The organism is Gelidibacter salicanalis (genome assembly GCF_016469035.1).
GTDB classification, from domain to species: domain Bacteria; phylum Bacteroidota; class Bacteroidia; order Flavobacteriales; family Flavobacteriaceae; genus Gelidibacter; species Gelidibacter salicanalis_A.
Genome location: NZ_JAEHJZ010000001.1, coordinates 1 through 115,343, shown reverse-complemented (window position 1 = coordinate 115,343; position 115,343 = coordinate 1). Strand labels below are relative to the sequence as shown.

At 37.7% G+C, this 115,343-nt stretch carries 105 protein-coding genes; 45 read left to right on the top strand and 60 right to left on the bottom strand.

All coding sequences use genetic code 11. The annotated features are described in order from the left end of the window. Positions 1–206: 206 nt before the first annotated feature. From JEM65_RS00525 to rpsO, 5 genes are all read right to left on the bottom strand, one after another. Entirely contained in the window at positions 207–1,406 is a 1,200-nt protein-coding gene (locus JEM65_RS00525; RefSeq protein WP_199596590.1) for a glutamate-5-semialdehyde dehydrogenase, read from the bottom strand. Positions 1,407–1,708: 302 nt separating this feature from the next. Next, the gene (proB, locus tag JEM65_RS00520) at positions 1,709–2,479 is read right to left on the bottom strand and encodes a glutamate 5-kinase (RefSeq protein ID WP_199596589.1); all 771 of its coding nucleotides are present in this window, start codon (positions 2,477–2,479) and stop codon (positions 1,709–1,711) included. Position 2,480: 1 nt separating this feature from the next. After that, a complete protein-coding gene (proC, locus tag JEM65_RS00515) occupies positions 2,481–3,284 on the bottom strand; it encodes a pyrroline-5-carboxylate reductase (RefSeq protein ID WP_199596588.1) in 804 nt (267 codons plus the stop codon). A gap of 303 nt (positions 3,285–3,587) precedes the next feature. Then, positions 3,588–5,852 carry a polyribonucleotide nucleotidyltransferase gene (locus tag JEM65_RS00510; RefSeq protein WP_199596587.1) on the bottom strand — a complete coding sequence of 755 codons (2,265 nt, stop codon included), beginning with the start codon at positions 5,850–5,852 and terminating at the stop codon, positions 3,588–3,590. Positions 5,853–6,122: 270 nt separating this feature from the next. Further along, a complete protein-coding gene (rpsO, locus tag JEM65_RS00505) occupies positions 6,123–6,392 on the bottom strand; it encodes a 30S ribosomal protein S15 (RefSeq protein WP_199596586.1) in 270 nt (89 codons plus the stop codon). Between the two features lie 200 nt (positions 6,393–6,592). Here rpsO and JEM65_RS00500 point away from each other — a divergent pair, with 200 nt between their 5' ends. After that, positions 6,593–7,738, top strand: a complete 1,146-nt coding sequence (locus JEM65_RS00500) for a sensor histidine kinase (RefSeq protein ID WP_199596585.1) — start codon at positions 6,593–6,595, stop codon at positions 7,736–7,738. Positions 7,739–7,784: 46 nt separating this feature from the next. Here JEM65_RS00500 and accD read toward each other — a convergent pair whose 3' ends face one another. From accD to tamL, 3 genes are all read right to left on the bottom strand, one after another. Then, complete coding sequence (accD, locus tag JEM65_RS00495) at positions 7,785–8,642, bottom strand: acetyl-CoA carboxylase, carboxyltransferase subunit beta (protein WP_199596584.1); 858 nt, start codon at positions 8,640–8,642, stop codon at positions 7,785–7,787. Between the two features lie 81 nt (positions 8,643–8,723). After that, positions 8,724–9,791, bottom strand: coding sequence for a class II fructose-bisphosphate aldolase (gene fbaA, locus JEM65_RS00490; protein ID WP_199596583.1), 1,068 nt, complete (start codon positions 9,789–9,791; stop codon positions 8,724–8,726). A gap of 245 nt (positions 9,792–10,036) precedes the next feature. Next, entirely contained in the window at positions 10,037–12,637 is a 2,601-nt protein-coding gene (tamL, locus tag JEM65_RS00485) for a translocation and assembly module lipoprotein TamL (protein ID WP_233530456.1), read from the bottom strand. Positions 12,638–12,689: 52 nt separating this feature from the next. Between tamL and JEM65_RS00480 the strand changes: the two genes are divergently transcribed. Further along, positions 12,690–13,415, top strand: a complete 726-nt coding sequence (locus JEM65_RS00480) for a TrmH family RNA methyltransferase (protein ID WP_199596582.1) — start codon at positions 12,690–12,692, stop codon at positions 13,413–13,415. 293 nt (positions 13,416–13,708) lie between these two features. Here the strand turns inward: JEM65_RS00480 and JEM65_RS00475 are convergent, their stop codons facing one another. Both JEM65_RS00475 and ubiE read right to left on the bottom strand, forming a co-directional pair. After that, a complete protein-coding gene (locus JEM65_RS00475) occupies positions 13,709–14,458 on the bottom strand; it encodes a porin family protein (protein ID WP_199596581.1) in 750 nt (249 codons plus the stop codon). 34 nt (positions 14,459–14,492) lie between these two features. Then, on the bottom strand, positions 14,493–15,224 hold the full coding sequence (ubiE, locus tag JEM65_RS00470; protein ID WP_199596580.1) for a bifunctional demethylmenaquinone methyltransferase/2-methoxy-6-polyprenyl-1,4-benzoquinol methylase UbiE: 732 nt from the start codon (positions 15,222–15,224) through the stop codon (positions 14,493–14,495). A 206-nt stretch (positions 15,225–15,430) separates the two neighbouring features. Between ubiE and trkA the strand changes: the two genes are divergently transcribed. Next, positions 15,431–16,780: a Trk system potassium transporter TrkA gene (gene trkA, locus JEM65_RS00465; protein ID WP_199596579.1), complete on the top strand. Its 1,350-nt coding sequence runs from the start codon at positions 15,431–15,433 to the stop codon at positions 16,778–16,780. Between the two features lie 86 nt (positions 16,781–16,866). Then, positions 16,867–18,360: a TrkH family potassium uptake protein gene (locus JEM65_RS00460; RefSeq protein ID WP_199596578.1), complete on the top strand. Its 1,494-nt coding sequence runs from the start codon at positions 16,867–16,869 to the stop codon at positions 18,358–18,360. A gap of 178 nt (positions 18,361–18,538) precedes the next feature. Here the strand turns inward: JEM65_RS00460 and JEM65_RS00455 are convergent, their stop codons facing one another. Then, the gene (locus JEM65_RS00455) at positions 18,539–19,723 is read right to left on the bottom strand and encodes a pyridoxal phosphate-dependent aminotransferase (protein WP_199596577.1); all 1,185 of its coding nucleotides are present in this window, start codon (positions 19,721–19,723) and stop codon (positions 18,539–18,541) included. Positions 19,724–19,736: 13 nt separating this feature from the next. Further along, complete coding sequence (locus JEM65_RS00450; protein WP_199596576.1) at positions 19,737–20,837, bottom strand: fatty acid desaturase family protein; 1,101 nt, start codon at positions 20,835–20,837, stop codon at positions 19,737–19,739. Positions 20,838–20,983: 146 nt separating this feature from the next. Between JEM65_RS00450 and rsmG the strand changes: the two genes are divergently transcribed. Next, positions 20,984–21,613 (top strand): 16S rRNA (guanine(527)-N(7))-methyltransferase RsmG, encoded by a 630-nt coding sequence (rsmG, locus tag JEM65_RS00445; protein WP_199596575.1) that lies wholly within the window; start codon positions 20,984–20,986, stop codon positions 21,611–21,613. Positions 21,614–21,712: 99 nt separating this feature from the next. Here rsmG and pruA read toward each other — a convergent pair whose 3' ends face one another. The 3 genes from pruA to JEM65_RS00430 all read right to left on the bottom strand — a co-directional run bounded on the left by pruA (position 21,713) and on the right by JEM65_RS00430 (position 25,670). Then, entirely contained in the window at positions 21,713–23,338 is a 1,626-nt protein-coding gene (gene pruA, locus JEM65_RS00440) for an L-glutamate gamma-semialdehyde dehydrogenase (protein WP_199596574.1), read from the bottom strand. A gap of 518 nt (positions 23,339–23,856) precedes the next feature. Continuing rightward, the gene (gene apaG, locus JEM65_RS00435) at positions 23,857–24,243 is read right to left on the bottom strand and encodes a Co2+/Mg2+ efflux protein ApaG (RefSeq protein ID WP_199596573.1); all 387 of its coding nucleotides are present in this window, start codon (positions 24,241–24,243) and stop codon (positions 23,857–23,859) included. Between the two features lie 176 nt (positions 24,244–24,419). Then, positions 24,420–25,670 (bottom strand): DUF5103 domain-containing protein, encoded by a 1,251-nt coding sequence (locus JEM65_RS00430; protein ID WP_199596572.1) that lies wholly within the window; start codon positions 25,668–25,670, stop codon positions 24,420–24,422. A gap of 179 nt (positions 25,671–25,849) precedes the next feature. Between JEM65_RS00430 and JEM65_RS00425 the strand changes: the two genes are divergently transcribed. The 6 genes from JEM65_RS00425 to nqrF all read left to right on the top strand — a co-directional run bounded on the left by JEM65_RS00425 (position 25,850) and on the right by nqrF (position 32,019). Further along, a complete protein-coding gene (locus tag JEM65_RS00425; RefSeq protein ID WP_199596571.1) occupies positions 25,850–27,205 on the top strand; it encodes a Na(+)-translocating NADH-quinone reductase subunit A in 1,356 nt (451 codons plus the stop codon). 2 nt (positions 27,206–27,207) lie between these two features. Next, on the top strand, positions 27,208–28,431 hold the full coding sequence (locus JEM65_RS00420; protein WP_199596570.1) for an NADH:ubiquinone reductase (Na(+)-transporting) subunit B: 1,224 nt from the start codon (positions 27,208–27,210) through the stop codon (positions 28,429–28,431). A 2-nt stretch (positions 28,432–28,433) separates the two neighbouring features. Further along, complete coding sequence (locus JEM65_RS00415; protein ID WP_199596569.1) at positions 28,434–29,225, top strand: Na(+)-translocating NADH-quinone reductase subunit C; 792 nt, start codon at positions 28,434–28,436, stop codon at positions 29,223–29,225. Between the two features lie 3 nt (positions 29,226–29,228). Continuing rightward, the gene (locus tag JEM65_RS00410) at positions 29,229–29,879 is read left to right on the top strand and encodes an NADH:ubiquinone reductase (Na(+)-transporting) subunit D (RefSeq protein WP_199596568.1); all 651 of its coding nucleotides are present in this window, start codon (positions 29,229–29,231) and stop codon (positions 29,877–29,879) included. A 93-nt stretch (positions 29,880–29,972) separates the two neighbouring features. Then, on the top strand, positions 29,973–30,707 hold the full coding sequence (nqrE, locus tag JEM65_RS00405; protein WP_199596567.1) for an NADH:ubiquinone reductase (Na(+)-transporting) subunit E: 735 nt from the start codon (positions 29,973–29,975) through the stop codon (positions 30,705–30,707). Between the two features lie 4 nt (positions 30,708–30,711). Next, entirely contained in the window at positions 30,712–32,019 is a 1,308-nt protein-coding gene (nqrF, locus tag JEM65_RS00400) for an NADH:ubiquinone reductase (Na(+)-transporting) subunit F (RefSeq protein ID WP_199596676.1), read from the top strand. A 127-nt stretch (positions 32,020–32,146) separates the two neighbouring features. On the opposite strand, the gene JEM65_RS00395 is transcribed toward nqrF, so the two are convergent. Then, complete coding sequence (locus JEM65_RS00395) at positions 32,147–32,608, bottom strand: Na(+)-translocating NADH-quinone reductase subunit F (RefSeq protein WP_199596566.1); 462 nt, start codon at positions 32,606–32,608, stop codon at positions 32,147–32,149. Between the two features lie 182 nt (positions 32,609–32,790). On the opposite strand from JEM65_RS00395, the gene JEM65_RS00390 reads away from it, so the two are divergent. Both JEM65_RS00390 and JEM65_RS00385 read left to right on the top strand, forming a co-directional pair. Then, complete coding sequence (locus JEM65_RS00390; protein ID WP_199596565.1) at positions 32,791–33,168, top strand: Na(+)-translocating NADH-quinone reductase subunit F; 378 nt, start codon at positions 32,791–32,793, stop codon at positions 33,166–33,168. Positions 33,169–33,177: 9 nt separating this feature from the next. Then, a complete protein-coding gene (locus JEM65_RS00385; RefSeq protein ID WP_233530454.1) occupies positions 33,178–34,203 on the top strand; it encodes an FAD:protein FMN transferase in 1,026 nt (341 codons plus the stop codon). A gap of 698 nt (positions 34,204–34,901) precedes the next feature. On the opposite strand, the gene JEM65_RS00380 is transcribed toward JEM65_RS00385, so the two are convergent. The 3 genes from JEM65_RS00380 to map are packed head-to-tail and all read right to left on the bottom strand — an operon-like array spanning position 34,902 to position 36,948. Further along, positions 34,902–35,666 carry a class I SAM-dependent methyltransferase gene (locus JEM65_RS00380; RefSeq protein ID WP_199596564.1) on the bottom strand — a complete coding sequence of 255 codons (765 nt, stop codon included), beginning with the start codon at positions 35,664–35,666 and terminating at the stop codon, positions 34,902–34,904. Positions 35,667–35,703: 37 nt separating this feature from the next. Next, positions 35,704–36,081 (bottom strand): GxxExxY protein, encoded by a 378-nt coding sequence (locus JEM65_RS00375; RefSeq protein WP_199596563.1) that lies wholly within the window; start codon positions 36,079–36,081, stop codon positions 35,704–35,706. A 48-nt stretch (positions 36,082–36,129) separates the two neighbouring features. Next, the gene (gene map / locus JEM65_RS00370; RefSeq protein ID WP_199596562.1) at positions 36,130–36,948 is read right to left on the bottom strand and encodes a type I methionyl aminopeptidase; all 819 of its coding nucleotides are present in this window, start codon (positions 36,946–36,948) and stop codon (positions 36,130–36,132) included. A 121-nt stretch (positions 36,949–37,069) separates the two neighbouring features. Here map and JEM65_RS00365 point away from each other — a divergent pair, with 121 nt between their 5' ends. Then, the gene (locus tag JEM65_RS00365; protein ID WP_199596561.1) at positions 37,070–38,341 is read left to right on the top strand and encodes an acetyl-CoA hydrolase/transferase family protein; all 1,272 of its coding nucleotides are present in this window, start codon (positions 37,070–37,072) and stop codon (positions 38,339–38,341) included. 3 nt (positions 38,342–38,344) lie between these two features. Here the strand turns inward: JEM65_RS00365 and JEM65_RS00360 are convergent, their stop codons facing one another. Together JEM65_RS00360 and gpmI are read right to left on the bottom strand one after the other, a co-directional pair. Next, a complete protein-coding gene (locus tag JEM65_RS00360) occupies positions 38,345–38,752 on the bottom strand; it encodes a BT0820 family HAD-type phosphatase (protein ID WP_199596560.1) in 408 nt (135 codons plus the stop codon). 54 nt (positions 38,753–38,806) lie between these two features. After that, the gene (gpmI, locus tag JEM65_RS00355) at positions 38,807–40,324 is read right to left on the bottom strand and encodes a 2,3-bisphosphoglycerate-independent phosphoglycerate mutase (protein WP_199596559.1); all 1,518 of its coding nucleotides are present in this window, start codon (positions 40,322–40,324) and stop codon (positions 38,807–38,809) included. Between the two features lie 250 nt (positions 40,325–40,574). Here gpmI and JEM65_RS00350 point away from each other — a divergent pair, with 250 nt between their 5' ends. Together JEM65_RS00350 and JEM65_RS00345 are read left to right on the top strand one after the other, a co-directional pair. After that, positions 40,575–40,961, top strand: a complete 387-nt coding sequence (locus JEM65_RS00350; protein ID WP_199596558.1) for an ankyrin repeat domain-containing protein — start codon at positions 40,575–40,577, stop codon at positions 40,959–40,961. A gap of 205 nt (positions 40,962–41,166) precedes the next feature. Further along, entirely contained in the window at positions 41,167–41,592 is a 426-nt protein-coding gene (locus JEM65_RS00345; protein WP_199596557.1) for a GNAT family N-acetyltransferase, read from the top strand. Between the two features lie 249 nt (positions 41,593–41,841). On the opposite strand, the gene pepE is transcribed toward JEM65_RS00345, so the two are convergent. Next, on the bottom strand, positions 41,842–42,549 hold the full coding sequence (gene pepE / locus JEM65_RS00340) for a dipeptidase PepE (protein WP_199596556.1): 708 nt from the start codon (positions 42,547–42,549) through the stop codon (positions 41,842–41,844). 202 nt (positions 42,550–42,751) lie between these two features. Between pepE and JEM65_RS00335 the strand changes: the two genes are divergently transcribed. From JEM65_RS00335 to JEM65_RS00310, 6 genes are all read left to right on the top strand, one after another. Further along, a complete protein-coding gene (locus JEM65_RS00335; protein WP_199596555.1) occupies positions 42,752–43,549 on the top strand; it encodes a carboxypeptidase-like regulatory domain-containing protein in 798 nt (265 codons plus the stop codon). A 46-nt stretch (positions 43,550–43,595) separates the two neighbouring features. After that, positions 43,596–44,354, top strand: coding sequence for a carboxypeptidase-like regulatory domain-containing protein (locus JEM65_RS00330; protein ID WP_199596554.1), 759 nt, complete (start codon positions 43,596–43,598; stop codon positions 44,352–44,354). Next, positions 44,351–45,127, top strand: coding sequence for a carboxypeptidase-like regulatory domain-containing protein (locus tag JEM65_RS00325; protein WP_199596553.1), 777 nt, complete (start codon positions 44,351–44,353; stop codon positions 45,125–45,127). Before JEM65_RS00330 ends, JEM65_RS00325 begins: the two co-directional genes overlap by 4 nt. A 58-nt stretch (positions 45,128–45,185) precedes the next feature. After that, on the top strand, positions 45,186–45,686 hold the full coding sequence (locus tag JEM65_RS00320; RefSeq protein ID WP_199596552.1) for a DUF6702 family protein: 501 nt from the start codon (positions 45,186–45,188) through the stop codon (positions 45,684–45,686). A gap of 69 nt (positions 45,687–45,755) precedes the next feature. Next, a complete protein-coding gene (locus JEM65_RS00315) occupies positions 45,756–48,062 on the top strand; it encodes a M1 family metallopeptidase (RefSeq protein ID WP_199596551.1) in 2,307 nt (768 codons plus the stop codon). 84 nt (positions 48,063–48,146) lie between these two features. Further along, on the top strand, positions 48,147–48,437 hold the full coding sequence (locus JEM65_RS00310) for a twin-arginine translocase TatA/TatE family subunit (protein ID WP_199596550.1): 291 nt from the start codon (positions 48,147–48,149) through the stop codon (positions 48,435–48,437). 270 nt (positions 48,438–48,707) lie between these two features. On the opposite strand, the gene JEM65_RS00305 is transcribed toward JEM65_RS00310, so the two are convergent. The 8 genes from JEM65_RS00305 to kynU all read right to left on the bottom strand — a co-directional run bounded on the left by JEM65_RS00305 (position 48,708) and on the right by kynU (position 57,398). Further along, the gene (locus JEM65_RS00305; RefSeq protein WP_199596549.1) at positions 48,708–49,349 is read right to left on the bottom strand and encodes an O-methyltransferase; all 642 of its coding nucleotides are present in this window, start codon (positions 49,347–49,349) and stop codon (positions 48,708–48,710) included. A 90-nt stretch (positions 49,350–49,439) separates the two neighbouring features. Beyond that, positions 49,440–50,528, bottom strand: a complete 1,089-nt coding sequence (locus JEM65_RS00300) for an amidohydrolase family protein (protein WP_199596548.1) — start codon at positions 50,526–50,528, stop codon at positions 49,440–49,442. A gap of 357 nt (positions 50,529–50,885) precedes the next feature. Then, complete coding sequence (locus tag JEM65_RS00295) at positions 50,886–51,419, bottom strand: 3-hydroxyanthranilate 3,4-dioxygenase (protein WP_199596547.1); 534 nt, start codon at positions 51,417–51,419, stop codon at positions 50,886–50,888. A 212-nt stretch (positions 51,420–51,631) separates the two neighbouring features. Beyond that, positions 51,632–52,414, bottom strand: a complete 783-nt coding sequence (locus JEM65_RS00290; protein ID WP_199596546.1) for an SDR family oxidoreductase — start codon at positions 52,412–52,414, stop codon at positions 51,632–51,634. 152 nt (positions 52,415–52,566) lie between these two features. Next, the gene (locus JEM65_RS00285) at positions 52,567–54,006 is read right to left on the bottom strand and encodes an aldehyde dehydrogenase (protein WP_199596545.1); all 1,440 of its coding nucleotides are present in this window, start codon (positions 54,004–54,006) and stop codon (positions 52,567–52,569) included. 80 nt (positions 54,007–54,086) lie between these two features. Continuing rightward, entirely contained in the window at positions 54,087–54,527 is a 441-nt protein-coding gene (locus tag JEM65_RS00280; protein ID WP_199596544.1) for a RidA family protein, read from the bottom strand. A gap of 55 nt (positions 54,528–54,582) precedes the next feature. Further along, positions 54,583–55,998 carry an FAD-dependent oxidoreductase gene (locus JEM65_RS00275; RefSeq protein ID WP_199596543.1) on the bottom strand — a complete coding sequence of 472 codons (1,416 nt, stop codon included), beginning with the start codon at positions 55,996–55,998 and terminating at the stop codon, positions 54,583–54,585. 131 nt (positions 55,999–56,129) lie between these two features. Continuing rightward, positions 56,130–57,398, bottom strand: coding sequence for a kynureninase (gene kynU / locus JEM65_RS00270; RefSeq protein ID WP_199596542.1), 1,269 nt, complete (start codon positions 57,396–57,398; stop codon positions 56,130–56,132). Between the two features lie 49 nt (positions 57,399–57,447). Between kynU and JEM65_RS00265 the strand changes: the two genes are divergently transcribed. Continuing rightward, complete coding sequence (locus JEM65_RS00265) at positions 57,448–57,588, top strand: hypothetical protein (RefSeq protein ID WP_199596541.1); 141 nt, start codon at positions 57,448–57,450, stop codon at positions 57,586–57,588. Between the two features lie 121 nt (positions 57,589–57,709). Here the strand turns inward: JEM65_RS00265 and JEM65_RS00260 are convergent, their stop codons facing one another. Next, a complete protein-coding gene (locus JEM65_RS00260) occupies positions 57,710–58,375 on the bottom strand; it encodes a hypothetical protein (protein WP_199596540.1) in 666 nt (221 codons plus the stop codon). 70 nt (positions 58,376–58,445) lie between these two features. On the opposite strand from JEM65_RS00260, the gene JEM65_RS00255 reads away from it, so the two are divergent. Then, positions 58,446–59,246, top strand: a complete 801-nt coding sequence (locus tag JEM65_RS00255; protein ID WP_199596539.1) for a class I SAM-dependent methyltransferase — start codon at positions 58,446–58,448, stop codon at positions 59,244–59,246. Between the two features lie 61 nt (positions 59,247–59,307). Here the strand turns inward: JEM65_RS00255 and msrA are convergent, their stop codons facing one another. From msrA to JEM65_RS00240, 3 genes are all read right to left on the bottom strand, one after another. Next, positions 59,308–59,958, bottom strand: coding sequence for a peptide-methionine (S)-S-oxide reductase MsrA (gene msrA, locus JEM65_RS00250; protein WP_199596538.1), 651 nt, complete (start codon positions 59,956–59,958; stop codon positions 59,308–59,310). Between the two features lie 123 nt (positions 59,959–60,081). Further along, positions 60,082–60,864, bottom strand: a complete 783-nt coding sequence (locus tag JEM65_RS00245; protein WP_199596537.1) for a zinc ribbon domain-containing protein — start codon at positions 60,862–60,864, stop codon at positions 60,082–60,084. Between the two features lie 2 nt (positions 60,865–60,866). Next, on the bottom strand, positions 60,867–61,961 hold the full coding sequence (locus tag JEM65_RS00240) for a Nif3-like dinuclear metal center hexameric protein (RefSeq protein ID WP_199596536.1): 1,095 nt from the start codon (positions 61,959–61,961) through the stop codon (positions 60,867–60,869). 55 nt (positions 61,962–62,016) lie between these two features. Between JEM65_RS00240 and lpxK the strand changes: the two genes are divergently transcribed. Continuing rightward, positions 62,017–63,021 carry a tetraacyldisaccharide 4'-kinase gene (lpxK, locus tag JEM65_RS00235; protein WP_199596535.1) on the top strand — a complete coding sequence of 335 codons (1,005 nt, stop codon included), beginning with the start codon at positions 62,017–62,019 and terminating at the stop codon, positions 63,019–63,021. Here the strand turns inward: lpxK and JEM65_RS00230 are convergent. The 10 genes from JEM65_RS00230 to JEM65_RS00185 form a co-directional block, all read right to left on the bottom strand. Beyond that, on the bottom strand, positions 63,014–65,245 hold the full coding sequence (locus JEM65_RS00230; protein ID WP_199596534.1) for a tetratricopeptide repeat-containing hybrid sensor histidine kinase/response regulator: 2,232 nt from the start codon (positions 65,243–65,245) through the stop codon (positions 63,014–63,016). The genes lpxK and JEM65_RS00230 overlap by 8 nt on opposite strands. Positions 65,246–65,275: 30 nt before the next feature. Next, the gene (gene gap, locus JEM65_RS00225) at positions 65,276–66,292 is read right to left on the bottom strand and encodes a type I glyceraldehyde-3-phosphate dehydrogenase (protein ID WP_199596533.1); all 1,017 of its coding nucleotides are present in this window, start codon (positions 66,290–66,292) and stop codon (positions 65,276–65,278) included. Further along, on the bottom strand, positions 66,292–67,170 hold the full coding sequence (gene lipA, locus JEM65_RS00220) for a lipoyl synthase (RefSeq protein WP_199596532.1): 879 nt from the start codon (positions 67,168–67,170) through the stop codon (positions 66,292–66,294). The genes gap and lipA overlap by 1 nt, the downstream gene beginning before the upstream one ends. A gap of 198 nt (positions 67,171–67,368) precedes the next feature. Then, positions 67,369–67,914, bottom strand: coding sequence for an RNA polymerase sigma factor (locus JEM65_RS00215; RefSeq protein WP_199596531.1), 546 nt, complete (start codon positions 67,912–67,914; stop codon positions 67,369–67,371). Next, the gene (locus JEM65_RS00210; protein ID WP_199596530.1) at positions 67,905–69,017 is read right to left on the bottom strand and encodes a glycosyltransferase; all 1,113 of its coding nucleotides are present in this window, start codon (positions 69,015–69,017) and stop codon (positions 67,905–67,907) included. The genes JEM65_RS00215 and JEM65_RS00210 overlap by 10 nt, the downstream gene beginning before the upstream one ends. Positions 69,018–69,023: 6 nt before the next feature. Then, complete coding sequence (locus JEM65_RS00205) at positions 69,024–69,227, bottom strand: membrane or secreted protein (protein ID WP_199596529.1); 204 nt, start codon at positions 69,225–69,227, stop codon at positions 69,024–69,026. Between the two features lie 134 nt (positions 69,228–69,361). Continuing rightward, positions 69,362–70,168 carry an anti-sigma factor gene (locus tag JEM65_RS00200; protein WP_199596528.1) on the bottom strand — a complete coding sequence of 269 codons (807 nt, stop codon included), beginning with the start codon at positions 70,166–70,168 and terminating at the stop codon, positions 69,362–69,364. A gap of 12 nt (positions 70,169–70,180) precedes the next feature. Then, complete coding sequence (locus JEM65_RS00195; protein ID WP_199596527.1) at positions 70,181–70,711, bottom strand: RNA polymerase sigma factor; 531 nt, start codon at positions 70,709–70,711, stop codon at positions 70,181–70,183. A 228-nt stretch (positions 70,712–70,939) separates the two neighbouring features. Next, positions 70,940–71,953 carry a UDP-N-acetylmuramate dehydrogenase gene (gene murB, locus JEM65_RS00190; RefSeq protein ID WP_199596525.1) on the bottom strand — a complete coding sequence of 338 codons (1,014 nt, stop codon included), beginning with the start codon at positions 71,951–71,953 and terminating at the stop codon, positions 70,940–70,942. Further along, on the bottom strand, positions 71,953–73,146 hold the full coding sequence (locus JEM65_RS00185; protein ID WP_199596518.1) for a pyridoxal phosphate-dependent aminotransferase: 1,194 nt from the start codon (positions 73,144–73,146) through the stop codon (positions 71,953–71,955). Before JEM65_RS00185 ends, murB begins: the two co-directional genes overlap by 1 nt. Before the next feature lie 120 nt (positions 73,147–73,266). Here JEM65_RS00185 and JEM65_RS00180 point away from each other — a divergent pair, with 120 nt between their 5' ends. After that, entirely contained in the window at positions 73,267–74,583 is a 1,317-nt protein-coding gene (locus JEM65_RS00180; RefSeq protein WP_199596516.1) for a retropepsin-like aspartic protease, read from the top strand. A 90-nt stretch (positions 74,584–74,673) separates the two neighbouring features. Here JEM65_RS00180 and JEM65_RS00175 read toward each other — a convergent pair whose 3' ends face one another. Next, a complete protein-coding gene (locus JEM65_RS00175) occupies positions 74,674–75,063 on the bottom strand; it encodes a DUF1573 domain-containing protein (protein ID WP_233530452.1) in 390 nt (129 codons plus the stop codon). Positions 75,064–75,256: 193 nt separating this feature from the next. Between JEM65_RS00175 and JEM65_RS00170 the strand changes: the two genes are divergently transcribed. Beyond that, positions 75,257–77,887 carry a valine--tRNA ligase gene (locus tag JEM65_RS00170; RefSeq protein WP_199596514.1) on the top strand — a complete coding sequence of 877 codons (2,631 nt, stop codon included), beginning with the start codon at positions 75,257–75,259 and terminating at the stop codon, positions 77,885–77,887. Positions 77,888–78,211: 324 nt separating this feature from the next. Here the strand turns inward: JEM65_RS00170 and rodA are convergent, their stop codons facing one another. The 6 genes from rodA to purH form a co-directional block, all read right to left on the bottom strand. Beyond that, positions 78,212–79,489 (bottom strand): rod shape-determining protein RodA, encoded by a 1,278-nt coding sequence (rodA, locus tag JEM65_RS00165; protein WP_199596511.1) that lies wholly within the window; start codon positions 79,487–79,489, stop codon positions 78,212–78,214. Between the two features lie 3 nt (positions 79,490–79,492). Next, a complete protein-coding gene (gene mrdA / locus JEM65_RS00160; protein ID WP_199596510.1) occupies positions 79,493–81,436 on the bottom strand; it encodes a penicillin-binding protein 2 in 1,944 nt (647 codons plus the stop codon). Next, entirely contained in the window at positions 81,433–81,939 is a 507-nt protein-coding gene (locus tag JEM65_RS00155) for a rod shape-determining protein MreD (protein ID WP_199596509.1), read from the bottom strand. Before JEM65_RS00155 ends, mrdA begins: the two co-directional genes overlap by 4 nt. Then, complete coding sequence (mreC, locus tag JEM65_RS00150) at positions 81,932–82,756, bottom strand: rod shape-determining protein MreC (RefSeq protein ID WP_199596508.1); 825 nt, start codon at positions 82,754–82,756, stop codon at positions 81,932–81,934. The genes JEM65_RS00155 and mreC overlap by 8 nt, the downstream gene beginning before the upstream one ends. Positions 82,757–82,765: 9 nt before the next feature. Continuing rightward, positions 82,766–83,794, bottom strand: coding sequence for a rod shape-determining protein (locus tag JEM65_RS00145; RefSeq protein ID WP_199596507.1), 1,029 nt, complete (start codon positions 83,792–83,794; stop codon positions 82,766–82,768). A 187-nt stretch (positions 83,795–83,981) separates the two neighbouring features. Continuing rightward, positions 83,982–85,511: a bifunctional phosphoribosylaminoimidazolecarboxamide formyltransferase/IMP cyclohydrolase gene (gene purH, locus JEM65_RS00140; protein WP_199596506.1), complete on the bottom strand. Its 1,530-nt coding sequence runs from the start codon at positions 85,509–85,511 to the stop codon at positions 83,982–83,984. Between the two features lie 205 nt (positions 85,512–85,716). On the opposite strand from purH, the gene JEM65_RS00135 reads away from it, so the two are divergent. Beyond that, entirely contained in the window at positions 85,717–86,967 is a 1,251-nt protein-coding gene (locus JEM65_RS00135) for an ABC transporter permease (RefSeq protein WP_199596504.1), read from the top strand. Between the two features lie 306 nt (positions 86,968–87,273). Here the strand turns inward: JEM65_RS00135 and JEM65_RS00130 are convergent, their stop codons facing one another. Beyond that, the gene (locus tag JEM65_RS00130) at positions 87,274–87,732 is read right to left on the bottom strand and encodes a GAF domain-containing protein (protein ID WP_199596502.1); all 459 of its coding nucleotides are present in this window, start codon (positions 87,730–87,732) and stop codon (positions 87,274–87,276) included. A 91-nt stretch (positions 87,733–87,823) separates the two neighbouring features. On the opposite strand from JEM65_RS00130, the gene xrtF reads away from it, so the two are divergent. From xrtF to JEM65_RS00105, 5 genes are all read left to right on the top strand, one after another. Then, a complete protein-coding gene (xrtF, locus tag JEM65_RS00125; RefSeq protein ID WP_199596501.1) occupies positions 87,824–88,372 on the top strand; it encodes an exosortase family protein XrtF in 549 nt (182 codons plus the stop codon). Then, positions 88,365–88,796: an exosortase F system-associated membrane protein gene (locus JEM65_RS00120; RefSeq protein ID WP_199596500.1), complete on the top strand. Its 432-nt coding sequence runs from the start codon at positions 88,365–88,367 to the stop codon at positions 88,794–88,796. Before xrtF ends, JEM65_RS00120 begins: the two co-directional genes overlap by 8 nt. Positions 88,797–88,823: 27 nt before the next feature. Continuing rightward, on the top strand, positions 88,824–89,264 hold the full coding sequence (locus JEM65_RS00115; RefSeq protein ID WP_233530451.1) for an HYC_CC_PP family protein: 441 nt from the start codon (positions 88,824–88,826) through the stop codon (positions 89,262–89,264). Between the two features lie 486 nt (positions 89,265–89,750). Then, on the top strand, positions 89,751–92,003 hold the full coding sequence (locus tag JEM65_RS00110) for a TonB-dependent receptor plug domain-containing protein (protein WP_199596499.1): 2,253 nt from the start codon (positions 89,751–89,753) through the stop codon (positions 92,001–92,003). An 11-nt stretch (positions 92,004–92,014) separates the two neighbouring features. Further along, complete coding sequence (locus tag JEM65_RS00105; protein WP_199596498.1) at positions 92,015–92,377, top strand: heavy-metal-associated domain-containing protein; 363 nt, start codon at positions 92,015–92,017, stop codon at positions 92,375–92,377. Between the two features lie 295 nt (positions 92,378–92,672). Here the strand turns inward: JEM65_RS00105 and groL are convergent, their stop codons facing one another. The 7 genes from groL to miaB form a co-directional block, all read right to left on the bottom strand. Continuing rightward, complete coding sequence (groL, locus tag JEM65_RS00100) at positions 92,673–94,301, bottom strand: chaperonin GroEL (RefSeq protein WP_199596497.1); 1,629 nt, start codon at positions 94,299–94,301, stop codon at positions 92,673–92,675. Between the two features lie 93 nt (positions 94,302–94,394). Then, complete coding sequence (gene groES / locus JEM65_RS00095) at positions 94,395–94,670, bottom strand: co-chaperone GroES (RefSeq protein WP_129016628.1); 276 nt, start codon at positions 94,668–94,670, stop codon at positions 94,395–94,397. A gap of 172 nt (positions 94,671–94,842) precedes the next feature. Continuing rightward, entirely contained in the window at positions 94,843–95,190 is a 348-nt protein-coding gene (secG, locus tag JEM65_RS00090; protein ID WP_199596491.1) for a preprotein translocase subunit SecG, read from the bottom strand. Positions 95,191–95,193: 3 nt separating this feature from the next. Beyond that, on the bottom strand, positions 95,194–96,141 hold the full coding sequence (locus tag JEM65_RS00085; protein WP_199596490.1) for a tetratricopeptide repeat protein: 948 nt from the start codon (positions 96,139–96,141) through the stop codon (positions 95,194–95,196). 9 nt (positions 96,142–96,150) lie between these two features. Beyond that, positions 96,151–96,657: an LPS assembly lipoprotein LptE gene (gene lptE / locus JEM65_RS00080; protein ID WP_199596489.1), complete on the bottom strand. Its 507-nt coding sequence runs from the start codon at positions 96,655–96,657 to the stop codon at positions 96,151–96,153. Between the two features lie 24 nt (positions 96,658–96,681). Further along, positions 96,682–97,950, bottom strand: coding sequence for a sigma-54 interaction domain-containing protein (locus tag JEM65_RS00075; RefSeq protein ID WP_199596488.1), 1,269 nt, complete (start codon positions 97,948–97,950; stop codon positions 96,682–96,684). A 70-nt stretch (positions 97,951–98,020) separates the two neighbouring features. Next, positions 98,021–99,466, bottom strand: coding sequence for a tRNA (N6-isopentenyl adenosine(37)-C2)-methylthiotransferase MiaB (miaB, locus tag JEM65_RS00070; protein ID WP_199596487.1), 1,446 nt, complete (start codon positions 99,464–99,466; stop codon positions 98,021–98,023). A gap of 166 nt (positions 99,467–99,632) precedes the next feature. Here miaB and JEM65_RS00065 point away from each other — a divergent pair, with 166 nt between their 5' ends. From JEM65_RS00065 to JEM65_RS00025, 9 genes are all read left to right on the top strand, one after another. Beyond that, positions 99,633–100,415 carry a hypothetical protein gene (locus JEM65_RS00065; RefSeq protein ID WP_199596485.1) on the top strand — a complete coding sequence of 261 codons (783 nt, stop codon included), beginning with the start codon at positions 99,633–99,635 and terminating at the stop codon, positions 100,413–100,415. Between the two features lie 74 nt (positions 100,416–100,489). After that, positions 100,490–101,719: an LVIVD repeat-containing protein gene (locus JEM65_RS00060; protein WP_199596483.1), complete on the top strand. Its 1,230-nt coding sequence runs from the start codon at positions 100,490–100,492 to the stop codon at positions 101,717–101,719. A 151-nt stretch (positions 101,720–101,870) separates the two neighbouring features. Beyond that, positions 101,871–104,387 (top strand): type I DNA topoisomerase, encoded by a 2,517-nt coding sequence (gene topA / locus JEM65_RS00055; RefSeq protein WP_199596481.1) that lies wholly within the window; start codon positions 101,871–101,873, stop codon positions 104,385–104,387. A gap of 3 nt (positions 104,388–104,390) precedes the next feature. Further along, positions 104,391–105,557, top strand: a complete 1,167-nt coding sequence (locus JEM65_RS00050; protein ID WP_199596479.1) for a formimidoylglutamase — start codon at positions 104,391–104,393, stop codon at positions 105,555–105,557. A 171-nt stretch (positions 105,558–105,728) separates the two neighbouring features. Next, on the top strand, positions 105,729–107,099 hold the full coding sequence (gene gldK / locus JEM65_RS00045; protein WP_199596673.1) for a gliding motility lipoprotein GldK: 1,371 nt from the start codon (positions 105,729–105,731) through the stop codon (positions 107,097–107,099). Between the two features lie 57 nt (positions 107,100–107,156). Then, entirely contained in the window at positions 107,157–107,780 is a 624-nt protein-coding gene (gldL, locus tag JEM65_RS00040; protein WP_199596478.1) for a gliding motility protein GldL, read from the top strand. A gap of 51 nt (positions 107,781–107,831) precedes the next feature. Further along, the gene (gene gldM, locus JEM65_RS00035; RefSeq protein WP_199596477.1) at positions 107,832–109,376 is read left to right on the top strand and encodes a gliding motility protein GldM; all 1,545 of its coding nucleotides are present in this window, start codon (positions 107,832–107,834) and stop codon (positions 109,374–109,376) included. 66 nt (positions 109,377–109,442) lie between these two features. Then, on the top strand, positions 109,443–110,342 hold the full coding sequence (gldN, locus tag JEM65_RS00030; protein WP_199596476.1) for a gliding motility protein GldN: 900 nt from the start codon (positions 109,443–109,445) through the stop codon (positions 110,340–110,342). 123 nt (positions 110,343–110,465) lie between these two features. Beyond that, positions 110,466–111,512 carry an NAD(P)/FAD-dependent oxidoreductase gene (locus tag JEM65_RS00025; RefSeq protein ID WP_199596474.1) on the top strand — a complete coding sequence of 349 codons (1,047 nt, stop codon included), beginning with the start codon at positions 110,466–110,468 and terminating at the stop codon, positions 111,510–111,512. A gap of 52 nt (positions 111,513–111,564) precedes the next feature. Here the strand turns inward: JEM65_RS00025 and JEM65_RS00020 are convergent, their stop codons facing one another. Beyond that, complete coding sequence (locus tag JEM65_RS00020) at positions 111,565–111,957, bottom strand: DUF983 domain-containing protein (RefSeq protein WP_199596473.1); 393 nt, start codon at positions 111,955–111,957, stop codon at positions 111,565–111,567. 83 nt (positions 111,958–112,040) lie between these two features. Here JEM65_RS00020 and JEM65_RS00015 point away from each other — a divergent pair, with 83 nt between their 5' ends. From JEM65_RS00015 to JEM65_RS00005, 3 genes are all read left to right on the top strand, one after another. After that, positions 112,041–113,948, top strand: coding sequence for an ABC-F family ATP-binding cassette domain-containing protein (locus JEM65_RS00015; RefSeq protein ID WP_199596672.1), 1,908 nt, complete (start codon positions 112,041–112,043; stop codon positions 113,946–113,948). Positions 113,949–113,954: 6 nt separating this feature from the next. After that, positions 113,955–114,137, top strand: coding sequence for a CPXCG motif-containing cysteine-rich protein (locus JEM65_RS00010; protein ID WP_199596472.1), 183 nt, complete (start codon positions 113,955–113,957; stop codon positions 114,135–114,137). 92 nt (positions 114,138–114,229) lie between these two features. Further along, positions 114,230–115,327: a DUF2851 family protein gene (locus tag JEM65_RS00005; protein ID WP_199596471.1), complete on the top strand. Its 1,098-nt coding sequence runs from the start codon at positions 114,230–114,232 to the stop codon at positions 115,325–115,327. The last annotated feature ends 16 nt before the right edge of the window (positions 115,328–115,343 follow it).

Genomic DNA, 115,343 nt, shown 5'->3' with positions numbered 1-115,343 from the left:
TCAATCAATGTCACCTTGCTTCACTATTAACTTTCATTATTCGTGATTTGATATTCGATATTCGTAATTTTTATTTCTCTGTTCTCTGTTCTTTATTCCTTATTCAACATTCGTTATTGGATATTCGATATTTTTCTCTTGTACATTTCTCTATTCTCTATTCTCTATTCTCTTATTCTCTGTTCTCAAACCTGACCCCCTCAAACCTAAACCCTCACATGTCCATCCCCAAACACATAATACTTATTGGTCACCAATTGTTTTAATCCCAAAGGACCTCTGTGGTGTAACTTGTCAGTACTAATGGCCAATTCAGCGCCAACACCCATTTGTCCGCCGTCTGTGAAACGTGTGGAGGCATTGTGATATACTGCGGCGCTATCTACTTGCTCCATAAACGTCTGTGCCCAATTTTTATCTTCAGTTAAGATAGATGCCGAATGTCCACCAGAGTAGGTGTTGATCATTTCGATAGCGACGTCCAAACTATCAGTTTCTGCAATTAAAAGCTTCATGGCTAAATATTCTTCATACCAAGTTGCTTCATTTTCAATTTGAGCTTCGTCGGTTAAAACAGCTCCCACTTTAGCATCAACCAACAATTCTACATCTAAATTGTGTAAAATGGTTTGTAATTCTTTTAACTTTGATTGATAATTGGGTATATTTTTGTCAATCAATACTTTATCTAGGGCGTTACATCCAGAAATCTTGTCGGTTTTTGCATTTACAATAACTTTGACCGTTTTCTCCCAATCAGCATCTTTGGCAACATATAAAAAGTTGTTGCCTCTACCACTAATCAGCACTGCACAAGTGGCGTGATCTTTAACAAATTTGATCAAACGTTCCCCACCTCTTGGTACAATAAGATCGATTTTTTCTGGTGGATTCTTTAAAAATTCCTGGGTTTCTTCACGTTGTAAGTGCAAGAGTTTAATCCAATCGTTGGAAAGACCATTTTCTTGTAAAGCTTCATGCCAACATTTCTCGAGAATGAGGTTGCTGTTCAACGCTTCTTTTCCACCTTTTAATAGGATTTTATTATTCGCTTTAAAGGCCAACACTGCCGCTTCAATAGTTACATCTGGTCGTGATTCATAAATGATCATGATCGTGCCAAAAGGGGCTGTTTTGTTGGTGATTTTCAATCCGCTGTCCAATACCAAGTTGGAAATTTCTTGTCCTACAGGATCGTCTTGCGCTTTTACTTCCTTAATGGCGGTAATCATCCCGTCAATCTTGGAATCATCCACAACCAATCGGTCGTAGAGGGCTTGATCATCTCTGTCAAATGCGTCCAAATCTTTCTGGTTGGCTTTCAAAATAGCACTACGTTGGCTATCAAGAATGGTCATCATGGATTGTAACACTTTGTTTTTTATATCTGTACTTATCAGTTTCATAATTTATATTTTAAATAATTCAGCTATTGAAGGCTTGTTGCACTTTGTGCTGCCTTGAGTATTTTAACGGGTTTAGTGCGTCAATTTGAATCTAGATTGGGGTAACCCTTCCGACTTCAATTCCTTTTCTGGACTTGAAGCCACCTTCCCTTGAAAAAAGGGAAGGAATTTTTAATCGTAAAGAATTCCTCGAGGCTCTGCCTCCAGGATAGTTGGTTTCAAAAAATTCTTTATTTCGGACTCATTTTATACTTCCGTTGCTAATTCCTACGTCGAGCCTCCCGATTCACACTATGTTATTTTTAATGGATGAATTTTGTCCCTACATCCTTATTGTCTATAATATCAACAATAACATTTGCGCGCTTTCCGTTTGCAATGTACGTTTGGATATTCTTTTGGGCGGTTCCTTTTGCGATTTTGAGCTTAGAAGCCATTCCGCCACGACCTTCGCCTTCTTTCTTGTCTGAGGCCATTACGTATTGTTCTACATCAGCATCAACTTTAACCTCTTTCAATTGTTTTGAATTTTCATCATCGGGGTGGCCTGTATATAAACCGTCTGTATCGGACAGGATGATCAAACGGTCAACATCCAATAACTCAGATACTAAACTCGCCAATTCATCATTATCAGAAAACATAGACATGGTTAATGAGGTCGCATCATCTTCATTCGCAATTGGCGTGATACCTTCTGAAAGAAGACCTTCATAACAGTTGATCATATTTTCACGATGTTTACCGATGTCAAAATCACGTTTTGTGGCCAACACTTGTGCGCAGCGCATTCCATAATCGTGAAATAGACTGTAATAATGGCGCATCATTCGTGGTTGTCCAACAGATGAATATACTTGTCTTCTTATGGCCGGATCTTTAATACTGGTCTCGCCAAGAATTTCCTTACCGGCGATTGCTGATCCTGAAGATACCAGGATGACTTCTATATCTCTTTCGTTTAAAACAGATATTTGTCTTACCAATTCCCTTAGAACAGGACCTAAAATTCTATTATCTTTATTTGTCAGTACATTGGTACCAACTTTTACTACTACTCGTTTTGTGTTCATACTATTTTTTTCCTAATTCAACGGCTCTGTCAAATGCTGCATATGCCGCGTCTTCAATAAGTTGCTTTACATTATTATCGTCCATAGAATCTATGGCTGCTTGAGTGGTTCCGCCTTTTGAGGCTACTTTTTCAATCCAAGATTTTGGAGAAATATCATTTTGATTAAAGAGCTCTATGGCGCCCTCAAAAGTGTTGCTGACGAGAACCTTAGAATCAAAATCTGAAAAGCCCATTTTTAAAGCGGCCTCCAACATAGATTGCATAAAGTAAAATACATAAGCCGGGCCACTCCCTGAGATACCTGTAGAGGCATCAATAAAGTTCTCCGTATTTACATGAATTGACGTTCCGGTGGTGTCCAAAAGGTTTCTCACCATAAGCAGTTCTACTTTTGATACGGCTTTAGATTCCGTATAAGAGGTAACGCCTTTACCAACTTGAGCTGGTAGATTTGGCATTGTTCTGACCACTTTGCTTCTGCCTAAATCTTGTTGGATGGTTTCTATGGTGACACCAGCCATCAGCGATACAAAAATCTGTTCATCGTTGAGCATCGGCTTCATCGTTTTAAACAAATCTTCACTGTGAAAAGGCTTGACCGCTATAAATACAATGTCGGCTTTTGGCAAACAATCGTCAAGCGAGTCAAAAACCACAAATTGTGGTTGTTGTCTTAATGTTTCAATTTTTTTTGGATCTGTGTCAAAAATCCGTAGTTTATGTTTACTGAGCAAAGGCGAACTTGCCATTCCTTCTGCATAGGTCAATCCCATATTTCCTGCTCCAATGACTAATACTTTCATTTCTTAATTTGTTGATTATCAATGTTATTTGCGTTATTAGTTGCAAGGACTGTACGGAAGACCTGTTTTGTGCGACTTATTTTGAAGATTCACCGAATTAACAAATTTACCTGATGTAAGCTGCGTTTTTGTGAATTAAGGACTGTTATAACTGTTAAATCCTTAAAACTGAAAATGCAAGAGAGGTGACAGGTTGTCGGGATTGCGCAAGTTTGTCGGGCTTTGAATAATATCGGTCATAAAAAAACCTCACAGGTCTCGAAGACCTGTGAGGTTTGGTAAAAGAATTTATAAAAAAGGAAATTAATCTTCTTTTTTATCTTCTCTTGGTCTACGATCGTCACGTCTGTCATCACGACCTCTATTGTCACGAGAGCCGCGGTTATCACGTCCACCACTTCTGTTATCTCTACTATTATCTCTTGGCGGTCTTGCTACATAACCTTCTGGTTTTTCCAACAAAGCCTTGCGAGATACTTTTTCTTTACGTGTTTTAGGATCAACGCCAAAGTATTTCACTTCAAATACATCGCCCATATTGACTACGTCAGATACATTTTCAGTACGTTCCCATGCCAATTCACTTACGTGTAACAACACTTCGTTTCCTGGTGCGTCTAAATATTCAACAACAGCTCCAAAATCTAGCATTTTAATAACTTTCACTTGGTAAGAACCACCAATTGTTGGTTTGAACAACAATGAATCGATTTTGGTCAATACTGCATCGATACCTTCTTGATTGGTACCTAAGATTTCCACAATACCTTCTTCTGTAATAGGATCTTCGTTGATAACAATCGTCGTTTTTGTTGTTTTCTGTAATTCTTGAATCACTTTTCCACCTGGTCCAATCAAGGCTCCAATGAATTCGTTAGGAATAACACGCGTAATCATTTTTGGAGCGTGCGCTTTAACTTCAGTGTTTGGCTGTGCAATAGCTTCTACCAATTTGTCAAGAATATGTAAACGACCATTACGTGCTTGCTTTAAGGCATTCACTAAAATTTCGTAAGACAATCCTTTTACCTTGATGTCCATTTGACAAGCGGTAATTCCATCTGCAGTACCCGTAACTTTAAAGTCCATATCTCCTAAATGATCTTCATCACCAAGAATATCAGACAACACAGCGTATTTTCCAGATTCTGCATCAGAAATCAATCCCATTGCAATTCCTGAAACAGGTTTCTTCAACTGAACACCAGCATCCATCAGCGCCATTGTACCGGCACAAACTGTAGCCATTGAAGAAGAACCGTTAGATTCTAAAACTTCAGATACCACTCTTACTGTGTAAGGACACTCATCAGGCACCATCCCTTTCAATGCACGTTGTGCCAAGTTACCATGACCTACTTCTCTACGGGAGGTGCCACGGATTGGTCTTGCTTCTCCAGTTGAAAACGGTGGGAAGTTATAATGTAAATAGAAACGCTCTTCACCTTCAAAAGATGGCATGTCTATTTGGTTTGCTTCTCTTGATGTTCCTAAAGTAACTGTAGCCAAGGCTTGAGTTTCTCCACGTGTAAAGATTGCAGAACCGTGTGTAGATGGTAAATAATCTACTTCACACCAAATTGGTCTGATCTCGTCAGTCTTACGACCATCCAAACGCAACCCTTCATTTAGGGTCAAGTCGCGAATGGCAGCTTTTTCGGCCTTATTGTAATATTTTGAAACCATACCACCATAATCAGCCAATTCTTCTTCGCTAAATGAGGCTTTAATGTCTTCTTTAATGGCATCAAATGCCGCACTGCGTTCATGTTTTGCTGAACCAGCTTGTGCTATAGCATACACTTTGTCGTAGGCCATAGTGTGAATTTTTTGAGCTAAATCAGCATCTTCGCGTTCTGCATCATATTCACGAACGGCTTTCTTACCGAAAGCTTCCGCCAATCTCATTTGCGCAGCACACTGTACTTTAATGGCTTCATGGGCAAATTTGATAGCATCTGCCATTTCTTCTTCAGAAATTTCATCCATCTCACCTTCAACCATCATTACAGAATCCGCAGAAGCACCAATCATCATGTCAATATCTGACTCTAATAACTGCGCTCTTGTTGGGTTGATGACAAATTCACCATTAATACGTCCTACACGTGCTTCAGAAATAGCACATTCAAAAGGGAAATCTGACAACTGAATGGCAGCAGAAGCCGCTAATCCAGCCATTGCATCAGGCATCACGTCATCATCATGAGACATCAACTGAATCATTACTTGAGTTTCTGCGTGATAATCTTTAGGGAACAATGGACGCAATACTCTATCAACTAAACGCATGGTCAAAACTTCGCCATCACTAGGTCTTGCTTCTCTTTTGAAGAAACCACCTGGGTAACGTCCTGAGGCAGCAAATTTTTCTCTATAATCGACAGTTAACGGTAAAAAGTCAACGTCACTTTGTTTGTAATTGGAAACAACTGTACATAATAACATGCAGTTTCCAGATTGCACAACAACCGAACCATGGGCTTGTTTAGCCAATTTTCCGGTTTCGATGGAGATTGTACGTCCATCACCAAGGTCAATGACCTCTTTAAAAACTTTTGGAATCATAATTTTTTTAATTCTAATTAAACAATGGTCTCCGCCTTTTTATAAGTCGGACAGGGTTGTGTTGTTGTGTAGTGTTGTGTGTTGACCAATGAAAAACCGTTAAGTCCCTCCCGATAACTATCGGGACGATAACTATCGGGACGATAACTATCGGGACGATTGCTATCGGGATATTTTGGGATCTCGCTTCTTATATGCGATTTGTTAACTCTTACGCTTGAGTGTGACAGTAAAAAAAAACCACGCTGAAAGGCGTGGTCTTTATAGTGATTATTTTCTTAATCCTAATTCTTTAACGATAGCACGATATCTTAAGACATCCTTTTTAGTTAGATAGTCGAGCAAAGAACGACGCTTACCTACTAATTTTACTAGAGAACGCTCCGTATTATAATCTTTACGGTTCTTTTTTAAATGTCCTGTTAAATGATTGATTCTGTAAGTAAACAAAGCAATTTGCCCTTCTGCAGAACCTGTGTCTTTTGCACCTTTACCGTGTTTTGTAAAGATGTCTTCTTTTTCTTTTTGATCTAAATACATGCTAATATTATTGTAAATGATTGTTATGTACGACTCGGTTTTCGAATCAAGCTGCAAATATAGTAATTATTATAATATGAATAAGGGTTGAAGCCATAATTTAATGACTTCCGGAATTAGTTTATTAGATACAATTTGTTGCAATCGAGTTAATGGTTCACGGTGTAATTGGTTATTTTTGAGGCAGATCCCTCACAACCATGCCCTCACATTTAGTTACTATTAAGGATACGCTTTTTGAAAATATATTTAACCATGCTCCCAACGGTATTGCTGTTATGGGGTTAGATTTTAGATGGGTTAGGGTCAATCAGAGTCTGATGGATCTTTTGGGATATTCTGAAGAGGAGTTTTATACCATGACATTTCCTGATATTACGCATAAGGATGATATAGGTATTGATAAGGAACAGCTCGGGCAATTGTTAAACGGTGATATTGACCGGTATCAAATTGAAAAGCGCTATTTCCACAAAACGGGAACCGTGATTTGGGTAATTTTATCAGTCTCCGTGGAAGTCAGCAAAGATGGTGTACCTCGTTATTTTATAATACAAACTGATGATGTTACAAGGCAAAAGGAAATGCTTAAACAGGTGACTGCTATTACCACTATAGCAAACATTCAAAATGAGCGGTTGAAAGACTTTGCACACATTGCCACCCATGATCTTAGAACCCACCTTGGTAATTTAGGAATGATTACAGATTTTATGAAAGAGGAACTACAAGGCATTGAGCAAAACGGCAATTTTATGATGCTCAAAGAGTCTCTGTCTCAATTGGAAAGTACCATTTCAAATCTTAATGAGGTTAGAAATTCTGATTTTGGGGCGCAGGAGCAGATGCTCTCTTTAAACTTAAGAGAGTTTGTTGATAATGCCATTTATAATATAAACGCGATAGCACTACATGAAAAATGTGATATTGTCAATCAGGTCAGTGCTACTTTAAATGTGCTGGGTATTCCGGTATATCTAGATAGTATCATTTTAAATTTATTAACCAATGCTATAAAATATAGTTCGAAAGACCGTCGCTCATACGTGCAGTTGTCTAGTATGGTCATTGATGATTTTGTTGTTTTGGAAGTTAATGATAATGGCCTAGGTATTGATATGGATGTGCACCGGCATGAGCTCTTCCAGTTTAAGAAAACCTTCCACCAACGTGCAGATTCGAGAGGTATTGGCTTATTTATTACAAAAAATCATGTGGAAAGTATGGGGGGCAAGATAACCGTGGAAAGTCGCGTAAATGTGGGGACTACTTTTAAAGTGTTTTTTAAAAGGGCTTCACTCGGGAGTAAAGGTTTAAAAATAATGCCACACGAACTAGAAAATTAATAAAAATTCTAGTGGGTGTGGCAAAACTATGTTATCAAGCTTTTAATCAAGCTCTTAAAGGTTGATTGGTAATCAAATCAATATATTGATTGATCTTGTTTTTCAAATCCTTACGTTCTGTAATAAAATCCAAGAAACCGTGTTCCAATAAAAACTCAGCAGTTTGGAAATCTTCAGGGAGTTCCTGGCCCGTTGTGTCTCTTACAACTCGCGGTCCTGCAAATCCGATTAGCGCTCCTGGTTCGCTGATGTTAATATCGCCCAACATTGCAAAAGAAGCGGTGGTACCACCTGTTGTTGGATCTGTACATAAGGAGATATAAGGAATGCCTGCATCAGCCAATTGTGCTAACTTAGCCGAGGTTTTGGCCAATTGCATCAACGATAAAGCGGCTTCCTGCATCCTTGCGCCACCTGATTTTGAGATGATCACATAAGGTAGCTTTTTCTTCAGTGCATATTCTCCTGCACGGGCAATCTTTTCGCCTACCACACTTCCCATAGAACCACCAATAAATGCAAAATCCATACACGCTACAACAATATTCTTTCCTTTAGACTTTCCTACAGCACAGCGTACCGCATCTTTTAGGCTGGTCTTGGCTTCAGCAGCTTTTAAACGGTCTGGATATGTTTTGGTATCCTCAAACTTTAAAGGGTCTTTGGATGCCAAATTAGGATCTAATTCCTTAAATACATTATCGTCAAATAGAATTTGAAAATACTCCTTGCTGCCAATTCTTACATGATAACCATCTTCTGGACTCACAAAGAAATTTTTCTCCAGTTCTTCAGTATCTATAATTTTACCCGTTGGAGATTTGTACCACAAGCCTTTTGGCGTGTCTTTTTTCTCCTCTGTAGTAGTGGTGATTCCTTTTGTTTTTCTTTTAAACCAAGACATTGATTTACGATTTTAGATTTTAGATAGCCGATTTTTAGAATTACAAAATCACCATCGAAAAGTTAGTTTAGGAATGCAAAGTTATAAAGTATTTACGTTATTTAAATCTTCAAATGCCTTTTTTAATCTTTCAACAAAAGATTCTTCTCCTTTTCGAAGCCAAACACGTGGGTCATAGTACTTCTTGTTTGGAGAATCTTCACCATCAGGGTTGCCAATTTGTGTTTCTAAATAGGCTTCGTTTTTCTTGTAATAATCACGAATACCCGTCATAAAAGCATATTGCATGTCTGTATCTATATTCATCTTGATCACACCATAACTAATGCCTTCGCGAATTTCTTCAACGGTTGAACCTGATCCGCCGTGGAAAACAAAATCAATATGATTGTGAGGCAGGCCATGTTTCTTGGATAAAAATTCTTGAGAGTTTTTAAGAATTTTTGGAGTTAATTTTACGTTTCCTGGCTTGTAAACCCCGTGTACGTTTCCGAAAGCGGCAGCAATGGTGAATTGATCGCTAATTTTGCTCAGTTCTTCATACGCATAAGCTACTTCTTCCGGTTGTGTGTATAACTTAGAATCATCAACATCAGTATTGTCTACACCATCTTCTTCACCACCCGTAATGCCCAGTTCAATTTCTAAAGTCATTCCCATTTTGCTCATGCGCTTTAGGTATGCTTTACAAATCTCGATGTTTTCTTCAATTGGTTCTTCAGAAAGATCGATCATATGTGAGCTGTATAACGGTTTACCAGTTTCTTTAAAATGTTTTTCACTGGCATCTAAAAGTCCGTCAATCCAAGGCAATAATTTTTTCGCGCAATGGTCTGTATGTAAAATTACAGGAACCCCATAAGCTTCTGCCATAAGATGAACATGTTTTGCTCCGGCAACGGCACCTGCAATAGCTGCTTTTTGTCCGTCATTGCTCAAGCTTTTTCCAGCGTTAAAAATAGCACCCCCATTGGAGAATTGAATAATTACTGGTGCGTTTAATGCTGCTGCAGTTTCTAAAACACCATTGATGGTATTGGATCCGATAACGTTGACTGCTGGTAAAGCAAAGTTTTTTTCTTTTGCCAGTTTAAAAATAGCCTGTACCTCTTTGCCTGTAGCAACACCTGGTTTTATGTTGTGACTCATAATATTTTAGTTGTTTAATTAATTTCAAAAATAATGAAATTAAAGCTAAATAAGGGTTTTGAGAGGGCTGTTTTTTATAAATAGATCTTATTTGAGCTACCGAAAACCTTATAGTATCAGGCAAATATTTCAATCCAACATAATTTGAGGTTTTATTTAAAGGAAGGTTCATACAAAATTGAAAGACTGTATGTTTTTAGTCTGTACCCACGAAGGATTGAAGAAGTTGTGTTGCGGATAGGTTATTAAAATGGGTAGTTAATACCAATATTGTAAACTGCATTGTTGAAGTTGTAATCTTTAAGCCAACGGTCACCCAAATTGTAGGAGGGATCATAGGTTTTAAATCCGATATCGCCACGAAGCACAAAAAAACTAAAATCATAACGCAAACCAAATCCGGAGCCTACCGCGATATCTTTTAACGAGCTTAAACTATCAAAGGTTTGTGCCTCATCAGTAACATCATCAAATACGTTCCAGATATTGCCTGCATCCACAAATAAAGCACCAAATAAGGATCCAAAGAGATTGAAACGCTGCTCAGCACTAAAATGAAGTTTCAAATTGGCCTCATTAAATTCGTTGGTAGATTTTAAGCTTCCCGGACCTAAGTTATAAGCGGTCCAAGCGCGGTTGTCATTGGGGCCACCGGCAAAGAAACTTTTAGAAAAAGGAATGTTTTCTGAATTGCCATAAGGTACCGCAATGCCAAAATAACTTCTTACGGCAAAGACGCTCCTTTTACCTAAATCCCAATACTTCACATAGTCAAATTCAGCTTTGGTATATTGCGAAAAGGCAACTCCAAAAATATCATAACGATCATTGTTATTTTTATTGGCACCTGTAATATTAGCAATGCTGGATAATAAATTGCCGGCAAACTCCAATCTGAACCTGATAATGGAAAAGTCGTTGTCAAAAATAGTCTCCCTTCTGTTCTTAACGTAATTAAAACTCGAAGAAATAATCAGGTTGTTTTCTGTTAACCTCCTTTTTCTTTGATCAATATTACTGATGGTTTGATAATCTTCATCAATAGGAGATAATGACGTATTATTATTGAGAACTGCACTAATAAATTGATCGGCACCGTTAGGGATGCTCAAATTGTCAGTATTATCTATGTAATTGATGTTTTTGGCAATACTATTCAAACTACTGAATGAGTTTTGATAAACCCCAAAGTAGTTATCTACGTTTAGGTTCTTTACAAATTGCACATTAAAGAGGTCCAGCGTGTTGGTTACTTTTTGATTTGGATACCAATTGTAACTCAAAATACCGGTTAGGGTTTGTTTGTCCAATCCGATGTTGCGCTGACTGGTAGCACCAGCGCTAATACGTGTACTTGGCGACATGAATTTTGGAATGACTTTATTTGTGTTGACAGGGAAAAACAACCGCGGAATGGTGAGTTTGACCGTAGCACCAACTTCAGTGATGTCAAAAAAAGCGTCTTTAGAGTTGTTGGCATCTTTAGAAGCGCCAATGGAGCCCAATCCTGAGACTTCTAAAGTTTCTGCGCCTTTAAAAACATTCCGTATCAATAGTCCGCCACTAAAAGCAAAACCAATTGTTTGAATGTTACTTTGTGACACTTCTGCGTTAAAATTAAGTCCAAATTTTTTCTTCGGAATCAAATAAATATTAGCAGTCAGGGTGCTGTCCTTTTCGTCTTCTACATATTCAATATTAGGGTATTTAAACGTACGCAATTCACTTAAATACCTATAGGTGCGTGTACGATTGATATCTTTAAAAATACCACCTTTCGTAATAAATACAGCATCTGTTAAGGCTTTTGCACGGTATTTGGATTTGCCGTAGCTGTAAATGTTAAACCCTTTGTAGTTAATGGTGTCAGTAGGTACTAGATCTTTATTTTGATACGCATCATCCGTAAAAATATTCACGTCCTTAATTTTGTAAATCTTGAAGGGTCTGACTTCAACAGAGTCGTCATACCTGATAATTCTGTTTTGTATGATAATATCCGTATTTACCTTTTTATTGGTACCAATGGTGTCAATTTCAAAGGTAATATAATCCTGCGCAAAGTGAAAAAGCCCTGAATTTCGAAGTTCTGTCGTCAATCGGTCGCGCTCATTGGTCAAATTATTCTCTTTAAACTGATCGCCCTTTACAATCAGTGATTTCTTTTTGAGCGTTTTATAAAGCGTGTCTATTACTGGCGATTGGATTTTTGTCCTTATGGAATCTAAGAAATAAGGGTCGCCCGTTTTTACAAAGTAGTCTATTTTGGCGCGTTTTGTGCCCGTAGTATCTATTTTATAAGAGGCCACAGCGTTGAACCAACCATTTTTGTAATAATAAGTTTTGAGATTGGTGGTCGATTTATCTGTCTTAGCAGTATTGATTATAACTGGTGGCTCCCCCGTGGTTTTTAGCCAACTGTTAAAAGTGCTTTTAGAGTTGATGAGCGCTTCGTATTGTTTAAGCGATAAGAAGTTTTTAAGTCCCGTTTTTGGATCTTCAGGATTTCTATATTTGGTGTTTAAAATAGAGTCAATGTTAGGTCGTGCAAGATTGTAAATATGGAGCCTTATCGGGACGCCAAATAGCGGAAGTTTGCCATTGGGTTTTTGATATAATAAACTGCTCAGCGCATCTGTATTGTTCTTTTTATCATTGACATGAATGCTGTTGTCCATCAGTAAATAATCATCACTGCTAAGGCGTTTTACAGCATTGCATGATGACAACATTAGGAATAGTGTTGTAATAAATGATATTTTTGCTACCTTAAGTTTCAAAGAGAAATTGACATAAGTGTTGATGAATGCAAATTTAATGTTTTTATAGCTGGTAAAATCAAACATAACATAAATGCTTGATAGGAATTAATAACGTCACAAAAGTAAATAGATTTTAATGTTAACAAAGAATCAAATAAAATTAATTACAAGCCTGGTACAGAAAAAACAACGCTCAAAACATCAACTATTTACTGTAGAAGGAAAAAAAGCGGTTGATGAATTTTTAAGGTCTTCTTACAAATTACACCATTTGTATGCGGTGCATGCCGATTTTAATATTGAAAGCGCGTATTTTACTCTGATCAGTGACGCTGAACTTAAAAAAATCAGTGCCTTAACCACGCCACAGGAGGTGTTGGCCGTTTTTGAAATTCCTAAGGCTAAACATGTGTCTACTGAAAGGTTGATTCTGGCCTTGGATGCGGTCAGGGATCCTGGAAATTTGGGAACCATTATTAGGCTTTGCGACTGGTTTGGTGTTGAGCACATCGTATGCAGTGAAACCACTGTAGACTGCTACAACCCAAAAGTGGTGCAGGCGACCATGGGGTCTTTAACCCGAGTGCATTTAAGTTATCTGAATCTCGAGGACTTTTTAAGGAATGCCAAGGTTAAAAAATTTGGTGCGTTTATGGATGGCAACACTATTTACGAAACCACCTTACCAGAGACGGGCATATTAATTATGGGCAATGAAGGTAGTGGCATTTCAACTGATATTGAAGCACTTATTGAACATCGGCTGAGTATTCCAAGTTACAGCCTACACCAATCAACAGAAAGTTTAAATGTGGCTACAGCTACGGCCATTTTATTGAGTGAGTTTAAAAGAAGGGGGTAGGTTTGAGGTTTGAGGTTTGAGGTTTGAGGTTTGAGGTTGTGGGAGATTCAAAAATGAATATTAACTCAATTTTTGTAGTTTGAGTTTGCAATTAATATCTCAGTCTTAATATTGAGTTTTTTAAAGAAAACCGAGTAAAATTTTGCTTAAACGTTTTGAAATAAATAATTTTTCATAATCATAATCATAATCATAATCATAATCATAATCATAATCATAATCATAATCACCAATCACCAATCACCAACCCGCCCGTACCGAAAAGGCACGTTCGGGCGGGTCACCAATCACCATTATTGAAACGTGAAATTCACAAACACACCACGGGTTTGCATTTTATTAATTGTACCCGTCCATGGTGTTTCATCAGGACCATTATCTCTAACCAATTCGTCATTAATAGCAAAAACGCCTCTAATAGAAGGTGTAAACTTAAACCATTCCAAATAAAAGTCAATCCCAAAACCTAGCTCATAAAACAACATGCTACTTTTGGTCCTAAATTGGGTTGAACGGTTGTCCTCTGGATTGTCTTCGTTGCTCGACAAATTTAAAGCGGTAGAAAAGCCTCCCACAAGAAACGGTTTAAAATTATTGATCCGTTTGGTGGACACCTTTAATAATAAAGGAAAATGGAGATAGGTGGATTTCACTTCACGGAATAGATCTCCTGGCCTGAATTCATTACTAATAAAATAGGGGTGTTGTGTAAATATGTTGTTTTTGTTACTGTATTCCAGATTTCTACGCGTAATGTATAAGCCCGGTTCAAAACGAAGATTTAAATATTCATTGATGCGCATATCGCCTACAAGACCTACGTTAAATCCCACGGTGGTTTCTACAAGAATATCTGGACGTATGGCCTGATCAGCATCATATTTAAATTTAAAATCATAACTGTTAAACCCTAAAAAATAACCCCAAGTCAGGAAATCCTTGTCAAAATTTTCTTGATTTGTGATTTTTTCTTTCGAAAATAATTGTGCGGATGCAGCGGTGTACATCAACAATAGCACTATACTAAGGACTGTTCTTTTCATTATTGTATTGAGATTCGGGATCAATTAATCAGATTTAAGACTTTGTGGCCGTGTAAATTGTTGCGACGCCCATGGTTTGAGGTAAATCTTTAACATTACTAAACCCAATTTGTCTTAAAATATTGTTTAGAGCTTCACCATAAGGAAAAACCGAAGCGGATTCACTGAGATAGGAATATGCCACACGGTCTTTTGAGAAGACTTTTCCTATGGTAGGTAAAATGTATTTTGAGTAGATTTTGTACCCTTGTTTGAAGGGCGTTTTTACTGGGACAGAAGTTTCTAAAATCACAAATGTACCTTCTGGTTTCAAAACACGTAAAATTTCAGAAAGTCCTTTTTCTAAATTTTCAAAATTCCTAACCCCAAAAGCTACAGTAATGGCATCAAAACTGTTGTCTTCAAAAGGAATGTTTTCAGAATCTCCCAGTATCATTTTAATTTTGTCGCTCAATTTACGTTCGGCAATTTTTTTACGTCCTACCTCAAGCATGCCTTCACTTATATCTAAACCAATTATCTCTTGAGCATTTGTCTGGGCTAAATTTATTGCCAAATCGCCAGTGCCAGTTGCAATGTCTAAGATGCGCTTGGCGTTTGATTTAGCAACAATGTCCACCACTTTTTTTCGCCATTTTACATCGATTCCAAAAGAAATAACCCGGTTTAACCCATCGTATTCTTTAGAAATATTGTCAAACATTTGCGCCACTTGTTGCTTTTTGTTTAACTGACTGTCCTTGTACGGCTTTACTTTTTCTGACATTACACTATTTTTGGCAAAATTACATATTTTTTCATTGCTAAGCTGTCATCGTCTTATGAAAAGTCGGGCTAATATCGTATTTATAACCTCATCGGATCAGCTAAACGGGTATTGTCAATTGTTACAATTCTATTATATCCCATCCAAATTCAATGGGACACATTTTAATAGCTTATATTTGTACGTTTTTTTGAATACATCTACTAATGAAAATAATTATTGCAGGTGCTGGTGAAGTTGGATTTCATTTGGCAAAATTATTATCTTACGAATCGCAAGAAATCACCCTATTAGATACAAAAAAGGAGAATTTAGTGTACGCTATTGACCATCTGGACATTAGAGTCATTAAAGGTGACGCGACTTCTATTGCGGTTTTAAAGGATGCCAGAATTGCAAATTCCGACCTATTTATTGCCGTAACCTCATCAGAAACTACAAATATTACCGCCTGTGTTTTGGCCAAACAACTTGGCGCTAAAAGAACTATTGCAAGAATTTCTAACGTCGAATTTATTGACCAGAAAGATGAGGTTGGTTTTTCTAAATTTGGAATTGATGAGTTGATTTCGCCAGAATCTTTAGCTGCAGGCGAGATAGAACTGCTCTTAAACCAATATGGTTTTGATGACGGATATGAATTTGAGGATGGCGCCTTAACCATGTTGAGTTTAAGGCTTTCAGAAAGTGCCAGTTTTGTGAATAAAACGGTTCAGGAAGCGGCAGAGGTGTTTCCACAACTTCATTTTGTGCCGATCGCTATTCAACGCTTCGGAACTCAATATACCATTATACCTCGTGGCGACACGGAGTTTAAGGAAGGTGATAAAGTTATTTTTGTCACCTCAAAAGGTGGGAGTGAGGATTTATTCAAGCTTTCGGGCAAAATGAGGCTGGATGTCAAGAACGTTATGATTCTTGGGGGTAGTAAGATTGGTCATAAAACGGCCAAAGATTTATGTGCTGCCAACTTCAGAATTAAATTGATTGAAAGCAATAAAGATGTTGCTTTTGAAATGGCGGACGATTTGCCAAATGCATTGGTTATTCATGGCGACGGGCGGGATGTTGAGTTGCTGGAAGAGGAGAATATCAGTAAAATGGACGCCTTTATCGCGGTTACAGGAAATTCAGAAACCAATATCATGTCGTGTCTTGTGGCCAAATCTAAAGGGGTTAAGAAAACCATTGCCTTAGTTGAAAATATGGATTATTATCAGATCTCTGAATCTATTGGGATTGACACGTTGATCAATAAAAAACTGTTAGCGGCCAATAATATTTTTAGATACATCCGTAAAGGTGAGGTAGTAGCAATGACCAAGCTTAATAATATGAACGCCGAATTATTGGAATTCGTGGTAAAAAAGCGTTCTAAAATTACCGATAAAGTCATAAAGGATTTAGATTTTCCGCGGTCGGCCATTATTGGAGGGGTGATAAGAAATGGAACAGGAATAATTCCGTTAGGCGATTTTAAGGTGCTTGCAGGAGATCGCATAGTAGTTTGCTGTTTACCAAAATCTATTACCCAAGTAGAAAAATTCTTCTTTTAATAAAGCTTATTGTCACTTAAAAATATGAGATATTCGAGCGTTCGCAAGAATATATGCGGCGTTCTCTTAGTTTTGAAAGAAACCCTATGAAAATCAATTACAAAATCATCTTCAATTTTTTCGGGCTGTTATTGCTATTCAACGGCGGCTTTATGCTATTGGCCACATTGATCAGTCTGATTTATGATGACGGTGTTACCCTAAAGCTCTTTCTCTCTGGGCTGGCTATATTACTGATTGGCGGTTTTTTAATGCTCGTTACCAAAGATCATAGTAAAGACATGAACAAGCGGGAAGGCTATATGGTGGTCACCCTCGGTTGGATTGTCATGACCATTTCTGGCGCATTGCCCTATATGGCCACTGAGGTGATTCCGAGTTTTACCAGTGCATTTTTTGAAACCATGTCTGGTTATACAACAACCGGCGCTACCATATTAAACGACATTGAAGTGGTGCCAAAAGGAGTGTTGTTTTGGCGCAGTACCACCCATTGGATTGGTGGAATGGGAATTATTGTGTTGGCCATTGCCATTTTGCCTTTATTGGGCATTGGCGGGATGCAGTTATTTGCCGCAGAAGCTCCTGGGCCAAGCGCAGACAAGTTGCATCCGCGCATTACCGATACAGCAAAGCGTTTATGGCTCATATATTTTGGATACACCGCAGCAGAAACTATTTTGTTAAACGTAGCGGGAATGTCATTTTTTGATGCAATCAACCATGCAATGAGTACCATCTCTACCGGTGGTTTTTCAACAAAAAACGCCAGTTTGGCGCATTGGAATGACAAGCCGCTGATTCAGTATATCGTTATCACGTTTATGTTTTTGGCCGGTACTAATTTTGTCTTGAGCTATTATGCCTTTAAAGGGAGGGTTCAAAAAGCTTTGAATGATGAAGAATTGCGTTGGTACTTTAAATTTATAGTGTCTTTCACCATTATTGCTGCCTTGACTATTTATTTCAAAGCAGATTTGTCACTCTCTTCCATTGATCATCCGATGGTTTGGGGAAGGGCTGAGAGTGCCACCCGTCATGCCTTGTTTCAAGTCGTATCCGTCATTACCACTACTGGATTTATTACCGCCGATTATACCTTATGGACCCCTTTGTTGATCGTGTTTTTCTTCGGAATGATGTTTTTGGGCGGTTCTGCCGGAAGTACCTCAGGGGGTGTTAAGGTGGTGCGCCATTTGATCTTGATAAAAAATGGATTTCTAGAATTTAAACGTGCTCTGCATCCTAATGCAGTATTGCCCGTGCGTTATAATACGAAAGCCATACCGGGAGTTGTGGTGTATAATATTCTGGGCTTTTTTATTTTATACATGCTCTCTTTCATCGTGGGTGCTATCGGATTCTCTTTTTTTGATATCGATTTCAAGTCTTCTGTAGGTTTGGCGGCGTCTAGTTTAGGAAATATTGGTCCAGCCTTGGGAGCTTTTGGTCCGGTGAATAATTACGCCGCCTTGCCGCCTTTGGCGCAGTGGTGGGCTTCTTTCTTAATGCTGCTTGGGCGTTTGGAGTTGTTTACCGTGCTGATATTAATGACCCCGTTTTTCTGGAGGAATAGATAGTTGTAAGAGGGGTCTTTAAAGTGTGAGTTATGATAATCTTATTGGTTCCTGTCTCTGTCAATTCTCTAAGTGGAAGTTGAGGATGTGATTTTTCTGAGACTAAAAGATGATGTCTTTGCTAATGACCGGATAAAAACAATCGTCTAAAATTTTCTTTTTAGACGATTGTTTTTAAATTTTAACTAACTGCCGCTTTAATACGTTTTATAGCTTCAATAATTTGTTTTTGAGATGCTGCATAAGAAATTCTAATACAATCTGGATTTCCAAAAGCACCACCATCTACCGTAGCCACTAAAGCTTCTTCCAATAAATATAAAGAGAAGTCTGAAGCATTCTGTATTGTTTTTCCTCTCAAAGTCTTCCCAAAATAATAAGATATATTAGGGAATACATAAAATGCGCCTTCCGGGATATTTGTTTTAAAGCCTTCAATATCTTGAAGTAAATCAAGCACCAAATCACGACGGATTTTAAATTCGTCAATCATAAACTGCACTCTAGTAGGCGATTCATTTAAAGCAGTAATTACGGCACGTTGTGCTATACAATTGGCGCCACTGGTAATTTGTCCTTGCATTTTGTTGCAGGCGCGTGCAATTTTTTCAGGGCCTCCAATATATCCAATACGCCAGCCGGTCATTGCAAAGGCTTTTGAAACCCCATTTACCGTAACCGTTCGGTCATACATATCTTCAAATTGTGCCATGCTTGCATGTTCACTCGAAAAATTGATATGCTCGTAAATCTCATCAGAAACCACAATAATGTTAGGGTGTTTAACTAACACATCAGCCAAGGCACGCAACTCTTCTTTGCTATAAACAGACCCACTTGGGTTGCAAGGAGAACTGTACCAGAGCATTTTGGTTTTGGGCGTAATAGCAGCTTCCAATTGCGCTGGTGTCATCTTAAAATCAGTTGCAATAGTAGTTGGTACTTCTACAGGAATACCATCATTTAATTTTACCAAATCTGCGTAGCTTACCCAATAAGGGCATGGTAATATAACCTCGTCGCCATCATTTAACAACACCGCTGCAAGATTGGCGAGTGATTGTTTGGCGCCTGTGGATACTACAATTTGACTGTAATTATAGGAGAGCCCATTATCGCGTTTGAATTTTTTGATAATGGCATCTTTAAGTTCTACGTAACCGTCAACCGGGGTGTAAGCACTATAGTTGTCATTAATGGCTTGTATAGCAGCCTCTTTGATATAATCTGGAGTGTTGAAATCTGGTTCGCCAAGACTTAGACCGATGATATCTTTTCCTTCTACCTTTAATTCCCTGGCTTTAGCGGCCATTGCTAAAGTGGCAGATGTAGACATGTTTAAAATTCTATCTGAAAGTAAATTCATTTGCAAGTAAGGATTAAGCTTGTAATGCAGGGTTTAGTCCCATTTCTTTTAAATATCTGAAATGTGCGACAATTGCTTTACGAGTGGTTTTGTATTCTTTGTATGGAAGATTAAATTCCAAAGCAGTCTCTTTAACTATTTTTGAAATTTTAGTATAATGTACGTGACTAATTTGTGGGAAAATATGATGTTCCACTTGATGATTCAATCCGCCAGTAAACCAATTGACAATTTTGCTCTTGGTTCCAAAATTAATTGTGTTTTCCAATTGGTGAATGGCCCAAGTGTTTTTCATGGTACCGTTTTCTTCAGGTAATGGCATTTCAGCATCCTCCATAACATGTGCCAACTGAAAAACAACACTTAAAATAAGACCCGCAACATAATGCATAATAAAGAATCCAATCAACACTTGCCACCAAGGAATGTTAGTTATAACCAACGGTAGTACAATCCAGATGGATACATAAATTATTTTTGAAATGACAAGTTTGCTCCATTCCGTTCTAGGATTAGGGAATTTTCCGTAAGATAATTTGCGCTTCAAATAGCGTTTCATTTGAAGATAATCGGTAGTAATAGCCCAGTTGATCGTCAACAGGCCATAAAGTAAAACCGAATAATAATGTTGAAATTTATGATGTTTGTGCCACTCTGCATGTTTAGAAAAACGTAAGATTCTACCCGCTTCTAAATCTTCATCATGTCCATGAATGTTAGTGTAAGTATGGTGGAGCACATTGTGTTGTACTTTCCAATTGTAAACGTTTCCAGCCAAAATATAGATACTGCTTCCCATTAACCGATTCACCCATTCTTTATTCGAAAACGCACCATGATTACCGTCGTGCATCACATTCATTCCTACGCCAGCCATGCCTATACCCATAACTATGGTTAATAGCAACATTGCCCAAGCGGGTAAATCAAGCGTAAGAATTAAAAAATAAGGTGTTAAGAACAACGAAAACATCACAACGGTTTTTATCCATAACTGCCAGTTTCCTGTGCGTTTAATATTGTTATCTTTAAAATAATCGTTAACGCGTTTATTTAATGTTCTGAAAAATTTCGCAGAATCGTTTCTGGAGAAGGAGAGCGCCTGTTGTGTCATTGTATTATGTTTACTAGGATAACTTCAAAAATCAAGCCATCATATAGAGAAAGCGCAAAGATAATCATTTATTGTGGCGGTTGTGATAAGAATATGCTAAAAATATCCATATTAAATTGCTTATTTTTGCTGAAAATTTAAGCAGAATGCAACTTATTCAACATTATTTTCCAGATTTATCTGAACTACAATTAAAGCAATTTGAACAGTTAGAAGCGCTTTATAAAGATTGGAACCTTAAAATTAACGTGGTTTCCCGTAAAGATATTGATGAGCTGTATTTAAGGCATGTGCTCCATTCTTTGGCTATTGCGAAATTTATTGCCTTTAAACCGGGAACTAAAATAATAGACGTGGGCACAGGCGGTGGTTTTCCTGGAATTCCTCTGGCCATCATGTTTCCGGAAACTGATTTTCACTTGGTGGACAGTATTGCCAAAAAAGTGAAAGTTGTGGATGAGGTGGTTGAAGGACTAAGATTGACCAATGTTAAAACATCACACTGTCGTGTGGAAGAGGTTAAGGATACTTATGATTTTGTGGTGAGTAGGGCTGTAGCAGCAATGCCCACCTTTGTGCATTGGGTAAAAGACAGAGTTGCTAAAAAACAAAAACACGAACTCAAAAATGGTATTATCTATTTAAAGGGGGGCGATTTGGCTGAAGAGTTGGTTGACTTTCCAAAAGCTACCGTATATGATCTTTCCGATTACTATAAGGAAGAGTTCTTTGAAACTAAAAAGCTCGTTCATTTGCCTTTAAAATATAAAGGCTAAATTTCCAAGAAGCCTTTCATAGGTCTTTCTAAAGGCTTTAAAAACAAAAAATCCCCAAACGCGAGTTTGAGGATTTTTTTTATCAATTAAAAATTCAGATTATCCTAAAAATGGATAACGGTAATCTGTTGGTGTTACAAACGTTTCTTTAATCATTCGTGGAGAAATCCAGCGCAATAGGTTTTGCGCGCTTCCTGCTTTGTCATTGGTTCCTGATGCTCTTGCACCACCAAATGGTTGTTGTCCAACCACAGCACCTGTTGGTTTGTCATTGATGTAGAAGTTTCCAGCGGCATTTTGAAGTACTTTAGTAGCCTCGTCAATAGCATAACGATCCTTTGCAAGGATAGCGCCTGTTAACGCATATTCGCTAGTACCATCCACCAATTGAAGGGTCTTACTGAAATCTTTATCTTCATACACATACACTGTCATTACAGGGCCAAAAAGTTCTGTACACATCGTGCTGTATTTTGGATCTGTAGTTTCTATAACTGTTGGCTCTATAAAGTAACCTTTACTCTTATCATAGTTTCCACCTGAAATAATGGTAGCGTTTTTATCTTTTTTAGCTTGATCAATATAACTTGCTAATTTATCAAACGAATCTTCGTGGATTACAGCGGTCATGAAATTGCTCATGTCTTCAGGAGATCCCATTTTAAAGGTTTTCAGGTCCTCAATAACATACTTCTTAACATCATTCCAGATGCTTTTTGAAATATACGCTCTGGACGCAGCACTACATTTTTGACCCTGAAATTCAAAAGCACCTCTTACAATTGCGGTAGCTACTTGTTTGGCATCTGCTGTTTTGTGAGCTACAATAAAATCTTTTCCTCCGGTTTCTCCAACAATTCTTGGATAGGTTTTATAATTTTTAATGTTATTTCCGATTTTTGTCCAAAGGTTCTGAAACACATTTGTTGATCCTGTATAGTGTAATCCTGAAAAATCCGGACTTGCCATAACGCTTTCCGTAATCATTGCAGGGTCGCCAAACACAACATTGATAACTCCCGCAGGAACGCCTGCTTCTTCAAAAACGTCCATAATCACTTTTGCAGAATAGATTTGATGGTTACTTGGTTTCCAAATAACAACATTCCCCATTAAGGCCATACATGATGGCAAGTTGCCTGCAATAGCCGTAAAGTTAAAAGGCGTAACAGCATAGGTAAACCCTTCTAAAGGCCTGTACTCAATTCGGTTCCAGGCATCACTTGTACTTGCTGGTTGATCATTGAAGATCTCCGTCATAAACTGCACATTGAACCTTAAGAAGTCAATCAACTCACAGGCAGAATCAATTTCAGCTTGATGGATTGTTTTAGATTGTGCAATCATGGTTGCTGCATTGATTTTTGCACGGTAAGGACCAGCAATCAATTCTGCAGCTTTAAGGAAAATACCTGCACGGTGCTCCCATGGTAAATCTGCCCACGCCTGTCGTGCCGCTAATGCCGTTGCAATAGCCTCTTCAACATGTTTCTTCTCAGCCAAATGGTAGGTTCCAACTACATGCTGATGATCATGTGGTGGAGACATCGTTCTTGTGTTGTTTGTTTTAATATGTTTGCCATTGATGTATAATGGTACATCAACAGTGCTCTTGTACATCTTTGCATATTCTGCTAGAACAGCTTCACGTTCTGGCGATCCCGGAGCATATGTCTTTACAGGTTCATTTACCGCTACTGGTACCTTGAAAAATCCTTTTCCCATGAGTATTTTAGTTTGAAAGTTTAAAAATTTAAGTCTCAAAGGTACAAAAAATTGAATGTTTAGTAAGCCGTTCAGCTGCTAAAAGGACGTTAAAAGTGGCGGTTCTCTATACGGGTCTTGTAAGTGCAGACATTGGCGTATAAGTTGTTGTTTGAAATAGGGGAAAAGGTTTTAAGAATACTTGGAAGTTTTTTAAGATGCGTTGCATGAAAAATCAGACGACGCTCATTCCAATGAGCGTTTAATTAGTGAAACTCAATTTTTAAAAGTTGCGAAGCAATGAATTAAAAATTGTTAGTTGAACTAATCCCGCTTTTTAGCGGGATCCTTGGGTTTTATTCCCCGACGCTCTGCGTCGAAATAAAAAAGGAACCTCTACTTGATACCTCGTACCCTTGGGTCGAGGTTGTTCATTTGCAAGCAGAGGTCAAAACCAACAAGATTTTGAGAGTAAAGCATTTCTAAACAACTAAACTATAAGTGAAATGAGTTGTGCTCTGTCTTAAAATAAATCAAATTTAATTTAAGGCGAATGGCGCGCTCAATTTAAACGTTGGAATATACACCTTAAATTTATTGGTAGTGGTAAAATTGACCATATTATAATGTCCCTGCATTGCCCCAAAAGGTGATGCTAATAGACATCCTGATCTGTAGGTATGAAGCTCTCCAGGTTTTAAAACTGGTTTTTTTCCAATAACACCTTCGCCTTCAACAATCTCATTATTGTTTAGGGCGTCCAATATCCGCCAATGGCGAGACGTTAACTGCACAGCGTTTTTACTCTGATTTTCAATAGTTACTTTATACCCAAAAGCATAATGTACTTTATAATTTTTATAGAAAGTACCTTCAAAAACCGTTTCTACACTGATCTTAATGCCACTTGTAACTTGCTGTACCATAATTGAATATTGTTTTGGTATATGCTAAAATAGTATAATTTAAAAGATTTCAATAATTTATTTTATGTAAGATGTAACGCAATCGAGAATTTGGCATTTATTTAACTAAAAACGGGTCGTACTGTTCTATACTGTAGACGCTTCCTCATTTTAGAGACCACCAACTCTAAATACATCTAATTTGAGATGTTTACGGAAGATGCTTCTCCCATCCCAATTAAGCGGTCATAACGTGCGCCCAAATCTCTGTAATACACCAATACCTTGTAATTATTTTCGGTTTGGTAATAGTCGCCACTAATGGCGCCTTCATGCAAAATTCCATCTGCATCGGTCACAACATATTTATAATTATAAAAGCCTTGTTTTAATCGGAACGCACATTCATACAGTCCACTCTCCTGATTAAATAGAAGTTGATTGTCAGGTTCTAAGGCATAATTATTAAAATTCCCGTAGACGTATATGGATTCGCCATTAGTCAGCTCAGGATACTGCAAGCCAAAGTGCATCATGGTATAATCAGCTTCAATAGAAACGTCTTCAGTGTCTACAGCAGTAATCAGAAAATTCCCGTTGATGTCTGGATTATAAGTGTAAATCTGGTTGGCCCTTGAAGTATTTATAAATAGATAATTATGATAAATATCTTTTAAATCGATAAACTGAACGCCCACATTTGCGGCTCTGACATCCTTGTTTTCAAAGTAAAGATATTCATTACCACCCCAAAAACTGGTTTCTGAAGTATATTTGTAGATCAGTTGATTGCCTAAGGTATATTGCGGTTTTACATTAGAAATTGCGGTATTGAGATTGTTGTTCTGAATGATCAAGCTCTTCACATTTTCTAGAGGATTGTTAAAGTTGAAATTAGAATTGTTAATCACAATATCAACCGATTGTTTTTTGTCAATAAATTTTACATCCCGCGATCGCTTAACTGAAACGCCCACATTCACTAAGTCTTCATAAATCATGAATTTTCTTGAAAACACCAATTCATCGTCGTCATTAAAAATACTGATGAGGTAATTGCCCGTTACCAATAATCCCCGAGTTTGTTGGTTGGGAATTTGGAGCCTATAATGCGAATAGATTTGATAAGTGTTGAATGAATTTTTGTAATCCTGTATGCGCTGATTATCAAACCCAGTTAAGTATTCGGATTTAACCAAATTAGAAGGCGTCCAATCGTAATTATAATGCTCAATGACATAATAAAAATCGGGTTCATTACCATTAAGCGCATCAAATTCCAGCACGAGCGGTTCTCCCAATTTTAAAATAGGTAATTGACTTTCATTGGTACTGCCTCTAAAGGCTATCGTTTTTATATCCTTGGGCGGATGGACTTCTTCAACCTGTGAGAAGGCAAAACCTGTAAAGAATAATAGTACTATAAAATGCTTAAACTGTAAGGACATCAAGATGCAATTTGAAAGTAAAGATAAACAAAAATTACGCCGTAAAGTTTACGCAATCGATACCGTATAAATTTTATGACATTAATTATGAAATCTGCATTAAAAATTTGTAAATTTGCACCGATTTTTAGTGTTATAAAATCACATTTACTATAACTATTAACAAATAGACTTATAACATGTCAAACGACATTACTATTAAAAAAGGTCTCGATATCAAACTTAAGGGTGAAGCTGAAAAAACCACTGAAAAGGCCGTTTTGAGCAACTTTTACACTCTAAGACCTGAAGACTTCCACGGTGTTATTCCAAAATTAATTTTAAAAGAAGGTGCGAGAGTACAAGCAGGAGAACCTATCTTTTATGATAAATCCAATTCGGCAGTGAAATTTGTTTCGCCCGTATCTGGAGAAATTATTGAAATAGAGCGTGCTGAAAAAAGACGTATCGTGGGCATTAAAATCCAAGCCGATAAAGAGCAATCGTATCAGGATAACGGAAAGTTTAATGTAGATGCTGTAGATGCTGAAACCGTAAAGGCGCATTTATTGGCCACCGGATGTTGGCCGTTTATCAAGCAACGTCCTTATGATATTATTGCGAAGCCAGAAAATGCTCCAAAGGCAATTTTCATATCGGCATATGCAAGTGCTCCTTTAGCCGCTGACCTTGATTATGTGCTTCTAGGTAAAGAAGCTGAATTGCAAGCTGCGATTACAGCTTTGGGCAAATTGACGGAAGGAAAGGTTCATGTAAGCGTTGGTAGTAAATCAAACTCACCGTTATCTGGTCTTTCAGGCATCACACTGCATAAAGTATCAGGTCCACACCCCTCTGGGAATGTGGGTACACAAATCAATAAAATTGACCCCGTTAATAAAGGCGAAGTCGTTTGGACTCTTGCAGCTCAAGACTTGGTGATTATTGGAGAGTTGTTATTAACAGGTAAGTTCAATGCTGAACGTATTGTAGCGCTTGTTGGATCTTCAGTTAAAAAGCCACGTTACTTTGTAACCAAAATAGCGAGTGAAGTGTCTACAATGGTCTATGACAATGGAGTAGAGCAAAACGGTAATGATCGTATCATCTCTGGGAACGTATTGACGGGCAAACATGTTAAGCCTGATGGTTATTTAGATTATTACAGTAACATAATTACTATAATTCCTGAAGGAGATGATTATGAATTCTTCGGATGGAATAAGCCGGTTTTTGATAAAATTTCCAGTACAAGAGCGTTGACGTTCTCTTGGCTGACTCCAAATAAGAAATATGATTTGGATACAAATACCAATGGAGAACATCGTAATTTTGTGTTGACAGGGAATTATGAGGAAGTGTTTCCGTTGGATATTTACCCAATGCAAATTTTAAAATCTTGTCTGTATGAAGATTTGGATGAAATGGAAGCTTTAGGGATGTACGAAGTTGCCCCTGAAGATTTTGCATTGACTGAATTTGTGTGTGTTTCTAAACAACCGCACCAACAAATTATCAGAAAAGGTTTGGACGTAATGATTAAAGAAATTGGTTAAACATGGGCTTGAAAAGTAATTTACATAGTTTAAAAGAAAAATATAGAGGCACCAAAATGGCGCCGGCGTTCAATGCGTTGCATACCTTTTTGTATGCGCCAAATGAAACGACGCATAGTGGTTCTCATATTAGAGTTGTGGACGATCTGAAACGAACCATGAACACGGTCATTTTGGCTTTAGTTCCTTGCTTGATTTTTGGAATGTTCAATGCAGGTTACCAACACCATTTGGCATTAGGAGATATTGGTCGTGCTGACGGATTTTTCAGTGCTATTTTTTGGTCTTGGGACAACTTGGTTATCGGTCTTTGGAAGGTGTTGCCATTAGTTATCGTTTCTTACGGTGTAGGATTGGCAATTGAATTTCTCTTTGCAGTAATCAAAGGTCATGAAGTTGAAGAAGGGTATTTGGTAACCGGAATGTTAGTACCGTTAATTGTACCTATAGATACACCACTTTGGATGCTTGCCGTAGCAGTAACGTTTGGAGTTGTCATTGGGAAAGAAGTTTTTGGTGGTACGGGAATGAATATCCTAAATCCAGCCTTAACCATCCGTGCCTTTTTATTCTTTGCTTATCCTACATGGATGTCTGGAGATAAGGTTTGGGTACATGGTGCAGTTGCCAGAGATAAAGCCATTGCAGCCGGACAAAATATAGACGCTATTTCTGGTGAAACAGTTTTAGGTAGTTTGGCCCAAAATCATGAACCAGCGTATTCAGTAGCGGATATGTTCTTCGGAATGATTCCAGGCTCAGTGGGTGAAACTTCTACAATGTTAATCTTATTGGGAGCCTTATTCTTAATCTTTACAAAAATTGGAAGTTGGAGAATCATCGTCTCTACAGTATTAGGAGCGCTTACGATGGGCTTAATATTTAACTTTGTAGTATCTCAAGGTTGGATCACTGAAAGCAGTAAATTCTTCGGGTTGATGAGCACCACATGGTGGCACCATTTACTGATTGGTGGTTTTGCTTTTGGAGCTGTATATATGGCTACTGATCCTGTAACAGGCTCTCAGACCAATATAGGAAAATGGTATTACGGATTTTTTATAGGATTTATTTCCATCTTAATCCGTGTGTTTAACCCTGCATACCCAGAAGGTGTCATGCTGGCAATATTATTAATGAATGTGTTTGCACCTACCATTGATCATTATGTAGTGCAAGGTAATGTGAAGAAAAGAATGAAACGTTTAAAAGTTAAAACGGCTTAAGAATGGAAAAGAGAACAGATAAAAATTCATATACCATACTATTTGCCGTAGTTATGGTGGTAGTAGTTGGTGCATTGTTGGCCTTTACAGCGTCATCATTAAAGCCAACTATTACTGAAAATCAGCGTGTAGAAAAACAACAGAATATACTTTACGCCATGGGCATCAATGATAATGATGAATCCAGTGCCATATTTATATCTACCAAAAAAGCTCCTGAGGCATTCAAAAATAATATTACAGACCAGTTGGTGATTACGATTGACACCAATGGGAAAATTATTAAGACGCAAACCCGAGACGAATACTTTGCAGAAACTAAGCAGGAACCTTACCTGATTGATGTAAAAAAACAACAGACAAACGCTAAACAAGGAGAGCCTAGAAAATTACCTTTGTTTGTGGGTCAGAAAGATGGTAAAACGCTATATGTGGCTCCTATTTATGGAAAAGGACTTTGGAATTCTATATGGGGTTATGTTGCAGTAGATAAGGATATGGTGGTGCAAGGCGCTTACTTTGATCATCTAGGCGAAACACCTGGATTAGGGGCAAACATTAAGCAACGTTTTTTTATGGATGACTTTTATGGTGAGCATTTATTATCTGAGGCGGGTGTTTTTAAAGGAATTACAGTTGCTAAAGGAAATGCTGATCCTAAAAATAATGATAAAACTGATAATGCTGTAGATGCTATTGCGGGCGCAACCATTACTGGAGACGGTGTAACAGCGATGATCAAAAGCGATCTAAAGCTTTACAAACCTTATTTTGACACTTTAAAAAACAATTAATCTATGGGACTTTTATCTAAAAAAGATACAAAATTAATTACTGATCCATTAGCTGACAACAACCCTATCACCATTCAGGTTCTTGGAATCTGTTCTGCTTTGGCTATTACTGCAGAGTTGAAAGCTTCCATAGTTATGGCTATTTCAGTATTGTTTGTATTGGGCATCGGAAACGTGGTCATATCCTTACTAAGAAATATCATTCCATCTAAAATTAGAATTATTGTACAACTTGTAGTCGTTGCTGCTTTAGTAATTATTGTGGATCAGGTATTGAAAGCATTTGCTTATGAATTAAGTAAAACACTTTCAGTGTTTGTTGGACTGATCATTACCAACTGTATTATCATGGGGCGTTTTGAAGCATTTGCATTAGGAAATGGACCTTGGCGTTCATTTTTGGACGGGATTGGTAACGCTGCGGGTTATGGGGTAATATTGGTTATAGTTGGCTTTTTCAGAGAGTTGCTAGGCTCAGGAACTTTATTGGGTTTTCCTGTATTGGGCAATCCAATTCCAGGAGAACAAACAGGGCTATACGCATTTGGATATGAGAATAACGGATTTATGTTATTATCGCCAATGGCATTGATCGTTATTGGTATCATCATCTGGATCCAACGTAGTAGAAACAAAGATTTAATAGAAGACTAACATTAGAAGTCTCCAGGTATCAGTGAGCAGTTAAATGCGACTGGAATAATAAAACTTGAGGTACTTTAAGTACTAAAACTTATAACTTAAAAAATGGAACACATAGAATTATTTTTTAAATCGATCTTTATAGATAATATGGTATTTGCAACCTTCCTTGGGATGTGTTCTTACCTTGCCGTATCTAAAAAAGTAGCTACAGCAGTTGGTCTTGGTGCTGCGGTCATCTTTGTTTTGGCCATTACGGTGCCTTTAAACTGGTTGTTGGATCAGTACATATTAAAAGAAGGTGCGCTAGTTTGGTTAGGTGAAGAATACGCAAGCTACGACTTGAGTTTCCTTTCTTTTATCATGTTTATCGCCACCATTGCGACCATGGTACAATTGGTAGAAATTGTGGTTGAGAAATTTTCACCGTCTTTATATAATTCACTAGGTATTTTCTTACCATTAATTGCTGTTAACTGCGCCATTTTAGGAGGGTCATTATTTATGCAATCTAGAGATATCCAAACTTTAGGATTGGCATTTAATTATGGTGTGTCGTCCGGGATTGGTTGGTTTTTGGCAATTCTTACCATTGCTGCCATCCGTGAGAAAATAAGATATTCAAACGTTCCTCCGGCCTTAAGAGGTTTAGGAATTACGTTTATCATTACCGGATTAATGGCGATTGGGTTTATGAGTTTTGGAGGTATGTTAACTGGTGGAGATGAGCCAGAAGTAGCTAAAGGAACTGTCGTACAAGAAGGGGATAAAGAACTTTCTCAAGTTGAGAAAACAGCAGAAGATAAACAAACGTTGAACATTACTAAAGTTAACGAATAAGATGATTTTATTAGCAGCAGGAACCTTAGGTACCATTATAGCAACAGTAGCAGCCTTTTTAGTAATTACGCTGTTATTGGTAACATTATTGCTCTTTGTAAAACAGAAGTTATCACCATCAGGTCCAGTAAAGATCATGATTAATGGTGAGCGTGAGATTGAAGTATCTTCTGGAAATAGTTTACTACAAACGCTTAGTGCAGAAAAAATATTCTTGCCATCAGCCTGTGGTGGGGGTGGTACATGTATTCAATGTGAATGTCATGTATTATCTGGAGGAGGTGAAGCGCTTCCAACAGAAACACCACATTTTACAAGAAAAGAATTACAACATGGCATTCGTTTATCTTGTCAGGTTAAAGTAAAACAGGATATGGAAATCACCATTCCTGAGGAAGTTTTTGGGATTAAGAAATGGGAAGCAACCGTTGTTAGAAATTATAACGTCGCCTCTTTTATTAAGGAATTTGTGGTTGAGATTCCGGAAGACATGGGCTATAAAGCTGGTGGGTATATCCAAATTGAAATTCCACCGTGTACTGTAAAGTTTGAAGATATGGACATTACAGCGCATCCTGAAGAACACGAAACACCAGATAAATTTCAAGCAGAATGGGATAAGTTTAAGTTGTGGCCATTAGTAATGAAAAATGATGAGACTGTTGAGCGTGCCTATTCTATGGCTTCTTATCCAGCAGAAGGACGTGAGGTCATGTTAAATGTGCGTATTGCAACACCACCTTTTGATCGTGCTAAAAACGGTTGGATGGATGTCAATCCTGGTATTGCATCCTCTTATATCTTTAATCAGAAAAAAGGTGATAAAGTGACTATTTCAGGTCCTTATGGTGAATTCTTCATCAATGAGTCCGATTCAGAAATGTTGTACGTAGGTGGAGGTGCTGGTATGGCACCAATGCGTTCTCACTTATACCACTTATTTAAAACCTTAAAAACTGGTCGTAAAGTAACGTATTGGTATGGTGGTCGATCTAAACGTGAGTTGTTCTACCTAGAGCATTTCCGTGAGTTAGAAAGAGAATTCCCTAACTTTAAATTTTACTTAGCCTTGTCTGAACCTATGGAAGAAGACAATTGGAAAGTCAAAGAAAATATTGATGCTCCAGGAGATGGTTTCGTTGGGTTTATTCACAATTGTGTGATTGATAACTACCTCAATCACCATGAATCACCAGAAGATATCGAATTGTATTTCTGCGGTCCACCGTTGATGAACCAAGCCGTTCAAAAAATGGGTGAAGACTTCGGAATCCCTGATGAGAACATCAGATTTGATGACTTTGGAGGCTAGGCGATAATGGCCATTTCATTAAAGCGTCATGGCGATATAGCATAGTGATTTTATCAATGAACCTTAGTTATAATATACACCTACTTTTGTAGACAACTTAAACCCAATACGAAAGTGTTGGGTTTTTTTATGATCGGACGTCATCCAATTGGTTACGTGGCTGGTCATTTATAGATTCAAATAGGTTCGAATAGTCCATAATATTGTCAATACCATCTAATGCACATAACAAGGCTACCGTGGCACTCAAACCTTCAAAAAAAACCACTTTGCTCCTCGGGTTTTTTGGTTTCGTTCCGTTATGTCCCAATGGTAAGGAATACCCACAACCTCTGAGAAACGTGGCTTCTATTTGTAACAACTCAGAAGGGGAATAGCCGTTGAATGTTCTTCCAAAATTTTGATGCACTAAGCCCACATAATTTAATTGTAAGGAGCCATGATTATCTGATAAATGTTTCCAAGCATCAGTGTTGTCTAAAATGTTTCCGACGGCACATTGCTTACAGCATTCGGGATGGAGTGCATTGGAGTGAAATGCAGTGTACAATTTCTGTATGGCCAGGTCCAATCGGTGTGAAGTCTTCATAGCAAGGTGTTTATGACTATTAAGATACAGAAAATAACAAATTAGATGAAGAATTTAAATGGATTTAACAGAATTCAACTGAATCATTCTCTCAACGAACATTTGCTGATATTCGTGTATGGCACCATTAATTTCTATTTTACTAAAGACCCTAATTGTTGGCATTATTGTATTTTTGTAGTATGAGCAAAGCACTTACACCACAGGAATTACATAACCTCGCCATGAACCATGTTGGAAAGGAACTGGAACAACGAGGCTTTGAATTTATAGCCATTAATAGCAAACTTAAAAAACATCCGCAGTTTGTCTGTATGGATAAGACCAAGCAGTATTTTTTTGTCATCGTTAAGGCGGTGATGCTTCCTGAAAATCCGAATAACTACGATATGATCTGGATGGAAACATTTAAGAAGCATGCACGGGAAAATGATGCGAAAGTGTTATATGCCGGCGTTGGCCTTGGCAATCCAAACGGCGAAGAATTACCAGTGTATTTGAATGAAGAGTACTTGATTGAATACAATGGCATACAAGTGGTCGAAACCAATTTGAATTAAGAGTTGACGATGCAAAAACCAGTCTACATATTGAAAATTCTGATGCAACAGCGTCGATACCTTTTAGGTGTTCTTTTCCTATTAACTATTATTTCTTGCAAAGAAGAGCGAAGAAATACCGTGATGTCTGGCGAAGTTTTTGGAACCACCTATGGGGTCCAATATTATTCAGAAGATAGGGTCAACTTTCAAAGGGAATTTGATAGTTTATTCCAAGTCATCAATGCCTCTATGTCTACGTATCAGGCGGACTCAGATATTTCAAAAATTAACCATAACGAAGCAGTTACTGTTGATTCACATTTTCAAACCGTATTTAATGCCTCTAAGCGAATTTATGAAGCAACAGAAGGTGTTTTCGATCCGACAATAGGCGTTTTGGTCAATGCGTGGGACTTTGGACCCGAAGGTACCATTGTCGCGCTGGACAGTCTAAAAATTGATAGTTTAATGTTGACCGTAGGGTTGGATAAGGTAAGCTTAAAGAAGAACAGCGTATTTAAAGAAAACCCGAACACCTTTATTGATTTTAATGCCATAGCCAAGGGGTATGGTGTAGATGTGATTGCCAATTTTTTAGAACGCCAGAATATCATGAACTATCTTGTTGAAATAGGAGGTGAAATCAGATGTAAAGGTCAGAACTTTGAAAATCAGAAACCGTGGCGAGTAGGTGTAGAACTGCCTCATTTTGATGCCGAGCAGTCCATCTTAAAAGCCATTACATTATATGATGAAGCCATGGCAACATCGGGAACCTATCGTAAATTTAAAACCGATAGCTTAGGCAATCGCTATTCTCATATTATCGATACCAAAACAGGATATCCCAGTAAAACGAATTTATTGAGTATTTCAGTGATTTCTAAGGATTGTATGACGGCAGATGCTTACGCCACCGCGTTTAAAGCAATGGGAATTGAGAAAGTAAAGGCCTTTACAGCAATTCATCCAGAATTAAAAGTCTTCTTGATTTTTGAAAATGATCAAAAAGAATTGGAAACCTTATCCTTAAACAACTTTCCTGAAGATTAACAATCTTTGTCATTCCGACAAAGGAGGAATCCCCAAAAAAAAAAATAACTGTTTTGTCATTCCGACGAAGGAGGAATCCCATACTCAGGCTCCTTCGCGATTATTAAGAATGCACAAATAAAACCTTAAACATCTTCCCTAAAAATTAAAGATATTATAATTCCCACGAAGGACCTATTTTGTCATTCCAACAATGGAATTGTTTTGTCATTCCGACGAAGGAGGAATCCCATAAGAAAGGGTAACAGACAAGAGCCTATGAATGGATTAGATAACTGTTCCGAAATCCGATAAACATTATGCTTTTGTTTTAAAACCATGCAACAGAATTAAAAACCTCATCCTTAAACAACTTTACTGAAGATCAACACCCTACTTTGTCATTCCGACGAAGGAGGAATCCCATAAGGAAGGTGAAAATCCAGAAATCCGTGTACCGTTATACAATTGTTTCAAAATTTCAAAAACTCTAAACCTCTATGTTCAAACGATACTAGGCAATACACCGTGTATCTCTGTGCAATCCATCAGTAACTAAAATTCTTCTTGATTTTTGAAATGATCAACAAGAATTGGAAACCTCATTCTTAAACAACTTTCCTGAAGATTAACACACTTCTTTGTCATTCCGACGAAAGGAGGAATCCCATAAAGAACAAGAATAATAAATTGCCCGAGAATAACACCTTAAATAAATTCTACTTCCGCACCACCGGAATAATCTCCCCTTTCGCCAAACAATACTGCGTCACTTCAGAATCAGAAAGCGTCGCCGTAAAATCAACTTCCTCAACCTCGAAACCAATAGAGCGAAGCTTGTCAAAATAATCCCTACCGTAAATCCTAACATGATCATATTGTCCAAAAATAGCCGCGCGTTCCTTCTGATCCGTAATACTATCGTCTTCAAAAGTCTCTGCTCTATTCAAATCCTGCGGAATCTGAAAAATACCATACCCTCCAGGTTTCATAACGCGATATAATTCTTGCATTGCTTTAGTATCGTCCGGAATATGTTCCAATACATGATTACATAAAATGATATCAAATTCATCGTTTCTAAACGGAAGACTGCAAATATCCGCTTTCACATCTGCCAATGGCGAATTCAAATCGGTTGTCACATAATCCAAATGCTTCATTGCTCTAAAACGTTTGTAAAATGCCTGTTCCGGTGCAAAATGCAAAACTTTTTTTGGTACAGTAAAAAAATCCGTTTCACTGTTGAGATACAACCACAATAAGCGGTGGCGTTCCAAACTCAATGTAGAGGGCGATAGTACATTGTTGCGCTGGGTACCATAGCCATAAGGCAAAAAGGTTTTAAAACTCTTTCCATCTATAGGATCCGTAAATCGGTCACCCTTTAAAAAGAAAGCTAAAACAGGGCGTGCCACATAGCTCAACCGGATCAAAATGGGCCTTGGGATGGTGTTGAGGATTATTTTAAAGAGTTTTTTCAAGTAGTTACACAGAGGTTCACAGAGAAAACGCAGAGATTCACAGAGGTGAATTAATGAAACGTTTGATACCTGTAGTTAAAAGTTTAGTATGAAAGTTAATGAGCAATCCTTTAGGGAAATGCCCCAATTTTAAATAGGTTAATATTTGCGCGTAATGGACATCAGTGAACTTATCGACAGTTTTTATTTCTATAACAACCTCATTCTCGACCAATAAATCAATTCGATAGCCATGATCAAGCTTAATGTCTTTGTAAATAATGGGTAGCGGAATTTCTTGTTGCACATCAAAACCTTGAGATTTAAGTTCAAAATATAAACACTTTTGATATGCTGACTCCAACAATCCAGGACCTAAAGTTCTATGAACTTCTATGGCTGCTCCAATAATGCGTTCCGTCAATTTATCGTTCATAACTCTCAGTGTATCTCAGTGAATCCTCCGCGCATCTCCGTGAAAGAGCTAAAGAACCAATGCCTCCCGCCTAAACTCCTCCTCCTCATCAGATACAATCCCCAAGGCTTCATAAACATACCCAAAAGTTGACAAGATTTCTGGTTTCCCATCAATAATGGCAACATCATGTTCAAAATGTGCACTTGGTTTGCCGTCTAAAGTGACAATTGTCCAACCATCATCCAATTGTTTGATACGATGCGTCCCTAAATTGATCATAGGCTCAATGGCCACAACCATCCCTTCAATAAATTTCTTTCCACGTCCGCGTTTGCCATAATTTGGCATTTCAGGGTCTTCGTGCATTTTTTTACCCAAACCGTGTCCTACCAATTCACGGACCACACCGTAACCTTCAGCTTCACAATACTGTTGAATGGCATAGCCAACATCACCCACACGATTGCCTACCCTCAGCTCTCTAATACCAACATATAAAGATTCTTTGGTAATTTGAAGGAGTTTTTTATTTTCAGGAGTCACTTCGCCAATTTCAAAGGTATAGGCATGGTCTCCGTAAAATTCATTCTTTATGGCCCCACAGTCAATGGCTACCACATCCCCTTCTTTTAAAGGTACATTGGTAGGTAATCCATGAACTACGGCTTCATTGGTACTACAAAGTAAAGTAGACGGACAATCATAAAGACCTAAAAATCCAGGAATGGCACCCTGTTCTCGAATAAATTCTTCAGCCATCTTGTCCAATTGCATGGTCGTAACACCTGGTTTTACTTCCTTGGCCAACATGCCTAAAGTTTTGGAAACAATGAGTGCGCTTTCGCGCATCAACTCTATTTCTTCTCGTGTTTTTTGTATAATCATTGTAAAAAAAATATTGGCAAAGATACTTAAAATAAATGGGGTGGACATTTTTTTGAAAACATGACTTTCGACAGTTTTTTACTGGATTTTGTTAGATAATTTTGTCATTAAATTGAAAATCATGTACAAATCAGTTGCTGCAGAAGAAGCCTTAAAGGCAGTCAAATCCAATGATCGTGTTTATATACAAGCAGCAGCAGCTGCCCCGCAATTGTTAGTTAATGCTTTGGCCAACAGACATGAAGAACTTAGAAATGTGGAAATTTGCCAACTGCATACTGAAGGGGAGGCGCCTTATGCCAATCCGGAGTTGAGAGACAGTTTTCATGTCAATTGTTTCTTTATCGGTAAAAACGTCAGACATACCATCAAGGCTGGGAACGGTTCCTATACCCCCGTATTTTTAAGTGAATTGCCGTTGCTGTTTAAGCGCCGCATCTTAGAATTGGACGTTGTTTTGATTCATGTTTCTGTACCAGATAGGCATGGGTATTGTTCTTTGGGTGTTTCTGTAGAAGCTACTCTGTCGGCTATTGACAATGCCAAATATGTCATTGCACAGGTCAATAAACAAATGCCGAGAACGCATGGTGCCGGCATAATTCATATATCAGAAATTGACGCGTTTGTAGATTGTGACGAAGCATTACCCATTCATGAAATGGCAGAGCCTACTGCAACAGAAGGACAGATAGGCGATTTTGTGGCAGGATTGATTGAAGATAGGAGCACGCTGCAAATGGGAATTGGCAGTATTCCAAATGCCGTATTGACCAGATTGACAAACCATAAAGATTTAGGTTTGCACACTGAAATGTTTAGTGATGGTGTTATTGATTTGATATTAAAAAATGTGATCAATGGCAATTATAAAAATATCAATAGAGGGCGAGCGTTGGCAACATTTTTAATGGGTTCCAAACGTTTGTATGATTATGTTGATGACAATCCGTTTATTGAAATGCGTGCCTCAAATTATACAAATGATGTGTCTATTATCAAACAAAATCCAAAGATGGTGGCTATTAATTCTGCGATTGAAGTAGATGTAACGGGACAAGTGTGTGCAGATTCCATAGGATCTAAAATGTACTCGGGGGTGGGTGGTCAAATGGATTTTATCAGAGGGGCTTCGTTAAGTGACGGTGGAAAAGCGATCATTGCCTTGCCATCACAAACCACATCAGGAATTAGCCGTATAGTGCCCAGTTTAAAACCTGGTGCTGGCGTAGTGACTACAAGAGCTCATGTCCATTATGTAGTAACCGAATACGGTATTGCTGAACTTTACGGCAAAACAATTAAAAATCGGGTAAAGGCTTTGGTCCGCATTTCACATCCAAATCATCAAGAAACCATTGACCGTCAATATTTCGATTTACTGAGAAATTAATGCTTATCTGAAAAAAGCGAATAATCCCTTTTTTCGTGGGATAGGAATAGCCGGTTCTTCATCAGTAATCATTTGATAGATTTCACCCCAACCCAGTGCACCTCCAATATTACGGTCGTCAATAAAAAGATCGGCGTTTATCTTACGGCTTTTGGAAGTGTCAAATTGCTCTTCAGGAAAACTGCTATTGACGGCATAAAAAGTGATGCCATTATCCTTGCAAAACGCTACTGCTTCGTCAAGACTTTTTCCAGACCTGTAAGTCCATAAAATCAAACGATGCCCATCTTCCTGAAGCCGTTTTAGCGTTTCAAAAGCGAAAATACGCGGTTTTCCAATTCCTGGATAGCGATCTTCCACAATGGTGCCGTCAAAATCTACAGCAATGATAAGTCTGTTCTGAAAATTCATGAGTCCATGCTTTGGGGTTAAAAATACAATAAATAATTTGCTAGCCTAAAAACTTTAAAGCAACGGATGTTGCGTCATAATTTCTGGTTGTGGAACCCCCATTAGTTTTAAAATCGTAGGTGCTAAATCACCTAAAACACCATCATTAATATGTTTCAACTCCTTATCAATTAAAATGATCGGGACGGGATTGGTAGTGTGCGCAGTGTTGGGAGAACCATCAGGATTGATCATGGTTTCACAGTTGCCATGATCTGCAATCAATAAGGTGGTGTAATTGTGCGTCAATGCGGCATTCACCACATCTTTTACCACAACGTCAACGGCTTCACAAGCTTTAATAGCCGCTTCCATAACACCTGTGTGCCCAACCATATCGCCATTGGCAAAGTTGAGGCATACAAAATCGACCTCTTCACGTTCCAATTCTGGAAGTAAGGCATCGCGAAGTTGAAAAGCGCTCATTTCTGGCTTTAGATCATAGGTTGCAACTTTTGGTGAATTACGTAAAATTCGTTTCTCGCCATCAAACGGAATTTCCCGTCCGCCAGAAAAGAAAAAGGTCACATGTGGATATTTTTCTGTCTCCGCAATTCGGATTTGCTTTTTATGGTATTTCTCCAAAACTTCGCCTAAAGTTTCGGTAAGATTATCTTTTTCAAATACGACGTTAATGCCTGTAAAAACTTCATCATAATTAGTCATGGTCACATAATACAAATCCAGTTTGTGCATGTTTTGCTCATGAAAATCGAATTGTGAAAGGGCTTCAGTCAATTGGCGTCCTCTATCGGTTCTAAAGTTGAAGAATATAACCACATCACCATCTTTGATAGTTGTTTTAGGATTGCCAAAATGGTCGGTCATGATGATGGGTTGGATGAATTCATCTGTGACATCGTTGTCATAACTTTTTTGTAGTGTCTGAAGGACATCTGTAGAAGGTTCGCCAATTCCGTTCACCAATGCATCATAAGCGAGCTTAATACGTTCCCATCGTTTATCGCGATCCATGGCATAGTAACGACCCGTTACAGTGGCCAATTCTGCAGAAGAATCCATGAGATGGTTTTGGAGTTGGGCTACAAATCCGCGGCCCGATTTGGGGTCTACGTCACGGCCGTCTGTAAATGCATGCACAAAAACATTGTCAAGATCATACTGTTTTGCAGCATCAAGCAGTCCAAACAAATGGCTGATGTGCGAGTGCACACCACCATCACTCAACAAGCCTAAAAAGTGAACTGGCTTTTTGTGTTCTTTTGCATAAGTAAAGGCATCTACCAACGTCTTCTCTTGAGCGAGGGTGTGATTTTCAACAGCCAAATTTATTTTTACCAAATCTTGATATACAATTCTTCCGGCACCTAAATTCATATGTCCCACTTCACTATTGCCCATTTGCCCTTCGGGAAGTCCAACGTGGAGCCCGTCAGTTCTCAAAGAAGCATTAGGATATTTGGTATAGAGAGAATCAATAAATGGAGTGTGGGCGTTGTCTATGGCTGATACTTTTGGGTCTGGAGATTTTCCCCAACCGTCAAGGATCATTAGGATGACTTTTTTGTTCATGGTGATCTGTTTTGAGTTTCAAAGATAAAAGTTTAAAAACTAATTGGGAGTATATCACAATGAAATTCACAAAATTAAAAAACGTAAAACAGCTTGTTTTATCTCATATGGTAGCGGGTTTGTAATATTCCTAACAGAACGTGTATTTGGTTCTTAAAAAGTTAAATTAATCTTATTTTAATAAAAATACTGTAACAGTTTTAGTTCCGAGTCGTCTTTTTTATATAATCTAAATCAAATATTATTCATCATGAAAAAAACAATCATTATTTCCGCAATTGCATTAGGGTTTGCTTTCAACACCTCAAATGCCGCCACATTCATTGAAGATGTTCCATTTTCAACCGTAGTCAAAAAAAGTAAAGTTGAGGTTAGTCCGTTTTGCATGGCTATTGTAAAAGGAGATATCGAGACCGTAAAAAAGCTGATTCAATTAGGAGCTGATGTCAATGCTAAATCGAATGGCATGACGCCGGCAATGTACGCCGCTAAGTATAACAAGACCGAAATCCTGGAAGTACTGGTAAAAGAGGGGGCAGACCTTAAGAAAAAATCTCAGAAAGGATTAACTGCTATGGATTATGCCAAACAATCTAAAGCGATTGATGCTATGGCATATTTGGACACGCTGTCTTAAAAATTGAAGTTGAGTTAGTGTAAAGAAAGTTTCTTGTTTTTAAGAGGCTTTTTTTTTATGTCTTATCGCAATCACCATCAAGTTTTAGCATTCTTTTTTAATGATTTAATCTCAAAATAATCCGATTCTTACACGAGGAACAAATCTATCAATAGCAATGTTTATTGTTGAAGTAATTTATTTAATTTTACTCAAAATTTAGAGTATGCCCATTTCCTTTAAAATTATTGAACCTACCAACATCAATACCATTATTCCGTTAATGCTAAAACTAACGGAACACAAGATTTCTGAAGCCGTTTTAAAACAACGCTTTGCTGAAATGGTTACCCAAAACTATGAGTGTGCAGCAATTTATGATCGTGATAAGCTTATCGGAATTGCAGGCATGTGGTTTTGTACACGCCATTATTCCGGAAGAAGTGTAGAGCTTGACCATGTTTTTATAGATGACGGCTATAGAAAAAAAGGGCTTGGCAAGCAGTTCTTAAAATGTATTTATGATTATGTGGCTCAAAAAGGCTGCCAATCTGTAGAACTAAATACTTATGTGCAGAATTATCCTTCGCACAAGTTTTACTATAATGAAGGCTTTGAGATTTTGGGCTATCATTTTTTGAAGAAGCTTTAGGTAGTAGCAACTTTAAGTCTTTTGACACGAATTTCACTTATTGGCACAGACTGTATGTGTATAAAAATTTCACCAATTAAAATAATCCCCTTTTGATACTCCTAATTTCCCTGTCTTGATAAAAATTCTATTATAAATAAGGTGTAAATTCTATTTTAATCCGTCATCCGTCATCCGTCATCCGTCACCCGTCATCAGTCACCCGTCACCCGTCACCCGTCTTAATACTTACTACTCATTTCTCACATCTCACTTCAACCCACTCAAATCCGTTCCTGTTTCTATTTCATATGGTGTTTTGTTATATTCGAAAATGCGTGCGTCCAATTCGCCTCTCAAAATAATGCTATCCCCATTTACTTCAAGCCAACTACCTTCACGTAGTCCTAACACGGGCGGAGAATTAAATGCATGAAATTCCTGGATCCTCGTTTCTCTTGTTTCTCCCATATGTTTGCTATTAGGGTCTGGATCTAAATAATGCGGATTGATATTAAAGGGCACCATTGCCAAAACCTTGAAACTAGGGGGGTACACAATGGGCATGTCATTGGTGTTGTTGATGGTGAGTCCACATATATTACTTCCCGCACTGGTTCCCAAATAAGGCGTCCCATTTTGAATCACATCTTGCAACGTACTGATCAAATTATTTTTGTAAAGCTGGTTGACCAGGACAAAGGTATTGCCACCACCAACAAAAATTCCTGTGGCTTGTTGTAAGGCTTCTTTGGGATTTTCAAATTCATGAATACCGTTTACCTGTTTACCTATTTGAGAAAAGGCTTCTTTGGCTTTCTCTGTATAGTCGTCATGACTAATTCCGCCTGGTCTTGCGTAAGGTATAAACAGAATGGTATCTGTATCCTTAAAGAAAGAAGATAGGTTTTCTAATAGGTAACTTAAATAGCCACTGCCATGAACTGTGGATGTACTGGCAATCATCATCTGTTTCATAATTTTATTCTTTTCTAGATATAATGCTTATGCACTATCATTGCGATTATTGAAGTTAATAATCAAATGCATTAAGGTCTATAATCTAACTTATTTTGTTGTAAATTTAAGTAATCTGCCACTTTAACAAAAGTTTAAACAGGCTTTAGATTTTAATTAAGAGAGTTCGACCTTTCTTTATAATCCTAACTAAATGATTCCTATGAAAACAGCTTTACTCTATATCTTTCTTTTGGCTCCTTTATACGTCGTGACCTCGCAAAATATCAAACGCGTGGAAATTTCAGGAAAAATTGTTGTGGATAACAACGAGCTGGAAAGTATTACGGTATACAATTCATCGGCTAAAAAAGGCACGCTTACAGATGAAAATGGGGTGTTTAATCTCAGTGTAGCCCTAAACGACGTTATTGAGTTTAGAGCTTTGCAGTTTCAGGATTTTACGGTCACTATTGATGCAAACATCATAAAGACGAGAAGCATGACGGTCTTTTTGGTGGAGAAAGTCAATAAACTGGATGAAGTTATTATTTTACCTTATGATCTTACGGGGAATTTGCTCGTGGATATAGAAAGTGTCAGAACTTTTAATCCTGATTTGGATGCCATTTATTTCGGTCTGGCAAATATGAATGAGTATGAGTTTCCTGATGATTATAAATCGAAAGTAGTCAACCTTGCGATGCCTGGAACTGGTAATAATATCCAGTACGGATTTGATGTCATCGGGATTGTGGATTTATTTTTAAGACCTATTTTTAAATCGAAAGAGAATATCAATAGAAAAGAAGGTATGGATGCAGGCATCTATACTGATTTTACAGACCACTACAGTACAAAGTTTCTGGTGGAAAACTTCAATATTCCAGAGGAGAAGGTGGAGGAGTTTATAAAATATGTAGAAGATGAAGGTGTTGATTATTCGCTCTTAAATTCAGGAAAAGAATTTCAATTTCTAGAATTTATCAGCCAAAAAAGTAAAGAATTTTTAGCAAAATAAGGTGGATAAAAATCAGTACGCCTGTTTTCTTTTTTTTCTTTGCGGAATGCATCTTACGATCGGGCAAACTGTTACCGTTAAAGGACAGATCCGTGCAAGTCATGATGTAGAAGGTATCCATATTCTCAACAACGGGTCCAATACATTTACCATATCCAACAGTCAAGGAATATTTGTAATACCCGTTAAGTTGAATGATACCTTGACGTTTTCAAGTGTTTCTTATGAATTAAAAAAAGTGGTGGTAGATCAGGAGATCATAAATTCAAAATCGCTGACTATCTATCTCTCCGAAAGTATAACTATTCTTGATGAAGTGGTGGTAGGTAAAATATTGACGGGCGATTTAAGCGCAGACTTGGCCAATTCAGGAATTGAACGCAACATTAATTTTTTCGATTTGGGCATCCCCGGATATACCGGAAAGCCAAAAACTCAAAGTGAACGACAGTTGTATACAGCAGGAGATTTTAAGCCTATCCATTTGTTGGCATTATTGGGCGGATCACTTCCATTAGACCCAATTTTTAACGCCATCTCTGGAAGGACCAAAGAATTAAAAAATAGAGTCCATCTTGAAAATCAAGATGATTGCATGGCTAAAGTCAAATCCAACCTTGCCGTAATGTTATTCAGCGCCCATCCTCTTGAAGAACAGTATAGAAATGAATTTTTTTATTTCTGTGCAGATGATGCGCAATTTGACACCCTATGTATAACCAATGACGATTTTAAAATGCTTGAGTTTCTGAAAGGAAAACTGGTCAGTTTCAAATCGGATCTCCAAACTGAAATTCAAGAGTGAGAAATAGTCTATTATTTAGCATAATGCTATTGGCTTGTGCACTACACACCAATGCACAGTCTGTTGAAGTCAGTGGGAAGATCATTGCGTCAAATGAAGTCGAAGGCATTCATATTATCAATAAGACTGCAAGTAGATTCACGATTTCAAGTAGTAATGGCGACTTTACAATCCCTGCCAAATTGAATGATACCATTCTCTTTTCTGGTATTTCCTATCAACCCAAAGAAATTGTGGTGACCAAAGTTATTTTGGCATCGCAACAACTCACTGTGTATTTGGAAGAAGCAGTCAATATTTTAGATGAAGTCGTAGTTGGTAAAGTGCTTACAGGAAATCTAATGTTCGATATTCATAATGCAGAACTTAAGCCCGATCTGAATTTTTATAATTTGGGCATCCCGGGATATACTGGAAAACTGAAGACTCAAACAGAAAGGCGCTTGTATGAAGCTACTTCGGGTGGCGGTTTAATTCCTGTTGGACTTATTATAAATGCCATTTCAGGCCGCACCAAACGTTTAAAGCACTATGTGAAATTGGAAAAGAAGGACACTTGTCTCGATAAAATAATAGCTGAATTCTCAGCGGATTTGTTCCGTACAGATGGTTTGGAACCCGATATAAAAGCACAATTTTTCTACTATTGCCAAGATGATCCAGAGTTTGAGAACCTCTGTAAATTAAAAAGCAGCATGAAAACGCTTATGTTTTTAGAAGCTAAATTAAAAGCCTTTCAAGCCCTATTGCAAACCCAAAAAGAAGAGAACTAATTTCTTTTGGACTGCTTTTTGCAAACTAAAACTGTATTTTTGAAAATTGAAACCCTATATGAAAGCCATTAAAATTCTTGTTTTAGCAATTCTCTTACCATTACTTCTTTCAGTGAGTGCCCATAAATTTTATGTAAGTGTCACTGAAGTGGAATATGTACGAGATAAAAAGTCAGTGCAAATTATCTCTAGAATCTTTATAGACGATTTGGAAAATACACTTCGTGAACGTTATGAAAAACGTTTGATATTTTCTCCCAAAAATGAAGCGGAAGAAGTAGGAATCTACTTAAAGCGCTACCTGAAGGATAAGATAACCATAAAAATAAATGGGACACCTGTCGACTTTAAATTTATAGGAAAGGAATATGACAATGATATTCTTTTTTGCTATTTGGAGGTTGCCAATGTTGAAGAAATTGAAACGTTTGAAATTTCAAATACCGCACTCTTTGATAATTTTGACGATCAACAGAATATTGTAAAGCTCAACATGAACAATAAGAAAAAGAGTTTTGTTCTTATGCCACAGAGTGATAAAGCTATGTTAAAATTTTAACAACTTCTTTAGTATTGACTCAAATTAATTACATTTCAAAACTCATTATAACACACCTAACACTTACAGATGAAACCATTTAACCTATTGTGTCTCTTACTCCTCTCTATCTCAGTGAGCACTTTTGCGCAAACAGACACCAAACAAGATCGAAAACCTGGTCATGTGAATACCAATAAATTCAGACAATTATATACTGAATTTTCTACCCCTAACATGTATAGAGCGGCTTCTGGAGCGCCTGGACATGCCTATTATCAGCAACAAGCAGATTATAAAATGAATATTGAATTGGATGACGAGACCGCAAAAATTCATGGTGATGAGGTCATTACTTACACCAATAACTCTCCAGATGTATTGACCTATTTATGGGTTCAATTAGATCAAAACCAACGTGCCAAAGATTCCAAATCGCCATTAATTGAGAGTAGTGGCGTGGCAAAAGCGGCGACGACTTCGCAATTTGCATCCGCTTATCTGCAGGATTCATTTGACGGCGGATTTAATATTATGGAAGTTACAGATACCGACGGCAAACCCTTGCAACATACCATCAATCAAACCATGATGCGTGTAGAATTGCCACAGGCTTTAAAATCTGGAGAAAAATTCTCTTTTGCAGTTAAGTGGTGGTATAATATTAATGACCACGTTAAAGATGGCGGGCGCTCTGGCTACGAATATTTTCCGGAAGATGGAAATAGAGCCTATGTTATAGCGCAGTTCTACCCGCGTATGGCTGTGTATAATGATGTGGAAGGTTGGCAAAATTCGCAGTTTTGGGGACGTGATGAATTTGCCTTGCCTTTTGGAAATTTTGAAGTGAATATTACGGTGCCCGCGGATCATATTTTAGATGCGACAGGTAAGCTGGTGAATAGAAAGGAGATGTTTTCCAAAACGATGATGGATCGTTATGAAACGGCTAAAAAATCCTATGATGAACCTGTTATGATCGTTACGCAGGCTGAAGCGGAAAAAGCAGAAAAAGGCCGTTCCAAGGCTAAAAAAACTTGGAAGCTATATGCTGAAAATGTACGTGATTTTGGTTTCGCCACGTCGCGAAAATATATTTGGGATATGATGGCGGTTAAAGTGGGCGATAAAGATGTGATGGCCGTTTCATTATACGCAAAAGAGGGCAATCCGTTATGGGAAGAGTGGTCTACCAAAGCCGTGGCCAGTACTTTAAAATCCTATTCAAGAATGACTTTTGATTACCCTTACCATAAAGCGATTTCTGTGCACGCACAAAGACAAGGTATGGAATACCCAATGATTTGCTGGAATTACGGCCGTCCTGAAAAAGATGGAACCTATAGTGATCGTGTAAAGTACGGGATGATGGGTGTTATCATTCACGAAGTAGGACATAACTTTTTCCCGATGATCGTAAATAGCGATGAACGCCAATGGACTTGGATGGATGAAGGTTTAAATACCTTCTTGCAATATGTTGCCGAACAGGATTTTGGTGAGTGGTACCCTGATGCACTGTCGGCAAACGATAAAACGTTTCCATCACGTAGAGGACCTGCAGCAAACATTGTTCCTTACATGGAGGGCAATCAAGATTATATTGCACCCATTATGAGCAAAGGTTTAAATACCTATCAATTTGGAAATAATGCCTACGGGAAACCGGCAACGGCACTCAATATTTTAAGAGAAACCGTCATGGGACGTGAATTGTTTGATTATGCCTTTAAAGAATATTCTCGTCGCTGGATGTTTAAACACCCAACACCAGAGGATTTTTTCAGAACTATGGAAGATGCCTCAGCATTTGACTTAGATTGGTATTGGAGAGGTTGGTTTTATACAACGGATTGGGTAGATATTGGTATAAAGGAAGTGACCAAATTTTATGTGTCTTCAGAACCAAACCAATACATTAAAGATGTTGCAGCCAGAAGAGGATTGGACATGAATACTCTAGAGCCAATGGTGTATATGGTAGAAGATGGAAGCGAAGAGCTCACAGAAGCCATGAAAAATGGTATTCAAGCGGACGATATCCCTTCCCTAAAGGAATATATGATGGATAATTTTACCGAAGAGGAGCGTAAAAGTATTGAAACACCAAAGTATTTTTATAACGTAACTTTTGAAAAACCGGGAGGATTAGTGATGCCTATCATCGTGCAGTATAATTATGAAGATGGCACTTCTAAAACAGAAACTTATCCGGCAGAAATCTGGAGATTGAATGACAGGCAAGTCAGCAAGGCCATTGCATCTCAAAAAGAGATCTCATCCATTGTGGTAGATCCAAATGCCGAGACTGCAGATATTGATACGTCTAATAATTCTTGGCCTAAAAAAGAAGAAATAAGTCAGTTTGATAGCTTTAAAAACAAAGCTCAGGACTAACATTTAAAACTTTAACTAAAAAAGCCGACTAATTTAACAGTCGGCTTTTTTATAGTATTCAAAACAACTCACTATATTTGCATTGTGATACTACAACCTACATTTTTATTTATCGGGACCACTGAGATCATGTTCATCCTATTTATAGTGGTGATGGTTTTTGGTGCAGATAAAGTGCCAGACATTGCGAAAGGGATGGGTAAAGGCATGCGTACACTCAGAGATGCTACCAATGATCTTAAATCGGAGATTACTAAAAGCTCAGAAAAACACGGTATTAATACCTCAGAATATACCAAATCCGTCACTGAAGAAATCCAGAAAGTAAAGGATGAGGTGGAGGATGCTGTAGGTTCTGTTAAACGCAAGATGTAACCCAACTGTGCCTGGATTTCCATTTATTCTCTGATTTTTTCTAAAATCTGAATTTAAACAACGCATTATTAGATAAATTGTGGACTCTGTTTAAGCCCTTTTGACGCAATATATAGTGTCTATTACCTTCATGCTGCGCTTTATTTTATTAGTCTTACCTCATTAGGTTTGTAAATTGAATTTAATTTCATTCGACTTCAGATGGCGTTCAAAGGCATTCAAAAATGGTCTGCACCTTTATATTCAGTATCGCTTAATTCTCCTAATCCCTTATTTCTTCCTACAAACCGTCAACCCATCACGAATGGGCAATACTATGGTTTCAACCCGCTGATCATTTTTTAGAAGTGTGTTATAGGTAATTAAAGCTGCTGTGGACACATCATCCTTCTCTAAAGGTTCTAGTACCTTTCCGCTCCAAAGTACGTTATCGGATAATATAATGCCGCCAGGTTTCAATTTATCAACCACTAAATGAAAGTAGTTGGTATAATTTTCCTTATCGGCATCTATAAATACCAAATCAAAGGTCCAATCTAACTTCGGAATGATATCTAAGGCATCTCCCAAATGTTGATGGATTTGAGTGCCATAATCAGACTTGTCAAAATACTTGCGTTGAAAATCCACAAGTTCTTCGTTGAGGTCAATTGTATGTAAAATACCATCTTTTTGAAGGCCTTCAGCTAAACATAAGGCCGAATAGCCGGTATAGGTTCCAATTTCTAAAATAGCCTCAGGGTTCACCAATTTTGAAATCATACTCAATACACGACCTTGATAATGCCCACTAAGCATCCGCGGTTGAAGGATTTTTTGAAATGTTTCGCGAGACAGTTGTTGCAATAATTCTGGTTCGTCTTCAGAATGCTCGGTAATGTACCTATCTAAGATCTCCGATATAAAATTCATGATGTTCAGTTTAAATAATCTAAAACTTGGGTGAAGTTTACGAATAAGTTCTTAATAATTGAATTGACATTGTTCACAAAACGCTTCTGACTAATTGCCTAAAATTCGATTCACCAACTTTTCTTTAGCAGCTTCGTCATCACCACACAACCATCTAATCACGTTATCTTCCCAAATAGCATCGTGTTCATCAGCGGTAATAATTTTTCTATCCATCGCCAAATCTAAGATTTTCCCGGGGTAGGAAGATTGTTGTGCGCTTTCCATTTCGCCAAGCGGATACGGGTCGTCCAATCCCATCAGCACTTGTTTGGAGCCTTGGTTTTTAATCAGCAGTTGTAAACCGCCGGTATCGTGTACCAAGGTATCAAAGAATATATTTTTATGACCCACCGCTTTTCTCGGGTGACTCTTGCCTTCAAATAAATCAGGTCTCCCATCAAAACCTTGTATGCGACGCCCCAAGTTAATTTGTGCCAATTGTCCGCCATGTGCAAAACAAGTACGCATGTTTGGGAATTTATCTTGATAGCCATTTAAAGTTAAAAAGTGATAAGCATCCGCACATTGCGCGAGCATCCAAATTAAATGGAAGCGCCAAGAGGTGTTTTCCAATTTGATGAATTTTTCTCCATCATACGGATGGATTTCTACCGCTAAATTATATTTACTGGCCAACTCGAATAGCGGCTCATTTTCTTCATCAAAAATACAACGCCAAGTGCCGATCGTATCCATATAGTGGGTTGGCAAACACAGCAGCTGCATGCCCAATTCTTCTACGCATCGTTCCATTTCCCACATTGCGCCGCGCACAAAACCTGGATGCACTACAAACCCACAGGTAAATTTACTCGGGTTTTCTCGTTGGATTTTCGCATTAAAATCATTTTGAAACCGTAAGGCCTGCTTCATTTCTTCAACACGCAAACCATTACCATATAACTGAGACAAATTCAAAACCACGGCATGGTCAATTTTAAAACGGTCCATCCAAGCCAATTTTTCGTCTAAAAAGAAACTTGAATGTGTTACTGGACGACTCCAATCTTTTTGAAGCATGAATTTCCGGTCCTTATCTACCCAAAAGATGCCTTTATCCTTCATAAATTGAGGAATCTCCTCTGGATAAGGTAATAAATGTGAGTGTCCGTTAATACGTAATTTGCGTTTTTCCATACTTATTTCCCACGAAAGTGGGAATCTTATTTATTGTTTGCAATTCATTATTGTCCGATAAAGAATTAAGATCGCTGCGCTTATAGTCCCGATAACTATCGGGAAAAGAACAAAGACTTGATTTTAACTGACTGATAAACAGTCGTTATTCTAAATTAAATTTGCCCAATCACTCTAAGTGAAATTAGTTTCAAAAACAAGGTGTCATTTTTAAGTTCTCGAACCAGATCATGCTTTAAGGGGGGTGCAAACTTTTTACTTGTTTTACCGGACACTGATGTTTTCAATTATTAAAAGGACGTTGTGATGAGATCCTACCATTGTAATTTGATCTTCCATACCGTGAAAATGATGCCATTATTCAATCTTAACTTTAGTTGGCGGTTCCATCAATTCCCCACAATTAGGACATTTTCGTTTGTCCTTGTCATTATAATATTTATCGAATATTTTAGGCATATCGGTTTCAATATTTTCTACCGTAAAGTCCTCTTCATAAAGTTTGGTGGTGCAATTTTCGCAAAACCAAAGCAAGGCATCACGCATGCCTTCAGGTCGTTTGTATTCAATAACCAACCCAACGGTATTTGGTCCACGTTGCGGAGAATGAGGTACTTTAGGAGGCAACAAATAAATTTCACCCTCTCTAATATGGACGTCTTTTGGGGTGCCATTATCAATGATTTTTAACACCATGTCACCTTCAATTTGATGGAAAAACTCAGGTGTTTCATTATAATGGTAATCTTTTCGATTGTTCGGACCGCCAACAACCATCACAATGAAGTCGCCATCCTTCCAGACAACTTTATTGCCTACGGGAGGTTTAAGAAGATGTCTGTTTTCTTCAATCCATTCCTTAAAATTTATAGGAGAAACTAATTTGCTCATGGTAACAATTATTTGGGCGTTAAGGAACAGGTCAGGCCTACCTGTCGGCAGGCAGGCTCTCGGCAGTCGCTCTCTCCCGATAGCAATCGGGAGAGGAGCTCCAATCCCGATAGCTATCGGGACCTCTATCCGTAACGCAAGTTTTCGTTCTTAAAATTAAGTATAAAACAGCAGAACAAAAAGATTTTGCTCGTGGTTATTTTTGTATGATTCTATAATGATTTTGTACGTCCACCATCAACAGGAAGATTGACGCCATTGATGTAACTAGCACGCTCACTTGCTAAAAACGTCACCGCATAGGCCAGCTCTTCTGGTTTTGCAAAGCGTCTTGCAGGTACTGCGCTCTTCATTGCATTGGCAGCTTCTTCTTCAGTATGCCCTGATTTATTGGCTTTGTTTCTGATAATACCCGTTAACCGTTCTGTTTCAGTGGCGCCAGGCAGCACGTTGTTGACGGTAATACCAAATTGTCCAAGTTCATTGGCTAAGGTTTTGCTCCAATTGGCAACTGCACCACGAATGGTGTTGCTGACCCCAAGGCCATCTAAAGGTTGCTTGACCGAAGTGGAAATAATATTGATGATCCGTCCAAAATTCTGTTCTTTCATAAAAGGTACCACCACTTGCACCAACACATGGTTGCATTTTAAATGTTGCGTAAACGCAGTTCCAAATTCTTCCAATTTTGCCGAAAAAATTGGCCCCCCGGCCGGTCCACCAGTGTTGTTTAACAAGATGTGGAATCCGTGATTTTTAGAAATGAATTCAGAAACTTTGCGTTGCAGTTCCTCAGGGTTTGAAAAATCGGCAACAATATAACTGTGTTTCTCCGGATTGGGAAGCTCTGAAATAGTCTGCTTCAATTTAGCTTCATTTCGTGCCACCAAAGTGACCTTTGCACCTTCAGCAGCTAATGAGATAGCTGTCGCTTTTCCGATACCTGCGGTACTCCCGCAAACTAATGCATTTTTATTGTTTAGTTGTAAATCCATAGTATTCCCTGCGAAGGCAGTGATCTTTTTTAAGGTTAATTTTTTTTATTTGATAAGAGAAATAAGAATATAGAATATAGAGAAGAGAGAAGAGAGAAGAGAGAAGAGACCTATAAATGTCATTGTTCTCTGTTCTCTTTTCTATATTCTTTTCAGTATTTTATACAAACATTCTTAGCTTCCGTAAAAAAGCGCAAGGCTTCAAATCCGCCTTCCCTGCCAACTCCTGATGCTTTTATACCTCCAAAAGGTGTACGCAAATCGCGCATCATCCAGGTGTTGACCCAAATGATTCCCGCTTGCAATTGGCTGCTCATGCGCATGGTGCGTTTTAAGTCATTGGTCCACAGTGTTGCAGATAGGCCGTATTTAACATCATTGGCCATGGTCAATACGTCGTCTTCAGTTTCAAAAGGCATAATGGTCACTACAGGTCCGAATATTTCTTCCTGGTTAAGGCGACAATCATTCGAGGCAACTTCAATAACTGTGGGTTCTAAATAATAACCATTTTCATAACCTTTCACTATTACCCTATTCCCGCCACAAAGGACATTGCCCTTCTCTGATTTAGCGATTTCAATATAATTCAGGACTTTTTCAAGATGTGCTTTGGATACCAAGGCGCCTATAGTCGTCTTTTCTTCTGAAGGATGGCCAACTTTAAGAGCTTTAACCTTCGCCACAAAATCATTTTTGAATGTTTCATAAATAGATGCTTCCACAAAAATGCGACTGCCGCACAAGCAAATCTGTCCTTGGTTGGCAAATGAAGAACGTACTGTAGTCTCTAGCATGTCCTTATAATCACAATCTGCAAAAATGATATTCGGATTTTTCCCACCCAATTCTAAAGACAATTTCTTAAACATTGGTGCCGCTACTTTTGCAATATGGGCACCGGTTGTGGTGCCACCTGTAAAACTGATCGCCTTAATATCTGGATGTTCAATGATGGCTTGTCCTGCGGTTGTTCCTAACCCGTGTACGATGTTCAATACACCTTTTGGCAAGCCTGCTTCAGTACAAATTTCTCCCAATAAATAGGCGGTCATTGGGGTGACTTCACTTGGTTTGGCAACCACACAATTTCCTGCAGCTAGGGCAGGAGCAATTTTCCAAGTAAACAGGTAGAGTGGAAGGTTCCAAGGCGAAATACACCCAACCACACCAATGGGTTGGCGTAAAGTGTAATTAATGGCGTCCTGACCCACACTCTCGTGACTCTCACTGCCAAACTGTGTAATGGCATTCCCAAAAAACCGAAAATTACTAGCAGCCCGTGGAATATCAACGTCTTTTGCTAATGAAATAGGTTTCCCGTTGTCCTTACTTTCAGCTTCTGCAAACCGTTGGAGGTTCGCTTCCAAGAGTTCGGAAATTTTGATAAGAATTCTGCTGCGTTCCTCGAAAGTAGATTGTGACCAACTAGGAAATGCTGATTCAGCGGCGATATAGGCATTATCTACATCTTCTTTTGAGGAGTTAGGGATTTGACCGTAAATTTCGCCATTCGCAGGGCAATAATTATCTATCCACTCGTCAGCGACTGGAGGCAAAAATTGACCGTTGATGTAGTTCTGTATGTTCATAATGCCTAATTCAATTGATTTAAATAGAGCCTCGATTTTAAATCTCTTTTCTCTTTTCTCTTCTCTCTACTCTCTACTCTCTACTCTCTATTCTTGATATAAGCCATCACCTTAATCTCCACCACCAAATCAGGGTGTGGCAACTGATGTACCGCTACAGTAGTTCTGGTAGGTCCGGTTTCTTTATCAAAAAACTCGGCATAGGCTTTATTGTAGCCTGCAAAATCATTCATGTTAACTAAAAAAGAGGTAACATCTACCACATCTTTTAAAGTCGCACCTTCTTTATCCAGATTTTTTTCGATGTTCTTGATCACTTCACGAGTTTGCACTTCTGCATTTAAATATTTGGTACCCATGGGGTCAATAATATCAACGCCTGCAATGCTATTATCTGCACGGCGCGAACTTGTGCCAGACACAAATATAAAATCGCCTACGCGTTTTGTGTGCGGATAGGCACCTCTTGGTGTGACATTAGTTCCTGCGGCGGCAGGAATCTCATTTATTTTTTTGGCCATAACTTGTTTTTTGTAATTTAAGTCTTATCGATGTTTAAATTAACTTTTACTATTCTTAATGTTTAAAATTTTTCGCTACCCGATCATTTTCCAAAATCTCTTCCGTAGCACGATTAACTTTTTTTAAATTAGTTTCTAAATCATCACTGATATCAAGTTCTTTGTCTGTAAGCATATTTAAGATGGCTTTATCTTGTGCTCGACCTCTTAACATGGCTTCCCGATACCCAATCTCTTCATTAAAGGTAACCAATGAATATTTGGAGGAATACGCATTTGGGAAATTTTTCTCCAAAGTCATCTCTAAATTGCGTTTTTCCCTAAATATCGCATTGTTGACGTGGCCTTTCATTTCATGAAAATTGTCAATGGCCAAATCAGCAATGGCGTCAGTATCTTTTTTTCGGTTGGTTTGGTAGGCTTTAAAAATAGCTTCCCATCCTTCTTCGCTGTTCGGTTGGCCTTCATCCAATGCCTTGTCAAACTCTACGACGTCCTCAAATGAAGCATTCATCCCTTGTCCGTAAAAAGGAACAATGGCATGGGCGGCATCGCCCATCAACAAGGTGTTGCCTTTATAAGACCATGGCGAACACTTTACGGTGCCTAAAGGTGCTGTTGGATTGGTAAAAAATTCGTCGATCAGGTTTGGCATCAATGCCAAGGCATCCTTGAAATATATTTCAAAAAATTCGAGCACCTTTTCCGGTGTCGTCAAATTTCCAAAATTGTAGTCGCCTTCATCAAAACTTAAAAATAAGGTGACGGTAAAACTGCCATCCAAATTGGGCAATGCAATCAGCATAAAACTATCGCGTCCCCAAATATGGAGTGCGTTTTTATAAGTTTGGTACCCGCCATTTGCTGCAGGAAGTATGCTTAATTCTTTGTAGCCATGGGTTAACCAATCTTGCGAAAAACTAAACAAAAATTTCTTTCCTAAAAAGTAGCTTTTCCTCAAGGCCGATCCAGCGCCATCTGTAGCAATAATAATATCAGCATCTTCTACAAAGGTTTCTTTCGTTTTATAATCCTCAAAAAAGGCTGTGGTGTTTTCAAAATCGACTGATTTACATTTTTTATTAAAGTGAATGCTGACATTTTGATGTGTTTCGGCTTCATTTAATAAGAGCGCATTCAAGTCGCCACGAGAAATAGAGTTAATAAATTCATGTTCACGGCCACTATAGGGCGCTAAAACAGTGTTTCCATCACTATCGTGCAAGAGTCGACCGTTCATAGGAATACAAAGCTTTTTAACCTGATCTTCCACGCCCGCAAGTCGCATTGCTTTTAAACCTCTATCAGAAAGCGCTAGGTTAATGGACCGTCCTGCACTGATATTTACCTTTCTTAAGTCAGGCCGCATTTCATAAAGATTGACATTAAAACCACGTTGTCCTAATCGTAAGGCAAGTAAGCTTCCGCAAAGGCCAGCACCGATGATGAGTATGTTTTGTTGTTTTTTCATAATATTTCCTGCGAAGGGAGGAACTTTAGTTTTTAGTTTCAATATAGGATTGAAAACCCTTCCGTCTTAAAGCTCTAACCGGAGCTTTAATCCACCTTCCCTTAAAAAAGGGAAGGAATTTTTGAGCATTTTTAATTTAAAATGTGCTTTAATTTTTCTACCAGATTATATACATCCTGAAACGAGTTGTATAATGGTGTAGGCGCACAACGGATCACATCTGGTTCGCGCCAGTCAGTAATGATGCCTGCTTCAGTCAATTTGCTGTGCAATGCCTTGTCCGCATTTTTAACCTGAATGGAGAGCTGGCATCCACGTTCATCGGGATTTGATGGGGTGATAATTTTTATGCTGTTTGAGCCTAGTTGTTTTAACAAAAACTCGAAATACCCCGTGAGTTCTTTTGATTTTACGATCAGTTGTTCCATGCCAACCTCAGCAAACATATCTAATGAGGCTCTAATAGCTGCCATTGATAAAATAGGGGGATTGCTTAACTGCCAACCTTCAGCGCCGGGAAGTTGATCAAATTCATCACGCATTTTAAAACGGGTGGCTTTGTTGTGGCTCCACCAACCTGCAAAGCGGTTGAGGTCTTTATGATGTGCATGACGCTCATGCACAAAGGCGCCACCTAAGCTTCCGGGTCCAGAATTTAAATATTTATAAGTGCACCAAACTGCGAAATCCGCGCCTGAATCATGGAGGTTCAATGCCACGTTTCCTGCACCGTGGGCACAATCAAAGCCTACCATACAACCGTGTTTGTGTCCCAATTGGGTAATGCGTTTAAAGTCGAAAAACTGTCCGGTATAATAGTTAACGCCACCAATCATGATCAAAGCTATGTCATCACCTTGGTTTTCCATGATAGCCTCTAAATCTTCATAATTTGCTAATTCTTCCCCTTCTCTAGCTTTCCAAAGCAGGACTCCGTCTTTAGGATCAAAACCATGGTGTATCAACTGGGATTCTACGGCATATTTATCGGATGGAAAAGCATCGGCTTCAATGAGTATCTTAAAACGTTTTTGACTCGGTTTATAAAAAGACACCATCATCAAATGTAAGTTGACGGTTAAGGTATTCATTACAATCACTTCAATAGGTTTTGCACCCACTACTTCTGCCATGCTATTCGTTAGCAACTCGTGATAGTGTAACCAGGGGTTTTTTGCTTGGGTATGGCCCTCAACGCCTAAACTTGCCCAATCTTCTAATTCTTGATGGATATACTCTTTTGTGGATTTTGGTTGAAGTCCGAGAGAATTCCCAGTCATATAAATGACATCGGTTCCATCGTTATGTTTAGGGATATGGAAGCGATCTCTATAAGACGCCAATGTATCAGCTTGATCTTTTTGTTGTGCGTATGCAAGGCCTAATTTGTGATGTGACACAGAGTTTTGATTTTCGGTTGTACACAAAAATAAGAATTATAAGCTTAGAATGAAGGACGGAAAAGTGAGTTTGTTGGAAGTTAAGAAGTCTCTATTGGAAAATACTGCTGCTGTTAATCTTCTGAAGAAATTCGTAGAAGAGAAACCAAGCTTTGATTTGAGCGCAGAAAAAGAGCTTCAACTTTGTTAGTGGAAGCTCTTTGAATATATAGAGACGCATCCTGCGGAATATTCATCTGACATACCTTATATACGTTGCGACTCTACACTTTGGATTTTAAGCAGCGTGGTTTTATAATAGTTTACAAATCTCATCTTATTACCTTGATATTCGTGAAATGGAGTGTCCAATTGGCGTCAGGCCGTTTATGTGTTTTGCTAATGTTGATCCCATTAAAATCTTCGTAATCTTCCCAAGTGGTCATCATTGAGGGCTCTTTAGAGTTACCTTTTCTATACACCCATTCTTTTAATAGAAAATCATCGCTAAAATATAAATCATAAGCGTCTCCTGGAGTGTAGCCACCTTCGTTTGGATAGGTAATCGTTATTTGATTGAGTTCAGTTTTGCTAATTGGAGCTTCCGTTACAGTAGTGTCAGAAATAGTTGCTGAGGTATCCCAAACCAATTGGTAAGGCGCCAATAGCCAGTATTTATCATTGATGAAGTTCTTGTCCGCACTCATAGACGTACTATCCATCGCTTTCCGATTGTAGGCAAGGGTATCTTTTCCTGAAATCATCACAATAGCATCTGATTTAGGTTTCCAAATCCATGAACGCTCAAAATGGGTGGTGTCTCTGTCTACGTTAAAAGTAAAATGGATTTCAGTAACATCCTTCCAATTTTGAAAACCGTGAGCGTTGGCAATTTTTTCCGATGTTGACCATTCTTTTTCTATAACTTTAGCGTCCTCCTTTTGTTTACAGGAAAAGGAGAAAGCGACGAATAGGAGTAAAATCAGTGATTTTTTCATCTTTTAATTTTTTTATAAAGATAATGAAGAATGTTCTAGAAGTATTAATTTTAAACATCAAACAGAGTTTATGGATCCACATGCTAATTATTTCAATACCAATAAAGCCACTTGGAACAACAAAGTCAGTGTTCATGCAGAAAGTGATTTTTATGACATGGAAGCTTTTAAAAACGGCAAATCATCGTTGAAGCGGTATGAGTTGGAGGCGCTAGGAAGTGTTGATGGAAAGCGCTTGCTGCACTTGCAATGTCATTTTGGTCAAGATACATTAAGTTGGAGTAGGATGGGAGCAAAGTGTATAGGGGTTGATCTGAGCGATAAAGGCATTGCTTTAGCCCAACAATTAAACGAAGAATTGAAACTTGATGCTAAGTTTGTGTGCTGCAATGTGCTTGATACGTCTAAACATATTTCAGAAACCTTTGATCTTGTCTTTACAAGTTACGGCGTAATAGGTTGGTTGCCCGATTTAAAACCGTGGGCACAGATGATTGCAGAGCGCTTGAAGCCAGGCGGAACATTTTTTATGGCCGAATTTCATCCTATGGTTTGGATGTTTGATTATTTAGAGGGGAAGCCTATTTTGAAATATGGGTATATGCAGGATGCTGTTATTTACGAAGAGTATAAAGGTACTTATGCAAATGCCAAATCAGAGATGATCAGTAAAGAGTATGGCTGGAATCACGGATTGGGAGAAGTTGTTTCTGCTTTATCTGAAGCTGGATTGAATATTGAGTATCTCAAAGAGCATGATGAAAGTCCGTACAATATATTGCCTGATTTGCTACAAACGGATTCGGGAATGTTTGTTACTAAGGACAAACTTTATCCCTTAATATTTACTTTAAGAGCAAGTAAGCCATAATAAAGAGACCTCACAGGTTTCTAAAACCTGTGAGGTCTAAAATAAACGATTTGATCCAATCTTAATCCTTAATCAACTTTGGGAATTTTGCCTTAAAGCGTTCGTATCTTGGGATGGATACATTTTGGATGTATGGGTTTTGAGGATTGTTTTTCTCATAATCCTGATGATAGCCTTCTGCAATCCAAAATTTTTGAAAAGGATATAATTCAGCAGCAACCGTTTGATTCAGTTTTGTTGCCAAAGCCGTTTTTTTTTCTTGTATTATTTTTTTCTGCGCATCAGTCTGATAAAAAATAATAGAGCGGTACTGTGAGCCTCGGTCTCCACCTTGGCCATTAACTTGCGTTGGATTTTGAGAGCCAAAATACACATCCACTAAAGTCGCAAAATTTACAACATTCGGATCATAGATGACCTCTACAGCTTCTGCGTGTCCTGTTTGTCCTGTGTTGCTTGATTCGTAGGTTGGATTGTTGGTGTGACCTCCTGCGTAGCCGCTAATCACTTCTTCAACACCTTTGACGTGCTCATAAATATTTTCAACACACCAAAAACAACCACTCGCAAAATAGGCTTTTGCTTTGCCATCAGTCATTGGGACTTCAATAGGCTCAGCGGTTTTAACTGCTTGTTGTTTGGGGTTGTTCTGTGCCGTATGTTGACAGCTAAATAAAACGATAAGTGATAATGATAAAACAAGTGATTTCATAAGGCTAATTTTATAAGTAGTCGCTAAGTTATTTAAAACCTTAGTGGTACAATGTGAAAGTTATGCCAAATAAAAGCCTTTACAGTTGGGTGTAAAGGCTTTTTGATATTATGATGGTGCTGTTTAGCTTAATTTCGCAAACAATTTTTCCATTTTCTCTTTTTGTTCAATGGCTAATTGGGCGTCAACCAAAATACGACCACTGTGCTCATCTGTAATCACTTTTTTACGCGAAGCAATTTCTACTTGTACCTGTGGTGGAATAGTGAAGAAAGAACCACCGGAAGCACCTCTTTCAATAGCAACAACAGCTAAACCATTTTTAACATTTGCTCTAATTCTGTGGTAAGCATTTACTAAACGCTCATCAATTGATGCTTGATATTCTTCAGACTTTTTGATCAAAGCCGTTTCTTCCTTTTCAGTTTCAGCCAAAATTGCATTCAATTCACTTTTTTTGTGTTTCAAATGCGCTTGACGGTCTTTTAACCGGTCTTTAGTCTCAGAAATAATTTCTTTTTTCTGCTCAATTTGTACTTTAAATTCTTTGATGTGCTTATCAGCCAATTCAATTTCCAATTCCTGAAATTCTATTTCCTTTGTAATGGAATTGAACTCTCTGTTATTTCTAACATTTTTTTGCTGTTCTGCATATTTTTTGATTAACGATTTAGCTTCCTCAATCAAATTCTTTTTTGATTTAATTTCGTCATCAACAATGGCTAACCCACCGTTCAATTTTTCAAGTCTAGTATTAAGTCCTTCAACTTCATCTTCTAAATCTCTTACTTCTAAAGGAAGTTCCCCTCTAATATTTCTGATTTCGTCAACTCTTGAATCAATTAGTTGTAAATCATACAACGCTCTTAATCGGTCTTCAACAGAAAGTTCAGCTTTTTTTGCCATAATTATAAATACTTTACAGGATTGGTGTTTATCGTCGATAAAACGATTGCAAAATTAGTAATTTTTTTTGATAGATAGTTAGCTAAAAAGGTTTTTGTGAACTGTTCGCTTTCATAATGCCCAATGTCTGCTAGAATTATTTGATTTTCTGCCGAAAAAAAATCGTGATATTTTAAATCTGCAGTTATAAAAACATCGGCTTGGGCAGACTTGGCAGCACTAATGGCAAAGCTACCCGAACCTCCAAGTACTGCAATCCGCTTTACTTTATCTTTAATAAGGCTGGAATGTTTTATACTGGACACGTTCATTTTACGCTTCACAAACTGTAGGAAATCTTCTGTGGCCATTTCATTTGGCAGGTCACCCACCATTCCAATCCCAATATGTTGGTTGTAATTATCTAAAGTGGTCACCTCAAAAGCGACTTCCTCATAAGGATGGTGTGCAAATAGCGCCTTAAGTATGCTGCTTTCTAAGTGCTTTTGGAAGGTTACAGAAATTTGTGTTTCCTGCTCCTTACGGTATTCAAAGCGTTCACCCACTTGAGGATCTGAGGCGTCATTGCCTCTAAACGTGCCTATCCCTTCGGTATTAAAACTGCAATCGTCGTAATTGCCTATTTGACCAGCACCAGAATTAAACAGCGCGGTACGCAACTCATCAGCATCTTTTTGAGGGACGTAGGTAGTCAATTTCTTGATGGTGCCTTTTTGTGGTAATAGTATTTTTTTATTCTCGATGCCTAAGGTGTTACAGATAATATCATTGACACCTTGTAAAGAGTTGTCTAAAGCCGTATGAATGGCGTAGATGGCGATGTCATGTTTGATGGCCTTAAGGACCACGCGCTCTACATACGTACTTCCATCTATCTTTTTTAAACCTTTAAAAATAATAGGGTGAAAGCTGATAATTAAGTTGCATTTTTTTTCAATTGCCTCATCTACAATGCTCTCTAAGGTGTCTAGCGTGACTAAAACGCCTTTCAGCTTGTTGTTTTTGTCTCCAACCAACAACCCCACATTATCAAAATCTTCAGCATAGGCTAAAGGCGCCAACTTTTCGAGATGATTAATGACATCTTGAATAATCATATGTTTTTTCGTTTTTAGGTTCAAAGCAAAGATAAAATATTATATTTTCGTTCTGATGAAATTAGTTAGGTATCTCCTTTTTCCCGTTGTTCCCATTTATTATATGGTCACTTGGTTGCGCAATAAATTGTATGATCTTGGTATAAAAAAATCAACAGCTTACAATTTTCCGGTTATTTGTGTTGGCAATTTGAGTGTTGGTGGAACGGGTAAAACGCCTATGATTGAATATTTAATTCGATTGCTAAAAGCAGAGCATCATGTTGCAACCCTTAGTAGAGGCTATAAAAGACAGACTAAAGGGTTTATAATTGCTGATCAAACCGCTACCCCTATGAGTATTGGTGATGAGCCTTTTCAGTTTTACCAAAAATTTGATGATATTATCGTGAGTGTGGATGCTGATCGGGTGCACGGAATTTCTCAACTAACCGCTTTACAGAATGCTCCTGAAATTATTTTATTGGACGATGCGTTCCAGCACAGAAGGGTCAGTGCTGGTCTTAACATTATGTTGACCGCGTTTGACGACCTTTATACGGAAGACATCTTATTGCCTACGGGGAATTTAAGAGAGCCACGGCAAGGTGCCAAACGTGCCGATATTATCGTGGTAACGAAGTGTCCTGAAAATTTATCTGATCAAAAGAAAAAAGACCTCGTAAATAAGATGAAGCCCTTAGCACATCAAGAGGTCTTTTTTGGAAGTATTTCTTATTCTAACGATATCCGAACTTCGAAAGATTCAGTGGCTTTATCAACTCTAAAAAGTAAAGCATTTACCTTGGTAACGGGCATTGCCAATCCTAAACCATTGGTTGCCCATTTGGAAACGCTGGGACTGCAATTTGAGCACCTTCAATTTAAGGATCATCACGATTTTAGTGACAGAGACATAGACCATTTGAAAACGAAAGGGATTATCCTAACCACCGAAAAAGACATGGTCCGTTTGCAATCTCGGTTTGCTGAAAGTAAATCGCTTTATTATTTACCCATTGAAATGAAAATAGATCGGGCCCAACACTTTGATCAACTGATCCGCGAGTTTGTTAAATAGACGCTGTGGAGTTTTGGTTTACTTTTAAAGCATTATAGAGTTTCTTCTCAAAATCATCCTGTTTGAATGGTTTAGAGATGATATCATTAAAGCCTGCTTCGTCAAACTCGTGCATTTTATCTTCTATTGTCACCGCGGTCAATGCGAAGATAGTGAGCTCCTTATCAAAGGTTCTAATGATCTTTGTCGCTTCCAGGCCGCTAATGCCGGGCATGTGAATGTCCATCAAGACCACGTCATACCGTACTTCTTTAACACGTTCAACCGCATCCTCGCCATTTTCAACCACATCACAATACAGATTCATCTTGTTTAGGATCTTACGGGTTATCATTTGATTGATCTTGTTGTCTTCAACAACCAAAATTTTAATATTTGTCAAGTCCAAAGTGTTAATTTCGCTAAGTTTTTTTTGTTTTTTAGTATGGATAGGTTCTGGTGAATAGGTGAGGGGGATTTCAAAGAAGAAGCTTGAGCCCCTACCAAGTTCACTTTTCAAATAAATTTTTCCTTTTAAAATTTCGATAAGCCCCTTTACTATAGAAAGCCCTAAACCGGTTCCCCCGTATTTTCTATTAATTTGAATGGAGCCTTGAGAAAAGCTTTCAAACATGTGTTCTTGCTTTTCTTTAGTGACCCCAATCCCATTGTCCTGTATTTCAAACCGGACGGTATATGTGTCATTTTCCTGGTTGATCTTTTTTAATTTTACCCATATGTCACCATCCTTGGTAAATTTAATGGCGTTGCCTATAAGGTTGATTAAAATTTGGGAGATCTTTAATTGGTCTGCTGTAAATGTAGATGGTAAGTCTTGGTCGTATTCATAGTGCAACTTGGTATTATTATCCAATGCGGAATTGCTCAGTGCAGAAATAACATTTTCAACTTTCTTTTTCAAATTGAATACTTCAGCATCCAACTCAACCTTATTGGCCTCAATTTTATTGATTTGGAGAATGTCATTAATGAAGGTGAGTAAATAATCTCCAGAAAATTTCAGGGATTTTAAATGTGGAATTTGGTCGGGTTTTGGTTCTTCGTCCAAAAGCATGTTTGTTAACCCTGTAACTGCATATAAGGGGGTTCTAAGCTCATGGGTTACCGTTGATAGGAAGTTCGCCTTTGTCTTAGAAGCCAGTTCTGCTTTTTCTTTAGCCAAAATAAGCTCATCATTTTTTTTGTGAAGCATATTGTTGGTTTTCAGTCTGATATTGTTGTTTTTATATAGTGATAAGGTGAGTAATGATAATATAGTGATCAATGCAATACTCAAGATTGTAGTAATCCGAGTTAAATTATTGGAGGCATCGGCTTCTTCTAGCTTGATCTCCATTTGTTTGCGCTCAGAATCCTTGGACTCCGTAATAAACTGTGCTTTTTTTTCTGGCGACAAATTTTGACGCTTTATATTTAACAAAGAATCTGAAAGTTGGATATGTTTCCTCAAAAATTGATTGGAAAGTTGATAATCCTCATTTTCTTCATAAATTTCGCTTAAGGTTAAGTAACTATCATTGATGTATTCCGGAATGTGGTTGCGCTCAGCCAATTCCATTCCTTCTTTGGCCATGGAAAGTGCTAATTCTGGATTTCCTAGTTTTTGATATACTTTGCCACTGTTGATGAAAGCACTACTCAGAAGGCCATTTTGATCATATTTTTTAGCTAAAATGATGGTTTTTTCCAGCTTTGACTTGGCGGTTTTATAGTCCTTCATTTGAATATAAACCTTTGCTTCATTGAGATTGACATCAGTAATAAGACGTTCTAAACCTTCTTCTTCAAATTTTGTTTTGGCAGAGTTAAAATAATCTAGTGCAGTTTGATACTCCTTTTTGCTGGTGTGTAAAATGCCTTTAACGTTATAGGTAATGGCTAAATTGGCATAATCATTGGTTTCTCGTTGTAGTTCAGCAGCTTTGGTTAAGGACACCAAAGCGTTCTCTGGCTCTTCAATTATAAATAAGATTTTTGCAATTTTGGTATGAATGCTCCCTTCGCTTTTCTTATCGCCAATTTTATCTGCAATGGCCAATGCTTTTTCAAGGTTATCCTTGGCATTGTAATATTCGCCACGTTCAGTGTCAAAGCCAGATTGCGTAACGTAGTTTTGAATGCGCATTTTTAGGATGTCAACATCCTCATCTGCGGCGTTCTGTGAAGATAGCGTGGAGATTATTAGGAAAAAAAAAGCAACTATATAATAGGTTCGTTGGGACATTTTGAGGTCACTTTGTATAAACAAATATAATTATTTATTCGACAAAAGTGTTTGTTTCATCGCTATATTGCTGATCAAGTCGAGAATTCTACTGGAATATCCTGTTTCATTATCATACCAACCTACAATTTTAATCATATTTCCAATCACAGAAGTCATCTGGGCATCGAAGATGCAGGAATGCGGATTGCCAACAATGTCAATAGAGACTATAGGATCTTCTGTGTATTCTAAAATGCCTTTTAAATGGGTTTCTGAAGCGTTTTTAAATGCCTGATTGATTTCTTCAATAGAAACCGTTTTGTCAACGTTAAGGGTAATGTCTGTCAAAGAGCCGTTAGGAACGGGCACTCTAATTCCGCACCCACCAATAACATCGTTCAGTTTCGGAAAGATCTTGGTCAACGCTTTTGCTGCCCCAGTAGTAGTGGGTACTATAGATTGGCCTGCTGCCCTGGCGCGTCTTAAATCTTTATGAGGTTGGTCGTGAAGACTCTGATCTGTAGTATAAGAATGCACGGTGGTAATGTAAGCCTGTTTAATGCCACATAGCCCATCAATGACCGCAATCATAGGCGCCGCATTGTTAGTGGTACAAGAGGCGTTTGAAATGATGGTTTCATTTCCGGTTAAGATGTCATCATTGACCCCTAAAACAATTGTTTTTATGGAATCATCAATAGGGGGGACGGATAAAATGACTTTTTTAGCGCCATTATGAATGTGGTTTTTTAAGGCTTCGGTAGTTTTAAACTTTCCGGTAGATTCAATGACAAAATCAACATTATAAGGTGTCCAGTCAATCTCCTCGATTTTAGTGCTATTCAGTACTCGAATATGTTGGTCTTCAAAAATAATATGCTCATCATCATGAGAGAGCTTTGTTTTTAGGACGCCATGGATGCTGTCATATTTTAATAAATGACTCAGCGTTCTGGTGTCGGCCAAATCATTAATTGCAACTACTTGCATATCATCGCGCTCCTGAATAAGTCTGAATACACGACGGCCAATGCGGCCAAATCCATTAATGGCTACCCTAATCATTAATTGATGTGTTTTTGGGCTTTGTAAGAGGATCTTACCAAGGCACTACTTTCTACATGCCTAAAACCAAGATCTAGCCCAATAGTTTCATATTCTTTGAACTGGTCAGGAAGAATAAACTGTTTTACCGGTAAATGTTTTTTACTAGGCTGTAAGTATTGTCCAATAGTCACCACGTCTACATCATTGGCTCTTAAATCGTGAAGTGTTTCAATAACCTCTTCGCGGGTTTCTCCAAGACCCAGCATGATGCCAGATTTTGTGCGGCGTTGACCTTGCTCTTTTAAATATTTAAGGACGCCTAAACTCCTGTCGTATTTGGCCTGAATTCTGACTTCTCTGGTCAACCGTCTAACGGTTTCAATATTGTGCGACACAACTTCAGGAGCCACCTCAACAATACGGTCAATATGTTGTTCAATTCCTTGAAAATCTGGGATGAGCGTTTCTAAGGTTGTTTCGGGATTCATGCGGCGCACAGCCTTAATTGTTTCTGCCCACATGATGCTGCCCATGTCTTTCAAGTCGTCGCGATCAACACTCGTTAAAACGGCGTGCTTTATCGCCATGAGCTTGATAGAGCGGGCCACTTTTTCAGGTTCATCCCAGTCTAAAACCTCAGGACGCCCAGTTTTTACACCGCAAAAACCGCAAGAACGCGTACAAATATTTCCTAAAATCATAAACGTCGCCGTGCCTTCGCCCCAGCATTCGCCCATATTTGGACAGCTTCCTGAGGTGCAAATGGTGTTTAAACTGTATTTATCCACCAGGGTTCTAAGCTCTGTATATTTTTTTCCAGTGGGTAATTTTACTCTTAGCCACTTTGGTTTTGATTGTCGTTCTGGAATTATTTTTGAAATTGTTTCTGTACTCATTGATTCGGAAGTTTTCAATTACAAATATACAAAGTATAATCGTAAAACTATATCATAGCACGGTCATATACGAATGCTACATCTGATGCATAATTTAAACTCACCCTCTACCTACATTTTGGAATGGAGGAGAGGTAACGGTTTATTTCGCTGATGCTATAGCAAATAAAATGGCCTGATTTTTACGGGAAAGAGGTGTTACTTGGTAATGACTTCTGCCAATAACTTTTTTGCTCTTAAAAGCTTGACCTTTACATTGTTTATAGGTTCATTAAGTTCTTCAGAAATTTCCTTATAACTCAATTCCTGAAAATATCTCAAATTGATGACTTCTTGATAATGGGGTTTTAGCTTTTTAATGTCTCGCAGTAATTTTGCTAAATTCTGCTCTGTGATAAGCTTATCTTCAGGTGAAGGCGATTCATCAATAATATCGTTAAAATCATCTGAGTTAGTATGACGGGATCTATTTTGAAAGGAAGTTTTTCGTTTTCTTATAAGATCAATATGAATATTTTTAGAAATGGTAATCAACCATGTTTTAAACTCAAAGGTATCATTATAGGAATCAATTTTATCAAAGGCTTTTGAAAAGGTTTGGATGGTAATATCCTCTGCGTCATTTTCATTTTCGGTACGTTTTAATTGAAAGCCATACACATCATTCCAAAAAAAATCCAATAACACCTTAAATGCGGACTGATCATTTCCTTTTGCTTTTTGAATGATTTGCTTTATTTCCAACGATTCGGTTTTGAAATGAGATTTTTTATAAAGATAAAGAATTGGGTCACAATTAAAAATATTTCTAGAAGTGGAACATAAGGAATCAAGTCTTTTTCATTCAGCTTTTTAGAAGCTCGCGTTACATTGATGAATAGTGCTAAATATCTTGCTACTATTAGCCCTAGTACAATTTGCCAGTAAAATAATGTGCTTATAAGGACTAGTCCTAATACAAAGAATAAGACTTGTGATGTAAAAAACAGCGATAAGGCTGCCTTGTGTTTTGTTTTATAATGCGTTGCAGTAGACACGTGCCTGCGTTTTTGAATTATCCAATCGCGATAGGTTTCTTTGGCAAGAGACTCTGTAAAACTGTCTTTGGATAAACAGATGGTCGTATTTCTTGCATCGCCAATTTGATTGACAAAAAGGTCGTCATCGCCAGACTTGATGTTCATGTGATCCATAAACCCTCTAGCTTCAAAAAACAACGTTTTGGTATACGCCATATTTCTACCAATGCCCATATAGGGATTTCCTAATTTTGAGTAGGAGAAGTACTGAATAGCCGTCATTACCGTTTCAAACCGAATCAGTTTATTTAAAATGGATTTTTTTACTTTAGTATAAGCCCCGTATCCTAATACAAGTTGATGCTCTCTAGAAAAATGACTGCTCATTTCGCTGATCCATTGTTTGGAAACAGGCTTACAATCAGCGTCCGTAAATAAAAAATGGTTATGGGTTGCTGCCTTAATGCCTAATGTAAGCGCATATTTTTTATTGCCCCAAAAGGCCTCTATGTTTTTTACGTTTACAATTTTAATATTGCTATGGTTTGCCTTAAACGCTTCCATGACCCTTAAGGTTGAGTCATTGGACCTATCGTTAATTAACACGAGCTCAAAGTTGGGATACTCTTGATCTAATATAAAAGGTAAAAAGTTGCTTAAGTTTTTAGCCTCATTTTTTGCGCAAACAATAACAGATATTGGCGGCTTGTAAGAGGAGTCAGAAATTTGTCTTTTCTGTTTTACATTGGAAAAAACATATCCGTAAAAAAATAATTGCACAAAGGTAACTACAATAAAAATGTAGAAAATTACATTTAATATTATCATTAACCTTTAAGAATGTTTAGGTTCACTACAGTCATCAAATTGATCAGGAGATTTTCCGCAGAATCCACACGCGTCACCATCTTTGTTGAGCATCGGGTTTTGGCTTGCACAAGTACCTGCAAATTTTCCGCCCTTTTTTGCCCAAATTTTAATGGCAATACCAGCCACTCCCAGGCCTAATAGAATTAATGTAATGAGTAAAAGTTTCATGAGTTTAAAATTTATACAAAGATAATGTTTTTAAACAATATGGAGTACTTTAAACGCAAGAGTTCAGCAGGATTTGTAAACAAAAAAACCACCCTGTGGAGGTGGTTTTACGAATTGAATTCTACTAAATAATTCTATTTGTTGTTCTTTAAGATAATTTCTGCTACTGAGTTTTCAGCATGAGCTGCATTAATTTGAGATCCTGACTTAGGCTCTATAGTAATGCTTAAGCCCAGTGCATTTTCCATATAAGGTATGGTCTTTAATTTACGCTCAGATTCATCCAAAATACCAAGATTTACCATCCTGTCTTGGAGCTCTGCCCAAATTTGGTAAGATTGGTTCTCAGGTAGTTTTGGCAAGGACACTACGTCAATCATTGATGTTTTGTCAACAGCGTTAATATAGGCCACCGTTTTAAGGTTTTTGGCCCTAGCGTTTCCTCGTAACACATATTTCTCTGTTTCAGGATTGTTCAGTTTCATAAACTGAAGCATCACATTTTCTAACTTATTATTGTTTTCTTCAATATCACTTCTAAGATCAAAAATTTCATCCACTACAACTTGATTCTCAGTGTTTAAAGTCATATTTTGTTCATAAAGCAGAAACGCCGTTCCCGCAAATATAAGCGCTGCAATACTGGCCGCAATACTAAACCATGGGGTGCGTTTTCGCTGAACTCTAGGTGTCATTTGAACGACTGGAGTAGCTTCTGAAATTTCCTGTAAAACGTCATCCAAAATAAATTTTGGAGCTTCCACGCTGCTTGCCTTTGCTAAAATTTCTAGATTGTCCTGGAGCCGCTCATATTCTTGGGCAACCTCAGGAAATTCAGCAATATAGCTCTCAACCTCTAAATTTTCATCAAAAGTTGTGGTACCTAAGATATAGTTATCCAAAAGGCCCGATTCCATAAAAAATTGTAATTTATTTTCCATTATTTCTAAACTTTAATGGTTAAAAAGCTTCCGTAAATCTCTCAAACCAATTTTCAACCTCGACTTTATTGTGCCCAAAGGAATGTCTAGCTCATCACTAGCCTCTTGTTGTGTCATGCCTTCAAAAAATAAAGCATTTAAAACAATTTGGTATTTTTCATCCAATTTGGTAACGTGATCCTTTAAATCTATGACGTCTTGATTTAAACTTGCGGTTGGTAAAATATATACGTTAGATTTATCGATTTGGACTTCTTTTTCGAAACGATTATTGAAACTTCTTAATTTATCAATGGCTGTATTGCGCGCAATTCTATAAAGCCAAGTAAAAAGTCTGGCTTTTTTAGAATCGTACTTTTTTGAATTTTTCCAAATTTTCACGAAACTTTCCTGTAGCGCGTCTTGGGCGAGTTCTTCATTGCTTGTTATTTTTAATATAACACCATAAAGACTGTCAGAATAATTTTCATAAAGTAAATTAATCGCAGCTTTGTCTCCTTTTTCAAGAAGTTCGACAATATGTTCTTCTAATGAGTAGCTCAAAAAGTTAAAATTTATTTTAATGTAGATGATAAAAGTCCATATACGGTTTTTGTGCGTATATCAACTATAAGATGGTAAAATTACAAAATAAACTTCTTTATAATTTAAATATAGTTTTAATATCTGTGGTGTTGAGTTTTCTTGGTTTTAAGAAATTTGATTAATAGCTTTTTCATCTGACATTATGGCGATTATATTAAGGCTTCAGCTCAAAAGGTTGAAGCCTTTTTATATAATATTGACTTCCATTTCAATACGAATTCCAAAAATATGCTGTATTGTTTTTTGAATGAGCTTTGCCAGGTCAAAAATGTCGGAGCCTTTTGCATTGCCATAATTGACCAAAACCAAAGCCTGTTTTTTATGGACACCATACTCATCAAAGGTTTTGCCTTTAAAACCCGATTTCTCAATCAACCAGCCTGCTGGCACTTTGACTTCAGTTGGAGACACAGGATAGCTTGGTATCTCCGGAAAGTTGTTTTTAAGTTTGTCAAAATGTGTTTTAGAAATAATGGGGTTTTTGAAGAAACTACCGCTGTTTCCTATGTCTTTTGGATTTGGTAGTTTGCTCTCGCGAATGGCAATTACAGCTTTTGAAACATCCTGAATGGTCGGTTTTACAATTGACATCGCTTCCAGTTCTGTACGGATGGCGCCATAGTCCATATGCAATTGATGTTTGCCTGTAGTCAATTTGAACGTGGCGCTCAAAATTACATAAGCATTCTTTTTATCTTGTTTAAAGATCGATTCACGGTAGTCGAATTGGCATTGATCGTTTGTGAATGTTTCAATGGTCTTTGTAGCTATGTTTAAGGCTTCGCAAGATTCTAGAGTGTCTTTTATTTCAACGCCATAAGCACCAATATTCTGGATGGGAGCTGTGCCCACATTGCCTGGAATTAGGGAAAGGTTTTCTAAGCCCCCAAAATCATGTTTTAAGCACCACATGACAAACTCATGCCAATTTTCACCAGCATTAGCTTTTATCAACACATCATCTTCTTGATGCTCAATAATTTCAATGCCTTTTAGGGCCACCTGAATGACCAAGCAATCCAAATCCTTGGTGAGGAGCATATTGCTGCCGCCACCAAGGATGAATTTATCTGGATACGCCGTTAAACTTAATGCGTCTTTTAACTCTTGAACAGTTTCAACTTTTAAAAAATATTTTGCACGAGCGTTCAACCCAAACGTATTATAGGGCTTTAATGATATGTCTTCTTGAATTTGCACTAGCTATTAGGGTAAACTTTTAAGGCATCCTTTAAAATATAAACGGCTCTAATAAGGCTTTCTTCATTAAGCACATAGGCAATTCTTATTTGGTTTAGACCAACATTTGGTGTTGAGTAAAAACCAGCAGCTGGAGCCACCATAACAGTTTCTTTCTCATAGTCATAGCTTTCCAACAACCATTGTGCAAAGTGATCGGCATTTTTTATTGGCAATTCTACAATACAATAAAATGCACCTTTTGGTTCTGCAACCTTGAGACCATCAATTTTTTTCAATTCCCTGATCAATGTGTTTCGTCGTTTTACATACTCTACAATAACATCATCAAAATAACTTTGAGGGGTACTTAAGGCTGCTTCACTAGCAATTTGGGCTAGGGTAGGGGGACTTAAACGGGCTTGTGCAAATTTTAATACGGTCTGAATCACTTCTTTATTACGAGACACAAAATATCCAATTCTGGCACCGCACATACTGTAGCGTTTGGATACAGAATCAATCATAATGGCATGGTCTTCTATGCCTGCTTCCTGCATGATGGAGTAAAATTCGTTACCATCGTACACAAATTCTCTGTAAACTTCATCAGCAATCAAAAAGAGATCATGTTTCTTTACCAGGTCAGCTAGTTGTTTAATTTCTTCCTTTGAATAAAGATAACCTGTCGGATTCCCTGGGTTACAAATTAATATAGCCTTGGTCTTATTTGTAATCAATTTTTCAAATTCTTCAATAGGAGGCAACGCAAAATTGTTTTCTATTTTAGAAATTACTGGCACTACTGTGATGTCAGACGCAATAGAAAATCCGTTGTAATTGGCATAAAATGGTTCGGGAATGATGACTTCATCACCAGAGTCCATCACACTACCAAAAGCGAATAGTAAAGCCTCACTGCCACCTGTTGTTACAATAATATCATTGTGGGTTACATTAATATTGTTTTTAGCGTAATACTGGGCTATTTTTTTACGGTATTCTTCAGAACCTTCAGAACGTGTATAGGCCAAAATATCTAAGGAATGCACTCTAACAGCATCTAAAGCAACTTCTGGAGTTTTGATATCAGGCTGTCCAATATTTAAATGGTATACGGTTTTACCATCTTTATAAGCTTGTTCGGCATAGGGTACTAATTTCCTTATTGGGGATGAAGGCATCAACTGCCCTTTTTGTGAGATTTTTGGCATAAGATTCAAATTTAAGGGGTAAAGTTCTGAAAATTATATCAAAGATTTCTGAAAATGATCAGCTAAAAAACGAATGTCCAATGAAAGAGTTGTAAATTGGTAATACACCACCTTTTATTTATGTTTAATAGATGCTTAACAGCGGTACTTTTTATTTTGTTTTGCGGATTAACCTTTTCGCAGAGTCGCTTTACCTTGCCAAGATCAGAACGGACCAAGGTCAAGTTTCAGTTGATTGACAATCTCATTATCATGCCTGTAGAGATTAACGGCGTAACCCTATCTTTTATACTTGATTCTGGTGTCAGCAAACCCATCTTATTCAATATTATAGATTCCGTAGACTCCTTAAAGCTAAAAAACCTTGAAAGTATATATTTGAGGGGCTTGGGTGATGGTGATTATGTAGTGGCGTTAAAATCAGAGAAAAATAGATTTAGAATTGGAGAAGCTTTAAATATCAATCAAGATGTGTATATCATCACGGATGAGTCCATTAATTTCACCCCAAGACTGGGGGTTCAAGTCCATGGGATTATTGGATACGATATTTTTAGGGATTTTATTGTTGAAATCAATTACGGATCAAAATTTTTAAGATTGCACACTCCAGAAACCTATCAGTACAAGCCGTGTAAAAAATGTGAAACTTTAGATCTCACCTTGGTTAACAGCAAACCATTTATAGATGCCCATGTGGTCATGAACGACAAAAAGATTCCTGTAAAATTACTAATGGACTCAGGAGGAAGTGATGCGCTGTGGCTTTTTGAAGATAATTCTTTGGGGTTGGTGCCTAAAAACAACGCGTATTTTGTAGATTTCTTAGGGAAGGGGTTGAGTGGTAGTGTGTATGGCAAACGATCAAAATTAGATCAGTTCTCTATTAATGATTTCCATTTTAAAAATTTGAATGTCGCTTATCCTGATTCGGCTGCCGTAAGTTTTGCCAGAAAATTTAAAGAACGCAGTGGGAGTATGGCTGGAGAATTGTTAAAACGGTTCAACATCATTATGGATTATGGTAACGCTCAGGTTACGTTTAAGAAAAATAAGTATTTCAACACGCCTTTTACCTATGACAAAAGCGGAATTATTCTAGAACAGTCCGGTAGCAGAATCATAAAAGAAAGCAAGAATAACACTCCGTTAAAAACTGATCGGACTTCAGGCGGAATTATGGTGATAGAGGCCTATAAGTACGAACTTAAACCAGCGTTTAATATTGTAGAATTGAGACCTGAATCTCCAGCAGAGACAGCAGGTTTAAAGGTGGGAGATATTATTCTTACTGTTAATGGCAGACAAACGCACCCTTTGAAATTACAGGAGGTCATATCGTTTTTTAGAGGTGATGAAGGAAAATTAATTAAACTGGTCATTGACAGAAATGGAGTCATCATGACCTTTCGCTTTAAATTGAAGAGTTTGCTCTAAAAAAAAGCCCTCAAAATTGAGAGCTTTTATACTATATTGTTAGAACAGTTCAATTGTTCCATCACACTTCTGTTCTTTTTATCTATAACGCTAGTTTTTTTTAGGATCGACAACCTCACCTTTAATTTTAAGGGCAACTGTTGGCGTTTCAGCATTAGATATTACCGTAATGGTTTTTCTTATGGGGTTAACAAGTTGCGTGTTGTATTTTACTTCGATTTCGCCCGTATTACCAGGAAGGATTGGAGCTTCAGGTTTTTTAGGAATGGTGCAACCGCAAGTTGAAGATACTTTAGTAATTATTAATGGCGCATTTCCAGTATTAGTGAATTCAAACACACGAACGCCGTCAGCACCTTTTTCAATTGTACCATAATCAATTACATCCGTCTTGAACTCGATTTTTGCTATTTTGTCTTGTGCAAAAGCAGAGATGCTTAGCATTCCTACAACTACAATTGCAAATAAATTTTTCATCATTTTATATTTAAATTGAGAGCGACAAAATTACTTACTTTAAATCGTTTTGCAAAATAAATTAGACGTACGACATATATCTGTAGAACAACGCGGTCTAAATTTGGGTTAATAAATGTTTTTATAATTTCACAAAAACAGAAATATAAGTAACTTTGTCTGTTACTATAGACTTATACAAAAACAGTACCAAAGTATGACAATCCCAACAAAATATTCCGCCTCTAGCGTAGAAGATAAGTGGTATTCCTATTGGATGGAACACAAGTATTTTAAGTCCGTTCCAGATGAGCGTGAGCCATATACCATTGTGATTCCACCCCCGAATGTGACGGGTGTTTTGCACATGGGGCATATGTTGAACAATACCATTCAGGATGTTCTTATCCGTAGAGCGCGTTTGCGAGGTAAAAATGCGTGTTGGGTGCCTGGTACAGATCACGCTTCTATAGCTACCGAAGCTAAAGTGGTGGCGAAGTTAAAGGAGCAAGGTATTGATAAAAATAAACTATCTCGCGAAGAATTTTTGAGTCACGCGTGGGACTGGACACATGAGTATGGTGGGGTTATTCTTGAGCAATTAAAAAAATTGGGTTGCTCTTGCGATTGGGACCGCACAAAATTCACCATGGATGATGCCATGAGTGAATCGGTCATCAAGGTTTTTGTCGATTTATACAACAAGGGGCTAATTTATCGGGGCTATCGCATGGTCAATTGGGATCCTGAGGCTAAGACGACCTTGTCAGATGAGGAAGTGATTCATGTGGAGCGCACTGACAAATTATACTATGTCAATTATCAAATTGAAAATCAAGACGATTTTATAACCATTGCCACCACCCGTCCAGAAACCATTTTAGGAGATACTGCTGTGTGTGTCAATCCTAATGATGAGCGTTTCCAACATCTCATTGGTAAAAACGTGATTGTGCCTATCTGTAACAGAATCGTGCCTATTATAGCGGATGATTATGTGGATATGGAATTTGGTACGGGCTGTTTAAAAATCACCCCTGCCCATGACGTGAACGATAAGGAGATTGGAGATAGACACGGATTGGAAGTGGTTGATATTCTAAATGATGACGCTACTTTAAATAGTTTTGGTCTCCATCACCAAGGGAAAGATAGGGTGGAGGCACGTAAACATGTGACCCAAGAATTAATAGATTTAGGCATTCTTTCAAAAACTGAAGACATTACCCATAAAGTAGGAACCAGTGAGCGTACAAAGGCCGTAATTGAACCTAGACTTTCTGATCAGTGGTTTTTAAAAATGCAAGATTTGGCAAAACCTGCCATTAAGGCTGTTTTGGAAGATGAAGATGTGAAATTGTTTCCAAAACGTTTCAATAATACCTACCGTCATTGGATGGAAAATATACGGGATTGGAACATTTCGCGCCAATTGCTATGGGGGCAACAAATTCCAGCTTATTTCTATGGTGATGGAAAGGACGATTTTGTAGTAGCTGAAAGCGCAGAAGACGCTTTACAATTAGCACAGGAAAAATCGAAAAACACCCAACTAACCGCGAATGATTTAACTCAAGATAAAGATGCTCTAGACACTTGGTTCTCGTCTTGGTTGTGGCCAATTAGCGTATTTGATGGCATACGAAATCCTGACAATCCCGAGATCGAGTATTATTACCCAACCAATGATTTGGTGACCGGACCTGATATTTTGTTCTTTTGGGTGGCTCGAATGATTGTTGCTGGTTATGAATACCGTGATGAAAAACCATTTGAAAATGTGTATTTAACCGGATTGGTGCGCGATAAGCAACGCCGAAAAATGAGCAAGTCTTTGGGGAATTCTCCTGATGCCCTAAAACTTATTGAAGATTATGGCGCTGACGGTGTGCGTGTAGGCTTATTGTTGAGTTCTGCTGCAGGTAATGATTTAATGTTTGATGAGGATTTATGTAACCAAGGAAAAGGTTTTGCCAATAAGATTTGGAATGCCTTCAGATTGGTTACCGGGTGGGAAGTTGCAGACATCCAACAACCTGAAGCTTCTAAAATTGCGGTAGAATGGTATGAGTCAAGATTTCAACAAGCTTTGGTCGACATAGAAGATCATTATAGCAAATACAGACTTTCAGATGCCTTAATGGGTATTTATAAGTTAATTTGGGATGATTTCTGTTCATGGTTATTAGAGATGATCAAACCAGAATACCAGCAGCCTATTGATTCAAAAACATTTAAAAGTGTGATTGATATTTTTGAGTCCAATTTAAAACTCTTACATCCATTTATGCCGTTTTTAACCGAAGAAATTTGGCATTTTATTGCCGATAGATCACCTGAAGAGGCGTTGATTGTGGCTAAATATCCAAAAGTTGAGGCTTTTGATGCACATTTAATCTCAGACTTTGAAGTTGTTAAAGAAGTGGTTTCGGGAATTAGAACCATCAGAAAAGATAAAAACATTTCGTTTAAGGACCGTATTGAATTGTCGTTTATCAATAACGAGAATTTATCAGAACGCTATAATTCTGTCATTGAAAGAATGGGAAACATTTCTAAAATGGAATCTGTTACAGATGCTGTTGATGGGGCCTTAAGTTTCAGGGTACACGCTAACGAATATTTTATTCCAATTTCTGGAGCTATCAACGTAGAAGAAGAAATAAAGAAATTAAATGATGAGTTAAGTTATACGGAAGGGTTTTTAAAATCTGTTCAAAAGAAATTATCAAATGAACGATTTGTAAACAATGCACCAGAGCAAGTGTTGCAAAACGAACGTAATAAGGAAGCAGATGCTTTGGCCAAAATTGAAACTATAAACTCGAGTTTAGCGAGTTTAAAATAAATTACTCTTAATCTATTAGTAATCATTATTGTCCGATAAANNGCTTATAGTCCCGATAACTATCGGGAAAAGAACGGAGATTTGATTATAACTGACTGATAAACAATCGTTATTCTAAATTAAATTTGCCCAATCACTCTAAGTGAAATTGGTTTCAAAAAGCAAGGTGCCATTTTTAATATCTCTTACCAGGTCTTACTTTAATGGGCTTTGTAAACTTTTTACTTGTTTTACCGGACACTCATGATTAGTAATAGAAAAGCCTGTCTGATATGGACAGGTTTTTTTTATGGATATAATAATGATTTTTTCAACATCCTAGAATTACCACTCGTTAATGCGGTTGGAGTCGAGTTTAATAAAAATAAAGAGCAAAATGGTATACGCCCAGAGTCCTGAACCACCGTAACTGAAGAAAGGAAGCGGAATCCCGATGGTAGGAATTAAGCCCATAACCATGCCTATATTGATTAAGAAGTGTATAAATAATATGGAAGCCACGCAATAGCCATACACTCTACTGAATGTCGATTTTTGCAATTCTGCCAAGTATAATATACGGAGCAAGAGCCCTACAAATAGAATGACCACAAGCGCGCTCCCTAAAAAGCCCCATTCTTCTCCTACGGTACTAAAAATATAATCCGTGTGTTGTTCTGGTACAAATTTACCAGTAGTTCTGGTGCCTTCTAAAAATCCTTTTCCCGTCAACCCACCTGAACTGATTGCTTTTTCAGACTCGTTGAGGTTGTACAAAATGGTTTGTTTCATTTCATGAAGCTTAATTGGATCTTTCTCCAAGCGCAACCATAAACTGATTCTGTCTTTTTGATGTTCTTGAAGGATCGAATTGTAGAAATATTTTACACCAAAAGACACCGCCACAGCTACTATGACTATAGCAATGGGTTGAATAAGCTGCGGACGTTTTCTCTGTCCGAAAAAATGATGTCCAAAAATAATAAGTGCTGCAACCAAACTGGCAACCACCACATTAAATTTAAGTGCCATGATGGCAAGACCTATTAAAAACACAACAATAACCAGATAAATTTGTTGCAGACCTTCTCTGTAAAAAACGAAAAAGAAGGCGGCATAAACCACCGTACTACCGGCATCATTTTGTAATAAAATTAAAATTGCAGGAAGCACAATTAGCGCTACGGTTTTGGCCTGATCTTTAAAGGTCTTCATATTTGTTTGAAGATCACTCATATATTTTGCTACCGCCAAGGAGGTCGCAAATTTAGCAAATTCGCTGGGTTGTAGTGTCATACCGCCAATGCCATACCAAGCTGTGGCTCCATTGACATTTTTCCCAAAAATAAACAGTCCAAGCAGAGATAGAATGGATACCGCATAAATGATACTGGCAAAACGTTCATAAAATTTCGCGTCTAGAGCCAAGATAAGTACTATTAACGCCAGTGTAAAAAGGATAAATACAGACTGCTTTCCGTAGGGTTGGCTCATATCAAAATAGTCATTGATCTCGCCAGTGTGGGAAGCAGACATAATGTTAAGCCAACCAAAGACCACAAGGAGTAGGAACAAGGCTATTGTAATCCAATCAAAATTTAATAATTTGTATTCTCTTTGCATTAATTACTGATTCAATATAGATGTTCGTGTAGTGATAGGATTTACAACTGTGTCTTTTTCTATTTTGTCAATGACTTGTAATGCCGATTGTCTGTTGATGCCAAACTCTTGTCCTGAATAGGGTTTTGCATATTCATTCTCCAAACTATGGGTTAATATCCAATCTTCCATAGAAGTCATTGAAACCTCGCCTTTAATATATTTTTCTATCATTAAACTTGCAATACGTCCTGCAAACCGACTTCCCCAATAGCCGTTTTCAACAAAAACAGCAATGGCAATTTTAGGGTTGTCTTTAGGAGCAAACGCCACAAAAATGGAGTGATCTGTCAATTGGGTGCGTTTGCCATCAATTTTCATGAAGTTCTCTGCAGTTCCCGTTTTTCCACAAATATCAATTCCAGGAACCCGCAGATTGTAAGCTGTACCCGAATTATAAACGTCAAACATCCCTTGTACTACAGGTTCAAAATGTTCTTTATCAATGGTGGTATAATTGGGGGTGGTGTATTTTTTGTCTATGGGCCCTCCTTCAATTTTTTTAATGATATGAGGTGTGTAGTAATGTCCGCGGTTTGCAATGGCAGCCACCATATTGGCCAATTGGATAGGCGTTGTTTCTACTTCACCTTGTCCAATGGCATTTGAAATATTATAGGTGGAAGACCAACGGTTTTTACCATACCATTTATCATAGAAATCGCCATCTGGAATACGTCCTTTATTTCCAATCTTAAGATCGTATCCTAAATAATCGCCAAGCCCGAAGCTTTTAATGTGATTGCTCCAAACATCCATGCCTTCAGCTGGTTTGTCGTATTTTTCAATAATGCGCCTGTAAACATTCACAAAATAAGCGTTGCAAGACTGAGCAATTCCTTGATTCATTGATAAGGGACTCACATGACTATGGCAACCCGTTAAACGTCGGCTGCCCAGATAGTACCCATTTCTGCAAGAAAATTGATCTTCAGTGGTTACCACGTTCTCCTGAAGCCCAATCAAAGCACTCAACACCTTAAAAGGAGATCCTGGAGGATACTGTGCTTTTAAACTTCTATCAAATAATGGTTTTGCAATAGTATCTGTATAGAGTTTAGAGAAATTTCTAGAGCGCTGTCTACCCACCAATAAGTTTGGGTTGTAGGAGGGGGCTGAAACCATAGCAATAATTTCTCCTGAACTTGGCTCTATGGCAATAATACCACCATGTTTGTGTCGCATAAGAAGTTCGCCGTATTTTTGAAGCTCTGAATCAATGGTAATGGTGATGTCTTTTCCAGGTTGCGGTAAGGTGTCATAAATACCATCTTTATAAGGGCCAATATCTCTATTGAATCGGTCTTTTTGGATAAATTTAATGCCTTTTATACCGCGTAGAACTTCTTCATAAGATAATTCAACGCCTTGTTTACCAATTAAATCGCCGCTTTTGTAATACGGATCGTTTTCAATGATGTAGTTGTTAACTTCACCAATATCTCCCAAAACATTCGCGCCAATAGTGGTTTGGTAATCTCTCAACGATCGTTTTTGAATGTAAAAGCCTTCGTATTTTCTAATTTTTTCCTGCAAAACGGCATATTCCATTCGTGACAATTGCGGAATAAAAACAGACGGTAATCGCGGGGAATAGCGGTATGCTTTATCGTAAAAATTGATAAAATCTTCCTTCGTAATCTTCAAAAGATTACAAAACTCTAGAGTGTCTAAAGGTTTTACTTCACGAGGAATAAACATGACGTCATAAGACGGTTGGTTGGCCACCAACAACTTGCCCTCTCTATCATAAATATAACCCCGTTTTGGGTAATCATATACCTTTCGTATGGCATTATCATCATACAAGCTGTAAGGATCTTCATTATAGACCTGAAGATAAAATAAGCGTGCAATGAAAATGACACCTACAACTACAATAAGTGAAAGGAGTAACAATTTTCTCATTTACGTTTTTGGCTAAAAAGGATTGTAATAATCAAGCATAGTATTATAGTGAAAATCCCTGAGAATAACGTTTTTTGTAGGATCAAAAGTATCTTGGAAATGTTAAAGATTTCTAAGGAATACATGATAAAATGATGGATAATGACCAGCGCGGAAAAATAGGTCAGTTTACTGCTGAAATCTGTTTGATTGAATTTGATGGATTGATAGTCGTAGACCGTTCCAAATGAAAACTTTAAAAATACAGGCCTTACATAGGCTAATGTTACACTAGCAGCGGCATGAACACCACCCGAATCAGAAAATACATCCACAAAAAAACCAAGCAGAAACGCTAAAAATACAAATAACGTCCGATTGTTGTTTGCGGGAAATAAGATGATAAAAAGAATATAAATATAGGGATTGATATACCCCATAAAATTGATATGATTAAAAATCAATACTTGCACCAAAACCAAAACCACAAACCTTGCGGCGATATTTAAAGTTGCCTTAGTCATCCTTTGGTTTTTGTAACGATTTAATCTCCGTAGCCTTTAAGTTTTCGATAACATAAACGTGACCAATATTAGTCATATCGTTAAATAATTTTACGTTGACAATATAAGAGTCGCCACCTGTGTCGATCTTAAAAGAATTTACGGTGCCAATTAAAACGCCTTTAGGGAAAATAGTAGATTGCCCACCGGTAACAATAGTATCACCAATGGCTACAGGCGCAAATTTTGAAATGTCAATGAGTTGCGCAAACTCTGCAGACTCAGTGTTCCATACCAAAGAACCAATGTGATTGGTCTTTTTAAGTTGGGCATTGATACGGCTACGGGTATTTAAAATAGAGAGTACTGACGAGAAATTTCGTGAAGTGTTTTCGACTATCCCCACAATGCCTTGAGAAGTTATAACCCCATAATCTACCTTAATGCTGTCTTTTTTACCTTTATTTATAGTCAAATAATTGGTGGTTTGAGAGTAGCTGTTCTTATACACTTCCGCAGATCTAAACTTGTAACTGGAGTTAAATTTTAGGCTGTCAGTAACGCTAAGTTTTATAGTGTCAAGTTTTAAATTGTGAACAATAGTTTTTAGCATCCGGTTCTCTTCCAGTAACGCCTTGTTTTCATCCGCCAAGTTGAAATACTGTCCAATGCCGTTGGCAACTTGATACACACTTCCTGTGACCATATTGGACGAGTTGACGAACTTGCTTTTATGATACGAGTGCGACTGGATCGTAAAAAATAACGACAGGCCGAAAAGCAACAAAAACACAAGGAAGGTTTTGTTCCGAAGTACAAAATTTATGATTTGTTGCATTTGGGTTTACTATTTGATCAATATGCTTTTGAATTTAGGAAGATTTTTCAATACAATTCCCGTTCCTCTAACTACTGCTCTCAAAGGATCTTCAGCAATATACACCGGTAAATCTGTTTTTTGGGACAAACGTTTATCCAAGCCTCTCAGCATAGAACCTCCACCGGCCAAATATATACCGGTATTGTAAATGTCCGCTGCCAATTCAGGTGGTGTTTGTGATAAGGTTTCCATGACAGAATCCTCGATACGTAAAATTGATTTGTCAAGTGCTTTTGCAATTTCGCGGTATGAAATTTGTACCTGCTTAGGTTTTCCAGTTAACAAGTCACGTCCTTGAACGCTCATTTCTTCTGGAGGCAATTCTAAATCTTCAGTTGCAGCACCAATTTGTATTTTTATTTTTTCAGCCGTACGCTCACCAACATATAAGTTGTGTTGTGTACGCATATAATAAACGATGTCATTTGTAAATACATCACCAGCAACCTTAACTGATTTGTCGCATACAATACCACCTAATGCAATTACAGCAATCTCTGTAGTACCACCTCCTATATCCACAATCATGTTTCCTTTAGGTTGCATGATATCAATACCAATACCAATAGCTGCTGCCATGGGCTCATGGATCAAATATACTTCTTTACCATTAACACGCTCACAAGATTCTTTTACAGCACGCATCTCTACTTCAGTAATTCCTGAAGGGATACAAACCACCATACGCAATGCTGGGGTAAAAAACTTCTTTTTTAATGCCGGAATATTCTTGATAAACAAACTGATCATTTGTTCAGAAGCATCAAAATCAGCAATTACACCATCTTTTAAGGGCCTAACGGTTTTGATGTTTTCGTGTGTTTTTCCTTGCATCATGTTGGCTTCTTGGCCAACTGCAATTATTTTGCCGGAAATACGGTCTCGGGCAACTATAGATGGACTATCTACCACAACTTTATCATTGTGAATAATTAAGGTGTTTGCGGTTCCTAAGTCTATGGCTATTTCTTCTGTTAAGAAATCAAAAAATCCCATGTGCTATTATTGATTGTATAGGTTGATATTAGGTTGTTTGTCGATATTGATGTAAATGTAATAAAAGATCATAAATATCAACGATTTTATTATATACGTGTCTTTTTCGGTTTTAGTTGGGCGTTAGCAACATTTATTCTTATTAAACGCTTGTTTGAAAATTGTCATGCTTTTTTTGATGCCGATTCTAGTGCTTAAAATGACGGGTTCCGGTAAGCACCATGGCTAGGTTGTTTTCATTACAATAGGCAATGCTCAAGTTGTCTTTAATAGAGCCTCCTGGTTGTATTACCGCGGTAACACCAGCATTCTTTGCAATTTCTACACAGTCTGGAAACGGGAAAAAAGCGTCACTCGCCATAACAGCGCCATTCAGATCAAAATTGAACGATTGTGCTTTGTGGATAGCTTGGTTAAGGGCATCAACCCGACTGGTCTGTCCGGTACCGCTGGCACACAATTGTTTGTTTTTTGCCAATACGATGGTATTCGATTTGGTATGCTTGCAAATTTTAGAAGCAAATATCAAATCTTCTAACTCATTTTTAGAAGGTTTATTGTTGGTGGTATAACTTAAATCTGATAAAGAATCGGTCTTATTGTCTTTGTCTTGAACCAAAACCCCATTCAAACAGCTTCTTACCGTTGTTTGTGGAAGCTCAACTTCTTTTTGGATTAATAGGATTCTATTTTTCTTGCCTTCTAAGATGGCTTGTGCTTCTTCAGAAAACGAAGGTGCTATCACGACTTCACAAAATAAACCGTGAATTTCTTCAGCCGTAGCCTTGTCAATTTCAGTGTTTGCAATTAAAATGCCACCAAATGCTGAAACAGGATCACCTGCCAACGCATCAACATAAGCTTGGTATAAGGTGTCTCTTTGGGCAAACCCGCACGCATTGTTATGTTTTAAAATGGCAAAGGTTGGTGCCTCACCTTTAAATTCATTCATCAAATTAACGGCAGCATCAACATCTAAAAGGTTGTTATAACTTAATTCTTTACCATGAAGCTGGGTGAACATCGCTTCAAAATCACCGTAGAAAAATCCTTTTTGGTGTGGGTTTTCTCCATAACGAAGGGCTTTTCCGTTGGTTTCGCTGATTTTGAAAACAGTTTCTTCTTGGTTTTTATTGAAATAATTGAAAATTGCAGTATCGTAATGAGATGAGACGTTGAAGGCCTTAGCAGCAAAACGCTTGCGGTCTTCTTCAGATGTTTCTCCGTTCTTAGATTCTAGAAGCTTCAAAAATTCACTGTAATCATCCATGGATGACACACAAATCACATCTGCATAATTCTTGGCAGCAGCTCTAATTAAAGAAATGCCACCGATGTCAATTTTTTCGATGATATCTTCATGACTGGAGTCTGAAGCTACCGTTTTTTCAAAAGGATATAAATCTACAATGACCAAATCAATTTGTGGGATTTCAAACTCTTCCAATTCTTTCACATCTTGAGTATTGCTCTGACGGTTTAAAATACCTCCAAAAACCTTAGGATGCAATGTTTTTACGCGTCCCCCCAAAATGGAAGGATAGGACGTGACATCTTCAACAGGAACAACTTCAATGCCCAAATCTTTTATAAATTTTTCAGTACCACCAGTAGAGTAGATCGTTACGCCTAACTGATTTAATTGTTTTACAATAGGTTCTAATCCGTCTTTGCTGAAAACAGAAATTAAGGCAGATGAAATGGTTTTGTTGTGCATGTTGTTGTGTGTCTGGTTTGGTCTCATTTTAGAATGAGCACGGTGGAATAATTAATTTATAATAAAATATATTTTTTATAGGGCAAAAGTACAATTTATCGGAGACAATTTCAGGTAACCAACGGCAGTTTATTTGTGTTTTTTGTAACAAAAAATTGTTGAGAACGTCCTATCTTTAAATTTGTATTAAAACCACCCAAAACACATGTTGCTTTACTTACGTTTATTCAAAGAAAGTTTCTCATTTGCTATAAATGCGCTTACTAACAATAAGCTGCGTACCTTTTTATCGCTTTTAGGCGTAACCATTGGTATTTTTTCAATTATTGCAGTGTTGGCGGCGGTAGATTCTCTGGATAGAAACATTCAAGACCAGTTGTCGGGTTTGGATAAAAATACGATGTATTTGACTAAGTTTTCCTTTGGGCCAACGGAAGTGCCGCGTTGGCAACGTGATAATTTTCCTCAAACAGAATATGACGATTTTGATTTTATAAGACGCAATGTGCCAGACATTGAAGCTTCTGCCTACGTGATTTTTGGAAGTCCTCAAACCGTTAAATACGGTTCAGAAACTATTTCAGGAGTTGAGATTACTCCAGTGTCTAACGAGATTTATGATATTGAGAGCATAAAAATTGCGGAGGGCCGATTTTATTCAGAATCAGAATCCATCAATGGGGCACCTGTTATTGTTTTCGGAAACTCCATTGCTGAAAATTTATTTGGGAACGTGAATCCTTTAGGGAAGCAAATCAGATTGTATGGTCGAAAATTGACCGTTATTGGGGTGATGAAAAAAATGGGTGCCGGATTGGGAGGAAGTCCAGATGACAAAGGTTATGTGCCGGCCAATTTTGTGCGACGGTTTCAAAGTGGAGGGGTTGATGGCATCCCAGGAGCAGTGATCATTAAACCAAACAAAGGTGTAGATATGGGCGCTTTTGAAGGTGTCTTAAAGCAGAAATTCCGAGCTTATAGAGGTTTAAAAGCTGGCGAGCCCGACAATTTTTTCGTCAACAAGATGTCTGGTTTTACCGATGCTATTGACGGTATTATTGGGACGATGAATCTTATGGGATGGATTATCAGTGGTTTTTCTTTACTAGTGGGTGGCTTCGGGATTGCAAACATCATGTTTGTAAGTGTAAAGGAGCGTACCAATCTTATTGGGATTCAGAAATCCCTCGGCGCAAAAAATAGATTTATCCTCTTCCAGTTTTTATTTGAGGCGGTGATTCTAGCCGTAATTGGCGGACTGGTGGGACTCTTTTTCGTGTGGATCGTGTCTTTGATTGCCTCCAAGTTTACGGGCGACTTTGAGTTTGTGCTGTCTGCCGGTAATATGTTTTTAGGATTTATGTTGTCTACCATTATCGGGCTGATCTCTGGGGTTATTCCTGCCATTTCAGCCTCTCGATTGGATCCTGTGGAAGCGATTAGAACGGGAATATAAATAGAGATTTAAAATTATTATCCTATAACGAATTAAGACCGCTGCGCTTAAAGAACAAAGATTTGATTATAACTGACTGACAAACAATCGTTATTCTAAATTAAATGGGTCCAATCACTCTAAGTGCAATTGGTTTCAAAAAGCAAGGTGTCATTTTTAAGATCTCGTACCACATCTTGCTTTAATAGGATTGGTGATTTTTTAACTTTTTTACCTGACCCTCATGATCAAAAATTTAAAAAAATAAAATTCCAAATCCAATGCGTTGTTTAAACTATTGGGATTTGGAATTTTATGTATTGGAGTTTACTCAAGAATTGTAGCGACTTGAGCGCAGACAAATTCTAGAAAGCGTTCGTCTTCTTCCGTAAAAGGATCTGCCGTATTAGAATCAATATCAATCTGACCTATGTTTTTGTTATTCACAAAAATAGGCACCACTATTTCAGCTTTTACCGTGATGCTACAGGCAATGTAATTATCTTGGGCAGACACATCAGGAACTACAAAATTCTGATTGCTTACCGCTACTTGACCGCAGATACCTTTCCCAAATGGGATTATGGTATGATCTGTTGGGGTACCAACGTAAGGGCCTAATTTTAATTCCTCTTTATCGCCATTTTTAAAATAAAATCCTACCCAGTTATAGTAAGACACATGAGATTCCAGTACTTCACAAATTGAATGCAAACGCTCAGCAACAGAGTTGTTGGTATCGGCAATAATGGAAATGATTTGAGGTTTAAGCTGCTCTAAGTTCATTGTTCAAAAGTTTTGGTAAAAGTATTTAAAAAGCTGCTCATCAATTCACCTTTTTGTATATTTTTAACCTGCTCCATATAAACTGTTACTTTTGAAGGAATTGGTAATAAAATATAAATCGGTACTTAAGTTTATCCTGACATTTCTTGTGGTTTATGGAGCCTTAACTGTGGCTTACAAATTATATTTAGATTATTCCAAGGCTGATAACCATCCAGATGACGTCACCCATTTAGTTGCCAAACAAACAGACCTGTTGCTTCAGAATTTTGGCTATGATTCTAAAATAGAGAAACATCCTAATGAGCCGTCCATGAAACTGATCATCAATAGTAAATATGTAGCACGGATAGTGGAGGGATGTAATTCAGTAAGTATTCTTATTTTGTTTGCTTCTTTTGTAATTGCATTTGCAGGAAAATGGAAGGCCACATTTTTGTACATTCTGGCCGGGAGCGTGCTTTTGTATGTGGTCAATCTTTTAAGAATTGTCATTTTATCAATTGGTCTATACCGTTATCCATGGCGAAGTGAAGAGTTGCATACGGTCATATTTCCATTAATTATTTATGGGATGGTGTTTTTGCTGTGGATGTGTTGGGTGAATCGGTTTTCAACTTTAACTACCACTCATGACTAACGTAGTAAAAATGGTGGTTCTATTAGTTCTTTTTGGAATGTTGATTCTGATACGCGCCTTTGAAAACGAATTGTTTTACGATCCGTATCTTACTTTTTTTAAGAATGATTATCTCTATATTGATAATCCGCGTCGTGAAGTTCTTAAACTCACACTGTTTACAGCGTTGAGATATTTTCTCAATTCTGTAATTTCATTGGGAATATTGTATTTATTCTTTAAAGAAAGGGGTGTGGTTTTGTTTTCGATGCTTATTTATGGCGTCGCATTGGTCATTCTTTTGCTGTTCTACTTGTATTTTGTAATTAATCCTAACCAAGATGATTATTACATTTTTTTCAATATTAGGAGGTTTTTGATCCAACCATTGCTGTTGTTAATTTTACTACCTGCATTTTATTACAACCAATTAAAATCAAAATAAAAGGAAAGGTTTCTGAATTGTTGTTGTATGAACCCAATATTTTGTAATTTTGCCGCAATGCGTCAGAAAATCAGTCATAACATTTTTTCAGTCCTCCTTGCAGGCTTAGTATTGTTGTCTACAGTGTCTTTTGCTGTGGAAAAACACTTCTGTGGCGATATATTGATTGATGTCGCTATTTTCTCACCCCCCGATTCTTGTGGTACGAATATCAGTGCATCCTTAGTAACTGCTGATAAAAAGACCTGTTGTAAAGATGTGGTTGAAATTTTGAAGGGTCAAGATCAACTGAAAAAAACTTCTTTTGAAGATTTACTTCTTGATCAACAAATCTTCTTAACCACTTTATGTTATGCCTATATCAATCTTTTTGAAGGCTTGCCTGAACAGGTTATTCCTCACCAAGATTATTCTCCACCCAATTTGATAGCTGACATACATGTTAGAGATCAAGTCTTCATCATTTGATGCTACGTTTTGTTAGCCCTCATTTGTGGTGCTACGCCTTATCCAATTACCTATTTTATGGAATGAACTGTGTGGCTATAGCCAGTGGGCATTAAAGATCTTTTAACCTGCTTAGCAAGAATTTCTGAAATTCGTAATAAAACTTAACAATCAAATAAACATAGCCTAAGCTTAAGCACCAACGCTGTTTCTATCATTTAAAAGGCCCTTTTAAGTTTACATAATAAAAATCATCAGTATCCGGTAAAACAGGTAAAGATTGTAACCCCCCTTAAAGCATGATCTTGGTTCGAGAACTTAAAAATGACACCTTGTTTTTGAAACCAATTTCACTTAGAGTGATTGGGCAAATTAATTTAGAATAACGGCTGCTTATCAGTTAGTTATAATCGAATCTCTGTTCTTTTCCCGATAGTTATCGGGACTATAAGCGTAGCGATCTTTATTCTTTATCGGACAATAATGATAATAAATATCAAAAAATTAATGAAAAACATACTTTACGTCCTTATGTTTCTTCCAACACTATTTTTTTCTCAAGAAAAAATTAACGGTGTTATCGTTGAACTAACGGAACAAAAAAAGAGCGTCCCGCTTCCAGGAGCCAACGTGTATTGGTTGGATTCTACAATTGGAGCGATAACGGACATAGACGGGAAATTCACTATCCCGTATCAAACAACATACACACAATTGGTTATTAGTTATGTGGGTTACAAAACCGATACCATTACGGTTAACTCACCAAAATCGATCAAACATACTCTCAAAGGAACTGGAGAACTCAGTGAAATTACTGTCACCTCTCGTAAACAATCCACTTCAAAATCGTATTTACAATCTGCGAATGTGATGTTTGTGAGTAGTGACGAATTACTCAAAGCGGCATGTTGCAATCTTTCGGAAAGTTTTGAAACCAATCCTTCCATTGATGTCAATTTTGCGGATGCCGTTACAGGCACCCGACAAATTAAAATGTTGGGGCTGACCAGTCCTTATATTTTAATTACCTCAGAAAACATACCCACCATACGTGGCGCATCCCAAGCTTACGGACTGAGTTTTACACCAGGAACTTGGGTTGAAAGTATTCAAATTACCAAAGGCGCGGGGAGTGTGGTGAATGGTTTTGAAAGTATTGCTGGACAGATCAATACCGAGATCGTTAAACCTACTACCGATAATAAATTATTCGTGAATCTCTATGGCGCCAGTAGTGCACGTTTAGAGGCAAATGTGCATCTCAACACTCAAGTGAGTGAAAAGTGGAGCACTGGTTTGTATTTGCACGGGAATACTCACGATGTCAAACATGATGTTAATGACGACGGATTTATGGATATGCCCATCTACAATCAGATTAACCTGATGAATCGTTGGCAATATACCAATGCAGAAAAGGGCTTTGTAAGTTTTATTAACCTCAGTTTTTTGGATGACAGCAAACAAACAGGACAGGTCAACTTTAATCCTGATACAGATAAACTGACCACTAATGCTTGGGGCAGTGAAATTGATACCAGAAGATTTGACGTATCTTTAAAATCTGGTTATGTAAACCCGGATATTCCATGGCAAACTCTAGGTTTTCAATCGGCGTTTAGCAGTCATAAACAAGAATCCTATTTCGGATTGCGACAATATGATATTTTGCACAACAGTTTGTATGTCAATGGAATTTATAACACCATCATCAGTGATTCAAGACATAAGATTAAAACTGGAGTCAGTTATACTTATGATCATTATGATGAATTGGTGTTGACCGAAGACTTTGAACGTACAGAAAATTCAGTAGGAGCCTTTTTGGAGTACAATTTTGACAATTTAGAAAAACTGAATTTGACGGCAGGGATTCGTATTGACCACCATAATCTTTTGGGAACCTTTGTTACGCCACGGCTGCATGCACGTTATACACCTTGGGAAAAATCGGCTCTAAGAGTGTCCTTTGGTCGTGGAAAACGTAGTGCAAGCATTTTTGCTGAAAATCAAAATATTTTTGCAACTTCAAGAACATTGTTAATTGATGGTGGGGCACCATTGGGGAGTTCACGAGGTGCTTATGGTTTAGATCCGGAAATTGCTTGGAATTATGGAGTGTCCTTTTTACAAGGCTTTAATCTCTTTGGAAACAAGGCCGATGTGACCTTGGATTACTACAGAACAGATTTCCAAAATCAAATTGTAGTCGATTTTGAAAATCCGCTCCAACTCAATTTCTATAATCTTGATGGAAAAAGTTATGCCAACAGTTTTCAGCTCGAATTTAATTATAATGTATTTGAAGGCTTCGATTTTAGAACCGCTTACAAATATTATGATATCAAAACACAATACAATTCCGGAACGTTGGAGAAACCTTTAACGCCAAAACACCGCGTATTCGGTAACCTATCTTACCAAACAAAACTTAACGAGAACTTGGCCCAATGGAAATTTGATGCTACTTACAATTGGTTGGGCGAGCAACGATTTTCATCAACTGCCAGCAATCCTATACAATACCAATTACCAGAATATTCAGAAACTATAGGAACGCTCAACGTTCAAGTGACAAAGGTTTTTTCTGAGAAATTTGAAGTATATTTAGGTGGCGAAAACATCACAGATGTAAGGCAAAATAATCCAATCTTAGGAGCTGATGATCCCTTTGGTGCAAATTTTGATACAACCTTTGTCTATGGGCCAATCTATGGCAGTATGTATTACGCCGGATTACGATTTAAAATTAAATAACAAATAAAATTATGAAAAAAATAGTATTAGTAGTCGCATTATTAATTGGAACAGTCACCATGGCACAGAATAAAAATGCCAAAGCTACAATTGAAGTAGACGGGGTGTGTATGATGTGTAAGGAGCGCATTGAAAAAGCAGCCATTAAGGCAAAAGGCGTTAAAATTGCGAATTGGGATGTGAACACCCACGAACTGAAATTGATTTTTGACGAACGCAAAACCAGTTTAAAAGCCATACAACAAAGTATTGCTGAGGTTGGGCATGACACCAAAGAAATTAAAGCGACAGATGAGGCTTATAACAGTTTACACACTTGTTGTTACTATAGAGATGACGCCGTAAAGGACGATCATAAAGATGATAAGCAATAATAGTTTAGTTAAATATTTGCTAATGAGAGACTAACTGCGCTCTAGTTGGTTGTAAATTTAGGATAGATTTTAAATCATAAATTATTATGGCACAATCTAATTTAGGTGGGAAACCACAAACGCCTAAGCCAGTGCAAAAACAACCGGCAAAAAAGGCACCACAAGCTGCTCCCAAAAAGAAGTAGTCTGTAGCACGGTTTATTATGATAAACTGTTTTAGGAACAATTAAACAAAACAAAACGCCTCAATTAACTTGAGGCGTTTTTTATAATAGGGTATGTCAGGAGGGTTGATTTACATCATTCCTGGCATGCCTCCACCGCCGCCCATTGGCATTGGAGAATCTTCTTTGATGTCCACTAAAGCACATTCCGTAGTTAAGATCATTCCAGCAACTGAGGCTGCATTTTCTAATGCAATACGGGTTACTTTCTTAGGATCAATAATTCCAGCTTTCAGCATGTCAACATAAGTTTCTGTTTTAGCGTCAAAACCGAAGTCTTTTTTGCCTTCCATAACTTTTGCAACGACAACACTACCTTCACCACCTGCATTTTCGACAATGGTACGTAAAGGTGATTCAATAGCACGAGCTACAATCTGAATTCCTGTTGTTTCATCTAAGTTATCAGTGGTCAATTTCTCCAATACTGATTTTGCTCTTACAAGGGCAACACCACCACCAGCAACAATGCCTTCTTCTACTGCAGCTCTTGTAGCATGCAACGCATCATCAACACGGTCTTTTTTCTCTTTCATTTCAACTTCACTCGCTGCACCTACATAAAGTACGGCAACACCACCAGCTAATTTAGCCAAACGCTCTTGAAGTTTTTCTTTGTCGTAATCAGACGTAGTCGTTTCAATTTGTGCTTTAATTTGGCTCACTCTTGCTTTGATATCCTCAGCTTTTCCAGCACCGTTAACAATTGTTGTATTGTCTTTATCAATAGTGATTGTTTCAGCAGTACCTAACATGCTCAAATCAGCATTTTCTAAAGAGAACCCTCTTTCTTCTGAAATAACAACCCCACCAGTTAAGATAGCGATGTCTTCTAACATTGCTTTACGTCTGTCTCCAAAACCTGGAGCTTTAACTGCTGCAATTTTTAATCCGCCACGTAATTTGTTGACTACTAAAGTTGCCAAGGCTTGGCCTTCTACATCTTCAGCAATAATTAACAATGGACGACCAGATTGTGCTACTGGTTCTAGGATTGGAAGAATTTCTTGAAGATTTGAAATCTTTTTGTCAAATAATAAGACATAAGGATTTTCTAAATCGGCAATCATTTTATCGGCATCGGTCACAAAATATGGAGAGAGGTAACCGCGATCAAATTGCATTCCTTCAACAACATCTACATAAGTTTCTAAACCTTTAGCTTCTTCAACAGTAATGACGCCTTCCTTACCAACTTTATTAAATGCTTGGGCAACCAATTCGCCAATAGCATCATCATTGTTGGCTGAAATGGAAGCTACTTGCTTGATCATTTCTGAAGAGTTTCCTACTTTTTTTGTTTGCTTTTCAAGCTCAGCAACAATAGCGGCAACCGCTTTGTCAATACCGCGCTTTAAATCCATTGGGTTTGCACCGGCAGCAACGTTTCTCAAACCTTCTTTAACGATAGCTTGAGCTAAAACGGTAGCTGTTGTAGTTCCATCACCTGCAAGGTCATTGGTTCTAGAAGCAACTTCCTTTACCATTTGTGCACCCATGTTTTCTAATGGATCCTCTAATTCTATCTCTTTTGCAACGGTAACACCATCTTTAGTCACCTGAGGTGCGCCAAATGATTTACCAATAATAACGTTACGTCCTTTTGGGCCTAAAGTTACTTTTACTGCATTTGCCAATGCATCCACACCACGTTTTAATCCGTCGCGCGCTTCAATATCAAATTTTATGTCTTTTGCCATAATTATAAATTTTTACATTCCTGTAAAAACAGGAATCTGTTGTTTTGTAATTGATTTATTTAAAAGGAAGTTCCTGCCTTCACAGGAATTGGGTTAAATGATTGCTAGGACATCACTTTCACGCATGATCAAGTAATCTTTGCCTTCAAGTTTTAATTCTGTTCCCGCATATTTTCCGTAAAGAACGGTTTCACCAACCTTTACAGTCATTGGGTTTTTCTTTGTGCCAGCACCAACGGCAACAACTTTACCTTTTTGAGGTTTTTCTTTAGCGTTGTCTGGAATGATGATTCCTGAAGCTGTTTTTGTTTCAGCCTCTACAGGTTCAATAAGAACACGATCTGCCAATGGTTTAATGTTTAATCCCATAGTTTTATCTTTGTTTTAGTCACGCCAAACGTGACAGGTTAATTAATTTTGTTTAACGGATTAGTTAGTTGCGAAAAATGTGCCATGAGCTGTGAACTGACAAAGTTTCAGTAACAAAAAATGCCAACAAATTTTGTTGGCATTTTTAATATATGGAATGGAACTACTTTAATTAATTTGTAGTATCAATTGGTGTGGTCGTATTATTAATAGCGGGTGTGGTTGGAGCAGGGATGCTTGTGGCTGCATCAGCGTCTAGCGCCTTAGATTCAGTAGTTCCAGTTGCGCCATCAATGGCCACATTAGACACCAATATAAGAGCTAATAAGACGGTTGCTAAAATCCAAGTACTTTTATCTAAAAAGTCAGTAGTTTTTTTAACACCACCCAATTGCTGTGAGCCACCACCTCCAAATGATGAAGACAATCCGCCACCCTTAGGGTTTTGAACCATAATGACTACTACTAATAGAAAAGATACAATGATGATAAGGACTAAAAATATTGAAAACGTACTCATGCGCTATTTGGTATTATTTGCTTGTATTTGTTTTACCGCTTTAATTTGGTCTGCAAAGAAACCACTTTTTTCTGGATATTTCAAAATTAAAATTTTATATGATTGAATTGCTTTTTCATAGTTTTTTTGCTCCAAATAGATACGGGCCAAAGTCTCTGTCATAAAGCTATCATTCTGAACCAGTTGGGTTTGAGCGAGGTTGATTGATGGTTTAACGTCTTTAACTGGTGCTATTTTTGGATTGGTGGTGATGAACTTGTCAATTAAATCCAATTTTTTTTCTAAAGCAGATGACGTTTTAGGTTCCTGAACTACCGTATTTTCCGGAGTCTCGATTTTGGTCGAAAGGCTTTCCGTTTCTCTTTCAATGGGTTTGAAACTGGTGATTTTTAACCATTGGGTAAACGAGTGTGTTTCGTTTTTATCAAACTCTAAGGGTTTGCCAATTTGTAATTGTGCTTCTGGCGAAGACTCAATATTTTTGACATCCACATCAATGATGGACGTGTCAGGTTCCTTTACAAATGCGGACGATCGTGGCTTTTCTTCAAATAATTTGGGATCAAGAACCTTATCACTGTCTTTGATTTGTTGTTTTAAAGTATCATCTAACATTACACGTTTATTGACAGAAATATCGTCAGGGTCCGTAACATCAATATTTTTTAAAAGTTCAGTGTTTTGTTTGATCAGTTTAGAAATCTCATTTTGGTTGAAGGCCTCTGAGGTAATAAAATCGAATAAAATACTTCTATCTGTTGTGTAGGCGGCTGTAATTCTCAGTTCCTGATTGTAGTTGAAACTTTCCTTGGTTTTTAATCCTTTTAAATATAAGGCTCTTGCCGCTTGAAAATAAGGGTATTGTGTTACAATGTCACCAACGTTTGTGGTGTGGACCGTATTCAGTTCTTCAGGGTGACCAAGTAAATATGTAAATTCCTGTGTGTTCACGTTATAAAGTTACCATTTGCCTAAAGTAGCATTTAAAATATCTTGTGTAATCCGTTCAAAGATTTCAGTAATTGCCGTATCTTTTTGAGCGCCTACCAATTGGGCGGCCGCGGGATAGTCATAAAAGAACGAAAAATTTTGGTTAACGTCACCATCGGGATTGTTTTTATCGTAAAAACGCACACGGACGCCAATGGTTAATCTGTTTTGTGCTGCGGTAATATCAGCGGTAGCTGTGGTTGGAGATATGCGATACTCAGTTATTTCGCCTTCATAGGTGATGTCGCCTCCTGAAGTTACCAATTGTAAACTGGTTTGATTTTGAATAAGATCAGCTAATGAATTGGTAAAGGTACGCTCCAAACCTGGTTCTATAAGCGGTGCATCATTTTGGAAATAGTTAACCTGATAGGTTGTAGTTCCTGCTGGTAAGGAGATTCCTGTAAATCCGTAATTGCCACAGCCTGACAGTAATCCAAGACCTAATACGATTGCTAAAACTTTAAAATATTTCATTGCTGTTTATTGTATGACGACAGGTTATAAATCATATTGCTTAATTTTTCTATACAAGGTACGTTCACTAATGCCTAACTCAGCGGCAGCCAGTTTGCGTTTTCCTTGATGACGCTCCAGAGATTTTTTGATCAATTCCAGTTCCTTGTCATGGAGCGATAATGTTTCTTCCTCTTCAACTTCTTCTGCAAAATAATATTTATCGTTGGATTCGTCAATAGCATCTGAAAGTTGGCTCATTTTTTCGGGAATCGAAAGGACTTCTAAATCTTCAATGGTCTCCTCATAATTTTCCTCATCTTCTTCATCGCCATAGATCTTCTGGATCAAGCCTTCGTTTTTCTTTTGAACGTCATTAGTGGTTCCGTTTTTCATCAGTTCCATGGTGAGTTTCTTTAAATCGTTCAAATCACTCTTCATATCAAAAAGGACTTTGTAGAGAATTTCTCGCTCACTGCTAAAATCACTGTCGCTTTTAGAGTTCTTTATAACCGCAGGCAAATTGTCCGCATGATTTGGTAAATACGCTTTTAAAGTTGCGGCGTTAATCGTTCTGGTTTGTTCCAATACGGAGATTTGCTCGGCCGCATTTCGCAATTGACGGATATTTCCATTCCATCTATTTTTCAGAAGCACCTCTACAGCTTCTTCTGTTAATTTAATGGTTGGCATTTTATATTTGAGCGCAAAATCGCTTGCAAATTTTCGAAACAACAAATGAATATCCTCTTTTCGCTCACGCAAAGGCGGTAAGTGAATGTCAATGGTACTCAATCGATAGTAAAGATCTTCCCGAAATTTTTCCTTTTTGATGGCCTCAAACATATTCACGTTAGTAGCAGCCACAATACGCACATTTGTTTTTTGTACCTTACTGGACCCTACTTTGATAAATTCGCCATTCTCCAAAACACGAAGCAAACGTACTTGGGTGGTTAAGGGCAATTCTCCAACTTCATCTAAGAAGATGGTCCCACCATCAGCCACTTCAAAATAACCTTCACGGGTTTGGGTAGCGCCTGTAAACGCGCCTTTTTCATGACCAAAAAGCTCACTATCAATAGTACCCTCTGGGATGGCACCACAGTTTACGGCAATATATTTACCGTGCTTGCGATGTGATAATTGATGAATAATTTTAGGGATGCTTTCTTTACCAACGCCGCTTTCTCCAGTAACCAATACAGAGATATCTGTTGGGGCAACTTGAATGGCTTTTTCTATAGATCGGTTAAGTTTTGGGTCATTCCCAATAATCCCAAAACGTTGTTTTACGGCTTGAATTGATTCCATTTAAATTAAAATTATGAATGAATAATGGTGCATTACCTCGTGTTAGTGTCTCGACTCTAATTGTTGTTGTTTAGTCATTCATGGCGTACCCAGTAACTTCTCCAATTAGGGTAGCACTGGTACAATCTGTGATTTTGACGTTTACCAAATCGCCAACCTTATATTGTTCTTTAGGGAAAACTGCTACAACATTTTGTGAGGTTCTTCCAGACCATTGCTGATCAGATTTTTTAGATTCCCGTTCAATCAAAACCTCAACCGTAGTATTCATAAATGCGTTGGTTCTGAACTCACTGTGTTGGCGTTGTAATTGGACAATGTCATCCAGACGTCGTTTTTTAACTTCTTCCGGAACATCATCTTCCAACTTGCGCTCCGCTAAAGTTCCCGGACGTTCAGAATAGGTAAACATATAGCCGAAATTATATTTTACATAATCCATCAGACTCAGCGTATCCTGATGGTCTGCATCGGTTTCAGTTGGGAAACCTGTAATCATATCCTGAGAAATGGAACAGTTAGGAAGGATACGTCTAATATTATCTATGAGCTCAAAATATTGTTCACGGGTATGCAGGCGGTTCATTTCCTTCAAAATCCGATTGCTGCCACTTTGCACAGGCAAATGGATATGGTCGCAAATATTTTTAAACCGAGCCATTGTTTCAATAACATCTAAGGTTAAATCTTGAGGATTGGAGGTTGAAAAACGGATGCGCATTTTGGGATAGGCCTTGGCACATAATTCCAATAAATTAGAAAAACTAACGGCGGTGGCTTTTTGGAGGTCACTAGCTTTTTCAAAATCTTTTTTGAGTCCGCCGCCATACCATAAATAACTATCTACATTTTGACCTAAAAGCGTGATCTCTTTGTAGCCTCTGACCCAAAGGTCATTGATTTCTTCTAAAATACTTTGTGGGTCTCTACTACGCTCACGGCCACGAGTAAACGGCACCACACAAAACGTACACATATTGTCGCAACCCCGAGTAATAGAGACATACGCAGAAACACCGTTTGAGTTTAATCGGACCGGAGAAATGTCGCCATAGGTTTCGTCTTTGCTCAAAATAACGTTAATGGCATCTCTACCTTCATCAACCTCTGCCAGCAAATTAGGGAGGTCTTTATAAGCATCTGGACCAACAACAAGGTCGACGATTTTTTCTTCCTCTAAAAATTTGCTTTTCAAGCGTTCTGCCATACAACCCAACACTCCAACTTTCATTTTCGGATTGATCCGTTTTACGGCATTGTATTTTTCCAATCGTTTACGAACGGTTTGTTCGGCTTTATCCCGTATAGAACAGGTGTTTACCAAAACCAAATCAGCCTCTTCTAAGTTTTGAGTGGTATTGTAACCTTCCTTAAATAAGATGGAAGCCACAATTTCACTGTCGCTAAAGTTCATAGCACACCCATAACTTTCAATAAAAAGTTTTCGGGTATTTTCTTTTTTCGGTTCGAGTACGAGAGATTCTCCTTGTTTGCTTTCGTCAATAATTTTCTCCATAGGGTTCTTGAAACGTCAGTCGTTGAATTTTGTGCCCCTGTTAAAAGGCAGCTGCAAAGATATGATTATTTTAATGATTGTGACAAAGTGACAGTGTTTAAAAATGTTTTGATTATGTTAAAAAATTATGGTTTCTTTGAAGTTGAACCACCTTAAAACCTAAAGAATGACACCAGTAGAATTCCAGTCCAAACTAGATAATGCAAGAGCTTTAGATTTTGGGACTATTTTTAACCAATCTATTGAGCTGTTCAAGAAAAGCTGGTTACAGGGGTTTTTGATGCAATTGTTTGTCATGATTTTGATGATGCCCTTCTTTCTCGTTATCTATGTACCACTGATTGTTGCAATGTTAGCGCAATCAGAAACTGGAGATTTTGACCCTAATAATATGAACGGTCTTTTTGCTGGATTCTCTGTAGTGTATGGATTGATATTTATGGTGGGGATTTTAGTTGTGGCTGCCATTCAGGTGGCATTCAACGCGGCGTTTTTTAGAATGTTGAGAACCTTAGATAGTGGCGGAGAGGTGCGCACTTCAGATTTATTTTACTTTATGAAAGGAGATTACTTTGGTAAGTTATTGATGCTAATGTTGGTGACCATCCTGATTGCTATCCCAGCGGCCTTGGCCTTTTACCTCCCGCTTATTTATGTCATGGTACCGCTCTCATTTTTCGCAGTTATTTTTGCTTTTAACCCCCAATGGTCTATAGCTTCTATTGTTAGCTCAAGCTTTAGGTTGGGAAATAAAAAATGGGGATTGACATTTGGTTTGTTACTAGTGTCTTATATACTCATGATGTTGTTGACGGTGGTCACTTGTGGTTTAGGAGGTTTGTTTGTAGCACCGTTTATGTTTCATCCAATTTATTACATTTATAAGGAAACAATTGGCTTTGACGATGAAAGTGAATTGCAGCAAATTGGCAAAAGGGATGTATTTTAACGCAACCTTTTTTTAAATGATGCATCTATAAGTAAGGTGATACTAGTCTGGTATCTACTTAAAAACCAACACTTATGAAACAATTCATTTTTCTATTAGCATTTGTCTGTCTTTTGTCGTGTAATGACGATGATAACGATTACGAAATTGTAATAGTGGCAGTTCCGGAAATGATGTCCAAAACAGAATTTAGAAAGTCGGTTGAGGTTCAAGCTGCAAAACCTTCAATTACTGCAGGTAAAATTTATGCCTATGGCGACTTTATCTTTATTTCAGAAGCCTTTAAGGGAATTCATGTGATTGACAATTCTAATCCTACAGCACCACAGCCAGCGGCTTATTTGAAGATCCCAGGAAACGAAGATATTTCTATAAAAAACAACTACCTCTATGCTGATAGCGCTACGGATTTAGTTGTTTTTGATATTTCAGATATAGCAAATGTGCAAGTTGTTGATCGGTTGGAAGACGTATTTTCAGTCTATGATTACCGGATTCCTAGTGAGGCAGAATACGCTGATTTTGGTAATTATGATTTTGACAACAACGTCGTTATCAGTTGGCAAATTGTACAAGAACGTCGAGAGATTGTGGATAATAGCCGGTTAATGCTTAATGATGCGGCCTTTTCAGGATCAGGAGAAGGTTCAGGTGTGGGTGTTGGAGGTTCATTGGCCCGTTTTCAAATTAACGATGCGTATTTGTATACGGTAGGTTCTTCAGAACTGTCAATTTTCAATATCTCCAATTTGGCAAATCCTACATTTGAGAGCACTCAATATTCAGGTTGGAATATTGAAACTATGTTTTATGCAGACAACTATTTATATCTTGGAGGCACCAATGGCATGTATATTTACAGTTTGGAAAACCCTGCAGTGCCTGAGTATGTTTCAGAATTTGTGCATTGGGAAGGCTGTGATCCTGTAGTGGTGGATGGCAATTATGCATACCTTACCTTAAGAGGTGGCAATGCCTGTGGTCAACTAGAAAGTGTGCTGGAGGTTATAGATATTGCTGACAAAACGAATCCTACATTGGTAGCAAGACATGTGTTGGATAATCCTTATGGGTTGGGGTTTAAGGGTAATAATCTATTTATATGTGACGGTACTTCTGGTTTAAAAGTTTTTGATAAGACCAATCCATTAAGTTTGCAGCAAACCCAGACCTTTTCTGATATTCATGCCATAGATGTGATCCCTTTAAAGAATAGTCTTTTAATGATAGGTGAAAATGCGCTTTATCAATATGATTATAACAATGAGGCTCTTAATTTAATAAGTACTTACGCATTAAATTAAAACACCCATTATACTTCTCAGAAGCCTGAATATTCAGGCTTTTTTTGGTCGTTAAGGCCACCCGTTAAACTGCAGATAAATACGCTTAAAATTTTTAAATTAGGTTGAATTATTTTTTTTCATATACATTTGCAGCCACAAAATATCTGATATGGCGAAGAACTTAGTAATTGTTGAGTCCCCTGCGAAGGCTAAAACTATTGAAAAATTTTTAGGAAAGGAGTTTAAGGTAGAGTCCAGTTTTGGACATATTGCCGATTTGCCTTCCAAAGAATTGGGGGTAGATGTTGATGGCGATTTTAAACCGAAATACGAAGTTTCTAAAGATAAAAAAGCCGTTGTAAAAAAACTGAAAGACTTAGCAAAAAAAGCCGATATGGTTTGGTTGGCAAGTGATGAGGATCGTGAGGGTGAGGCTATTGCTTGGCACTTGGCAGAGACTTTAAAATTGGATAAAGCGAAAACAAAACGGATTGTTTTTCATGAGATTACTAAAACAGCCATCCTTAAGGCTATTGAAAATCCGCGGGATATTGATTACAATTTAGTAGATGCCCAACAGGCACGTCGTGTGCTGGATAGAATAGTGGGGTATGAATTGTCTCCTGTTTTATGGCGTAAGGTAAAAGGCGGACTTTCAGCAGGGCGTGTACAGTCTGTATCTGTACGGCTTATTGTAGAACGTGAACGCGATATACAAGGGTTTACACCAGAAGCATCTTATAGAATAGATGCTGAATTTTCTAATGAAGAAGGACAGACCTTCAAAGCGAAGCTTCCTAAAAACTTCGCCACCAAAGAGGAAGCTTATAAATTTTTAGAATCGAATGCTACTGCTTCTTTTAAAGTAGCCGATTTAGATAAAAAGCCGGCTAAAAAATCGCCAGCAGCACCATTTACAACCTCAACATTACAACAAGAGGCAGCGCGTAAACTCTATTTTTCAGTCTCGAAAACGATGACTATGGCGCAACGTTTGTATGAAGCTGGTTTGATTACCTATATGAGAACCGATAGTGTCAACTTATCTGATGACGCCCGTAAAGGGGCGCAAGCAGAGATCAGTGAGGCGTTCGGTAAAAAATACAGCAAACCACGTAACTATAAAGGTAAAAGCAAAGGTGCTCAAGAAGCGCATGAGGCCATAAGACCTACTGATTTTTCTGTACATAACGTTGCTATGGATAGAGATCAGGCAAGACTGTATGATTTGATCTGGAAACGTGCCATTGCCTCACAAATGAGTGAAGCTGAATTGGAACGTACCAACGTTAAAATTAGCGCATCAACACATAAAGAATTGTTTACGGCCAACGGAGAGGTCATTACTTTTGATGGATTTTTAAAAGTCTATTTAGAAGGTACTGATGATGAAGATTCTGAGCAAGAGGGCATGTTGCCTGCAATGCGCACCAATGAAACGCTGCTCAACTCTTACATTACCGCTACAGAACGTTACACACGTCCACCATATAGATATACGGAAGCATCTTTGGTAAAACAATTGGAAGAATTGGGTATTGGACGTCCATCTACCTATGCGCCAACAATTTCAACCATTCAGAACAGAAATTATGTTGAAAAAGGAACTATTGAAGGTGTAGAGCGCAACTATACGCAACTGACTTTAAAAAGCGGCAACGTAAAAGATAAAGAATTGACTGAAAAGGTCGGTTCAGACAAAGGGAAATTAGTGCCAACGGATATTGGTATGATTGTGACTGACTTTTTGGTGAATCATTTTGAAAGTATTTTAGATTATAATTTCACCGCGAAAGTAGAAGCCGATTTTGATGAGATAGCAGAAGGCAAGGAGAATTGGACGGACATGATGAAGAATTTCTACAAAGATTTTCATCCTCAGGTAGAAGATGTACAAGAAAATGCAGAGCGTGAATCTGGTGAGCGGGTGTTGGGGAAAGATCCAAAAACCGGACGTCAGGTCAGTGTGCGTTTGGGCAAATTTGGTGCTATGGTCCAAATAGGAACGGTTGATGATGAAGAAAAACCTTTGTTTGCTAGTTTGTCTCCAGACCAACAATTAAACACCATTACTTATGAAGAGGCCATGGATCTCTTCCAGCTTCCAAAATTATTAGGAGCTTATAAAGACGAAGACGTTGAAGTCAATAATGGTCGTTTTGGACCTTATGTAAAGTATGGCGATAAGTTTGTGTCCCTTCCAAAAGGAATGGAAGCGTTAAATGTTGAGCTTGATGTTGCTATTGAGCTAATCAAAGAAAAAGAAAAAGCAGACGCACCTATATATATGTATAAAGATTTGCCGGTTCAAAAAGGTAAAGGTCGTTTTGGTCCGTTCATAAAATGGAACGATATGTTTATTAACGTCAACAAAAAGTATGATTGGGATAATCTATCCGACGATGATATCGTACAATTGATCGAAGATAAAATTCAGAAAGAAATAGACAAGGTGATTCACAATTGGGAAGACGAAGGCATCCGTATAGAAAAAGCGCGTTGGGGCAGACATAATATAGTGAAAGGCAAGACTAAAATAGAATTGGACAAATCTGTGGATGTGTCTGAATTTACTTTAGAAAAGGCCAAAGCCATGATTGAAGCCAAAGCACCGAAGAAAAAAGCAGCCAAAAAAGCCACCAAGAAAAAACCGACTAAAAAAACTGCAACTGCAAAAAAGAAATAATTCATGACGTTTAACTTTTTGTCCCCAGTCTCTGATGCCGTTATGGCTCATAAAGAGCTGTTGTTGCCACAGGCCTTAGGTAAGAAATTGAAACTACATTCTAAAGCGCATGGAATTCCAGATCTTGACAATGTGAAAGTTGCCATTATCGGGGTTCTTGAAAACAGGAATGATATCAATTATATGGGTTCTGATGTGCAGTTGGATACCATAAGAACCGTTTTCTATAATTTATTTCCAGGCAATTGGCACACCAATATAGCAGATTTGGGTGACATTCTTAAGGGCGATAGCGTTGAGGATACCTATTTTGCATTAAGGACCACCATCACTATTTTACTCGAAAAGAAGATCATTCCTGTCATTTTAGGCGGGAGTCAGGATTTGACGTATCCTAATTATAGAGCCTATGACAGTATTTGCCCTATGGTAAATGTGGTCAATGTGGACAGTAACTTTGATTTGGGAGATTCAACGTTACCTATCAAAAACAACAGTTATTTAGGGAAGATTATTTTGGAACAACCCTATAATCTGTTCAACTATTCAACCATTGGGTATCAAACCTATTTCAATTCACAAGAAGAGATAGACCTTATGGAAAAACTTTATTTTGAAGCGTATCGTTTAGGAGAGGTGTCTAACGCCATCAATATTGTAGAGCCTGTGATGAGAGATGCTCATATTGTGAGTGTGGATTTAAAAGCGGTTAAAGCTTCAGAAGTCGCTAAGAAGCAAAAATATTCGCCCAACGGTTTAGACGGAAAGGAAATTTGCGCTATCGCGAGATATGCGGGAATTAGCAATAAAGTATCCTCATTTGGGATCTATGAATATCAACAGTCAGAAGATGATCATGTCACGGCAATGCTTGTGGCGCAAATCATGTGGTATTTTATAGAAGGTGTTAATTGTCGCGTTAATGAAAATGTTTTGGGCGACCCTGTAAACTACCAAAAATTCAACGTTTTAATAGATGATGATGACCTGATTTTTTATAAGAGTAACAAGACGGGACGCTGGTGGATTGAAATTCCTTTTTTACCTGACGTCAATAATAAATTGAAAAAGCACACGTTATTACCTTGCACGCATCAAGATTACACAGAGGCCACACAAGGTAAAATCCCTGAAAGATGGTTTAAAGCTTATAAAAAGAATAGTTATTGAGTCCTTTCGTTAACATTTTGTTAATCGATGAAATGCTTGCTTTTTGGGATGAAATGCAATAAAAGTAAAAAAAATATTGTTTTTTTGAAAATATATAGATATGTTTACTGCCTCAAAAAACAGAAACTGAACATTTAAGAGTAAATAATTTAACCTCGAGTTTATATGAATATGAAGAAGTTCGCTTTATTAACGGCTGTTTTAGCTCTATTGGCTAGTTGTAACTCTGGAGACAGAGGAGAACTGGTGGGAGTTAAAGGGAACAATTGGCATCCTGAAAAGCCCTATGGAATGACCCTGGTACCTGGTGGATCTTTCATTATGGGTAAATCTGATGATGATTTAGCTGGCATACAAGATGCTCCAACCAAAACCGCTACAGTTAGAGCCTTTTATATGGATGAAACTGAAATCACCAATAGTGAGTACCGTCAGTTTGTGAACTGGGTAAGAGATTCTACAATCAGAACAAGGTTAGCCATTATGGCTGATGAATACGGATTGACTCCTGGTGATGGAGGTACTGGAGAATTTGCATTTAAAGATTCAGATCCTGATAACATGACTGTATATGAAAAATACATGTATGATAACTATAGTGGTTTAGGTCCTACTGGTTATGAAGGCCGCAAACTCAATAAAGATGTGAAGCTGATTTTTGATACCAGTAAATATCCAGACGAATATTATGCCGAGGTTATGGATACCATGTATTTATCAATGGAAGAATCCTATAATGGTCAGCGTACTTGGGATGTTAAGAAATTTAAGTTTCAATATACCTATATGGATATTGAAAAGGCGGCTAAAAACAGAGACTTAAAACGTAAAGACGTTTTGGTTACTGAAGAGGTTCAAATTTATCCTGATACTACCGCGTGGATTAGAGATTTCGCTTACTCTTATAACGAGCCAATGCACAATGATTACTTCTGGCACGATGCTTATGGAGAATACCCTGTAGTTGGTGTGTCTTGGAAACAAGCTAATGCTTTTACAAAATGGAGGACTTTATACAAGAATTCTGATCAAAAGAGTAGAGGTAAGCAAAATGTCAATTCTTTTAGATTGCCATCTGAAGCGGAATGGGAGTATGCTGCAAGAGGCGGACTGCAAGGTGCTACATTTCCTTGGGGCGGACCTTATGCTAAAAATGATCGAGGCTGTTTCTTAGCCAATTTTAAGCCGTTACGTGGAGACTACGCTGCAGATATGGCACTGTATACCGTTGAGGCCAAATCTTATGAGCCTAATGATTACAATTTATATAATATGGCGGGTAACGTTTCAGAATGGGTAAATGGTTCTTATGATCCAGCATCCTATGAATATATGTCCACCATTAACCCAAATGTCAATGATCCTAACAATCAGCGTAAAGTGGTACGTGGAGGCTCATGGAAAGATGTTGCCTACTTTTTACAAGTAAGTTCTAGAGATTATGAGTATGCAGATTCTGCAAGAAGCTATATCGGATTTAGAACTGTACAAGATTATATGGGTACAGATATTACTGCAAATGCAGCAACCAACGCTAATTAATACAACCAAATCTAAATATTAATCTACTTAAATCAAACTTAACAAAACACAAACATTATGACAATCAATAAGAAAGTAATGAACATGATTTACGGCTTAGGTGCCGCAGTTGTAATCCTTGGTGCACTTTTTAAAATCATGCATTGGCCTTTTGGAAACGAAATGCTAATTTTGGGCCTGGTAACAGAAGCCTTAGTATTTACAATATCAGCATTTGAACCAGTTGATAGTGATTTAGATTGGTCATTGGTATATCCTGAATTAGCAGGTGGTCAAATGATAGACCGAAAAAAAGAGCAGCCTAAAGATGCTGAAAGTCTTTTGTCTAAAAAATTAGATGAATTGCTTAAAGATGCTAAGATTGATGGCGAGCTTATGGCAAGTTTAGGTAATAGTATCAAAAACTTTGAAGGTGCTGCAAAAGGAATCAGCCCAACGGTAGATTCTATGGCTGCTACAAAAAAATACGGAGAAGAAATGTCATTGGCGGCTGCACAGATGGAATCGTTAAACAGTCTTTATAAAGTACAAATGGATTCTGCAAGTCGTCAGGCTGCCATTAACGAAGAAGCTGTTGAAAATGCTGAGAAACTTAAAGAGCAAATGAAATCTTTAGCTTCAAATCTATCTTCATTAAACGGTGTATATGGTGGAATGCTTTCTGCAATGAACAGAAACTAATTTAGTTATTAGTTCAATTTAATCAAACCAACAACTAAAAACTAAGTTAGAATGGCAGGAGGAAAATTATCCCCAAGACAAAAAATGATTAACCTTATGTATTTGGTGTTTATCGCAATGATGGCCCTAAATATGTCCAAAGAAGTGCTTTCAGCATTTGGGTTAATGAACGAAAGGATCAGTGATTCTAATGAATCGGCAACAGTACGTAACGCCGCATTTATGAAAGGTTTAGCAGATAAGGTTGAAGAACAGCCCGCTAAATACCAACCCTTAAAAGCTAAAGCAGATGACATCGACAAACTGTCGTCTGATTTCAACGCCTATTTAGAAAGCGTTAAAGCTGGTTTATTGAAATCTGTTGATGATCCAACCAAATATGAGGAGATGGACAGAACCGATTTTCTCGATCAAAAATGGTTTAATGGTGACAATATCTCTAAGGATGGTCAAGAGTTTTTAGCTCAAATCAAAACCTATAGAGAAGGTGTGATTCAAGTATTGGGTGAAGACAACAAAGACATCCAAGCAGATATCCAAAAGAAATTCGCGACTGAAAACGTCAAGACGTCTGATGGCATTACAAAAGGATGGTTAAACTACCATTTTGAAGGATTTCCAATGGTGGCGTCATTAACTAAGCTTACGCAAATGCAAGCTGACGTTAAGACTGCTGAGTCTGAAGTATTATCGTCTATGTTAGCAGGTAAGCTTAAAATTGAGGCCTCTTTGACAAACTTTGATGCAATCGTTATTCCGGACAAAACGGCATTCTTCTCTGGAGAAGAGTTTACGGGGACCATCATCTTAGGTAAAAAGGATCAAACCTTAAGAGCTGATAAAGTAGTCATCAATGGAAGAGAGTTATCTCCAGATGCAATGCAAGCAGGAAAAACACTGTTAAAATTCCCTGCTGGTGGTGTTGGAGAAAGAGAAATAGTTGGTGAATTCCAATTTAAGGAAGGTGATTCAATTATTAGTATCCCTGTAAAAAGCACATACGCTGTTGTGCCTAAGCCAAACTCTGCTACCATTTCAGCAGATAAGATGAATGTAGTATACCGTGGTGTAGCTAATCCAATGACCATCTCTTTTGCAGGTGTTCCGGATAATAATGTGAATGCTTCTGCACCGGGTCTATCTAAGAGTTCAGGAACAGGAAAATATGTTATGAACCCTGGTTCAGGTAAAGAAGTGACTATTAGTGTTACAGGATCACTTCCTGACGGTACTAAGGTGAGTGACAGATCTACGTTTAGAATCAAGGACATTCCAAAGCCATCAGGAACAATTGCTGGACAACCAGATAATGTGAGTTTACCGAAGAGTAATGTTGAAATCGCTACTGTTGATTCAAAACTATTTGATTTTGATTTTGATCTTGATATCAACGTGACCTCATTTAAAATTAAAGTTCCTGGGCAGCCAACTGTTACCGTTAATGGTAATAGAATGAATGATCAAGCCAAGAGCGCACTTCGTAAAGCATCAAGAGGTGATGCGGTACAAATTTTTGAAATCAAATCACAAATTAGAGGGAATAGCAGTATAAAACTACTTCCAGCGTCTCCAGTATTTATAGAAATATCAAATTAATATACTATTGGTACAGTTGCAGCGTTGCATAACTATGTAGGTCATATCCCAAATAATAATAATAAGATGAAATTAAAATATTGTTTATTAACCGTTTTAAGTATGGGGTTGGTAGTGAGTTCATTTGCTCAAACGAATCTGCTCAATGCTAAAACACCGGAAGAAATTGGTGTAAAATCTGAAGCTCAAAAGGCTATGGATAACGACAAGCCGCTTGAATACGGTTATGTTGATGATAGAGATATCATGTTTTCAAAAATGACATGGGAAAAAATAGTACTTGATGAACGCGTCAATTTTCCGCTCTATTACCCTGTTGATACAAATAATATCGGATCAAACAGACGTTCTTTATTTGACGTGTTGTGGAAAAATGTAAGAGACGGAACTATTAAAAACGTCTATGATGATTCTTATTTTACCACAAAGCGTAATCCAAGAGATATCCAATCGATCATGTCAAAAACTGACACTTTAGATATTGGGTACCAACAGTACAACTCAGAAGGGTTCGTGTCTCCAGAGTACATTATTAAAAGAGACATTCAATCTTATGATATCAGTGCTTACCTTATAAAAGGCTTATGGTATTTTGACAAGCGTCAAGGCGAATTGAAGTACAGACTGTTAGGTATTGCTCCGGCTGCCGCAGATGTCAACTTTATTGATTCTGAAGACGAAGCCAATAAGGAACCTATTGCCTTGTTTTGGGTATTCTATCCAGAAGTAAGAAATGTGTTGCACGAGGCTAAAGCCTTTAATAATCAAAATAGCTCCACGCCATTTTCGTATGACCATTTGTTAAATTCACGCCGCTTTAATGGCTACATGTACAAAGAAGAAAACGTATTTGGAGACAGAGAAGTTAAGGAATATGTAGCTGACAACGCTTTAATGCAACTGATGGAATCTGATCGTATTAAAGATAAGATTAGAGATTTTGAACAAGACATGTGGTCTTATTAATTAAGGCATTTTATTATTACAACGCTCACTTTTTAAGTGGGCGTTTTTTATTTTAGAAGGTCATTCTAATTCCTTGGATGTTTTTCTTAATGAATTACAATTAAGAATAGTACATTTGTAAGTATGAAAGACGTGGATTATATCATTGTAGGTTGCGGATTGGCAGGTGTGTCCTTTTGCGAAGAGCTAAGAGCGCATGACAAATCGTTTGTGGTGTTTGATGATCAGTCACAGCAATCGTCAATCGTTGCCGCAGGCTTATACAATCCGGTCATTCTAAAACGCTTTACGGGCGTATGGAAAGCCCAAGAGCAGTTAGAAATGCTCACCCCGTTTTATGAACACCTTGAAAAATTATTAGGTGTTAAATTAGATTATAAACTTCCGGTTTATAGACGATTCGCATCCATTGAAGAACAAAACGAGTGGTTCAATGCTTCTGATAAACCCATATTGGAAAATTACCTACATGCGCAAGTCATTACCAATTCAAACGCTGCAATAGACGCACCTTATGGTTTTGGAAAAGTTTTGGAGACCGGCAGGATTGACACTTCTACATTGCTCAAACATTATAAATTGTTTTTAAAGACCATCAATAATTATATTAATGAACGCTTTGATTATGCGGCGCTAGCTTTTGATGAAACCTCAATAACCTATAAAAACATTACTGCAAAGTACATCGTATTTGCTGAAGGATTTGGAATGGTACACAACCCGTTTTTTAAGAATCTTCCCTTAAATGTCGCAAAAGGAGAAGTGCTAACGATTAAAGCCCCCAACCTCAAAATGGAATTCATTTTAAAATCGTCTGTTTTTCTTGTTCCTGAGTTGGACGATTGTTATTCCGTTGGTGCCACTTACAATTGGGAAGACAAGACCCATGACATTACTCAAGAAGCAAAAACCGAACTCCTTGATAAATTAAATGAATTGATCAGTTGTGATTATGAAGTGGTCCATCAAGTTGCAGGCATCCGGCCTACAGTTAAAGATAGGAGGCCTCTGGTGGGCAGACATCCAGAACACAGTAATATGGCTCTATTAAATGGTTTGGGCACACGTGGCGTGATGATTGGACCGTATGTAGCAAAACAGCTATTTCAACATCTCGAACAGGATGCTCCTTTAGAAACGGAAATCGATATTAAGCGCTTTAAAGTTTAGAATTGGGTCATCTCTATCTTCTTTACAAGATATAAAGAGGGGCTCACTTTCCCTAATTGACTTGTTTTTTAGCTAGATTTTTGTCATAACTCATAAACATGTTGATCCAAATATTTCGGGATAAGCGCATAATTATGGGCATGAAAACAATCAGAGTTATAATAATGACAATAAATGCAGTCATTAAGCTAGAGCCAAAAAAGAGAAAGCTAATGATGAAGGCAGCAACCGAAAACGCAACGCCAAGCCCGTAACTAACGTACATAGAGCCGAAAAAGAACGAGGGTTCCATGCGATATTTAGTCTGGCAATTGGAGCATTTTTCACGAATTTTCAGTGTATCAGCCAGGGCATAGGGGTTCGGATTATAGTACATGGATTCTTCGTGACATTTGGGACAGGCGCCCGTAAAAATACTATACAATTTACTTCCTTTATTTATCATGGATAATGTTTACTTTTGCATTTTCTAATAAAATACAAAATTAAGATTTTTAAAATCAATGTTTTGTGACAATCCTTACAATAATGCTCAATATACATAATCTTTCTATTTCATTTCAGGGCGAGTACCTTTTTGAAGACATCACTTTTAGACTCGGCGCTGGCGACAGAATTGGCTTGATCGGAAAAAATGGTGCGGGAAAATCTACCATGCTCAAAATCCTGTCCAAAGAAATAGAACCAGATTCTGGACAAATTGCTGCCGATAAAAATTTAAGCATTGGCTTTTTAAAACAGGATATCGATTTTGTTTTAGGAAGGACAGTACTGGAAGAAGCTTATGAAGCTTTCAAAGAGATTAAAGAACTAGAGGCAAAAATTGAGCATATCAATGAGCAATTGGTAGAGCGTACAGATTATGAAAGTGATTTTTACCATCAACTGATGGTCGATTTGAGCGAATTCCAACACCAATATGAAATTGTTGGCGGATATAACTACCAAGGTGAAACGGAAAAAATTCTTCAGGGTTTAGGTTTTAAGCGCGCAGATTTTGATAAACTGACCGATACGTTTTCTGGGGGATGGCGTATGCGTATTGAACTCGCTAAATTATTGCTTCAAAATAATGACATCCTACTTTTGGATGAGCCTACCAATCACTTAGATATTGAATCTATCATTTGGCTTGAGGGTTTTCTAAAGAATTATATTGGTGCTGTGGTGATCGTTTCTCATGATAAAATGTTCTTGGATAATGTGACCAATCGTACGATTGAAATTTCCCTTGGAAGAATTTACGATTACAAAAAAGCATATTCTGAATATTTGGTGCTGCGTAATGAACTTAAAACACAGCAATTGGCATCGCAAAAAAATCAGCAGAAGCAGATCGAGCAAACTGAAAAGTTGATTGAAAAGTTTAGGGCAAAAGCGTCTAAAGCAACCATGGCACAATCCCTCATTAAGAAATTGGATCGTATGGATCGAATTGAGGTTGATGAAGATGACAATAGTGTGATGACACTAAATTTTCCGGTATCAGTAATGCCTGGTAAAGTAGTGGTTGAAGCAGAGCATATTTCTAAACGGTATGCCGATTTACAGGTACTGAAGAATATTCACCTTAATGTAGAACGTGGCAGCAAGATTGCCTTTGTTGGTCAAAACGGACAAGGAAAATCTACTTTGGCAAAAATTATAGTGGGCGAATTAAAATACGAAGGGCATTTAAAACTTGGTCACAATGTGCAAATCGGTTATTTTGCACAAAATCAGGCAGAATATCTAGACGGAAACAAAACCGTTTTAGACACGATGATTGACGCTGCCAATGAAAAAAACAGGAGTAAAGTCCGTGATATTTTGGGATCCTTTCTCTTTAGAGGTGAAGAAGCTGATAAATATGTAAGAGTGCTTTCAGGGGGTGAACGTAACCGTCTGGCCTTGGCAAAACTGTTATTGCAACCGTTTAACGTGTTGGTTATGGATGAGCCTACCAATCACTTGGATATAAAATCTAAAAACGTTTTAAAGGAAGCGCTGACAAGATTTGAAGGTACATTAATTTTAGTATCTCACGACAGGGATTTTCTTCAAGGTTTGACCAAGAGTGTGTATGAGTTCAAAGATCAACGCATTAAAGAATATTTAGGAGATATTGACTTTTATTTAGACCAGCGTAACGTTGAAAACTTGAGAGAGATTGAAAAGCGCGATGTGGTGAAGGAAACTCCTAAAGAAACCAATAAACAAACCTACGAAGATCAGAAGAAGTTAAAATCGTTAAATAATAGGTTGAGCAATGTGGAGGCTAAAGTTAGCCAACATGAAAAGGAAATCAAAGCTATGGATGCAGCCCTTGCAACAGACTATGATAAAACCAGCGCTGACCCAAAGTTTTTTGAACGCTATAAAGGTAAAAAGGAAAAACTTGCCAATTTAATGAAAGAGTGGGAAACCATTCAGGAAGAGCTTGAAGAGGTAAGTTAAAAAGCTATGGAAGAACATTTTTTTCAATGCCCTTACTGTTGGGAAGAGATTTCAATGCTCATAGATTATTCTGTCCCACAGCAAAGCTATGTAGAAGACTGCGAAGTGTGCTGCAATCCTATCCAAATATCCGTAAGCATTAGTAGTAATACAGTAGATTATTTTAATGCCCAAAGTATTGAGCAATAGCACTTGCTAGTGTTTTTAGGCTCTTTTTGTTCCTTAAATTTTTTTTTGTCAAGGATGTAAAAGCAAGCCTCAAATATCTTAATTTTAAAGGTATGCAAGAGGCTTTTCTTCATTATATATGGCAGTTTAAAAAGTTTGACACCACACAGTTACAGACTACCCGTGGTGAATCAATCACATTGCGCCATAATGGCCTTCCCAATCTCAATGGCGGCCCGGATTTTTTTAATGCACAACTCCAAATTGACCAACAGGTATGGGTGGGAACTGTAGAAATACATCTCAAATCCAGTGATTGGTATGTGCACAACCACGAAGTAGATGCTGCCTATGATAATGTGATCTTACATGTAGTCTATGAACATGATACAGACATCTTTCGGAAGGATAATTCCGTAATTCCAACTCTAGAATTAAAACTGATCATCCACAAAAATGTATTTAAGAATTATCAAAGGCTATTGATGACACCGCATAAATGGATCAATTGCGAATCGGATTTTGCTGATACGGATGATTTTTTAATGTACAATTGGTTAGAACGCCTGTATATTGAACGGCTTGAAAGAAAGTCGAATGCCATAGAAGCGATGTTGGAGACAACAAAAAATGATTGGGAAGCGGTGTTGTTTATGCTTCTGGCCAAAAACTTCGGACTCAAGGTAAACGGTGATGCTTTTTTGAGTATGGCGAAGTCATTCGATTTTTCAATGGTCAGAAAACTACAATCCCAACCCCTACAGTTGGAAGCTTTATTTTTTGGACAGGTAGGCGTTTTGGAAAAAGATGTGCAAAATGGGTATTATTTGAGTTTGGTAAAGGAATATCAATTTATAAAGCAAAAATTCAATCTCTCCAATACTAACGTCATACCGCTGCAGTTTTTTAGATTACGACCACCAAATTTCCCGACCATTAGGCTTTCTCAATTGGCCATGTTATACCATCAACATCCTAATTTCTTCACTAAAGTGATGGCTGCAGAAACGCTAGAGGATTTGTACGCACTTTTTCAAGTGGGCACATCTGAATTTTGGGACACGCATTTTACTTTCGAGAAAATATCCAAAGGTTCCAGGAAACTGCTAACCACTAATTTTATAGATCTGCTTTTGATCAATACGGTATTACCGCTAAGGTTTTGTTTTTTAAAATATCAAGGAAAGAATCCAACGGAACATAATATGTAACTATTCAGCCTATCTA

Excerpts from the sequence above, each read along its gene's own strand:
- JEM65_RS00525 (WP_199596590.1), bottom strand. The coding sequence starts at position 1,406 with ATGAAACTGATAAGTACAGATATAAAAAACAAAGTGTTACAATCCATG.
- proB (WP_199596589.1), bottom strand. The coding sequence starts at position 2,479 with ATGAACACAAAACGAGTAGTAGTAAAAGTTGGTACCAATGTACTGACA.
- proC (WP_199596588.1), bottom strand. The coding sequence starts at position 3,284 with ATGAAAGTATTAGTCATTGGAGCAGGAAATATGGGATTGACCTATGCA.
- JEM65_RS00510 (WP_199596587.1), bottom strand. The coding sequence starts at position 5,852 with ATGATTCCAAAAGTTTTTAAAGAGGTCATTGACCTTGGTGATGGACGT.
- rpsO (WP_199596586.1), bottom strand. The coding sequence starts at position 6,392 with ATGTATTTAGATCAAAAAGAAAAAGAAGACATCTTTACAAAACACGGT.
- JEM65_RS00500 (WP_199596585.1), top strand. The coding sequence starts at position 6,593 with ATGCCCTCACATTTAGTTACTATTAAGGATACGCTTTTTGAAAATATA.
- accD (WP_199596584.1), bottom strand. The coding sequence starts at position 8,642 with ATGTCTTGGTTTAAAAGAAAAACAAAAGGAATCACCACTACTACAGAG.
- fbaA (WP_199596583.1), bottom strand. The coding sequence starts at position 9,791 with ATGAGTCACAACATAAAACCAGGTGTTGCTACAGGCAAAGAGGTACAG.
- tamL (WP_233530456.1), bottom strand. The coding sequence starts at position 12,637 with ATGTTTGATTTTACCAGCTATAAAAACATTAAATTTGCATTCATCAAC.
- JEM65_RS00480 (WP_199596582.1), top strand. The coding sequence starts at position 12,690 with ATGTTAACAAAGAATCAAATAAAATTAATTACAAGCCTGGTACAGAAA.
- JEM65_RS00475 (WP_199596581.1), bottom strand. The coding sequence starts at position 14,458 with ATGAAAAGAACAGTCCTTAGTATAGTGCTATTGTTGATGTACACCGCT.
- ubiE (WP_199596580.1), bottom strand. The coding sequence starts at position 15,224 with ATGTCAGAAAAAGTAAAGCCGTACAAGGACAGTCAGTTAAACAAAAAG.
- trkA (WP_199596579.1), top strand. The coding sequence starts at position 15,431 with ATGAAAATAATTATTGCAGGTGCTGGTGAAGTTGGATTTCATTTGGCA.
- JEM65_RS00460 (WP_199596578.1), top strand. The coding sequence starts at position 16,867 with ATGAAAATCAATTACAAAATCATCTTCAATTTTTTCGGGCTGTTATTG.
- JEM65_RS00455 (WP_199596577.1), bottom strand. The coding sequence starts at position 19,723 with ATGAATTTACTTTCAGATAGAATTTTAAACATGTCTACATCTGCCACT.
- JEM65_RS00450 (WP_199596576.1), bottom strand. The coding sequence starts at position 20,837 with ATGACACAACAGGCGCTCTCCTTCTCCAGAAACGATTCTGCGAAATTT.
- rsmG (WP_199596575.1), top strand. The coding sequence starts at position 20,984 with ATGCAACTTATTCAACATTATTTTCCAGATTTATCTGAACTACAATTA.
- pruA (WP_199596574.1), bottom strand. The coding sequence starts at position 23,338 with ATGGGAAAAGGATTTTTCAAGGTACCAGTAGCGGTAAATGAACCTGTA.
- apaG (WP_199596573.1), bottom strand. The coding sequence starts at position 24,243 with ATGGTACAGCAAGTTACAAGTGGCATTAAGATCAGTGTAGAAACGGTT.
- JEM65_RS00430 (WP_199596572.1), bottom strand. The coding sequence starts at position 25,670 with ATGTCCTTACAGTTTAAGCATTTTATAGTACTATTATTCTTTACAGGT.
- JEM65_RS00425 (WP_199596571.1), top strand. The coding sequence starts at position 25,850 with ATGTCAAACGACATTACTATTAAAAAAGGTCTCGATATCAAACTTAAG.
- JEM65_RS00420 (WP_199596570.1), top strand. The coding sequence starts at position 27,208 with ATGGGCTTGAAAAGTAATTTACATAGTTTAAAAGAAAAATATAGAGGC.
- JEM65_RS00415 (WP_199596569.1), top strand. The coding sequence starts at position 28,434 with ATGGAAAAGAGAACAGATAAAAATTCATATACCATACTATTTGCCGTA.
- JEM65_RS00410 (WP_199596568.1), top strand. The coding sequence starts at position 29,229 with ATGGGACTTTTATCTAAAAAAGATACAAAATTAATTACTGATCCATTA.
- nqrE (WP_199596567.1), top strand. The coding sequence starts at position 29,973 with ATGGAACACATAGAATTATTTTTTAAATCGATCTTTATAGATAATATG.
- JEM65_RS00395 (WP_199596566.1), bottom strand. The coding sequence starts at position 32,608 with ATGAAGACTTCACACCGATTGGACCTGGCCATACAGAAATTGTACACT.
- JEM65_RS00390 (WP_199596565.1), top strand. The coding sequence starts at position 32,791 with ATGAGCAAAGCACTTACACCACAGGAATTACATAACCTCGCCATGAAC.
- JEM65_RS00385 (WP_233530454.1), top strand. The coding sequence starts at position 33,178 with ATGCAAAAACCAGTCTACATATTGAAAATTCTGATGCAACAGCGTCGA.
- JEM65_RS00375 (WP_199596563.1), bottom strand. The coding sequence starts at position 36,081 with ATGAACGATAAATTGACGGAACGCATTATTGGAGCAGCCATAGAAGTT.
- map (WP_199596562.1), bottom strand. The coding sequence starts at position 36,948 with ATGATTATACAAAAAACACGAGAAGAAATAGAGTTGATGCGCGAAAGC.
- JEM65_RS00365 (WP_199596561.1), top strand. The coding sequence starts at position 37,070 with ATGTACAAATCAGTTGCTGCAGAAGAAGCCTTAAAGGCAGTCAAATCC.
- JEM65_RS00360 (WP_199596560.1), bottom strand. The coding sequence starts at position 38,752 with ATGAATTTTCAGAACAGACTTATCATTGCTGTAGATTTTGACGGCACC.
- gpmI (WP_199596559.1), bottom strand. The coding sequence starts at position 40,324 with ATGAACAAAAAAGTCATCCTAATGATCCTTGACGGTTGGGGAAAATCT.
- JEM65_RS00350 (WP_199596558.1), top strand. The coding sequence starts at position 40,575 with ATGAAAAAAACAATCATTATTTCCGCAATTGCATTAGGGTTTGCTTTC.
- JEM65_RS00345 (WP_199596557.1), top strand. The coding sequence starts at position 41,167 with ATGCCCATTTCCTTTAAAATTATTGAACCTACCAACATCAATACCATT.
- pepE (WP_199596556.1), bottom strand. The coding sequence starts at position 42,549 with ATGAAACAGATGATGATTGCCAGTACATCCACAGTTCATGGCAGTGGC.
- JEM65_RS00335 (WP_199596555.1), top strand. The coding sequence starts at position 42,752 with ATGAAAACAGCTTTACTCTATATCTTTCTTTTGGCTCCTTTATACGTC.
- JEM65_RS00330 (WP_199596554.1), top strand. The coding sequence starts at position 43,596 with ATGCATCTTACGATCGGGCAAACTGTTACCGTTAAAGGACAGATCCGT.
- JEM65_RS00320 (WP_199596552.1), top strand. The coding sequence starts at position 45,186 with ATGAAAGCCATTAAAATTCTTGTTTTAGCAATTCTCTTACCATTACTT.
- JEM65_RS00315 (WP_199596551.1), top strand. The coding sequence starts at position 45,756 with ATGAAACCATTTAACCTATTGTGTCTCTTACTCCTCTCTATCTCAGTG.
- JEM65_RS00305 (WP_199596549.1), bottom strand. The coding sequence starts at position 49,349 with ATGAATTTTATATCGGAGATCTTAGATAGGTACATTACCGAGCATTCT.
- JEM65_RS00300 (WP_199596548.1), bottom strand. The coding sequence starts at position 50,528 with ATGGAAAAACGCAAATTACGTATTAACGGACACTCACATTTATTACCT.
- JEM65_RS00295 (WP_199596547.1), bottom strand. The coding sequence starts at position 51,419 with ATGAGCAAATTAGTTTCTCCTATAAATTTTAAGGAATGGATTGAAGAA.
- JEM65_RS00290 (WP_199596546.1), bottom strand. The coding sequence starts at position 52,414 with ATGGATTTACAACTAAACAATAAAAATGCATTAGTTTGCGGGAGTACC.
- JEM65_RS00285 (WP_199596545.1), bottom strand. The coding sequence starts at position 54,006 with ATGAACATACAGAACTACATCAACGGTCAATTTTTGCCTCCAGTCGCT.
- JEM65_RS00280 (WP_199596544.1), bottom strand. The coding sequence starts at position 54,527 with ATGGCCAAAAAAATAAATGAGATTCCTGCCGCCGCAGGAACTAATGTC.
- JEM65_RS00275 (WP_199596543.1), bottom strand. The coding sequence starts at position 55,998 with ATGAAAAAACAACAAAACATACTCATCATCGGTGCTGGCCTTTGCGGA.
- JEM65_RS00265 (WP_199596541.1), top strand. The coding sequence starts at position 57,448 with ATGAAGGACGGAAAAGTGAGTTTGTTGGAAGTTAAGAAGTCTCTATTG.
- JEM65_RS00260 (WP_199596540.1), bottom strand. The coding sequence starts at position 58,375 with ATGAAAAAATCACTGATTTTACTCCTATTCGTCGCTTTCTCCTTTTCC.
- JEM65_RS00255 (WP_199596539.1), top strand. The coding sequence starts at position 58,446 with ATGGATCCACATGCTAATTATTTCAATACCAATAAAGCCACTTGGAAC.
- msrA (WP_199596538.1), bottom strand. The coding sequence starts at position 59,958 with ATGAAATCACTTGTTTTATCATTATCACTTATCGTTTTATTTAGCTGT.
- JEM65_RS00245 (WP_199596537.1), bottom strand. The coding sequence starts at position 60,864 with ATGGCAAAAAAAGCTGAACTTTCTGTTGAAGACCGATTAAGAGCGTTG.
- JEM65_RS00240 (WP_199596536.1), bottom strand. The coding sequence starts at position 61,961 with ATGATTATTCAAGATGTCATTAATCATCTCGAAAAGTTGGCGCCTTTA.
- lpxK (WP_199596535.1), top strand. The coding sequence starts at position 62,017 with ATGAAATTAGTTAGGTATCTCCTTTTTCCCGTTGTTCCCATTTATTAT.
- JEM65_RS00230 (WP_199596534.1), bottom strand. The coding sequence starts at position 65,245 with ATGTCCCAACGAACCTATTATATAGTTGCTTTTTTTTTCCTAATAATC.
- gap (WP_199596533.1), bottom strand. The coding sequence starts at position 66,292 with ATGATTAGGGTAGCCATTAATGGATTTGGCCGCATTGGCCGTCGTGTA.
- lipA (WP_199596532.1), bottom strand. The coding sequence starts at position 67,170 with ATGAGTACAGAAACAATTTCAAAAATAATTCCAGAACGACAATCAAAA.
- JEM65_RS00210 (WP_199596530.1), bottom strand. The coding sequence starts at position 69,017 with ATGATAATATTAAATGTAATTTTCTACATTTTTATTGTAGTTACCTTT.
- JEM65_RS00205 (WP_199596529.1), bottom strand. The coding sequence starts at position 69,227 with ATGAAACTTTTACTCATTACATTAATTCTATTAGGCCTGGGAGTGGCT.
- JEM65_RS00200 (WP_199596528.1), bottom strand. The coding sequence starts at position 70,168 with ATGGAAAATAAATTACAATTTTTTATGGAATCGGGCCTTTTGGATAAC.
- JEM65_RS00185 (WP_199596518.1), bottom strand. The coding sequence starts at position 73,146 with ATGCCAAAAATCTCACAAAAAGGGCAGTTGATGCCTTCATCCCCAATA.
- JEM65_RS00180 (WP_199596516.1), top strand. The coding sequence starts at position 73,267 with ATGTTTAATAGATGCTTAACAGCGGTACTTTTTATTTTGTTTTGCGGA.
- JEM65_RS00175 (WP_233530452.1), bottom strand. The coding sequence starts at position 75,063 with ATGATGAAAAATTTATTTGCAATTGTAGTTGTAGGAATGCTAAGCATC.
- JEM65_RS00170 (WP_199596514.1), top strand. The coding sequence starts at position 75,257 with ATGACAATCCCAACAAAATATTCCGCCTCTAGCGTAGAAGATAAGTGG.
- rodA (WP_199596511.1), bottom strand. The coding sequence starts at position 79,489 with ATGCAAAGAGAATACAAATTATTAAATTTTGATTGGATTACAATAGCC.
- mrdA (WP_199596510.1), bottom strand. The coding sequence starts at position 81,436 with ATGAGAAAATTGTTACTCCTTTCACTTATTGTAGTTGTAGGTGTCATT.
- JEM65_RS00155 (WP_199596509.1), bottom strand. The coding sequence starts at position 81,939 with ATGACTAAGGCAACTTTAAATATCGCCGCAAGGTTTGTGGTTTTGGTT.
- mreC (WP_199596508.1), bottom strand. The coding sequence starts at position 82,756 with ATGCAACAAATCATAAATTTTGTACTTCGGAACAAAACCTTCCTTGTG.
- JEM65_RS00145 (WP_199596507.1), bottom strand. The coding sequence starts at position 83,794 with ATGGGATTTTTTGATTTCTTAACAGAAGAAATAGCCATAGACTTAGGA.
- purH (WP_199596506.1), bottom strand. The coding sequence starts at position 85,511 with ATGCACAACAAAACCATTTCATCTGCCTTAATTTCTGTTTTCAGCAAA.
- JEM65_RS00135 (WP_199596504.1), top strand. The coding sequence starts at position 85,717 with ATGTTGCTTTACTTACGTTTATTCAAAGAAAGTTTCTCATTTGCTATA.
- JEM65_RS00130 (WP_199596502.1), bottom strand. The coding sequence starts at position 87,732 with ATGAACTTAGAGCAGCTTAAACCTCAAATCATTTCCATTATTGCCGAT.
- JEM65_RS00120 (WP_199596500.1), top strand. The coding sequence starts at position 88,365 with ATGACTAACGTAGTAAAAATGGTGGTTCTATTAGTTCTTTTTGGAATG.
- JEM65_RS00115 (WP_233530451.1), top strand. The coding sequence starts at position 88,824 with ATGAACCCAATATTTTGTAATTTTGCCGCAATGCGTCAGAAAATCAGT.
- JEM65_RS00110 (WP_199596499.1), top strand. The coding sequence starts at position 89,751 with ATGAAAAACATACTTTACGTCCTTATGTTTCTTCCAACACTATTTTTT.
- JEM65_RS00105 (WP_199596498.1), top strand. The coding sequence starts at position 92,015 with ATGAAAAAAATAGTATTAGTAGTCGCATTATTAATTGGAACAGTCACC.
- groL (WP_199596497.1), bottom strand. The coding sequence starts at position 94,301 with ATGGCAAAAGACATAAAATTTGATATTGAAGCGCGCGACGGATTAAAA.
- groES (WP_129016628.1), bottom strand. The coding sequence starts at position 94,670 with ATGGGATTAAACATTAAACCATTGGCAGATCGTGTTCTTATTGAACCT.
- secG (WP_199596491.1), bottom strand. The coding sequence starts at position 95,190 with ATGAGTACGTTTTCAATATTTTTAGTCCTTATCATCATTGTATCTTTT.
- lptE (WP_199596489.1), bottom strand. The coding sequence starts at position 96,657 with ATGAAATATTTTAAAGTTTTAGCAATCGTATTAGGTCTTGGATTACTG.
- JEM65_RS00075 (WP_199596488.1), bottom strand. The coding sequence starts at position 97,950 with ATGGAATCAATTCAAGCCGTAAAACAACGTTTTGGGATTATTGGGAAT.
- miaB (WP_199596487.1), bottom strand. The coding sequence starts at position 99,466 with ATGGAGAAAATTATTGACGAAAGCAAACAAGGAGAATCTCTCGTACTC.
- JEM65_RS00065 (WP_199596485.1), top strand. The coding sequence starts at position 99,633 with ATGACACCAGTAGAATTCCAGTCCAAACTAGATAATGCAAGAGCTTTA.
- JEM65_RS00060 (WP_199596483.1), top strand. The coding sequence starts at position 100,490 with ATGAAACAATTCATTTTTCTATTAGCATTTGTCTGTCTTTTGTCGTGT.
- topA (WP_199596481.1), top strand. The coding sequence starts at position 101,871 with ATGGCGAAGAACTTAGTAATTGTTGAGTCCCCTGCGAAGGCTAAAACT.
- JEM65_RS00050 (WP_199596479.1), top strand. The coding sequence starts at position 104,391 with ATGACGTTTAACTTTTTGTCCCCAGTCTCTGATGCCGTTATGGCTCAT.
- gldK (WP_199596673.1), top strand. The coding sequence starts at position 105,729 with ATGAAGAAGTTCGCTTTATTAACGGCTGTTTTAGCTCTATTGGCTAGT.
- gldL (WP_199596478.1), top strand. The coding sequence starts at position 107,157 with ATGACAATCAATAAGAAAGTAATGAACATGATTTACGGCTTAGGTGCC.
- gldM (WP_199596477.1), top strand. The coding sequence starts at position 107,832 with ATGGCAGGAGGAAAATTATCCCCAAGACAAAAAATGATTAACCTTATG.
- gldN (WP_199596476.1), top strand. The coding sequence starts at position 109,443 with ATGAAATTAAAATATTGTTTATTAACCGTTTTAAGTATGGGGTTGGTA.
- JEM65_RS00025 (WP_199596474.1), top strand. The coding sequence starts at position 110,466 with ATGAAAGACGTGGATTATATCATTGTAGGTTGCGGATTGGCAGGTGTG.
- JEM65_RS00020 (WP_199596473.1), bottom strand. The coding sequence starts at position 111,957 with ATGATAAATAAAGGAAGTAAATTGTATAGTATTTTTACGGGCGCCTGT.
- JEM65_RS00015 (WP_199596672.1), top strand. The coding sequence starts at position 112,041 with ATGCTCAATATACATAATCTTTCTATTTCATTTCAGGGCGAGTACCTT.
- JEM65_RS00010 (WP_199596472.1), top strand. The coding sequence starts at position 113,955 with ATGGAAGAACATTTTTTTCAATGCCCTTACTGTTGGGAAGAGATTTCA.
- JEM65_RS00005 (WP_199596471.1), top strand. The coding sequence starts at position 114,230 with ATGCAAGAGGCTTTTCTTCATTATATATGGCAGTTTAAAAAGTTTGAC.